The 115343-nt window shown below is 66.0% G+C and carries 84 protein-coding genes and 12 pseudogenes (1 of these 96 only partly in view); 43 read left to right on the top strand and 53 right to left on the bottom strand.

Annotated elements, in window-relative coordinates; genetic code table 11:
• Both MMSP_RS21275 and MMSP_RS21270 read left to right on the top strand, forming a co-directional pair.
• On the top strand, positions 1 to 19 hold the 3' portion of the coding sequence (locus MMSP_RS21275; protein ID WP_036426836.1) for a PPE family protein. The gene continues 1907 nt to the left of window position 1, outside the view; the window shows 19 of its 1926 coding nt (coding positions 1908–1926); its start codon lies beyond the left edge, outside the window; its stop codon occupies positions 17 to 19.
• Positions 20 to 903: 884 nt separating this feature from the next.
• Positions 904 to 2784: a PPE family protein gene (locus MMSP_RS21270; protein ID WP_036426834.1), complete on the top strand. Its 1881-nt coding sequence runs from the start codon at positions 904 to 906 to the stop codon at positions 2782 to 2784.
• A gap of 58 nt (positions 2785 to 2842) precedes the next feature.
• On the opposite strand, the gene nuoN is transcribed toward MMSP_RS21270, so the two are convergent.
• From nuoN to MMSP_RS21200, 14 genes and pseudogenes are all read right to left on the bottom strand, one after another.
• On the bottom strand, positions 2843 to 4429 hold the full coding sequence (gene nuoN / locus MMSP_RS21265) for an NADH-quinone oxidoreductase subunit NuoN (RefSeq protein WP_020788289.1): 1587 nt from the start codon (positions 4427 to 4429) through the stop codon (positions 2843 to 2845).
• Complete coding sequence (locus MMSP_RS21260) at positions 4426 to 6012, bottom strand: NADH-quinone oxidoreductase subunit M (protein ID WP_036427472.1); 1587 nt, start codon at positions 6010 to 6012, stop codon at positions 4426 to 4428. The genes nuoN and MMSP_RS21260 overlap by 4 nt, the downstream gene beginning before the upstream one ends.
• Positions 6009 to 7910 (bottom strand): NADH-quinone oxidoreductase subunit L, encoded by a 1902-nt coding sequence (gene nuoL / locus MMSP_RS21255; protein WP_020788287.1) that lies wholly within the window; start codon positions 7908 to 7910, stop codon positions 6009 to 6011. Before nuoL ends, MMSP_RS21260 begins: the two co-directional genes overlap by 4 nt.
• Positions 7911 to 7920: 10 nt before the next feature.
• Positions 7921 to 8220: an NADH-quinone oxidoreductase subunit NuoK gene (gene nuoK / locus MMSP_RS21250; RefSeq protein ID WP_011740432.1), complete on the bottom strand. Its 300-nt coding sequence runs from the start codon at positions 8218 to 8220 to the stop codon at positions 7921 to 7923.
• Positions 8217 to 8993, bottom strand: a complete 777-nt coding sequence (locus MMSP_RS21245; protein ID WP_086085717.1) for an NADH-quinone oxidoreductase subunit J — start codon at positions 8991 to 8993, stop codon at positions 8217 to 8219. The genes nuoK and MMSP_RS21245 overlap by 4 nt, the downstream gene beginning before the upstream one ends.
• An 8-nt stretch (positions 8994 to 9001) precedes the next feature.
• Positions 9002 to 9565: pseudogene (nuoI, locus tag MMSP_RS21240) on the bottom strand (NADH-quinone oxidoreductase subunit NuoI); the annotation flags it as partial.
• A complete protein-coding gene (gene nuoH, locus MMSP_RS21235; RefSeq protein WP_011740429.1) occupies positions 9540 to 10814 on the bottom strand; it encodes an NADH-quinone oxidoreductase subunit NuoH in 1275 nt (424 codons plus the stop codon). The gene nuoH and the pseudogene nuoI, both read right to left, overlap by 26 nt.
• A complete protein-coding gene (locus MMSP_RS21230) occupies positions 10795 to 13281 on the bottom strand; it encodes an NADH-quinone oxidoreductase subunit G (RefSeq protein WP_020788285.1) in 2487 nt (828 codons plus the stop codon). The genes nuoH and MMSP_RS21230 overlap by 20 nt, the downstream gene beginning before the upstream one ends.
• The gene (nuoF, locus tag MMSP_RS21225) at positions 13278 to 14624 is read right to left on the bottom strand and encodes an NADH-quinone oxidoreductase subunit NuoF (protein WP_020788284.1); all 1347 of its coding nucleotides are present in this window, start codon (positions 14622 to 14624) and stop codon (positions 13278 to 13280) included. Before nuoF ends, MMSP_RS21230 begins: the two co-directional genes overlap by 4 nt.
• Positions 14624 to 15379: an NADH-quinone oxidoreductase subunit NuoE gene (gene nuoE, locus MMSP_RS21220; RefSeq protein ID WP_011740426.1), complete on the bottom strand. Its 756-nt coding sequence runs from the start codon at positions 15377 to 15379 to the stop codon at positions 14624 to 14626. Before nuoE ends, nuoF begins: the two co-directional genes overlap by 1 nt.
• Positions 15376 to 16674, bottom strand: a complete 1299-nt coding sequence (gene nuoD, locus MMSP_RS21215) for an NADH dehydrogenase (quinone) subunit D (protein ID WP_020788283.1) — start codon at positions 16672 to 16674, stop codon at positions 15376 to 15378. Before nuoD ends, nuoE begins: the two co-directional genes overlap by 4 nt.
• A gap of 19 nt (positions 16675 to 16693) precedes the next feature.
• The gene (locus MMSP_RS21210; RefSeq protein ID WP_012393325.1) at positions 16694 to 17410 is read right to left on the bottom strand and encodes an NADH-quinone oxidoreductase subunit C; all 717 of its coding nucleotides are present in this window, start codon (positions 17408 to 17410) and stop codon (positions 16694 to 16696) included.
• A complete protein-coding gene (locus MMSP_RS21205; RefSeq protein WP_011740423.1) occupies positions 17407 to 17961 on the bottom strand; it encodes an NADH-quinone oxidoreductase subunit B family protein in 555 nt (184 codons plus the stop codon). The genes MMSP_RS21210 and MMSP_RS21205 overlap by 4 nt, the downstream gene beginning before the upstream one ends.
• Before the next feature lie 8 nt (positions 17962 to 17969).
• Complete coding sequence (locus MMSP_RS21200) at positions 17970 to 18353, bottom strand: NADH-quinone oxidoreductase subunit A (protein WP_020788282.1); 384 nt, start codon at positions 18351 to 18353, stop codon at positions 17970 to 17972.
• 419 nt (positions 18354 to 18772) lie between these two features.
• Between MMSP_RS21200 and MMSP_RS29960 the strand changes: the two are divergent.
• The 3 genes and pseudogenes from MMSP_RS29960 to MMSP_RS21185 all read left to right on the top strand — a co-directional run.
• Positions 18773 to 19768: pseudogene (locus MMSP_RS29960) on the top strand (PPE family protein); the annotation flags it as partial.
• An 800-nt stretch (positions 19769 to 20568) separates the two neighbouring features.
• A complete protein-coding gene (locus MMSP_RS21190; RefSeq protein ID WP_036426832.1) occupies positions 20569 to 20865 on the top strand; it encodes a PE family protein in 297 nt (98 codons plus the stop codon).
• 39 nt (positions 20866 to 20904) lie between these two features.
• Entirely contained in the window at positions 20905 to 22086 is a 1182-nt protein-coding gene (locus MMSP_RS21185; RefSeq protein ID WP_020788278.1) for a PPE family protein, read from the top strand.
• A gap of 156 nt (positions 22087 to 22242) precedes the next feature.
• On the opposite strand, the gene MMSP_RS28965 is transcribed toward MMSP_RS21185, so the two are convergent.
• Positions 22243 to 22650 (bottom strand): hypothetical protein, encoded by a 408-nt coding sequence (locus MMSP_RS28965; RefSeq protein ID WP_223161204.1) that lies wholly within the window; start codon positions 22648 to 22650, stop codon positions 22243 to 22245.
• A 655-nt stretch (positions 22651 to 23305) separates the two neighbouring features.
• Here MMSP_RS28965 and MMSP_RS21180 point away from each other — a divergent pair.
• On the top strand, positions 23306 to 24589 hold the full coding sequence (locus tag MMSP_RS21180) for an MFS transporter (protein ID WP_020788275.1): 1284 nt from the start codon (positions 23306 to 23308) through the stop codon (positions 24587 to 24589).
• A gap of 859 nt (positions 24590 to 25448) precedes the next feature.
• Entirely contained in the window at positions 25449 to 25949 is a 501-nt protein-coding gene (locus MMSP_RS21175) for a MarR family winged helix-turn-helix transcriptional regulator (protein ID WP_020788273.1), read from the top strand.
• 54 nt (positions 25950 to 26003) lie between these two features.
• On the opposite strand, the gene dapD is transcribed toward MMSP_RS21175, so the two are convergent.
• Positions 26004 to 26948, bottom strand: coding sequence for a 2,3,4,5-tetrahydropyridine-2,6-dicarboxylate N-succinyltransferase (gene dapD / locus MMSP_RS21170; RefSeq protein ID WP_020788272.1), 945 nt, complete (start codon positions 26946 to 26948; stop codon positions 26004 to 26006).
• Positions 26949 to 27070: 122 nt separating this feature from the next.
• On the opposite strand from dapD, the gene dapE reads away from it, so the two are divergent.
• A complete protein-coding gene (dapE, locus tag MMSP_RS21165) occupies positions 27071 to 28135 on the top strand; it encodes a succinyl-diaminopimelate desuccinylase (protein ID WP_020788271.1) in 1065 nt (354 codons plus the stop codon).
• 27 nt (positions 28136 to 28162) lie between these two features.
• On the opposite strand, the gene MMSP_RS21160 is transcribed toward dapE, so the two are convergent.
• Positions 28163 to 30307, bottom strand: coding sequence for an AAA family ATPase (locus tag MMSP_RS21160; RefSeq protein ID WP_020788270.1), 2145 nt, complete (start codon positions 30305 to 30307; stop codon positions 28163 to 28165).
• Positions 30308 to 30394: 87 nt separating this feature from the next.
• Between MMSP_RS21160 and MMSP_RS21155 the strand changes: the two genes are divergently transcribed.
• The 7 genes from MMSP_RS21155 (at position 30395) to MMSP_RS21125 (ending at position 36081) form a co-directional block, all read left to right on the top strand.
• Positions 30395 to 30958 carry a TIGR00730 family Rossman fold protein gene (locus MMSP_RS21155; protein WP_011739201.1) on the top strand — a complete coding sequence of 188 codons (564 nt, stop codon included), beginning with the start codon at positions 30395 to 30397 and terminating at the stop codon, positions 30956 to 30958.
• Positions 30959 to 31028: 70 nt separating this feature from the next.
• Complete coding sequence (gene fadD6 / locus MMSP_RS21150; RefSeq protein ID WP_015356793.1) at positions 31029 to 32810, top strand: long-chain-acyl-CoA synthetase FadD6; 1782 nt, start codon at positions 31029 to 31031, stop codon at positions 32808 to 32810.
• 140 nt (positions 32811 to 32950) lie between these two features.
• Positions 32951 to 33775 (top strand): dihydropteroate synthase, encoded by an 825-nt coding sequence (gene folP / locus MMSP_RS21145; protein WP_223161203.1) that lies wholly within the window; start codon positions 32951 to 32953, stop codon positions 33773 to 33775.
• Complete coding sequence (locus tag MMSP_RS21140; protein WP_020788269.1) at positions 33772 to 34755, top strand: glucosyl-3-phosphoglycerate synthase; 984 nt, start codon at positions 33772 to 33774, stop codon at positions 34753 to 34755. The genes folP and MMSP_RS21140 overlap by 4 nt, the downstream gene beginning before the upstream one ends.
• Positions 34756 to 34803: 48 nt before the next feature.
• Positions 34804 to 35175 (top strand): DivIVA domain-containing protein, encoded by a 372-nt coding sequence (locus MMSP_RS21135; protein ID WP_020788268.1) that lies wholly within the window; start codon positions 34804 to 34806, stop codon positions 35173 to 35175.
• Entirely contained in the window at positions 35172 to 35750 is a 579-nt protein-coding gene (locus MMSP_RS21130; protein WP_011739206.1) for a DNA-3-methyladenine glycosylase I, read from the top strand. Before MMSP_RS21135 ends, MMSP_RS21130 begins: the two co-directional genes overlap by 4 nt.
• Positions 35751 to 35913: 163 nt before the next feature.
• Positions 35914 to 36081, top strand: coding sequence for a DUF3117 domain-containing protein (locus tag MMSP_RS21125; RefSeq protein WP_003406247.1), 168 nt, complete (start codon positions 35914 to 35916; stop codon positions 36079 to 36081).
• 22 nt (positions 36082 to 36103) lie between these two features.
• On the opposite strand, the pseudogene glgA reads toward MMSP_RS21125, so the two are convergent.
• Positions 36104 to 37266: pseudogene (gene glgA / locus MMSP_RS21120) on the bottom strand (glycogen synthase).
• Between the two features lie 209 nt (positions 37267 to 37475).
• Between glgA and glgC the strand changes: the two are divergent.
• Positions 37476 to 38690 (top strand): glucose-1-phosphate adenylyltransferase, encoded by a 1215-nt coding sequence (gene glgC, locus MMSP_RS21115; protein WP_036426829.1) that lies wholly within the window; start codon positions 37476 to 37478, stop codon positions 38688 to 38690.
• A gap of 91 nt (positions 38691 to 38781) precedes the next feature.
• Here glgC and MMSP_RS21110 read toward each other — a convergent pair.
• From MMSP_RS21110 to MMSP_RS21085, 6 genes and pseudogenes are all read right to left on the bottom strand, one after another.
• Positions 38782 to 40290: pseudogene (locus MMSP_RS21110) on the bottom strand (PE family protein).
• A 244-nt stretch (positions 40291 to 40534) separates the two neighbouring features.
• Positions 40535 to 42346 carry a PE family protein gene (locus MMSP_RS21105; protein WP_020788263.1) on the bottom strand — a complete coding sequence of 604 codons (1812 nt, stop codon included), beginning with the start codon at positions 42344 to 42346 and terminating at the stop codon, positions 40535 to 40537.
• A 212-nt stretch (positions 42347 to 42558) separates the two neighbouring features.
• Positions 42559 to 43233 (bottom strand): isoprenylcysteine carboxylmethyltransferase family protein, encoded by a 675-nt coding sequence (locus MMSP_RS21100; protein WP_012395794.1) that lies wholly within the window; start codon positions 43231 to 43233, stop codon positions 42559 to 42561.
• Positions 43234 to 43261: 28 nt separating this feature from the next.
• Positions 43262 to 44905: an ABC transporter permease gene (locus MMSP_RS21095; protein WP_020788262.1), complete on the bottom strand. Its 1644-nt coding sequence runs from the start codon at positions 44903 to 44905 to the stop codon at positions 43262 to 43264.
• Positions 44902 to 45849 carry an ABC transporter ATP-binding protein gene (locus tag MMSP_RS21090; protein ID WP_020788261.1) on the bottom strand — a complete coding sequence of 316 codons (948 nt, stop codon included), beginning with the start codon at positions 45847 to 45849 and terminating at the stop codon, positions 44902 to 44904. Before MMSP_RS21090 ends, MMSP_RS21095 begins: the two co-directional genes overlap by 4 nt.
• Entirely contained in the window at positions 45839 to 46477 is a 639-nt protein-coding gene (locus tag MMSP_RS21085; RefSeq protein WP_020788260.1) for a TetR/AcrR family transcriptional regulator, read from the bottom strand. Before MMSP_RS21085 ends, MMSP_RS21090 begins: the two co-directional genes overlap by 11 nt.
• A gap of 206 nt (positions 46478 to 46683) precedes the next feature.
• On the opposite strand from MMSP_RS21085, the pseudogene MMSP_RS21080 reads away from it, so the two are divergent.
• Positions 46684 to 48476 (top strand): annotated as a pseudogene (locus tag MMSP_RS21080) (PPE family protein).
• Between the two features lie 62 nt (positions 48477 to 48538).
• Here the strand turns inward: MMSP_RS21080 and MMSP_RS21075 are convergent.
• Entirely contained in the window at positions 48539 to 49213 is a 675-nt protein-coding gene (locus tag MMSP_RS21075; RefSeq protein ID WP_012395789.1) for an O-methyltransferase, read from the bottom strand.
• 222 nt (positions 49214 to 49435) lie between these two features.
• On the opposite strand from MMSP_RS21075, the gene sigE reads away from it, so the two are divergent.
• From sigE to tatB, 4 genes are all read left to right on the top strand, one after another.
• Positions 49436 to 50203 carry an RNA polymerase sigma factor SigE gene (sigE, locus tag MMSP_RS21070; RefSeq protein WP_020788257.1) on the top strand — a complete coding sequence of 256 codons (768 nt, stop codon included), beginning with the start codon at positions 49436 to 49438 and terminating at the stop codon, positions 50201 to 50203.
• 145 nt (positions 50204 to 50348) lie between these two features.
• Positions 50349 to 50753, top strand: coding sequence for an anti-sigma E factor RseA (gene rseA, locus MMSP_RS21065; protein ID WP_036426827.1), 405 nt, complete (start codon positions 50349 to 50351; stop codon positions 50751 to 50753).
• Positions 50754 to 50924: 171 nt separating this feature from the next.
• On the top strand, positions 50925 to 52439 hold the full coding sequence (locus tag MMSP_RS21060) for a S1C family serine protease (RefSeq protein WP_036426825.1): 1515 nt from the start codon (positions 50925 to 50927) through the stop codon (positions 52437 to 52439).
• Positions 52439 to 52831 (top strand): Sec-independent protein translocase protein TatB, encoded by a 393-nt coding sequence (tatB, locus tag MMSP_RS21055; protein WP_011742078.1) that lies wholly within the window; start codon positions 52439 to 52441, stop codon positions 52829 to 52831. The genes MMSP_RS21060 and tatB overlap by 1 nt, the downstream gene beginning before the upstream one ends.
• A 15-nt stretch (positions 52832 to 52846) precedes the next feature.
• Here tatB and MMSP_RS21050 read toward each other — a convergent pair whose 3' ends face one another.
• Positions 52847 to 54007, bottom strand: coding sequence for an Mrp/NBP35 family ATP-binding protein (locus tag MMSP_RS21050; protein WP_020788254.1), 1161 nt, complete (start codon positions 54005 to 54007; stop codon positions 52847 to 52849).
• Positions 54008 to 54076: 69 nt separating this feature from the next.
• Here MMSP_RS21050 and MMSP_RS28955 point away from each other — a divergent pair, with 69 nt between their 5' ends.
• A complete protein-coding gene (locus tag MMSP_RS28955; protein ID WP_020788253.1) occupies positions 54077 to 54334 on the top strand; it encodes a hypothetical protein in 258 nt (85 codons plus the stop codon).
• Here the strand turns inward: MMSP_RS28955 and MMSP_RS28950 are convergent.
• The 4 genes and pseudogenes from MMSP_RS28950 to MMSP_RS21030 form a co-directional block, all read right to left on the bottom strand.
• Positions 54222 to 55480, bottom strand: a pseudogene (locus MMSP_RS28950) (lytic murein transglycosylase); the annotation flags it as partial. The gene MMSP_RS28955 and the pseudogene MMSP_RS28950 overlap by 113 nt on opposite strands.
• Before the next feature lie 118 nt (positions 55481 to 55598).
• The gene (locus tag MMSP_RS21040; protein WP_020788252.1) at positions 55599 to 56129 is read right to left on the bottom strand and encodes a DUF1003 domain-containing protein; all 531 of its coding nucleotides are present in this window, start codon (positions 56127 to 56129) and stop codon (positions 55599 to 55601) included.
• Complete coding sequence (locus MMSP_RS21035) at positions 56126 to 57433, bottom strand: magnesium transporter MgtE N-terminal domain-containing protein (RefSeq protein WP_036426821.1); 1308 nt, start codon at positions 57431 to 57433, stop codon at positions 56126 to 56128. Before MMSP_RS21035 ends, MMSP_RS21040 begins: the two co-directional genes overlap by 4 nt.
• Positions 57434 to 57533: 100 nt before the next feature.
• Entirely contained in the window at positions 57534 to 58211 is a 678-nt protein-coding gene (locus MMSP_RS21030) for a DUF4190 domain-containing protein (protein WP_036426819.1), read from the bottom strand.
• Positions 58212 to 58452: 241 nt separating this feature from the next.
• On the opposite strand from MMSP_RS21030, the gene MMSP_RS21025 reads away from it, so the two are divergent.
• From MMSP_RS21025 to MMSP_RS20990, 8 genes are all read left to right on the top strand, one after another.
• Entirely contained in the window at positions 58453 to 58980 is a 528-nt protein-coding gene (locus tag MMSP_RS21025; RefSeq protein ID WP_036426817.1) for a general stress protein, read from the top strand.
• 10 nt (positions 58981 to 58990) lie between these two features.
• Positions 58991 to 60427: an ABC transporter substrate-binding protein gene (locus tag MMSP_RS21020; protein WP_020788248.1), complete on the top strand. Its 1437-nt coding sequence runs from the start codon at positions 58991 to 58993 to the stop codon at positions 60425 to 60427.
• Complete coding sequence (locus tag MMSP_RS21015; RefSeq protein ID WP_020788247.1) at positions 60424 to 61332, top strand: carbohydrate ABC transporter permease; 909 nt, start codon at positions 60424 to 60426, stop codon at positions 61330 to 61332. The genes MMSP_RS21020 and MMSP_RS21015 overlap by 4 nt, the downstream gene beginning before the upstream one ends.
• A complete protein-coding gene (locus MMSP_RS21010) occupies positions 61322 to 62173 on the top strand; it encodes a carbohydrate ABC transporter permease (protein ID WP_036426815.1) in 852 nt (283 codons plus the stop codon). The genes MMSP_RS21015 and MMSP_RS21010 overlap by 11 nt, the downstream gene beginning before the upstream one ends.
• 4 nt (positions 62174 to 62177) lie before the next feature.
• A complete protein-coding gene (locus MMSP_RS21005; RefSeq protein ID WP_020788245.1) occupies positions 62178 to 63365 on the top strand; it encodes an ABC transporter ATP-binding protein in 1188 nt (395 codons plus the stop codon).
• Positions 63362 to 63955, top strand: a complete 594-nt coding sequence (locus MMSP_RS21000) for a suppressor of fused domain protein (protein WP_020788244.1) — start codon at positions 63362 to 63364, stop codon at positions 63953 to 63955. The genes MMSP_RS21005 and MMSP_RS21000 overlap by 4 nt, the downstream gene beginning before the upstream one ends.
• Before the next feature lie 280 nt (positions 63956 to 64235).
• Positions 64236 to 65681, top strand: a complete 1446-nt coding sequence (locus MMSP_RS20995; RefSeq protein ID WP_012395774.1) for an amino acid permease — start codon at positions 64236 to 64238, stop codon at positions 65679 to 65681.
• A 241-nt stretch (positions 65682 to 65922) separates the two neighbouring features.
• Positions 65923 to 67122, top strand: a complete 1200-nt coding sequence (locus MMSP_RS20990; protein WP_020788243.1) for an LLM class flavin-dependent oxidoreductase — start codon at positions 65923 to 65925, stop codon at positions 67120 to 67122.
• On the opposite strand, the gene corA is transcribed toward MMSP_RS20990, so the two are convergent.
• Complete coding sequence (corA, locus tag MMSP_RS20985; protein ID WP_020788242.1) at positions 67073 to 68173, bottom strand: magnesium/cobalt transporter CorA; 1101 nt, start codon at positions 68171 to 68173, stop codon at positions 67073 to 67075. The genes MMSP_RS20990 and corA overlap by 50 nt on opposite strands.
• Positions 68174 to 68356: 183 nt before the next feature.
• Between corA and MMSP_RS20980 the strand changes: the two genes are divergently transcribed.
• The 3 genes from MMSP_RS20980 (at position 68357) to MMSP_RS20970 (ending at position 71582) form a co-directional block, all read left to right on the top strand.
• Positions 68357 to 69346 (top strand): malate dehydrogenase, encoded by a 990-nt coding sequence (locus MMSP_RS20980; protein WP_020788241.1) that lies wholly within the window; start codon positions 68357 to 68359, stop codon positions 69344 to 69346.
• 200 nt (positions 69347 to 69546) lie between these two features.
• On the top strand, positions 69547 to 70719 hold the full coding sequence (locus MMSP_RS20975) for an NADP-dependent malic enzyme (RefSeq protein ID WP_086085107.1): 1173 nt from the start codon (positions 69547 to 69549) through the stop codon (positions 70717 to 70719).
• A gap of 11 nt (positions 70720 to 70730) precedes the next feature.
• Complete coding sequence (locus tag MMSP_RS20970) at positions 70731 to 71582, top strand: glycine betaine ABC transporter substrate-binding protein (RefSeq protein ID WP_020788239.1); 852 nt, start codon at positions 70731 to 70733, stop codon at positions 71580 to 71582.
• Between the two features lie 36 nt (positions 71583 to 71618).
• Here MMSP_RS20970 and MMSP_RS20965 read toward each other — a convergent pair whose 3' ends face one another.
• The 3 genes and pseudogenes from MMSP_RS20965 to MMSP_RS20950 form a co-directional block, all read right to left on the bottom strand.
• The gene (locus MMSP_RS20965) at positions 71619 to 72452 is read right to left on the bottom strand and encodes an SDR family oxidoreductase (protein ID WP_020788238.1); all 834 of its coding nucleotides are present in this window, start codon (positions 72450 to 72452) and stop codon (positions 71619 to 71621) included.
• Positions 72453 to 72608: 156 nt separating this feature from the next.
• Positions 72609 to 76347 (bottom strand): annotated as a pseudogene (locus MMSP_RS20960) (multifunctional oxoglutarate decarboxylase/oxoglutarate dehydrogenase thiamine pyrophosphate-binding subunit/dihydrolipoyllysine-residue succinyltransferase subunit).
• Between the two features lie 180 nt (positions 76348 to 76527).
• Positions 76528 to 77286, bottom strand: a complete 759-nt coding sequence (locus tag MMSP_RS20950) for a hypothetical protein (RefSeq protein WP_015356771.1) — start codon at positions 77284 to 77286, stop codon at positions 76528 to 76530.
• A 212-nt stretch (positions 77287 to 77498) separates the two neighbouring features.
• Here MMSP_RS20950 and MMSP_RS20945 point away from each other — a divergent pair, with 212 nt between their 5' ends.
• Complete coding sequence (locus tag MMSP_RS20945; protein ID WP_020788236.1) at positions 77499 to 79370, top strand: MFS transporter; 1872 nt, start codon at positions 77499 to 77501, stop codon at positions 79368 to 79370.
• An 8-nt stretch (positions 79371 to 79378) separates the two neighbouring features.
• Here MMSP_RS20945 and MMSP_RS20940 read toward each other — a convergent pair.
• Together MMSP_RS20940 and MMSP_RS20935 are read right to left on the bottom strand one after the other, a co-directional pair.
• Positions 79379 to 82786 (bottom strand): annotated as a pseudogene (locus MMSP_RS20940) (TM0106 family RecB-like putative nuclease).
• An 82-nt stretch (positions 82787 to 82868) separates the two neighbouring features.
• Positions 82869 to 83465, bottom strand: a complete 597-nt coding sequence (locus MMSP_RS20935) for an LppP/LprE family lipoprotein (protein ID WP_015356769.1) — start codon at positions 83463 to 83465, stop codon at positions 82869 to 82871.
• A gap of 287 nt (positions 83466 to 83752) precedes the next feature.
• Here MMSP_RS20935 and MMSP_RS20930 point away from each other — a divergent pair, with 287 nt between their 5' ends.
• Together MMSP_RS20930 and MMSP_RS20925 are read left to right on the top strand one after the other, a co-directional pair.
• Complete coding sequence (locus tag MMSP_RS20930) at positions 83753 to 85468, top strand: DEAD/DEAH box helicase (protein ID WP_036426810.1); 1716 nt, start codon at positions 83753 to 83755, stop codon at positions 85466 to 85468.
• Positions 85465 to 86607 (top strand): acyltransferase, encoded by a 1143-nt coding sequence (locus MMSP_RS20925; RefSeq protein WP_020788230.1) that lies wholly within the window; start codon positions 85465 to 85467, stop codon positions 86605 to 86607. Before MMSP_RS20930 ends, MMSP_RS20925 begins: the two co-directional genes overlap by 4 nt.
• Before the next feature lie 90 nt (positions 86608 to 86697).
• On the opposite strand, the gene MMSP_RS20920 is transcribed toward MMSP_RS20925, so the two are convergent.
• The 7 genes and pseudogenes from MMSP_RS20920 to MMSP_RS20895 all read right to left on the bottom strand — a co-directional run bounded on the left by MMSP_RS20920 (position 86698) and on the right by MMSP_RS20895 (position 95371).
• Entirely contained in the window at positions 86698 to 87447 is a 750-nt protein-coding gene (locus MMSP_RS20920) for a PPE family protein (RefSeq protein WP_020788229.1), read from the bottom strand.
• Positions 87448 to 88085: 638 nt separating this feature from the next.
• On the bottom strand, positions 88086 to 90113 hold the full coding sequence (locus MMSP_RS20915; protein ID WP_036426808.1) for a PE family protein: 2028 nt from the start codon (positions 90111 to 90113) through the stop codon (positions 88086 to 88088).
• A 94-nt stretch (positions 90114 to 90207) separates the two neighbouring features.
• Positions 90208 to 90505: pseudogene (locus MMSP_RS27020) on the bottom strand (IS3 family transposase); the annotation flags it as partial.
• Between the two features lie 123 nt (positions 90506 to 90628).
• Positions 90629 to 91246 carry a TetR/AcrR family transcriptional regulator gene (locus tag MMSP_RS20910; protein WP_020788227.1) on the bottom strand — a complete coding sequence of 206 codons (618 nt, stop codon included), beginning with the start codon at positions 91244 to 91246 and terminating at the stop codon, positions 90629 to 90631.
• Positions 91246 to 92487: a cytochrome P450 gene (locus MMSP_RS20905; RefSeq protein WP_036426807.1), complete on the bottom strand. Its 1242-nt coding sequence runs from the start codon at positions 92485 to 92487 to the stop codon at positions 91246 to 91248. Before MMSP_RS20905 ends, MMSP_RS20910 begins: the two co-directional genes overlap by 1 nt.
• 205 nt (positions 92488 to 92692) lie before the next feature.
• On the bottom strand, positions 92693 to 94060 hold the full coding sequence (locus MMSP_RS20900; RefSeq protein WP_020788225.1) for an FAD-binding oxidoreductase: 1368 nt from the start codon (positions 94058 to 94060) through the stop codon (positions 92693 to 92695).
• A 57-nt stretch (positions 94061 to 94117) separates the two neighbouring features.
• Positions 94118 to 95371 carry an MFS transporter gene (locus MMSP_RS20895; RefSeq protein ID WP_036427464.1) on the bottom strand — a complete coding sequence of 418 codons (1254 nt, stop codon included), beginning with the start codon at positions 95369 to 95371 and terminating at the stop codon, positions 94118 to 94120.
• Positions 95372 to 95466: 95 nt separating this feature from the next.
• On the opposite strand from MMSP_RS20895, the gene MMSP_RS20890 reads away from it, so the two are divergent.
• The 3 genes and pseudogenes from MMSP_RS20890 to MMSP_RS20880 all read left to right on the top strand — a co-directional run bounded on the left by MMSP_RS20890 (position 95467) and on the right by MMSP_RS20880 (position 98524).
• Positions 95467 to 96294: a uracil-DNA glycosylase gene (locus MMSP_RS20890; protein ID WP_036426805.1), complete on the top strand. Its 828-nt coding sequence runs from the start codon at positions 95467 to 95469 to the stop codon at positions 96292 to 96294.
• A 3-nt stretch (positions 96295 to 96297) separates the two neighbouring features.
• Positions 96298 to 97434, top strand: a pseudogene (locus tag MMSP_RS20885) (FAD-binding protein).
• Positions 97435 to 97480: 46 nt separating this feature from the next.
• A complete protein-coding gene (locus MMSP_RS20880; protein ID WP_020788221.1) occupies positions 97481 to 98524 on the top strand; it encodes an LLM class flavin-dependent oxidoreductase in 1044 nt (347 codons plus the stop codon).
• Positions 98525 to 98532: 8 nt separating this feature from the next.
• Here MMSP_RS20880 and MMSP_RS20875 read toward each other — a convergent pair whose 3' ends face one another.
• Both MMSP_RS20875 and MMSP_RS20870 read right to left on the bottom strand, forming a co-directional pair.
• Positions 98533 to 98985, bottom strand: coding sequence for a nitroreductase family deazaflavin-dependent oxidoreductase (locus MMSP_RS20875; protein WP_012395751.1), 453 nt, complete (start codon positions 98983 to 98985; stop codon positions 98533 to 98535).
• A gap of 10 nt (positions 98986 to 98995) precedes the next feature.
• A complete protein-coding gene (locus tag MMSP_RS20870) occupies positions 98996 to 99424 on the bottom strand; it encodes an HIT family protein (protein WP_036426803.1) in 429 nt (142 codons plus the stop codon).
• 60 nt (positions 99425 to 99484) lie between these two features.
• On the opposite strand from MMSP_RS20870, the pseudogene MMSP_RS20865 reads away from it, so the two are divergent.
• Positions 99485 to 100914: pseudogene (locus MMSP_RS20865) on the top strand (amidase).
• A 13-nt stretch (positions 100915 to 100927) separates the two neighbouring features.
• On the opposite strand, the gene MMSP_RS20860 reads toward MMSP_RS20865, so the two are convergent.
• Together MMSP_RS20860 and MMSP_RS20855 are read right to left on the bottom strand one after the other, a co-directional pair.
• Complete coding sequence (locus tag MMSP_RS20860; RefSeq protein WP_020788217.1) at positions 100928 to 101461, bottom strand: hypothetical protein; 534 nt, start codon at positions 101459 to 101461, stop codon at positions 100928 to 100930.
• Positions 101458 to 102945 (bottom strand): serine/threonine-protein kinase, encoded by a 1488-nt coding sequence (locus MMSP_RS20855; protein ID WP_020788216.1) that lies wholly within the window; start codon positions 102943 to 102945, stop codon positions 101458 to 101460. The genes MMSP_RS20860 and MMSP_RS20855 overlap by 4 nt, the downstream gene beginning before the upstream one ends.
• Before the next feature lie 99 nt (positions 102946 to 103044).
• On the opposite strand from MMSP_RS20855, the gene MMSP_RS20850 reads away from it, so the two are divergent.
• Both MMSP_RS20850 and MMSP_RS20845 read left to right on the top strand, forming a co-directional pair.
• Positions 103045 to 104226, top strand: a complete 1182-nt coding sequence (locus tag MMSP_RS20850) for an adenylate/guanylate cyclase domain-containing protein (protein ID WP_369797363.1) — start codon at positions 103045 to 103047, stop codon at positions 104224 to 104226.
• A gap of 290 nt (positions 104227 to 104516) precedes the next feature.
• The gene (locus MMSP_RS20845; RefSeq protein ID WP_036426801.1) at positions 104517 to 105104 is read left to right on the top strand and encodes a hypothetical protein; all 588 of its coding nucleotides are present in this window, start codon (positions 104517 to 104519) and stop codon (positions 105102 to 105104) included.
• A gap of 11 nt (positions 105105 to 105115) precedes the next feature.
• Here MMSP_RS20845 and MMSP_RS20840 read toward each other — a convergent pair.
• Positions 105116 to 106935, bottom strand: a pseudogene (locus tag MMSP_RS20840) (serine/threonine-protein kinase PknH/PknJ).
• Positions 106936 to 107213: 278 nt separating this feature from the next.
• Between MMSP_RS20840 and MMSP_RS27650 the strand changes: the two are divergent.
• A complete protein-coding gene (locus MMSP_RS27650; RefSeq protein ID WP_015356755.1) occupies positions 107214 to 107357 on the top strand; it encodes a hypothetical protein in 144 nt (47 codons plus the stop codon).
• A gap of 12 nt (positions 107358 to 107369) precedes the next feature.
• Here MMSP_RS27650 and MMSP_RS20835 read toward each other — a convergent pair whose 3' ends face one another.
• The 5 genes from MMSP_RS20835 to MMSP_RS20815 form a co-directional block, all read right to left on the bottom strand.
• Entirely contained in the window at positions 107370 to 109742 is a 2373-nt protein-coding gene (locus MMSP_RS20835; RefSeq protein ID WP_020788211.1) for an FHA domain-containing protein, read from the bottom strand.
• A gap of 45 nt (positions 109743 to 109787) precedes the next feature.
• On the bottom strand, positions 109788 to 111641 hold the full coding sequence (locus MMSP_RS20830) for a serine/threonine-protein kinase (protein WP_020788210.1): 1854 nt from the start codon (positions 111639 to 111641) through the stop codon (positions 109788 to 109790).
• Positions 111642 to 111822: 181 nt separating this feature from the next.
• Positions 111823 to 112386: a secretion protein EspD gene (locus tag MMSP_RS20825; protein ID WP_172607302.1), complete on the bottom strand. Its 564-nt coding sequence runs from the start codon at positions 112384 to 112386 to the stop codon at positions 111823 to 111825.
• Positions 112387 to 112507: 121 nt separating this feature from the next.
• Complete coding sequence (locus MMSP_RS20820) at positions 112508 to 112819, bottom strand: ESX-1 secretion-associated protein (protein ID WP_015356752.1); 312 nt, start codon at positions 112817 to 112819, stop codon at positions 112508 to 112510.
• A 60-nt stretch (positions 112820 to 112879) separates the two neighbouring features.
• On the bottom strand, positions 112880 to 114058 hold the full coding sequence (locus MMSP_RS20815) for an EspA/EspE family type VII secretion system effector (protein ID WP_020788208.1): 1179 nt from the start codon (positions 114056 to 114058) through the stop codon (positions 112880 to 112882).
• Between the last annotated feature and the right edge of the window lie 1285 nt (positions 114059 to 115343).

The raw sequence follows: 115343 nt of genomic DNA, 5'->3' as shown, positions 1-115343 counted from the left end.
CTTCTTCGGGCAGTCCTAGGGGCTCCCGTATCGGAAGATCCGTCCGGCGGCTCCGCGCCAGCCATTGGTCACGCCTGGTGGCGCCCAGCAATCTGCGCTGCCTAGTCGGTTGCTCATGAGGCGCGTGGCCGTGCACACGGTCGAAGCGGGCGCTGTTCACGTTGCCCACCGTCAACGCCGGCTCGGGCAAACACTGGCGAATGGAACCTCGGCGGCGAAAACATTGGCCCTTGAATTTTATTGGTTAACTGAACACCGGCGGCAGAAATATGGGTTTCGGTAATCCGGGTAACAGCAATATTGCATTTTCCACTCCGGAGATCCAAATGTGGGCTTCTTCAAACCGGGAGATGGCGACCCGGTTTAAGCAACGGTGGCGCGGAGAATGCGGGCTATGAGAATTCCGGCGATAACAACGCGGGTTCTAGAAGCGTGGGCAACCGCAATGCCGGGGATTTCCACTCAGCTAGCGTGGGTCTCGGGAAGCCCGCACTGGTGAAGCTGCAGTGCCCATGAGTGCCCATGCCCATGCCCATGCCCATGCCCATGCCCATGTCGCTTGGTGCCGCGGTGAGGGTGGCGGGGCGGTTTGGTAGGAGCCGGTGCATCGACGGCCGCCGCCACAACGTCGGGCCGGCCATGCGGGGCGGGATATTTCGGGGGCCGTGCCAATGCGCGCGATAAATTGAAATAGCATTCTGGAATTGTGTGCACGATCGGCAGCCGGATTCGAGCAATTTCTCGTGCAATTGCCCAGAAACCGACGGAATTTGACAGAATCGCTGGCAAAGCGGCAAGTTTTGCCTACAGTCTATTGCTACTGGTCGAGCGGAGCGCATGGCCACGTGTCATGGCGAACCGCCGCGGACAGACGCTTGGTGTGGTTCACGGAAGGACTGAGTGATGAGCTTCTTGCTGCTGCCGCCGGAGATCAATTCGGTGCGAATGTTTGCCGGTGCTGGGGCTGCGCCGATGCTGGATGCCGCGGTGGCCTGGGGTGGGCTGGCTGAGGAATTGGGGACCGCGGCGCGGTCGTTTGAGTCGGTGACTTCGGGGCTGGCCGGTCAGGTCTGGCAGGGTGCGGCGGCCGCGGCGATGGCGGCTGCGGCGGCGCCCTATACGGGTTGGTTGAGCGCGGCGGCGGCGCGTGCGGTGGGGGCTTCGGCCCAGGCCAGGGCGGTTGCCGAGGTTTTTGAGGGATCGCGCTCGGCGATGGTGCATCCGGTGGCGGTGGCGGCCAATCGCAATGTGTTTGTGCAGTTGGTGATGTCGAATCTGTTTGGGCAGAATGCGCCGGCGATCGCTGCGACCGAAGGCGCCTATGAGCAGATGTGGGCCGCGGATGTGGCGGCGATGGTGGGCTATCACGGTGGGGCGTCGGCGGAAGCGGCAGCATTGCCGTCCTGGGAGGCGGGGCTACAGCAATGGATCTCGGGCCTACCGGGGGTAGCTCAGCTACAGGCCGCCGCATCGGCAATTCCCGCTTTCAACCTGGGGCTGGGCAATATTGGCGACTTCAACCTGGGCAACGGCAACACCGGGGATAACAACCTGGGCAGCGGCAACATCGGCAACCTCAACCTCGGGAGCGGAAACACCGGCGGCTCCAACGTCGGCAGTGGCAACTACGGCGACGGAAACCTGGGCAGCGGCAACTACGGCAATTCGAATCTGGGTAGCGGAAACGGGGTGCTCTCATCGGTCGGCAGTGACAGTAATGTCGGCAGTGGCAACCTCGGCAGTCACAACTTCGGCAACGGTAATACCGGCAGCAGTAACATCGGCAGCGGAAATATCGGCGACACCAACCGCGGCTTTGCCAACCTTGGCAGCAACAACTTTGGTTTCGCCAATCTCGGAGATGGCAACGTGGGGTTTGCCAACACCGGTAACAACAACATTGGCTTTGGGCTCACCGGCGACAACCAGATGGGCATTGGCGCGTTGAACACCGGACTCGCCAACACGGGTTTTGGCAACTCGGGAAGCAACAACATCGGGTTCTTCAACTCTGGTGACCACAACGTGGGCTTCTTCAACTCGGGCAACGGTAACTACGGCTTCTTGAACTCCGGTGATACCAACACGGGATTCGAAAATTCCGGCAGCGTCAATACGGGCGTTCAGAACGCTGGTGCCGCCAACTTCGGCGCCTGGAACGCGGGAGGCGGCAATTTCGGTTTCGGCAACGGTGGCGGCGGCAACTTCGGCTTCGGAAACTCGGGCCTGTCGAACACCGGCAGCTTCAACGCTGGCGACGTCAACACCGGTGACTTCAACTCGGGCAGCACCAACACCGGATGGGGGAATTCGGGGGACATCAATACCGGTCTGTTCAATTCGGGCAACCTGAACACGTCCATCGCGAGCTCCGCCACCCAGGCTGGCCCGAACTCGGGCTTCGGCAATACCGGTGCCGGACTCTCCGGCTTCAACAACTCCGGTGTCGATACCTCCGGTATCCAAAACGCCCAGTACGAAACCACCAAGACGCTTCCGCCGCGGGCGCCGCCGATCCTCATTCATTTCAACCAGGGGACATCGGGCTTTTTCAACATGGGCCCCGGCACCGCGGGCATCGGTAACTCCGGGGGCGGCCTCAACAGGGGGCTGTTCAACAACGGCTTTCTGAACATCGGTATCGCAAACTCCGGTGACAACGGTTATGTGTACGTGGCGCCGTTCATCACCATTTCGTTCACCTCGGGCGTCTTCAGCTCAGGAGCCTTCACTTCGGGCTTCTTCAACACCATGGACAACCAGTCGGGGTTCTTCCACCTCTAGCCCGCTGGTAGGGGCGATTACCCCCGTGAGTCACCAGCCGGGTCACCCCACAGCTGGTTCAGTGCAGCAAGTGGGCGGCCTGGTTGGCGAGGTCGAGCACCGGTTGCGGCAGGATCCCCAGCAGCACAGTGACCGCCGCACAAACCGCGATCGCCGCCTTGCTCAAGATGCCGGGCGCCACCACTTGCGGTGTGTCGCTGGACTCTTCGGTGAAGAACATCAACACGATCACCCGGACGTAGAAGTAGGCGGCCACTCCGCTGGAGATGACACCGATGACCACCAACGGAGCCGCACCGCCCTCGGCGGCGGCCTTGAACACGGAGAACTTGCTGATGAACCCGCTCGTCAGCGGGATGCCGGCGAAGGCCAGCAGGAACATCGACAGCATCACGCCCACAATCGGGGAGCGCTGACCCAGCCCCGCCCAATGGGACAGGTTGGCGTCCTCGACCCCGTCCGCGTCGCGGACCAAGCCGACGATGGCGAATGCGCCCACCGTGCTGAAGCTGTAGGCAACCAGGTAGAACAGCGTCGCCGACAGACCCGCCGAGTTGTCGGCGATCACGCCGGTCAGGATGAAGCCGACGTGTGCGACCGACGAATAGGCAAGCATCCGTTTGACATTGGTCTGGTTCACCGCGGTGATGGTGCCAACCGCCATGGTCAATATCGAAATCGCCCACAGCACCGGCCGCCACTGATCGTGCAGCGGGGGCAGCGCCACGTAGACCACCCGAAGTAGGGCGCCGAAAGCGGCAACCTTGGTGGCCGCCGCCATGAACCCGGTGATCGGCGTGGGTGCGCCTTGGTACACATCGGGAATCCACGAGTGGAAGGGGACGGCGCCAACCTTGAACAGCAGACCGACCGACAGCAGACCGACGCCCACCAAGGCCATGGACATATCGCTGCGTGCCGCCAGCGAATCCCGGATACCGGTCAGGGTCAGCGAGCCGGTAGCGCCATAGAGCAACGCGACACCATAGAGAAAGAATGCCGAAGAGAACGCGCCCAGCAGGAAGTACTTCAGCGCCGATTCCTGCGACAGCAACCGGCGGTGTCGCGCCAGTCCGCACATCAGATACAGCGGCAGGGAGAGCACTTCGAGCGCGACAAACATGGTCAACAGGTCGTTGGCCGCGGGAAATACCATCATGCCGCCGACGGAAAGCGTGAGCAGCGGGAAGATTTCGGTTTGCGCTGCCCCCGCACGTTGCGCCTCGCGTTCGGCGTCGCTGCCGGGCACGGCCGAAGCCTGCGGCGTGAAGGAGTCGAGTCCGCCGCTGCCCGCGGCGACCGCCGTCTTGGTCTGGGCGGCCACCCGGTGGGCGCTGCGTTCAGCGATGAAGATGACCGCCATCACCGCCACCAGCAACACCGTGCCCTGCAAGAACAGCGTTGGCCGATCCACTGCCATCGACCCGAGCACGGCGCGGCGGCCAGTCACCGGAATCGACCGGGCCACCACGATGACCGCGACGAATGCGGCCACCAACCCGCTCAGGGCCAGTGTCACCTGCGCGCCGTATCGCAGCCGGCGCGGCAGGAACGCCTCGGCCAGCACGCCGACGACGGCGATGCCGAAAACGATGAGCATCGGACACAGCAGGAAGTATTCGATGCTTGGGCTGGGCAAAATCATTCGTGTGGTCCTTCGGCTGTCCGGGGGGCGCTCACGCCCGAAGCCGGGTGTGGCACCTTGGGCGCGGGATCGTGCTGGCCGATGGTGCTCATGGTGTGCTCGACCGCCGGGTTGATGACATCGAGCACGGGTTTGGGATAGACCCCGAGGATCAGCAGCATCGCGATCAGCGGCGCGACCACGATCATTTCGCGTGGCACCAGGTCACCGATGCGCTCGTTGTCCTTGGCCAGCGGTCCGGTCATCACGCGTTGGTACAGCCACAACATGTAGATGGCGGAAAGCACCAGCGCGGTGACGCCAAAGGCTGCGGCCAGCCAGTAGCGGTTGAAAGTGCCAAGCAGGACCAGGAATTCACTGATGAATGGGGCCAGGCCGGGCAAGGACAGGGTGGCCATGGCCGAAACCAGGAAGGTGCCGGCCAGCACCGGAGCCACCTTCTGCACACCGCCGTAGTCGGCGATCGCCCGGCTGCCGTGGCGCGAGATCAGGAAGCCGGCGATCAGGAAGACCGCGGCCGTCGACAGTCCGTGGTTGAGCATGTACAGCGTCGAACCGCTCTGGCCCTGGGTGGTCATCACGAAGATCCCCGCGATGATGAACCCGAAGTGCGAGATCGACGTGTAGGCGATCAGTCGCATGATGTCGGTCTGACCGATCGCCACGACTGCGCCGTAGATCACGCCGATGATGGCCAGCGTCACGATCAACGGGCGGAAATAGGTTGAGGCGTCCGGGAACAGCTGCAGGCAATAGCGCAGCATGCCGAACGTGCCGACCTTGTCCATCACCGCCATCATCAGCACCGCGGTCGCCGGCGTGGACTCCACCGCCGCATCGGGCAACCAGCGGTGGAAGGGCCACAGCGGGGCCTTGATGGCGAACGCAAACATGAATCCGAGGAACAAGGCTTTGAAGACCGCCGGATGTTCGCCGTAATGCCCGCCCTGCACGCCGGCCACGATGTCGCGGAAGTCGAAAGTTCCAGACCCGTTTTGGGCGGTCACCACATAGAGCCCGATGACCGCTGCCAGCATGATCAGCCCGCCGAACAGGTTGTACAGCAGGAACTTCACCGCGGCCCCGGAGCGCGCGCGGCCCTGCCCGAAAACCCCGATGAGGAAGTACATCGGAATGAGCATGGCCTCGAAGAACACGTAGAACAGCAAGACGTCCAGCGCGACCACCGAGATCAGCACCATCGACTCGATGGCCAGCGTCAACGCGACGTAGGCGTGCACACCCCTGGTGCGTTCGCCGCCGTCATTCCAGCCGGCGATCTGCAGCAGCGGGATCAGCACCGTGGTCAGCAGCACCAGCACCACCGCGATGCCATCCACCCCGAGCGTGTAGCTGGCGCCGAACGCCGGGATCCAGGAACGGTTTTCGACGAACTGGTAGTGCTCGCCGCTCGGCTTGAACCCGGTAGCGACGACAACCGACACCGCCAGCGTCACGACGCTGGCGATCAGGCCGGTCCACTTGGCGAGCTGGCGCAGCCCCGGGGGCAGCATGATGATGAGCACCGAAGCGGCCAGCGGGACCAGCCACAGCAGCGTCAGCCACGGTACGTGTGAGTTCACCACAGCTGCACCGCCAAGAGCACCGCGGCCACCAGGACTGCACCGGCCAGCATCGACAACGCGTAGTTGCGGGCGAAGCCGGTTTGCATTCGTCGCAACCGATTCGACGTCATGCTCACCAATCCGGCCAAAGCGTTGACCGAGCCGTCCACACCCGCGTTGTCGACCTCGACCACCGCGTCGGTCAGTTGCGCGCCAGGGCGCATGAACACCTCCTCGTTGAAGGCATCGGCATACATGTCGGCGCGCGCGGCCGTCGTCAGCACCGAAACCCGGACGGGGGCCACCCGGGGGATGGCAGCGGTGCCGTACATCCGGTAGGCGACCGCGATACCGACGGCGACGACACCGAGCGCCACCGTGGTGCTGACCCAGGTCGGGAGCGCATGGGTGGCTTCCTCATGGGCTCCGACGACGGGCTCGAGCCAACGCTGCAGCGTGCCGCCCATCGCCAGCAGACCACCGGAGAAGACGGAGCCGAAGGCCAGCAGGATCATCGGCCAGGTCATCAGGGCCGGAGCCTCGTGCGGGTGGGCTCCCGGCGCCCACCGCTTCTCACCGAAGAAGGTCATCAGCATCACCCGGGTCATGTAGAACGCGGTGACCCCCGCTCCCAGCAGGGCCGCGCCGCCGAGCACATAGCCGCGGGTGTCGCCGGCGCCCAGCGCTGCCTCGATGATCGCGTCCTTGGAGAAGAAGCCCGCGAAGGGTGGCACACCGATGATCGCCAGGTAGCCCAGCCCGAAGGTGACGAAGGTGACGGGCAGGGCGGCGCGCAGCCCCCCGTACCGGCGCATGTCCTGTTCCTCATGCATCGCGTGGATGACCGATCCGGATCCCAGGAACAGTCCGGCCTTGAAGAAACCGTGGGTGAGCAGGTGCATGATCGCGAACGCGTAGCCGGCCGGGCCCAGGCCGGCGGCCAGCACCATGTAGCCGACCTGGCTCATCGTTGAGGCGGCCAGCGCGCGTTTGATGTCGTCCTTGGCGCACCCGATGACCGCCCCCAGCAGCAGCGTGACGGTACCCACCACGACCACGGCCAGCTGTGCGTCCGGCGCCAGGTTGTAGAGCGGGTTGGACCGCACGATCAGGTACACCCCGGCGGTCACCATGGTGGCGGCGTGGATCAGGGCGGATACCGGGGTGGGGCCCTCCATCGCGTCGCCCAACCAGGCCTGCAGCGGCACCTGGGCGGACTTGGCGCACGCCCCCAGCAGCAGCAGCAAACCCATCGCGGTCAGCGCTCCCCGGCTGGCGGCCGGCGCACCGGCAAAGACCCCGGCGTAGGACAGCGTGCCGAAGGTGCTGAACATGACGAACATGCCCAAAGCCAGCCCGGCGTCGCCAACCCGGTTCATCACGAACGCCTTCTTGGCCGCCGTGGCGGCCGACGGCTTGTGGTACCAGAAGCCGATCAGCAGGTAGGACGCCAGGCCCACGCCTTCCCACCCGACGTAGAGCAACACGTAGTTGTCGGCGACCACCAGCAGCAGCATCGAGGCCAAGAACAGGTTGAGGTAGCCGAAGAACCTACGGCGATCGGGGTCTTCGGCCATGTAGGCGACCGAGTAGATGTGGATCAGCGATCCGACTCCGGTGATCAGCAGCACGAAGCAAATGGACAGCTGATCGATTTGCAGTCCGAAGTCCACCTGCAGCTGGCTCACCGGCATCCAGGTGAAGACCGTTTGGTGGATGAGCCGATCGTCGGCGGAGCGCCCCACGAGGTCGGCGAGCATGGTCGCGCCAACGCCGAATGAGGCAAGGGCCGCCGCACAACCCAACCAGTGTCCCCACGCGTCGGTCCGCCTACCGCCGAACAGCAAGATCGCGGCACCCGCCAGCGGCAGCGCCACCAGCAGCCAGGTGTGTTGAGTCCCCAGAAAGTTCGTCACTGTGGCGCTATCAGCCTTTGAGTAGGTTCGCGTCGTCGACCGACGCCGATTTGCGGGTACGGAAAATCGTCATGATGATGGCCAGACCGACGACGACTTCGCAGGCTGCGACCACCATCGTGAAGAACGCGATCATTTGTCCGTCCAGATGCCCGTGCATTCGGGCGAACGTGACAAACGCGAGGTTGACGGCGTTGAGCATCAGCTCGACACACATGAACATGACTATCGCATTGCGGCGCAACAACACCCCGGAGGCGCCAATGGTGAACAGCAGCGCCGAAAGATACAGATAGTTGGCGGGATTCATGACGCACCACCTGTGATGGCCTCGGGCGAAGGCGTCTGGAGTCCATCCGCCCCGCGGGTCTGCAGGATCCCCGGGACCGACAACTCGGAGTAGGAGCCGTCGGGCAGCAGCGCGGCCACATCGACCGCGTTGTGGCGTGCGTAGACGCCGGGGTTCGGCAGCGGTGTGGGGTGACCGCCGGGGCGGAAGCGCTCCTGGGAGAGTTCGCGTTGGGACTTGCGGCGCTCGAAGCGCTCCCGGTGGGCCAGCGCCATCGCGCCGATGGCCGCGGTGATCAGCAGTGCGCTGGTCAACTCGAAGGCCCACAGGTAGCGCGAGAAGATCAGCGCCGCCAAGCCCTCGACGTTGCCGTTGGCGTTGGCGGCCGTCAACCCCGCGAAGCCTCCGGCCGCCACATTGCCGATGGCGGCGATCAACAGGACACCGAATCCGACCCCGATCACCAGCGCGGCGACCCGCTGCCCGCGCAGCGTCTCTTTGAGCGACTCCGCGGAGTCCACACCGATGAGCATCAGCACGAACAAGAACAGCATCATCACCGCGCCGGTGTAGACGACGACCTGGACCACCCCCAGGAACAGCGCGTCCTGGATCATGTAGAACACGGCCAAAATGATTATCGTCATCGCCAAGAACATCGCCGAGTACACGGCATTGACGGCCATCACCACCCCGAGCGCGCCGACCAGCGCCAGCGCACCCAGAATCCAGAAGGTCACCGCCTCACCGGTCGAGGTAACGGTGATGGTGTCCGCGGCCAGACTGGAAGCCAGGGTCGAAGTCACCGCGACTCTCCGGTTTTCTGTGTTTCGCGCAAGCCTTCGGCGGTCACGTTGCCCAGGTAGTAGTCCTTGTCGGTGGCGCCGGCAGCCCTGGGATGCGGCGGCGCGGTCATCTCGGGCTGCAGCGGGGCCAGCAGCCGGTCCTTCTCATAGATCAGGTCGGCACGGTTGTCGTCGGCCAACTCGTAGTCATTGGTCATGGTCAGCGCCCGGGTCGGACAAGCCTCGATGCACAGACCGCAACCGATGCAGCGCAGGTAGTTGATCTGATACACCCGGCCGTAGCGTTCACCCGGGGAAAACCGTTGCTCGTCGGTGTTGTCCGCGCCCTCGACGTAGATCGCGTCAGCCGGGCAGGCCCAGGCGCACAACTCGCAACCGATACATTTCTCCAGGCCGTCGGGGTAGCGGTTGAGCTGATGGCGGCCGTGATACCGGGGAGCTACCGGACCCGGCTTCTCCGGGTACTCCTCGGTGACCGTCTTTTTGAACATCGACCCGAAGGTCACGCCGAATCCGGCAATGGAGTCCAGGAATTTAGCCACGGGCGTTCTCCTTGCTCGCACCAACTGGCTGAGCCAGCGGCTTCATGGGCAGCGGCGGCGTCGGGAACAGCGGTTCCAAGGCGCCTTGCTCGTCGGGGCCGGCGGCCGGCTGTTTGCCGCGCCGCCGGGCCTTTGTCACGGCGTTGGGCGTGCTGAACGGTTTTCGTAGCGACATCACCAGGATTGCGGCCACGACGATGCTGCTGACCACCAGCGCCGGTGTCCAGTATTGGTAGCCCTGGTTGCGCAGGGTCCGGATCACCGCCGCGATCAGCACCCACACCAGCGAGACGGGAATCAGCAGCTTCCAGCCCAGCGCCATGAACTGGTCGTAGCGCAGCCGAGGGAGCGTGGCGCGCAGCCAGAAGTACATGAACAAAAATCCCCACACCTTGGCGGTGAACCAAAGCACCGGCCACCAGCCCGCGTTGGCCCCGTGCCACAGGTTCAACGGCCATGGCGCGTGCCAGCCGCCCAGGAACAACGTGGCCGCCAGCGCCGAAACCGTTGTCATGTTGACGTATTCGGCGAGCATGAACATCGCGAACTTCAGCGACGAGTACTCGGTGTGGAAACCGGCCACCAGCTCACCCTCGGCCTCGGGCAGGTCGAAGGGGGCCCGGTTGGTCTCGCCCACCATCGAGATGAGGTAGATCACGAACGACGGTAGCAGCAGGAAGATGTACCAGACGCGATCCTGTGCGGCGATGATCTGCGAGGTCGACATGCTGCCGGCATAGAGGAACACGGCCGCGAACGACAGCCCCATGGCCACCTCGTAGGAGATGACCTGTGCGGTCGAACGCACCCCACCCAGCAGCGGGTAGGTGGATCCGGATGCCCAGCCGCCGAGCACGATGCCGTACACCCCGATCGCCGACAGGCCCAGGATGAACAGCACCGCCACCGGCAGATCGGTCAACTGCAGCGGCGTGCGATGCCCGAACACCGACACCACCGGACCGAACGGGATGAACGCGAACGCGGTGAACGCGGGAATCACCGAGATGATCGGGGCGACAAAGTAAACGAATCGATCGATGCCGCCGGGGGTGATGCTCTCTTTGAGCGCCAGCTTGATTCCGTCGGCCAGGCTTTGCAGCGAGCCCTTGGGCCCCACCCGGTTTGGGCCGGGGCGCAATTGCATCCGGCCCAGCAACTTGCGTTCGGCCAAGATCGCCACCAGCACCGTCAGCATGAGAAACACGAAGATGGCGATCGCCTTGGCGACGACCAGCCACCAGACGTCATGTCCGAAATCGGTCATGGGCGCCACTCCTGTTCATCGCTTCGCTCTGCATCGTCGCTGGTGCGGGCCATGAGCCGGCGCCGATTCGTACGACGCTGCCGATCCCCGCGCCCAGCTGGCGATACACCGCCGAACCAGGCGAGTTGAGGGGCAGCCACACCACCCGTTCGGGCATGTCAGTGATGTTCAGCGGCAAGGTGATCGAGCCACGTGACGAGCTGACGGTCACCGCGTCGCCGTCGGCGGCGCCGATCTCGGCGGCAGTTTCTGCCGCCAGACGCACCACCGGTGGGCGTGCGGTGCCGGACAGATGGGGTTCGCCGTCCTGCAACCGCCCCGCGTCGAGCAGCATCCGCCAGCCCGTCAGGATGGCCTCACCCGCCGCGGGTTGGGCCGCACCGGCGGCAGTGACATGGGGGCTGGCGGCGTGCTTGCCATCCCAGTTGCCCAGCGCCGCGAGCTCTTCGCGCGCCGACTCGACCGACGACATCCCTAGATAGACGCCCATCTCATCGGCCAGCGCGTCGAGGACCCGGTGATCTGACTGGCCGGCTTGCTGGGTGCTGCCCCGCAGCGACGGTTCGAATTCCCGGTAGCGGCCCTCCCAGTTGACGAACGCTCCGGACTTCTGCGTGGTCGGCGCGACCGGGAACACCACGTCGGCGCGCTCGGTGACGGGGCTGTGCCGCAGTTCCAGGCTGACCACGAACCCGGCGGCGTCCAGCGCGGCCAGCACCGCGTCAGGGTCCGCGAAGTCGTCGGGCTCCAAGCCTCCCACCAGGAGGGCGTCCAGGTCCCCGTCGGTGGCGGCGGCCAGGATGCCGGCCGCGTCACGTCCAGGGGCGGTCGGCAAGTCGGAAACGTGCCACGCCGCACGAACCTGCGAGCGGGCGGTGTCATCGGCCAGCGGACGGCCGCCGGGCAGCAGCGTGGGCAGCGCGCCGGCTTCCAGCGCGCCACGTTCCCCGGCCCGCCGTGGTACCCAGGCCAGCCGGGCGCCGGTGCTGTCGGCCAACCGTGCCGCGGCGGACAATCCACCGGGCACCGTGGCCATGCGCTCGCCGACCATGATGACCGCGCCCGGCGTCGCCAGCAGGTCACCTAGCTCGCCGGTGGCCAGGGCGTCCAGCGCCGCGGGCTCGGCGCCGGGAGTGGTCTTGATCAGCCGGCCCGACATCTTCTGCAGGCCGCGGGTGGCGAACGGGGCGAGAGCGTAAACGGGAAGACCGTTTTTGCGCGCCGCCTTACGCAGCCGCAAGAACACGATCGGCGACTCGTCTTCCGGCTCGAACCCGACCAGCAACACCACCGGCGCGGATTCCAGGTCGGCGTAGCTGACGGTTACCGGCCGTCCCGCGATACGTGCGGCCAGGAAGTCGGCCTCCTCGGCCGAGTGCGGCCGGGCCCGGAAGTCGATGTCATTGCTGTCCAGGGTGATTCGCGCGAACTTGGCGTAGGCGTAGGCATCCTCCCAGGTGGCCCGGCCGCCGACCAGCACACCGGTGCGGCCGCGGGCTTCCTGCAGGCCCCGGGCCGCTGCCACGATGGCGTGCGACCACGATGCCGGGACCAGGTTGCCGTCGGTGTCGCGGATCAGGGGAGTGGTGATGACGTCCGGCTGGGTCGCGTAGGTGAACGCCCAGCGGCCCTTGTCGCAGTTCCACTCTTCGTTGACTTCAGGGTCATCACCGGCGAGCCGGCGCAGCACTTTGCCGCGGCGATGGTCGGTGCGTTGCGCACACCCCGATGCGCAGTGCTCGCAGACGCTGGGGCTCGAGACCAGATCGAATGGGCGCGCCCGGAACCGGTAGGCGGTCCCGGTCAGCGCACCCACCGGGCAGATCTGCACGGTGTTGCCCGAGAAGTAGGAGTCGAACGGTTCGTCGGCATAGATGCCGACTTGCTGCAGGGCGCCGCGCTCCTGCATGTCGATGAACGGGTCCCCGGCAATCTGGTTGGAGAACCGGGTGCACCGGGCGCACAGGATGCAGCGTTCGCGGTCCAGCAACACCTGCGCGGAGATGTTGATCGGCTTGGGGAAGGTGCGCTTGACGTCGGTGAACCGCGACTCGGGCTGCCCGTTGGACATGGCCTGGTTCTGCAGCGGGCATTCACCACCCTTGTCGCACATCGGGCAGTCCAAGGGGTGGTTGATCAGCAGCAATTCCATCACGCCGTGCTGTGCCTTGTCGGCGGCCTCGGACGTGAGCTGGGTGCGAACCACCATGTCGTCGGTGGCGACGGTGGTGCACGACGCCAACGGCTTGCGCTGCCCCTCCACCTCGACCAGGCATTGCCGACACGCGCCGACCGGCTCGAGCAGCGGGTGATCACAGAACCGTGGGATCTGTATACCCATGAGCTCGGCGGCCCGAATAACCAAAGTTCCTTTGGGAACGCTGATTTCGGCACCGTCGATAGTCAGCGTCACCAGCTCCGGCTGGCTCACCCCGTCGCCGGTCTTGGTATTGGCCGCACTTGTCATTGTGGCCCAGTCCCTTTCGCGGTATTCCGGCCTGCTGTGAGCATGGAGTCCCGGGGATCGAAGGGGCAACCGCCCTGTTCGACGTGGGCGATGTACTCGTCTTGGAAGTGCTTGATCGAGGACATCGCCGGGCTGGCAGCTCCGTCACCCAGGGCGCAGAACGACTTTCCCAAGATGGAATCCGAGATGTCGAGCAACTTGTCGATATCCTCGCGGGTGCCCTTGCCCGTTTCGAGGCGCGCGTAGATCTTGTCCAGCCAGAACGTGCCTTCTCGGCACGGGGTGCATTTGCCGCATGATTCGTGCTTGTAGAACTCGGTCCAGCGCCGCACCGCACGGACCACACAGGTGGTCTCGTCGAAGATCTCCAACGCTTTGGTGCCCAGCATGGACCCCACGCCGCCGACGCCCTCGTAGTCCAGCGGCACATCGAGGTGCTCGTCGGTGAGCAATGGGGTCGACGATCCGCCCGGCGTCCAGAACTTCAGTTGGTGCCCGGCCCGTATCCCGCCGGCGTAGTCGAGCAATTCGCGCAGGGTAATCCCCAGCGGGGCCTCGTACTGTCCGGGCCGGGTGACATGGCCGGACAGCGAATACAGGGTGAAGCCGGGCGACTTCTCGCTGCCCATCGAGCGGAACCAGTCGACGCCGTTGAGGATGATGGACGGGACGCTGGCGATCGTTTCGACGTTGTTGATCACCGTCGGGCAGCCGTAGAGCCCGGCAACCGCGGGGAAGGGGGGCCGCAGGCGTGGCTGACCGCGCCGGCCCTCGAGCGAATCCAGCAGCGCGGTCTCCTCGCCGCAGATGTAGGCACCCGCGCCGGCGTGGACCACCAGTTCCAGATCGAATCCGGAGCCATTGATGTTGCGGCCCAACAGGCCCGCGGCGTATGCCTCGGCCACCGCGTTCTGCAGGCGGCGCAACACCGGCAGCACCTCGCCACGCACGTAGATGAACGCGTGGCTGGCCCGGATCGCGTAGGCGGCGATGATGACGCCCTCGACGAGCACGTGCGGTGTGGCCAGCATCAGCGGAATGTCTTTGCACGTGCCGGGTTCGGACTCGTCGGCGTTGACCACCAAATAGTGGGGCTTGGCCGCGGGACCGGCATCGCCCTGCGGAATGAACGACCACTTGGTGCCGGTGGAGAAGCCGGCGCCGCCGCGTCCGCGCAGACCCGAGTCCTTCACCGTTCCGATCACCGCGTCGGGCCCCATGGCCAGGGCCTTCTCCAACGCCCGGTACCCGTCGTGGCGACGGTAGGTGGCCAGCGTCCACGACTCGGGGTCGTCCCAGTAACGACTGATGACCGGCGTCAAAGGTGTTGCCTGGGAAGTCATCACTGCCCTCCAGGTGCCGGCGGTGCCTGCATGTCGTTGTCTTGCGCCACCCGCAGTCCGGCTAATGTCGCGGCACCCGCACCGCCCTGGCCCTGGTCGGGCCGGGTGTCGGGCAAGCCGGCCAGAATGCGCGATGTCTGGCGGAAGCCGCACAGCGGAGCGCCCCGGGTAGGCGCGATCGGTTCGCCCGAGCGCAGCGAGTCAACGAGTTCGCGCGCCGATTCCGGTGTCTGGTTGTCAAAGAATTCCCAGTTGACCATCACCACCGGCGCGTAGTCGCAGGCCGCGTTGCATTCGATGTGCCCCAAGGTGACCGAGCCATCGGAGGTGGTCTCGTCGTTGCCGACGCCGAGGTGGTCTTTGAGGGTCTCAAAGATTGCGTCGCCGCCCATCACCGCGCACAGGGTGTTGGTGCAGACGCCGACCAGGTATTCGCCGGTCGGCCCACGGCGATACATGGTGTAGAAGCTGGCCACCGCCGAAACCTCGGCTCCGGTCAGGCCCAACTGATTTGCGCAGAACTGCAGGCCCGCGGGGGTCAGGTAGGAGTCCTCGCCCTGCACCAGGTGCAGCAACGGCAGCAGCGCGGAGCGCTGGTCGGGATAGCGGCCGATGATCTCCTTGGCTTCGATCTCCAGCCGTGCCAGCGCATCCGGCGGGTAGGCCTGCGGGGCGCCCTCAACCGTGAATTGGTTGGGCTCCTCGGGTGGCGGTCCGAGCCGGACGAATACCGGCTGACTCTGTGGCGCGTTCACCGATCCACCCCTCCCATCACGGGATCGATGCTGGCGACCGCGGTAATCAAGTCGGCAACCATCCCGCCTTCGGACATTGCTGCAACCGCTTGCAGGTTGGTGAATGAGGGGTCGCGGTAGTGCACGCGGTAGGGGCGGGTGCCGCCATCGCTGACCATGTGCACGCCGAGCTCGCCGCGCGGTGATTCCACGGCCACATACACCTGACCGGCCGGCACCCGGATCCCCTCGGTGACCAGCTTGAAGTGGTGGATCAGGGCTTCCATCGAACTACCCATGATCTTGGCGATGTGTTCGGGTGAGTTGCCCATGCCGTCGGGCCCCATCTTCAAATCGGCCGGCCACGCCAGTTTGCGGTCCTCGATCATGGTCGGCCCGGGCCGCAGCCTGTCCAGACACTGCTCGACGATCTTGATCGATTCCCACATCTCTTTGACACGAATCATGTAGCGGCCGTAGGCATCGCAACCGTCAGCGGTGATCACGTCGAACTCGTAGTTCTCATAGCCGCAATAGGGCTCGCTCTTGCGCAGATCGTGGGGCAGCCCCGTGGATCGCAGGATCGGGCCGGTGATGCCCAGGGCCATGCATCCGGCCAGATCCAGGTAGCCGACGTCCTGGGTGCGCGCCTTCCAGATGGCGTTTTCGTTGAGCAGATCCCCCATCTCGCGCAGCGGCTGGCGAAGATCTGCAATGGCTTTGGCGATCTCGGTAGGCCCATCCGGTGGCAGGTTCTGTGCCACACCGCCGGGCCGGATGTAGGCGCTGTTCATCCGCAGGCCGGTGATCGACTCGAACAGGCTGAGAATGATCTCGCGGGCCCGGAAACCGACGAACATCGGTGTCATGGCACCCAATTCCATGCCGCCGGTGGCCAATGCGACCAAGTGCGAGGAGATCCGGTTGAGCTCCATCATCATCACCCGGATGACGTTGACCCGCTCGGGAATCTCGTCGGTGATGCCCAGGAGTTTCTCGACACCCAGACAGTAGGCGGTCTCGTTGAAGAACGGCGACAGGTAGTCCATCCGGGTCACGAAGGTGACGCCCTGAGTCCAGTACCGGTATTCGAGGTTCTTCTCGATTCCGGTGTGCAGGTAGCCGATTCCGCACCGGACCTCGGTGACGGTTTCACCCTCGATCTCGAGGATCAGCCGAAGCACCCCATGGGTGGAAGGGTGCTGGGGCCCCATGTTGACGACGATGCGTTCCCCGGGGTCGGCGCCGCGGGCGGCCTCGACGATCTCGTTCCAGTCCTGTCCGCCCGCGACCAGCACGGTTTCGGTGTCGGTCATTTCTCTTCTTGTTTCGTCATCAGTTGTAACCCCTTCGCTCGTCGGGCGGGGGTATCTGCGCGCCCTTGTATTCGACCGGGATGCCGCCGAGTGGATAGTCCTTGCGCTGTGGGTGCCCCTGCCAGTCGTCAGGCATCTCGATTCGCGTCAGCGAGGGATGCCCGTCGAAGATGATGCCGAAGAAGTCGTATGTCTCGCGCTCGTGCCAATCGTTGGTCGGGTAGACGGCGTATAGCGACGGGATATGCGGATCGCTGTCGGGGGCAGACACTTCCAGCCGCAGGCGACGGTTGTGGGTGATCGATTGCAGCGGGTAAACCGCGTGTAGTTCGCGGCCGGTCTCATGCGGGTAGTGCACCCCGTTGACTCCCAGGCACAGCTCAAAGCGCAATTCCGGCTCGTCGCGGAGGGACTGTGCGACTCGCAGTAGGGCCTCGCGGCGAACGTGCAGGGTCAACTCGTTGCGATAGACCACGACTTTCTCTATGGCATCCTCGAATTCGACGCCGTCGCGGTTCAGCGCCTCGGCCAGGCGATCGGCGATCTCGTCGAAGTAGAAGCCGTACGGGCGGGGGCTACTGCCCGGCAGCACGATCTCGCGCACCAGTCGCCCGTATCCGGAGGTGTCGCCGGTGCCTTTGACGCCGAACATGCCGCGACGCACGTCGACCACTTCTTCATTGGAGGAGCCGGTTTGGCCCGCTGCGTCTGATGGGTTCTGGTCTGGCGAGCTCATCGCAGCAATCCACGCATCTCGATAGTGGGCCTGGCCAACATCGCCGCCTCTTCGGCTTCGGCGATGGCGCGTTCCCGGTTGACGCCCAGCGGCATTTCCTGAATCTTCTCGTGCAGCTTGAGGATTGCGTGCAACAGCATTTCCGGACGGGGTGGACAGCCGGGCAGGTAGATGTCGACCGGAACAACGTGGTCCACGCCTTGCACGATCGCGTAGTTGTTGAACATCCCGCCCGACGATGCGCACACGCCCATGGCCAGAACCCATTTCGGCTCGGCCATCTGGTCGTAGATCTGGCGCAGCACCGGCGCCATCTTCTGGCTGACCCGCCCCGCCACAATCATCAGGTCCGCTTGGCGTGGCGTCGCCGAAAACCGCTCCATCCCAAACCGGGCGATGTCGAACCTCGGCCCCGCGGTTGCCATCATCTCGATTGCGCAGCATGCCAGCCCGAACGTTGCCGGCCACAGTGAGTTCTTGCGGACATAGCCCGCTACTTTCTCGACTGTCGACAACAGGATTCCGCCGGGTAGCTGTTCTTCCAGTCCCACGACCTACCTCAATCCCACGTCAGGCCCCCGCGGCGCCACACGTATGCGTACGCCACGAACACCGTGAGCATGAATATCGCCATCTCAACTAGAGCAAACGTCCCCAGTACATCGAAGCTGACTGCCCATGGATAGAGGAACACGATTTCGATGTCGAAGACGATAAACAACATTGCGGTCAGGTAATACTTCATCGGGAACCGCTGCCCGCTCGCTGTTCCGCGGCCGCTGGCCCCGGCTTGCGCCTCGGTGGGTTCGATTCCGCATTCGTAGGCGGCAAGTTTCGACCGGTTGAAGCGGGTCGGTCCGACCAGGCTTGCGATCACAACCGAGACCACGGCGAAGCCGGCGGCGAGCGTCGCCAGTACCAGGATGGGTATGTAAGCGTTCAAGTCGCTCCATGATCCGTCGTACGGGCCGCCAGCACGGCGGCCGGGCGGCTGACTGGGCTGCTGTGACGGACCGGGCGTGTGGGCCGTCACAGTGACCTTCAACATAGTCGCGCTTCGGCGGGGCTACCTGCCGGGGGGTCAACCTGGTGGACATCCCCAGGATGCGCGGCCGCGTCGCGCCTGGCTTGCTGGTCACGGTGATGAGCGGCCAGGGTCAGCGCGGGGTCGCGGCATCGGCGATTGCCGCCGATTGACGTAGCTGGTTGCCGTCGAGTGCCGGTGCGGATTCCTATGAAAGTCAGGTAAACCGTCGGATAACTGGCACCACTTGTTGCTAATGTTTGCTGCTGGCGGGTTGTCGCTGGGGAGTTCGCGAAAGGCAGTGCAATACTGCCCCGCGATCTGGGAGGATTGATGCCGTGAGTTTCTTTGTGCTGCCACCGGAGATCAATTCTCAGCGAATGTTTATTGGTGCTGGCACAGCGCCGATGCTGGAGGCGGCCGCGGCCTGGCAGGGGCTTGCCGAGGAGCTGAGCACCGCGGCGCAATCGTTTGCTTCGGTGACCGCAGGGTTGGCGGGTCAGGCCTGGCAGGGTTCGGCGGCGATGGCGATGGCCTCGGCGGCGGCGCCGTACGCGGGCTGGTTGGCCGCGGCCGCGGCGCAATCGGCTGGAGCGGCGGGCAACGCCCGGGCCGTGGCAAGCATGTTCGAGGCGGCGCAGGCCGCAACGGTGCTTCCGACATCGATATCGGCCAACCGCAATGCATTCGTGCAGCTGGTGATGTCGAATCTGTTCGGTCAGAACGCACCGGCGATAGCGGCTGCCGAGTCCATCTACGAAGAGATGTGGGCCGCCGACGTTGCGGCGATGTCCGGGTACTACTCCGGGGTGTCGGCGGTGGCGGCGTAAGTGGTGCCGTGGCAATCCGTGCTGAAGGGCTTGCCGGGGCTTGCCTCCGGCCTGGCGGGCGGTGCCGGTGCCGGTAGTGGCTTTGCCGGCGGGTCCGGGATGGTGGGCGGCGCCGCTGGGAGCCCTGGGAGCCAAGGTGGCGCGGGTGCGGGCAGCGACACCGCCGGCGCCAATGCTGGTGGTGACGCCAGCTCCAGCGTTGTTGCTGGTGGCGGTGCCGGAGGTGCCGGTTTGGTTGGTGCGGGCGGTTACGCCAGTGGTGGGGGCGGCGCAGATTCCGGTGCCATGGGGGCCCCGGGCGGTGTCGTCGATGGCGCGAGTAGCGGTGTCGGCGGTGGCGGTGGCGGAATGGCCGCCAGTGCCGGCGCGGCGACTCCCGGGATGGGAGCCATGGCCATGCCGATCGCTGGCATGGCTGCCGCCCGCGCCGCGATGGCGGCCGGTGGTGGTCAATCCGGGCCGGTGAACGCCGGCCCGCCGGTCCGAGAGACCGCCCCCGCGGCTCCAGAACCCGAGGCAGCGGCTCCGGCGCCGGAGGAAGTCGAAGCGCCGGTACCGCAAATGGCGGTTTTGCCGACGGCGGATCCCGGCATTGCCGCGGCGGCCGCACCGGGATCGAAGCCTCAGGCAACGCGGGCCACCGGTACTACCGGAATTCCCGCGTCGCCGCTGCGTTCTTCGCCGGCCGGAACGGAATCGAAGCGGTCGGCGCCAACGCAGGATCAACAAGATGGTGCCGAACAGACAGCTGCCGAGGACACCGTGGTGCCGTTGCGGCCGGAGGCGGTGGCCGGGGAATTGCCAGGGCTCCGGCGTTCCCTGGCGTTTGAGTTGAGCGTCTGGGACGTAATTCCTTTTGCTGGGTGGGCTGTTGCTGCAATCGCGGCGCCTGGCGAGCGCTGGTAGACCCCGCCGTCGCCGCGGGCTAGTGGCCAACGGGGCAGCCCGGTACACCCCCGAATTCTTGTTCGTCGACCTGATAGACCCCTGCGTGGTGCGCAACCTCGTTGCGCCGGCCGAACCCCTGGTGTGACCTTCCACTCGATAGCTGTGTGCAATTTGCACCGCGCGCAACGGTGAATTGAGAACAATTCACCTCGGGCCCGACGGGCGGGTGCATTGTGCACCTTCGGTCCGCACTGTTCGGGGGGAATGTACCTATTCCGGGCGCCGCAAGTTGGCAAGCATTGTCGTCAGTTCGTTACCGCCAACCCCCATCCAGTGGCGGAGGACGGGAGCCAACGCCGGCTCAGCGATAACCCGTACCGCCGGGCCAACACCCGGCTCCACGAGGAGGTAAGCACGTGTCTTCTGTTACGGCTCGACCCGAAGCGTTGGCTGCGGCGGCAGGCACCTTGGGGTCTATCGGAGCGGCATTGAGCGCCGGGAATGCCGCCGCCGCTCCAATGACCGGGGTGTTGCCGCCGGCCGCCGATGAGGTTTCCGAACTGCTTGCGACGCAGTTTGCGACGCATGCGGCGATGTACCAGATGGTGAGCGCGAAGGCGGCCGCGATTCACGAGCATTTCGGGGCCACGTTGGCGACCAGTGCCGCCTCGTACCTGAGCACCGAAACCGCCAACGCCGTGGCATCTCAATAGACCTGACCTGACGACATTCGAGGAGAGGGACAGACATTGATGGATTTCGGTTCGCTACCACCGGAGATCAATTCCGCCAAGATGTACGCCGGCGCGGGTTCGGGCTCGATCCTGGTCGCCGCTGAGGCGTGGGACAGCGTGGCCGTCGATCTGTACAGCGCCGCGTCCTCCTGCCAATCGGTGATCTGGGGGCTGGCGTTTGGGCAGTGGGTGGGCGCGTCGGCAAGTTTGATGGGGGCCGCCGCCGCGCCATATGTCGCGTGGCTCGGTGCCACCGCCACGCAGGCCGAACTCGCGGCCAACCAGGCCAGGGGAGCGGCGGTGGCCTACGAGTCCGCGTTCGCGGCCACGGTGCCCCCGGCGTTGATCCTCGAAAACCGCCTTCAATTGGTCACGCTGATCGCAACCAATATCTTCGGCCAGAACACCCCGGCGATCGCGACTACCGAGGCTGAGTACGGCGAGATGTGGGCCCAGGACGCCGCCGCGATGTATGGCTACGCGGGTTCGGCCGCGATGCTAGCCGAGACGCTGACGCCGTTTGAAGAGGCTCCGGAAGTTGCCAACGCTGGTGGGCTCGTCAACCAGACCGCCGCCGTCGGTCAGGCCATCGATTCCGCCGCGGCCGGCCAGCTGATGTCCAACGTTCCCCAAGCCCTGCAACAGCTCGCCGCGCCTGCTCCGCAAGGGGCGTCGACCGCGACCGCACCGAAGTCGCTGCTTCAAAGCGTTACTTCGAGCTTTTCCTTGTCGAACCTCAGCACCATCGTGGGGATGGAAAACACCCACTTGTCGATGGCGAACTCAGGCGCATCGATCTTCAAGACCATGGGCGATAGCGTCAAGGGTTTCATTCCTTCGGCTAGCAAGGCTGCCGAAACCGCGGTCGAACACGCGGCTAGGAACGCGGTGTCGATGGTTGGCGGGGGAGGTCCCGCGGGGATCGGGGGTTGGGCGCCACAGGGCGGCGTAGGCCTGGCGCTGTCGGTTGGCGGACTGAAGGTGCCGCAGGCATGGGCCGAAGCAAACCAGTCGGTTGTCCCGGCGGCCCGGGCGTTGCCGATCTCGCCGGTAACCGGTGCTGTTGAGGGCGCTCACGGGGCCCCGCTGCCCGGCATGCCATTTGGGCAGCTGGCCGGCAACGGGGGCAACGGCGTTAGCGGTGTGCTGCGAGTCACGCCCAAGGCCTATGTGATACCATGCCCTCCAGCCGCGGGATAGTGCCGATGGCGGGTTCGTGATGTGCCGGCTGCCGGCGAACATTGCGGCCCTGCCGACTTGGCGGCCTATGTCGGGATGGTCACCCGGCCGGCCAACGGGGTCTGCCCCCGGCCATTAAGCGATGGCCGGGGGCAGTGTGCCAGTTAGATCAAAGGACTAGGGGGCAAGCGCCCAGACCGGGTGGGCGGCAGACCAAACGGGGTGGGTCACGTCATTGCCGTAGTGGTAGATCGGGTGGTTCTGCGGCGACAACTCGCGCCACTGGCCTTCGCCTTCGCGCCAGGGGCCTTCGCCTTCGCGCCAGGGGCCTTCACCCAGTCGCCACGGGCCTTCGCCAGGGCGTAGCGGGCCTTCGCCCGGGTGCAGCGGGCCTTCGCCGGGACACAGCGGGCCCTCGCCCGGGTGCACGAGACTCGCGCCGGGGTGGATTTGTCCTCCGCCGGGGTGTATCGGCCCCAGGTTCCCGGGGGCAGCGGAGGCGATGGCCGGTCCCACCAGTACCCCTGCAAAAGAGAGGCCCAGGGCGCACAGGACACCCGCCGACAGGGTGCGAATTCTCAACATTTCCCACTCCTTTCCGGGCTGGGGTGTTTGGCTCAACGGAGCCCGTGTTGTCGACACCGAAGAACTCGGGCCCAATGGCTGCATCGCCGTGTTGAGGTCACCGCGAACCCGATGATCGTCATATGTGGTTGACAATCTGAGAGTAAGACCGTTTTCCATCATTGTCAACTGTGATTGACAGGTGGGTTGGTCGGTCGGCGAATCATGCGGCGTCGGGTGTCGCCGACGGTGTGGTGGCGGACTCGCCCGCGTCATTTGGATTCGAGTCGTAACAGGCTAGGGGGCAACGGAATTCCGGAGGGTCGGGAAGTTTGCGGGTGGCGCTTGGTGCGGCTCGAGCCGCCGGTTGGCGGACGCCCGGGTGTGGAATCGGGCGCGAGCACACCCGCTGATCGACCGGGATTCGAATCTTGGTGAGCGCAGCTAATTAACAAGGAGGGTAGGGCATTTCGGGTCGGGATGCGTGACGAGCTGCGGCGCGAGCTGGTGGCGCGGGCGCATACCGTCCAGCATGTTGGCAGTAAACTCACGGCGTGAGAACGGATTAAGCTCCTAGTCGCGGCATATCGTCGTCGCTGTGTACGCAACTGTGGATGCAGCTGGCCTCGCGACGGCCGGCGGCGGGACCGGTGACCCCAGCTCGGGAGCAACACCCATGAGTCGGGTCGCCCTCGCCTGTGTCGTCGGTTCAACAGTCGAGTACTACGACTTCTGCATTTACGGCACGGCTGCGGCGCTGGTCTTTCCGGCGGTCTTCTACCCCGGTCTCAGTCCAGCCCTGGCGACCATCGCATCGATGGGGACTTTTGCCACGGCGTTTCTGTCCCGGCCGCTCGGCGCGGCCGTCTTCGGGCATTTTGGGGACCGGCTGGGGCGTAAGAAGACTCTCGTTGCCACCCTTTTGATCATGGCCCTATCGACGGTGACGGTGGGGGTGGTGCCCAGCACGGCAACCATCGGGGTGTCCGCCCCGCTGATCCTGGTCGCCTTACGGTTGCTTCAGGGTTTTGCCGTCGGCGGCGAATGGGCTGGTTCGGCGCTGCTGAGTATCGAGTCCGCGCCAGCGCACAAGCGCGGGTACTACGGCATGTTCACCGTGCTCGGTGGCGGTGTTGCGCTTGTGGTGAGCGGTCTGACCTTTCTCGGGGTGAACTACACCATCGGAGAGAGCAGTTCGGCGTTTCTGCAGTGGGGCTGGCGTGTCCCTTTTCTGTTGAGCGCGCTACTGATCGCCTTCGCCCTGTACGTCCGCTTGGAGATCAACGAGACCCCGGTATTCGCTCGTGCGATGGCGCAGGCCGATGATCAGGAATCAACCGCCGCCGCGCGGGCACCGCTGGCGGCGGTGTTGTGCCGGCAACGCCGTGAGATAGTGCTGGCCGCGGGCGCCATGCTGGCGGCCTTCGGGTGCCTGTATCTGGCCAGCACCTTCCTGCCTTCCTACGCGCAACTGCACCTGGGGTATTCGCGAAACCTCGTCTTGCTGATCGGTGTGCTGGGCGGGCTGGTCTGCATCGGTTTTGTCGCACTTTCTGCCATTCTGTGCGATCGCTTCGGGCGCCGGCGCGTCATGCTGGTCGGCTGGGCAGTGGGCCTTTTCTGGTCGCCGCTGGTAATGCCGCTGATCGGCTCTGGCGATACCGTCGGGTTCACGGTGGCGCTGCTGGGGCTGTATGCCGTGGCCGCCAGTGGATTTGGGCCTGCAGCCTCGCTTATCCCGGAACTGTTCGCTACCCGCTACCGCTACACCGGCACGGCCCTGGCGCTCAACGTGGCGGGCATCGTTGGGGGCGCCGCGCCGCCATTGATCGCCGGTACCCTGCTGGCCAGCTATGGCAGCTCCGCGGTCGGCCTGATGGTGACCGCACTGGTGGCCGCCAGCCTGCTGTGCACCTATCTGCTCCCCGAGACCGCCGGCGCCCCACTGACCGCCGCCTAGTTGCGGCGCCCGTCCCGGCGGCGCGGCGGGACGGGCCGTTGCCAAACACAACCCGGACCTTGGCGTGGACCACGGGATCGCGGGCCCGCCGGGCGCCGGTCTCCACTTCAATGAATTCGCCTGCAGGGTAAGCAGTTCGGTGGATCCGAGCGCCCCATGATGGTCGGCCGGCGCCAGTTCGAGTGGAGGTTGGAACGTCATGATACCGTACGGGGTCATTTCACCGGCGGGGGAGGTGTCCGGAATCGGAATTGACGCTGATTAGCAAGCCCGCCAACGTCTTCACCATTCGCGGCAAAAGGTTCTGCCCCGGCCACTGGGGCTAGCAGTGACCGGGGCAGAACATCGATGCCGACTAGGCGGCAATTAGGGGGCCAGCGCCCAGACCGGGTGCGTGACAGACCAGACCGGGTGGGTCATGTCATCGCCGTAGTGGTAGATCGGGTGAGTGGGGGGAGGGACGGGATGCATCGGAACTCCCGGTTCCGGATGCATCGGGTCTCCCGGGGCGCCCGGACCTGGATGGGGCGCGGCGGCCGGCCCCGGGTGGACGGGGGCCGCTGGGCCCGGGTCCGCGAACGCCACTGCGGGTGCCACCACGGCTCCCGTCAGCGCTAAGCCAACTGCACACAGAACACCTGCCGACAAGGTGCGAATCTTTGACATTTCACTTTCCTTTCTGGGTGGCAGGGGCTTCCCCAACAAAGCTCGCGCTGTCGACGCTGAAGAACTCGGGCTTGTTGACATGGGTGGCCGGGAGAGCCGGTCGTTGCATGCCAGGTTGTGGAATCCTCACCACCTAACTGTCATCTATGGTTGACAATTTGAAGACTAGAGCCAATCGGCTAGATTGTCAACCATGGCTGACGGAAATGGCTACCGGTCGCCGCAAACACCGCTCTGCCAGGCGCTGCGGATTGCGTGGTGGAGCTACGTTCATCGGGTTGACACCGACATGGAGGCCGCGGGTTTCGAGCGGCGGCGCTTCTCCATGAACTATGTGTTCGCCCTTTATGCGCTGCCGGGACCTATGACGATATCGCAGATGGGCAGGCAGTTCGGCGTCAGCCGCCAGGCGGCCAGCAAGCTCGTCGCCGAGCTGCGCGATCGCGGCTACGTGCAGACCGCCCCGTCGCCGACGGACCAGCGTGAGAAGGTCGTGGAGCTGACGCCAAAGGCGATGGAGTACTTGGCCGCGCGTCAGCGTGCGGCTGCCGCACTCGACCGGGCGATCCAACAGCGTGTCGGTGCCGACGGAGTCGAGCAGTTGCACCAGATCCTCGACGCCGTCGGTGAAGCTGCCCGCGGGGCGGTGGAATTCGATCCCGCCAACCTCTATCGCGAGCCGGACCTGTGGTGATGGTGCGCAACCGCGCACCGCAACGGCATGCGCCTACCGGCCCATGCGGCCCCACTAATTGGCGTGCAGAACCTCGTTGAGTGCGATGCCCTGACCGTCGCGGGCCACCACCTCGACCGCGCCCGTCACCGAGTTGCGGCGGAACAGCAGGTTGCTGCTGCCGGACAGTTCGCGTGCCCTGACGGTGATGCCATCGGGTGTGGTGACCTTGGTGCCGGCCGTGACGTACAAGCCGGCTTCCACCACACAGTCGTCGCCCAGGGAGATGCCCAGCCCGGCGTTGGCGCCGAGCAGGCAGCGCTTGCCCATGGAAATGATTTGGGTCCCCCCACCGGAGAGCGTGCCCATGATCGAGGCCCCACCGCCGATATCGGAGCCGTCGCCGACCACCACGCCCGCGGAGATTCGGCCCTCGACCATGGAGGCGCCCAGGGTTCCGGCGTTGTAGTTGACGAAACCCTCATGCATCACGGTGGTGCCCGGCGCCAGGTGGGCGCCCAGTCGCACCCGGTCGGCATCGGCGATGCGCACGCCGCTGGGCATCACGTAGTCGACCATCCGGGGAAACTTGTCCACGCCGTAGACCGTCACCGCTCCGTGGCGGCGCAACCGTGCCCGCACTGCCTCGAAACCTTCGATTGCGCATGGTCCGCGATTAGTCCACACGACATTGGTCAATACGCCGAACAAGCCGCCGGCGTTCAGCCCGTGCGGCGCCACCAGACGATGCGACAACAGGTGCAGGCGAAGGTAGGCGTCGTACGCGTCGGCGGCGACATCGTCTAGCGAGCCGATGACGGTCCGGACCGCCACCACCTCGGTGCCGCGGTCGTCGTCGCCGCCTACCAATGCGGCCAGCTCCGCGGGAACGTCGGACAACGCCAGGCGTGATGTCGCACTGGTACCTGACTCGGTCAACTCCGGCGCGGGAAACCAGGTGTCCAGGATCGATCCGTCGGAAGCCAGGGTTGCCAGTCCGATGCCTGCTGCTCCAGTCACGCCTCGACACGCTACTAGATGTGCTGACGCCCGCGAGCAGACGCAGAGTCGCACGCCGGCGCGGCCGCCGCGTGCGACTCTGCGTCTGCTCGGCGCGACGGCGGACCCACTAGGCTTGGTTCGTGCTGGACTTGCGCGGGGACCCGATCGACCTGACCGCTGCACTGATCGACATCCCCAGCGAATCTCGGGATGAGGCGCGCATCGCTGATGAGGTAGAGGCGGCGTTGCGTGCGCAGACATCGGGCTTCGAGATCATCCGCAACGGCAACGCGGTGCTTGCCCGGACCCGGCTGAACCGGCCCTCGCGGGTGCTGCTGGCCGGACATTTGGACACCGTGCCGGTGGCCGACAACTTGCCCAGCCGTCGCGCCGACGGGCAGCTGCACGGCTGTGGCGCGGCCGATATGAAGTCCGGTGACGCGGTGTTTCTGCATCTGGCGGCCACGGTGGCCGAACCGGTGCACGACCTGACGCTGGTGTTCTACGACTGTGAGGAAATCGAGGCGGCGGCAAACGGTTTGGGGCGCATCGAGCGGGAGCTCCCGGAGTGGCTGTCCGCAGATGTCGCCATCCTGGGAGAGCCCACGTCGGGCTACATAGAAGCCGGTTGCCAGGGCACGTTACGAGTGGTCATCAGCGCGACCGGGACCCGCGTGCACTCGGCGCGTTCTTGGTTGGGGGACAACGCAATCCACAAGCTCAGTGCCGTGCTGGACCGGCTGGCGCGCTACCCGGCGCGCAGCGTCGACATCGACGGTTGCACATACCGAGAGGGTTTGTCGGCGGTACGCGTGGACGGTGGCGTGGCGGGCAACGTGATTCCGGACGCGGCTTCGGTAACGGTCAACTATCGCTTTGCCCCCGACCGGTCGGTTCCGGCCGCCCTGCAGCACGTGCGTGAGGTATTCGACGGGCTCGACGTGCAGATCGAGCAGACCGACGCGGCGGCGGGCGCGCTGCCGGGTCTGGCGCAACCCGCCGCCAAAGCACTGGTTGAGGCTGCCGGTGGGCAGGTCCGAGCGAAATACGGCTGGACGGATGTGTCCCGCTTCGCGGCTCTGGGCATCCCCGCGGTCAATTACGGCCCCGGGGACCCCAATCTGGCGCATTGCCGCGACGAGCGAGTGCCGGTCGCCACGATCACCACTGTGGCGGACACGTTGCGCCGCTACCTGAGCACCTAGCCCATCGAAGCCGCGTCCACCGTGCCGCTATCGGCCGCCGGCACGCTCGGCCTGCGCGGCGGCGTCGGCCGCCGCGGCGTGCATGCCGATCGCGGCCAACTCATCGGCCACCGACGCCAGCGCCCCAGCGTCGTTGTCGGCCAGCGCGCGGGCATGCCGAACAACGATATTGCCTACCTTGCAATCGATCTCGGCGGCCAGCCTGGTTACCGGAGCTAGCGCGCGAGTGTCGCCAAGCCGGACCGCGTCATGCCACACGCACAACGCCACCGCCGACTGCTTGCCCCGCTCAGCTGCCCTTGCCGCCTCGCGAGTATCGAACAGGGCACCGGCTTGGTCCCGGACGGTCGCCTTGGCCCAGGCGCGGGCCAGGCTCAGCTCGGGGGCAAACAACGCAGACTTCGTTCCGTGCCGAGTTTCAGCTCGCCGCAACGCTTTCGCTGTCTCGGCGATGTTGCCTTGCTGGGCGATGGCCGTCGCCAACAACATCAGCGACAGCGGGCCCCAGGAATAGCCGGTGCGTTCGAGTTCGGCCGCGGCGGGCTCGAGCATCGCAGCCGCAGCGCCGAATTCCCCCTTGACGATCAGCACGTGCGCGAGCAACACCTCGCCGATGGCGCGGCCCGGTTGTTGCAGCTCGGCGAAGTCGGTGAATCGCTGGGCCAGCTCCTGCGCCTGGGCCACCTCGCCCGCCATCAGCAGTGTGGTGATCTGGGCCAGTCCCACGGTGAACCGCAGCAAACCGGGATGTTCGGCCTCCGAAGCTCGTTGCGCCAGCTGCGGGACGTCGGCGAAGCGGCCCATCCGGGCCGAGGCCAATGCGGCGGCGCTGGCCGCCCAAGCGATCGCTGTGTCGTCGGCCGAAGGTTCGGCGAGCACCTCGGTGGCCAGCGTGATGGCCCGCGGCACGTTTCCGGAGTTCATGGCAAAGGTTGCCGTCAATGCATCGAGGGTGGTGCGCGCGGTCAGATCGGTGACTCGGTTGCGCGTCGTTTGCAGGAAGGCGGTGGCCCGCTCCGGCTCGCCGAGCATCCAGAACTGATTCGCCGCCTGCGGCACCGCCCAGGCCATCAGCTCCGCCTCGCTCAGCTGGCCGGGGTCCACGGCGGTGAGTACCTGGCCGGCCTCTCGGCCGCGGCCACGCCAGGCCAGCGCCTGGCCCAGCACCAGTCGGGCCTGAAGTCCCCCCGAACGATCCAGCGCGGCCTGGGCCAACCGCTCGGCCAGTGTCAGATCGCCGAGCCGTAAGGCCTGCTCGGCGGACTCGACGACGTCATCCACCGGCTGCAAAGCGTCGGTGTCCAAAGCCAGCGACGCCAGCCGGAGCCGATCGCTGAGGTGCTCGTTGGGGTGCTGAGACAGCAGGGTCACCAATTCGGTGCGGCGTTGTCGCGCACCGTCGTCGCCCAAAGCGACGCGAGCTCGTTTGGCGAACAAAGGATGTGCCGTGTAGACCACCGCAGGCTCGTCGGGTTCTCCGCGCACGCGGGTTTCCGCCGCGCCCAACTCCACTGCCTGCTGCACCGCCCCCTCTCCGGCCAGCACGGTGAGATCGGCCAGCGACAACGGCTCCTCGACGGTGAGATAGTCCAGCACCGCTCGGGCCGGCGCGGGCAGCTCGGCGATGAACTCGTCGACGTCGGCGGGCTCGGATTGCTTGGTCTTGCCGTCCGGCGGTGCGACATCGATCCGATCCAGCAGGTTGTCGGTCCACAGGGCCGCGATGGCTTCGGGCGCGACCTCGGCGCGGGCGGTGACGATCATCCGGGCCGCGCCGGCCAGCGCCAGCTGGTACAGCAGCGTGGCCGACAGGATGTCCAGATCGTGGGCATCGTCGACGATGAGAAGGAGCTCGCCCTGGCGCACCTTGCGGCCCAACGACGCTCGGGCCGCTCGCAACAACGCGGCCGGCTTGCCCAGCTCGGCGATCTCCACCAAGTGGCTGAAGGCGCCGAACGGGACCGTGCGTTCGGTCGGGGTTCCGGTTACCCAGCGGATGACGGTGGCCGGGTGCCGTTGGGCGAAGTGCTCGGCGGCCAATCGCGCCAGGGTGGATTTTCCGACGCCGTCAGGTCCGAGGATGACGGCGCCGGGGCGCGCCAGGTCGCTCAACGCAACGTCCAACTGCTCCAAGGCTGCCGCGTGTTGGGGGACGTTCCATCGAATTGGCATTGCCCGGAGTTTATGGCGTCAAGGGTGCGCGTGGCGATAGGGCCCAAAGTTGTCCGGGGTGGGGGACGCTGGTCTACGTTACGGTATGTGACCGCGAAAAGCGACGAACCCGGCCGTTGGACAGTGGCGGTGTACTGTGCAGCCGCGCCGACACATCCTGAGTTGTTGGAGCTCGCCGCCGCCGTCGGTGCGGCGATCGCCGCCCGGGGCTGGACGTTGGTGTGGGGCGGGGGCCACGTTTCGGCGATGGGGGCGGTCTCCTCGGCGGCGCGGGCGCACGGCGGCTGGACGGTCGGAGTGATTCCCAAGATGCTGGTGCATCGCGAGTTGGCTGACCATGACGCCGACGAGTTGGTCGTCACCGAAACGATGTGGGAGCGCAAGCAGGTCATGGAGGACCGCGCAAACGCGTTCATCACCCTGCCGGGCGGCGTCGGGACCCTCGACGAGCTGTTGGACGTGTGGACCGAGGGATACCTGGGCATGCACGACAAGAGCATCGTCGTGCTGGATCCCTGGGGCCACTTCGATGGGCTGCGCGCCTGGCTGTCCGAATTGGCCGATACCGGCTACGTCTCGCGGACAGCGATGGAGCGGTTGATCGTGGTGGATAACCTCGATGACGCGTTGCAGGCGTGCGCACCCGGCTGAGGCCTATTGATGACCATTCGCTCCCGATTAGGCTGGCCGCCGAACTCTGAGAACGAATCGAGGGATCAGGTTGTCCGATCGCCAAAGTCATGTCCGCACGCGAGTCAAGCTCACCGACGTCGCTGCGCGGGTGCCCGGTCTACTGATCGACGCGCCGTCGATCATGCGGGGGGCGGTGACCGGCCTGTTGCCCCGGCCCAAGTCCAAGGCGTCGATCGGCACCGTGTTCCAGGACCGGGCCGCTCGCTTCGGGGACCGGGTTTTCTTGAAGTTCGGCGACCAACAGATGACCTACGGCGAAGCCAACGCGACCGCCAACCGCTATGCGGCGGTGCTGGCCGCGCGTGGCGTCGGCCCCGGCGACGTCGTGGGAATCATGCTGCGCAACTCGCCCAACACGGTGGTGGCGATGCTGGCTGTCGTCAAGTGTGGCGCTATCGCCGGCATGCTCAACTACCACCAGCGCGGCGAGGTGCTGGCGCACAGTCTGGGACTGCTCGATGCCAAGGTGCTGGTGGCGGAGTCCGATCTGGTCAGCGCCGTCAGCGAAAGCGGTGGCGCGGCCGGTGAGGTGGTCACCATCGAAGACCTGGAGCGCTTCGCCGCGACCGCCCCGGCCAACAACCCGGCGTCGGCGTCGGCCGTGCAGGCTCAGGACACGGCGTTTTACATCTTCACGTCGGGCACCACCGGATTCCCCAAAGCCAGTGTGATGACCCACCACCGGTGGCTTCGGGCCCTGGCGGTCTTCGGTGGGCTGGGACTACGGCTGAAGAGCTCCGACACGCTCTACAGCTGTCTGCCGCTGTATCACAACAACGCGCTCACGGTGGCGGTGTCCTCGGTGATCAATTCCGGGGCGACGTTGGCGCTGGGCAAGTCGTTCTCGGCGTCGCGCTTCTGGGACGAGGTGATCGCCAGCAACGCCACCGCCTTCATCTACATCGGCGAGGTCTGCCGCTACCTACTCAACCAGCCGACCAAACCGACCGATCGCAAGCACAAGGTGCGGGTGATCGCCGGCAACGGGTTGCGGCCCGAGATCTGGGGTGAGTTCACCAAACGGTTCGACATTGACCGGGTGTGTGAGTTCTATGCCGCCAGCGAGGGCAACTCGGCCTTCATCAACATCTTCAACGTGCCCAAAAGCACCGGGATCTCGCCGATGCCGCTGGCCTACGTGGCCTACGACCCGGACACCGGCGCCCCGCTGCGCGACGAGTCCGGCCGGGTCCGTCGGGTGCCTGCCGGTGAACCCGGACTGTTGCTGAGCCGGGTCAACAGGCTGCAGCCGTTCGACGGCTACACCGACCCGGCCGCCAGTGAGAAAAAGCTGGTCCGTGATGCCTTCCGGAAGGGAGACTGCTGGTTCAACACCGGTGACGTGATGAGCCCGCAGGGGATGGGGCACGCGGCGTTTGTCGACCGGCTGGGTGACACCTTCCGTTGGAAGGGCGAGAACGTGGCCACCACTCAGGTGGAGGCGGCGCTGGTGTCTGACCCCTCCGTCGAGGAGTGCACGGTCTACGGGGTTGAGGTGCCCAACACCGGAGGTCGCGCCGGGATGGCTGCGGTCAAGCTACGCGACGGCGCCGAGTTCGACGGTCAGTCCCTGGCCCGCGCCGTCTACGATCAGCTGCCCGCCTACGCACTGCCGCTGTTCGTGCGGCTGGTGCAGGCGATGGCGCACACCACGACGTTCAAGAGCCGCAAGGTTGAGCTGCGCGAGCAGGCCTACGGCGCCGACGTCGATGATCCGCTGTACGTATTGGCCGGCCGCAGCGAGGGCTACGTGCCCTATTACGACGCGTATCCCGACGAGGTAGCGGCAGGTAAGCGGCCCCAGGGCTAGCGTGATTCGGCGCGCCGAGGCCGGGCCAGACCGCGGCTAGCCGTGGACGCAGGCTCGATGGCTCTTCGTGCACCAGGCACTATGTAGGCGTGCAGGCAACGCTGTGTGGCCGCCCGGTGGCAGGGGACCGCCCGCTGATCATGGCGATCGTGAACCGCACCCCGGACTCGTTCTATGACAAGGGCGCGACCTTTTCTGACGCGGCCGCTCGCGACGCGGTACATCGAGCGGTCGCCGAAGGCGCCGACGTCATCGACGTCGGAGGTGTCAAGGCCGGGCCCGGCCAGGACGTCGACCCCGACACCGAGATCGGTCGGTTGGTGCCGTTTGTCGAGTGGCTCCGTGACGCCTACCCCGAGCAGGTGATCAGCGTCGACACCTGGCGCTCGGAGGTGGCCCGGCGGGCCTGTGCGGCAGGTGCGGACCTGATCAACGACACCTGGGCCGGGGTTGACCCCGCGATAGTGGAGGTGGCCGCCGAATTCGGTGCGGGCCTGGTATGCGCGCACACCGGGGGAGCGCGACCACGCACGCGTCCCTTCCGGGTGAGTTACGGTACGACTACCCGCGGCGTGGTGGACGACGTGATTCGCGAGGTCACAGCGGCCGCCGAGCGGGCGGTTGCGGCCGGAGTTGCCCGCGACCGCGTGTTGATCGACCCGGCTCACGATTTCGGCAAGAACACCTGGCACGGGTTGCTGCTGTTGCGGCACGTGGCCGATCTTGTTAAGACCGGGTGGCCGGTACTCATGGCGTTGAGCAACAAGGACTTTGTCGGAGAGACTCTGGGCGTGGATCTGACCGAACGGCTCGAGGGAACGCTGGCGGCCACCGCATTGGCGGCGGCCGCCGGTGCGCGCATGTTTCGGGTGCATGAGGTCGCAGCGACCCGCCGGGTCCTGGAAATGGTGGCGTCGATCCAGGGGACCCGCCCGCCGACACGCACGGTGAGGGGACTCGCATGACCGCATCGGATCTGGTCACCGGGGGCCTCACCAGTGAGGGAGTCCTCATCCCGGCCCGGCCGGGGGACACCTGGTTATGCGACCGCAGCTGGAACCGTCCGCGCTGGAAGATCGACGAATTGGTCGAGGCCAAGGCCGGGCGCTCGATCTCGGTGGTGCTGCCGGCTCTCGATGAGGAAGAAACCATCCAATCGGTGATCGACAGCATCTCACCGCTGGTGGATGGCTTGGTCGACGAACTGATCGTGCTCGATTCCGGCTCTACCGACGACACCGAGATCCGAGCGATTGCCGCCGGGGCTCGAGTGGTGAGCCGCGAACAGGCGTTGCCGGAGGTGCCGCCCCAGCCCGGTAAGGGCGAGGCGCTGTGGCGCTCGTTGGCGGCCACCAGCGGCGACATCGTGGTATTCATCGACTCGGATCTGGTCAACCCCAACCCGATGTTCGTGCCGTGGCTGGTCGGCCCGCTGCTCACCGGCGAGGGGATCCACCTGGTCAAGAGCTTTTACCGACGCCCGCTCAGTGTCGGTGACGCTAGCGGCGCCGCGGGCGCTACCGGCGGCGGGCGCGTCACCGAACTGGTGGCGCGGCCCCTGTTGGCGGCGCTGCGACCCGAGCTGGGCTGTGTATTGCAGCCGCTGAGCGGTGAGTATGCGGCCAGCCGCGAGCTGTTGACGTCGCTGCCCTTCGCTCCGGGATACGGGGTGGAAATCGGCCTGTTGGTCGACACCTTCGACCGGCTGGGGCTGGACGCGATCGCGCAGGTCAACCTGGGTGTGCGGGCGCACCGTAACCGGCCCCTGGCCGAGCTGGGTGTGATGAGTCGCCAGGTCATCGCCACGCTGCTGTCCCGGTGCGGGATCCCCGATTCTGGGGTGGGGTTGACCCAGTTCTTCGCGGAGGGCGACGGCTACACCGAATGCACCTCGCCGGTGTCGCTGGCCGACCGGCCCCCCATGAGTGTGCTCCGCCCCCGGTGAGCCCCGGCCTACGCTGACCTGTCGGTCCGGTAGGGCAAGATCGACGGCGTGGCGTTGGTGTTGCTGTACCTGGTGGTACTTGTCTTGGTGGCGGTCGTGTTGTTCGGCGTGGCAAGCCTGCTGTTCGGGCGTGGTGAGCAGCTGCCGCCGCTGCCCAGGGCGACGACCTCGACCGTGCTGCCCGCCTATGGCGTTACTCGCGCCGACGTCGACGCGGTCAAGTTCACCCAGGTGCTGCGCGGCTACAAGACCAGCGAGGTCGACTGGGTGCTGGATCGATTGGGGCGTGAGCTGGAGGAATTACGCGAGCAGCTCGCCGCGGTGCACACCTCGTCGACCAGCGAAAGTCCGGCCGGGCCCGAAGACAGCGACGTGCCGGGCAGCCAACCCGCGGTTTCGAATGGAGCCGATTCCACGTGAACGATGGCCTGCGGCGCTGTGACTGGGCCGAGATTCGTCCGGGACCCGACGCGCAGACCTACCGCGACTATCACGACCAGGAGTGGGGACGCCCGCTATATGGCCAGGTCGCGCTGTTTGAACGGATGAGCCTGGAGGCCTTCCAGAGCGGCCTGTCGTGGTTGATCATCTTGCGCAAGCGGGAGAATTTCCGGCGGGCGTTCTGCGGATTCGACATTGAGAAGGTGGCCGGCTACACCGACGCCGACGTGCAGCGGCTGCTCGCTGACGAGGGGATTGTGCGCAACCGGGCAAAAATTGAGGCCACGATTTCCAACGCGCGCGCCGTGATCGGCCTCGGATCGGAGCAAGACCTGTCGGAGTTGTTGTGGTCGTTCGCGCCCCCGGCGCGGCCGCGGCCCGCCACACTGGCTGAAATACCCTCGGCCACTGCCGAATCGAAAGCGATGGCGCGCGAGTTGAAACGCCGCGGGTTCCGGTTTGTGGGCCCCACCACCGCATATGCGCTGATGCAGGCGACCGGAATGGTCGACGATCACCTCCGTGGTTGCTGGGTCCCGCCGATAGTCCGGTGACGCCACAAGTCGGGTCTTGTGCACCTTGTGATCTGGATAGGGAACAATGGGGGGTGATTTGGCAGTTCAATGTCGGGTATGGCTGGAAATCCATTCATGGGGCATGCTCGGCGCCGGCCAGGTCTGCCACGGCAGGCCAGCTCGAATCTGGAGGGAGCACTCGATGGCGGCGATGAAGCCCCGGACCGGCGACGGTCCTCTGGAGGCAACAAAAGAGGGGCGCGGCATCGTGATGCGGGTACCACTTGAGGGAGGTGGCCGGTTGGTCGTCGAGCTGACACCCGATGAAGCCGCGGCGCTGGGTGACGAGCTCAAGGGTGTGACGAGCTAGCTCAGATCGCGAAAAGTGTGCCCTATCGGCACACTTTTCGATAGATATCCAGCGTCTGCTCGGCAATCTGTGTCCAGGAGAATTCCTCGATACAACGCTGCCGTCCGGCTTGGCCGTAGCGTTCGGCTTTGGCTGGGTCCGCGACCAGTGCATTTACCGCCTGTGCCAGCCTGGATTGATAACCGGCGGGGTCGTCGGCCGCGTAATGCGCCAGCGTGCCGGTGATTCCGTCGGCGACCACCTCGGGGATGCCGCCGACATCGGAGGCCACCACCGCGGTCGCGCAGGCCATTGCTTCGAGGTTCACGATGCCCAATGGCTCGTATATCGATGCGCAAACAAAAACTGTTGCGGCCGAAAGTATTTCGCGAAGCTTCTGCACGGGCAGGATGTCGCGGATCCAGAACACTCCGCTACGAGTGCTGGCCAGTTGAGCCACCGCGGACTGCACTTCATTGGCGATTTCCGGGGTGTCGGGAGCACCCGCGCACAGCACCAACTGGACGTCCGGGCTGAACTGGTGTGCCGCTGCCAGCAAGTGCGGTACGCCCTTTTGCCGGGTGATCCGCCCGACGAACGCCACAATGGGGCGGTTCGGGTCGACCCCGAGTTCGGCGAGCACCGAAGCGGTACCAACCGGTCCGGCCGGAAACCACACTTCGGTGTCGATGCCGTTGCGGACGACATGCACCATCCCTGGATCCAGCCCGGGGTACAGGTGCAGGACGTCATCACGCATTCCGGAGCTGACCGCGATTACCGCGTCGGCGGCCAGGACGGCGGTCTTTTCCACCCAGGACGAGATCTGATAGCCGCCGCCGAGCTGCTCGGTTTTCCAGGGCCGCATCGGTTCGAGCGAGTGGGCGGTCAAGACGTGCGGAATGCCGTAGAGCAGGGCGGCCAGATGCCCCGCCAGGCCGGTGTACAGGTATGTGAGTGCACCACGCTGGCTGCGTCGGCGGCATTGGCCATCACCAGATCCGCGGACAATGTGGCCAGTGCCGGGTTGGCGTTCGCCAGCCGCGGATCGGGCTGATGGGCCGACGCGTCGGGGCGGGGTGCGCCCATGCAATGCACGTCGACGGTGCACAGGCGCTGTAATCGAGCCACCAGCTCGGTGACATGTACCCCAGCTCCGCCATAGACCTCCGGTGGGTACTCCCGAGTCAACATCGCCACCCGCATACCCGGCACCGTAGTGCGGTGGCCGCACCGCTCGCACCTCGGGCCGACCCGCGGTCGGCGGCTTTGCGGGAAAGAGCGACAAAATGCGCCTAATCGGCTGGATTCATACCCGTCGAAGTGGTCAATTGGCCTGACGGACAGCCGGACAGAACGGGCACAGGCCGGGGATCCGCTGGCAGCGCTTCGCGGGTGCCGTTAGGTTTGAGGCCATGAGGGAAGCACCACACGTGCTTGGCATCGTCTTGGCCGGCGGTGAGGGCAAGCGGCTTTATCCGCTGACTGCCGACCGCGCCAAGCCCGCGGTTCCCTTCGGCGGCGCCTACCGACTGATCGATTTCGTGCTCTCCAACCTGGTCAATGCTCGGTATTTGCGGATCTGTGTTCTCACCCAATACAAGTCGCACTCGCTGGACCGGCACATATCGCAGAACTGGCGGTTGTCGGGTTTGGCCGGTGAATACATCACCCCGGTTCCGGCTCAGCAGCGACTCGGTCCGCGCTGGTACACCGGCTCCGCCGACGCGATCTACCAGTCACTCAATCTGATCTACGACGAAGATCCGGACTGCATAGTGGTTTTCGGGGCCGATCACGTTTACCGGATGGATCCCGAACAGATGGTTCGGTTTCACATCGACAGCGGGGCCGGGGTCACGGTGGCCGGTATCCGGGTGCCGCGTGCTGATGCGAGCGCGTTCGGCTGTATCGACGCTGACGATGCGGGGACCATCCGCGATTTCGTGGAGAAGCCGCTGGAGCCGCCCGGCACACCCAACGACCCCACCAGCACGTTCGTCTCGATGGGCAATTATGTCTTCACTACCAAGGTGCTGATCGATGCGATTCGGGCCGACGCCGACGACGACCATTCCGACCACGACATGGGTGGGGACATCATCCCGAGACTGGTCGCCGACGGGATGGCGGCGGTCTACGACTTTTCCAACAACGAAGTACCGGGCGCTACCGACCGCGACCGGGCATATTGGCGTGACGTCGGGACCCTGGACGCTTTCTACGACGCGCATATGGACCTGGTGTCGGTGCATCCGGTGTTCAACCTGTACAACAAGCGCTGGCCGATCCGCGGCGAGTCGGAGAACCTGGCGCCCGCGAAGTTCGTCAACGGCGGCTCTGCGCAGGAGTCGGTGGTGGGTGCGGGCAGCATCATTTCGGCCGCCTCGGTACGCAATTCGGTGTTGTCGTCCAACGTCGTGGTCGAGGACGGCGCGATCGTGGAGGGCAGTGTGATCATGCCGGGCGCGCGGGTTGGCCGCGGCGCGGTGGTGCGGCACGCGATCCTGGACAAGAACGTCGTCGTCGGGCCCGGCGAGATGGTCGGCGTGGACTTGGACAAGGACCGGGAAAGGTTCGCGATCAGCGCCGGCGGCGTGGTGGCCGTGGGCAAGGGCGTCTGGATCTAGGTCACCTTTCCCGCGCGAGCAGACACAAAATCGCGCCTTTTCGAACTCAACAGGGCGATTTTGCGTCTGCTCGCGACGCGGATCTGCTGGCTCAGGCCCCCAGCGCCGCGGACAACAACCCATCGGCGCCGCTGTGTCCGTCGGCACCGGGGGGTGCGCCGGTTCCGCCGGCGCCGTTCTGAACGCCTGATCCACCGAAACCGCCATTGCCGCCAGCACCGCCGGCCCCGCCGTCTCCGTAAAGCCAGCCGCCGTTGCCGCCGTCGCCGCCGTCGCCGCCGCGGCTGCCGCTGCCAAGCAGTAGGCCGCCGTTGCCGGCGGCGCCGCCAGCTCCGCCCATGCCGTCATTTCCGCCTTGGCCGCCCGTTTGGTCGCCGTAGCCGCTGTCGCCGCCAGCTCCGCCCATGCCGCCATTGCCGCCGTTGCCGCCAATGCCGATGAGCCCGGCGTTGCCGCCACCGGCACCGATGCCGCCGGTGCCGCCGGCCCCGCCGGGTCTTCCGGCCGAGACATTGTCGGCTCCCGTCCCGCCGGCGAAACCGGCTCCGCCCTGGCCTCCGGTCCCGCCGTTGCCAATCAGCCAGCCCCCGTTGCCGGCGGTGCCGCCATTGCCGCCGTCGCCGCCATCTCCGCCGACTCCTGTCGAGGGGAGACCGTTGCCGCCGCCGCCGCCCATGCCGCCCAGCCCGCCGTTGCCGCCGTTGCCGAACAGCAACCCGCCGTTGCCGGCAGCGCCGCCGTTGCCACCGGTGCCGCCGTGGCCGCCGTCAAGAATCACCGGATGCTGGCCGTCGGCGAAGGGGGCGTTGCCGTCGAGGCCGGTGCCGCCCGTACCGCCCTGTCCGCCGGCGCCTCCGGAGCCCCATAACCCGGTGCAGCCCCCGGCGCCCACCGCGTCCTCCGTCACCGCCGGGCAGGCCCCGTCCGCCGTCACCCCCGGCGCCACCGTCACCGCCGTCGCCGTGCAGCCACCCGCCGCGGCCTCCGTCGCCGCCGGCCCCGGCCACACCTCCGTCGCCGTAGTAGTTGAGTCCTCCGTCGCCGCCGACACCGCCTGCCCCGCCGTTGCCGAACAATCCGGCGGCCCCACCGATCCCACCGGCATCAGTCCCGCGGACCCGCCGGCGCCGCCGGCCACGCCCGCGGTGGTGCTGGTGCCGCCGTTACCGCCGTTGCCGTAGAGCAATCCGCCATCCCCGCCGGCTTGTCCGGGGGCCCCGTCGGCACCGTTGCCGATCAGCGGGCGCCCCAGCAACGCCTGGGCGGGGGCACGGATCGCCGTCAGCATGTCTTGCGCCGCCGCCTGCAACGGCGAGACGTTCGCCGCCTCGGCGGCCGCGTAGGCGCCCCCCGCGCCGGTCAACGCTTGCACGAACTGGTTATGAAACGCCCCCACCTGAACGCTGAGCCCCTGATAGGCCTGCGCATGAGCGGTGAACAGCGACGCCATCGCGGCCGATATCTCGTCGGCACCGGCGGCCAGCACCGCGGTAGTGGGAGCCGCAGCCGCGGCGTTGGCAGCGCCGATCGCTGCGCCGATACCGTCCAAGTCTGTTGCTGCCGCCGCCAAAATCTCTGGCGCGGTTACCAAAAACGACATTGCTGACCGGCCCCCCTGGGTCGTGGTCGAACCTTCGGTGAAAACGGTGAAAACGGTGAAAACAACGTATCCCGACCTGGTCCCACCCGCTGCTGGTTCACCCGGACTTCATCGATTCCCCGGCTTCCGGCGTGCCGGCAAAGTTCCCGCTGCCCGGCGGCTCACCACCGCGAGCAGACACAAAATCGCATTGGCCGTGGCGAAAATGGGCGATTTTGTGTCTGCTCGCCGAGGGAACTGGTGGCTAGGTCCCCATAGAACCGGGTTGGCCGAACAACAGCCCTGCTGCGCCACCCTGCCCGCCATCGCCGTCGGTACTGCCCACGCCGCCGTTGCCACCGTTTCCGCCGTTGCCACCGTTGCCGATGATTCGGGCGTTGCCGCCGTCGCCCCCGTCGCCGCCGACTCCTGACTTGCCGTCGAATCCGACGGGGCTACCACCGTGCCCTCCGTCGCCGCCTTGCCCGCCTGCGCCGCCGCCGCCGTTGCCGTATAGCCAGCCACCGTCGGTGCCGTTGCCGCCCAGGCCGCCGGCGCCCCCGGCACCGCCGTCTCCGCCGATGTTGGCGCCGGCACAGTCACCGCCGTCTCCGCCGGTGCCGCCACCGCCACCCTGCCCGCCGGCTCCGCCGGCGCCGAACAACAGCCCGGACTTCCCGGCGGAACCTCCGGTGCCGCCGGCACCGGCGTCGCCGCCAATGCTGCCGGGCACAGAAAGGGCGGAGTTGCCGCCGTGGCCGCCGTCGCCGCCGGAGCCACCGTTCCCACCAGCCCCTCCGTTGCCAAAGAGCATCGCCGCACTGCCCCCGGCGCCGCCATTACCTGCGACACCAGCATTGCCGCCCTGGCCGCCTATGGGGTTGCCGCTGCCATTGCCCCCGCCGAAGCCGGCGCCGCCGTGTCCACCGGTACCGCCATCGCCGAACAGCAGCCCTGCGCTACCGGCGGCGCCGCCGTTGCCGCCATCGCCTCCGTGGCCGCCGTCGGCGCCGTTGATACCGCGACCGCCGCCACCGCCGGTGCCGCCGTGGCCACCGTCACCGCCGTTGCCGATCAGCAACCCGCCACTGCCGCCGGTGCCGCCATTGCCTGCGTTGCCGGCATTGCCGCCGCCGATATGGCCGGCAACGCCATCCAGACCGATGCCACCGGTGCCGCCGTTTCCGCCGACGCCACCGGTACCCCACACACCGGCGCCGCCGCCGGCCCCTCCGTCGCCGCCACTGGCACCTTGTAATCCGATCCCGCCGGTTCCGCCGGTGCCACCGACACCGCCGTTGCCGTACAGCCATCCACCGCTACCGCCGTCACCGCCACCCGCGCCGGCCCCTCCGTCGCCGGCCAGGTTGAGCGCACCAAAGCCGCCGTTGCCGCCGGCCCCGCCGGTTCCCCAGAGGCCCGCACTGCCACCGACGCCGCTCGCCCCACCGGCCCCTCCGGCCAGAGTCGCGGTGCCGCCATTGCCACCGGCGCCACCTTGGCCGAAGAGCCAGCCGCCGGCCCCGCCGTTGCCGCCGAGGGCGCCGGCCCCGCCGCCACCGCCGGCACCGCCGTTGCCGATCAACCCGGCCGCCCCGCCGTCCCCGCCGGCGACGCCGGCGGTGGTGCTGGTGCCGCCGTTGCCGCCGTTGCCGTAGAGCAGGCCGCCATCCCCGCCGGCTTGTCCGGGGGCCCCGTCAGCGCCGTTGCCGATCAGCGGGCGCCCTAACAACGTCTGGGTGGGCGTATTGATCACCGCAAGCAGCTCCTGTGCCGCGGTCTGCAATGGCGAGGCGTTGGCCGCTTCGGCGGCCGCATACGCGCTTCCCGATCCGGTCAAGGCCTGGATGAACTGGGAATGAAAAGCCCCGGCCTGGGCACCCAGCCATTGGTAGGCCTGCGCGTGCCCGGTGAATAGCGCCGCGACCGCCGCGGATATCTCGTCGGCCCCGGCCGCCAGCACCGCAGTGGTCGGCGCCGCTGCCGCCGCATTGGCCGCGGTGATCGTCGAACCGATGTTGTCTAGATCCAACGCCGCCGAGGCCAACATCTCGGGCACCGCCACCAGGTACGACATCGTTGACCTCCACCGAACGGTCCGCAACGGACCAGCTACGAGCAACAACGTAGCGCGACCCGCAACGGTGGTCTGGTGATTCCGCCAGACTCATATCCGCTGCGCCGGGTGTGGGTGGGTGCTTCGTCAACGTCGTTGCGTGCTGGGGGAGGGGTGTGCCCGTTAGGCGCTGTCGGCAGGCAAGCGGCTTTCCTGGCGCTGATCCCAGTTCGCTACCACACCCGCGGCAGTAATCGATACCGCACCTGTTGCATGTAGTCGCGATACCCGTCCAGTTGGTCAACCAGTGCGCTCTCCTCGTCGAGGATGCGAAAGGCCAGAACCAGCACGCTCGGCGGGACAATCACCAGACCCCAGTAGGAACCCAGTGCCAGGGGTATGCCCAGCATCAGGATCACATTCCCGACATACATTGGGTGTCGCACCAGGCTGTAGAGGCCGGTGGATACCACCTTTTGATCGGATTCGACGGTGATGGTCGCCGCCGCATAGCCGTTCTGGATGACCACCAGCATCGCGATCCCTAGCCCGGTCGCGATCAGCAGGTCGCCGATCAGGCACACCGCCGTCGGGACCGACGACCAGCCGAATCGATGGTCGAGCGCGCTGAGCGCCACCATCGCGAACAGCGCAACAAATGCCGCCGTGATGATGACCTTTTGGATACCTCGACTTTCCGCTCGAGGTCCGGCGTGCATACGTCGCTGCAGCGCAGCGGGATTCGTTCGTCCCAGGTAGATGCTGGGTACCAACGTTGCGACGGCGAAGACTGCCATGAAGACCCAGGCCTGCCAATAGTCGAATGTGCCGGCCGGGATGAACACGATGAGGCCGAACGCGACCAGGCCGACGATTGATGACAGCGCCACTCGAACAACGGTTTTCATCTTGCTCCCAGTCAGGTCGGCCGTTATTTCAGCAACGTAGATCGCGCCGCCGCAAAGCCAGGGCGCCCAGCAAGATCAGCGTGATATCGATGGCCAGCAGCCACAGCAGCGGTACGGCGGTGAAATCACGGCCGATTCGCGGAACGTGGGCGAACGGCTCCAGGTCGAGCAGCCACTGTGGAACTCCCGCGAGTGAACCAAGTAGGTACAGTGCGACGAATCCGATCAGCACGCCCCACACGACCGGCGTGAATCGTGGAGCCAGACTGAATAGCCCAACGGCTACCGCCGCCAGCAGCCACACGGCGGGAAGCTGTACCGCAGCGGCGCCGACAACGGTCGCTAGTTTGGCGCCGACATCGCCTGCCGCGATGCCATAGGCGATTCCGGCGACCAAACCGGAGAGCACGGTGGCCACGGCCGACCCGGCCAGTGCCATCACCAGATGGCTTGATAGCCAACGCGTCCGGGAAACCGATCCGGCCAGCAGCGGCTCGGCGCGCTGGCCGGTCTCTTCCTGATGCAAGCGCAGGGTCAGCGAAATGGTAAATGCGGCGGCAACCATGCCGACGAGGGTGAAGGCCAGCGTGACGAAGGCTTCCTCGAGCGCAGCGGTGCCACCCATCCGGGTGACGATCTCACGCACCGCGGTGTTGTCGCCCAGTTGATCGCCGATTCCGTGCACCACGCTGCCCATCACCAGGCCGTACAGGCACAGCCCGATGGTCCACAGCAGCAGTGCGCCGCGGTCGAGCCGCCAGGCCAGCCCGAACGTGTTGCTCAGCATGGGCGCGGCGGCTCCGGCGCCGGCGCGCTCGGCGATGAGCCCGGCGCCGACGTCGCGGCCGGCGCGCAGCCGATAGGCCAGCACGGTCAGCGCCGCCGTTGTCGCCAAGGGCAACAGCAACACCCACCACCGCTCACCTGCATAGGGTCTGACCAGCAGGGACCACCCCAGCGGGGAGAACCAGGACAGCGCGCCGGAACCGGCATCACCGATCGCCCGCAAGGTGAATGCGGTGCCCAGCACGGCGAACGCGGCACTGCGGCAGGACCGGGCACTTGGCGACAGCTGTGCGCAAACCGCGGCAACGGAGGTGAAGACCAGCCCGGAGGCGGCCAGGGCGGCACCGAACGCCAGTGACCCGGCCGCGGGCACGTCGGTGGTGAGTAGGCCCGCCGCGCCGATCGCACCGGTGGCGACCGACGCGCCGAACGACAGCAGCAGTGCGGCAGTGAGATTCGCATACCGGCCCACCGCGGTGGACTCGACCAGTTCGGCACGGCCGGTTTCTTCGTCGGCTCGGGTGTGACGAATCATCGTGAGGATGACGGCCACCGCGATCAGGGTGTGGAACATCCCGGCTTTCCAGACCCCGACGGCACCGAGGCTGTCGTTGTAGACGGGGCCGTAGAGCGCGCGCTGGGCGGGGCTGGCCATGATGGCGGCCGCGGCGACGGCGCGGGCCGCCTGGTCGGGGTAGACCGCTTGAATACTGCCGACGTAGACCGTGGCCAGCGGCACCGACAGCAGCATCACCCGCAGCGGCAACCCAACTCGGTCGCGGCGCAGGTACAGGCGCAATAGCCGGAGCGTCCCGGCGAGCCCCGATGCGCGTTGCGGTCCGCGATGTGCGGGCCGGCTTGGCCGGTCCAGGACCGTGGTGCTCATCGCGCTGCGACTCCGGTGCCGCTGCGGTGTTGGGCCTCGCCATCGGGGCCAACGCTGTAGTGACGCAGAAACAGCTCTTCCAGAGTCGGTGGCTGGCTGACGAGACTGCGTACGCCGGCTTCGCCCAGTACCCGCACCAGCTCGCCCAGGCTCTCGCTGTCGACCTGGACATGTAGCGTGTTGCCGTCGACGGTGACGTCTTCGACTCCTTGGATCCTGGTGAGATCTCCTGGCTCGCCGATCATTTCAGCCTTGATCGAGGTGCGGCTGAGGTGGCGCATGGAGGCCAGCGAACCGCTCTCCACGGTTCTTCCGGCCCGGATGATGGTTATCCGCTCACACAGCGCCTCGGTTTCGGCCAGGATGTGGCTGGACAGCAGCACCGTCACCCCCCTGCCGCGCGCTTCGTCGACGCACTGCTGAAACACGTTTTCCATCAATGGGTCCAAGCCGCTGGAGGGTTCGTCCAACAACAGCAGCCGGGCCCGTGAGGAAAAGGCGGAGATCAGCGAAACCTTCTGCCGGTTGCCCTTCGAGTACGTTCGGGACTTCTTGTGCGGGTCCAGGCCGAAGCGCTCGATCAACTCCGCACGACGATCTTGATCGATACCTCCGCGCATCCGGGCGAGCAGATCAATGATCTCGCCGCCGGTCAGCGACGGCCACAGTGTGACATCACCGGGCACGTAGGCGATCTGGCGATGCAGCTCGACTGCGTCGGTCCACGGATTGCCGCCCAACAGGCGCACACTTCCGCTATCCGCCTTCACCAGGCCCAGCAGGATGCGGATGGTCGTCGACTTCCCGGCGCCGTTGGGGCCCAAGAAGCCGTGAACCTCTCCCTCGCGCACCGTCAAGTCCAGTTCATCGAGTGCGCGCAACGAACCGAAGTTCTTGGTTAGACCCCGGATCTCGATGGGTGTCGAGCCGATGTCAGTGGCCATGAGATTCTCCTTGGTTGTCCTGCGCGAGGAAGGCGTCGTACATGGTGCTGTCGGCCATCAGGCCTTCGGTATAGATCTCGAGCGATGGCAGCAGCATGTCCCGCGCGTAGTCACGCAATACCGCACGCAAATCGGTTGGCGTCTGGTGCATTTGCAGATACAGCAGAAACCCCCCAGCCCCGGTGATGGCCAGAAACTTCGCCCTGGCTTTCGGGTCGCGGCTGGCTTTGATGGTGCCGGCTCGAACGCCCTCCGCAAGGTATTCCTCGGCGTTGTCGATCATCTGCTGCCACAGCATCATGGCCAGCTCGCTGCCGGACTGCATGCTGCGTACCAGGTAGGCCATCAGCGGTGCGTATGACTCGACTTGGGCAAGTTGGCCGAGCCAGGTGGCCGGGTCGTTGGACTGCATCGCCGTCAACTTCTCGCTGCGGATCTCTTCGGCGACGTAGTTGTCACAGGCCTTGCGCAGGCCCTCCTTGGAGCCGAAGTGGTGGATGACCAGCGCCGCGCTCACTCCCGCACCTTCGGCGATGGCGCGCAGGCTGACACCGAAGCCGTGCTGACCGAACTGCTCGATCGCCGCATCCCTGATGCGCGCCGCCGCAGTCAAGTCGACTGAACGCATGTTCAATACACTAAACCTACGTTCAGGGCATCGTCAAGGACTGGCTACCTGGTGGAAATCGCCGGCGTCGCAATAGCCCGAATGCGGCTGGTGAACTTTGATCAAACGCGGCCAAAGCTCGCCCCGAGCGGGGTACGGTAACTCGCGTTACCGATCTTGATATCGCCAATATCGGCGAAGGCCGGTCTACGAAGTTCGGGGGAGCGGTGAACTTTTCGATATTGCCGCCGGAGATCAACTCGGCGCGAATCTTTGCCGGGGCGGGATCCGGCCCGATGCTGCAGGCCGCGGCCGCCTGGGATGGGCTGGCGGCGGAACTGAGTTCGGCCGCCGACTCTTTTGGGTCGGTGACATCGGGCCTCGTCGGCGGATCCTGGCAGGGGCCGGCGGCAGCTGCGATGACCGCCGCCGCGGCCCCGTATTCGGCTTGGCTATCGGTGGCGGCGGCCCGCGCCCAGTCCGCGGCTGGTCAGGCCAAGACCGTGGCGTCGACATTCGAGGCCGCCTGGGCGGCGATGATTCATCCAGTCGCGGTGGGACAAAACCGATCTCAGTTCGTGTCGCTGGTGCGCTCGAATCTGTTCGGCTTCAATGCGCCGGCGATCGCGGCGGTCGAAGCCCAGTACGGGCAGATGTGGGCGCAGGACGTGGCTGCGATGTCCGGCTACCACGCGGGGGTTTCGGCCTCAGCGGCAGCGCTGGCGCCGTGGCAAACAGTGCTGCAAAACCTGCCGGGTCTGTCGGGTGTCAATCTCGGCATCGGCAACGTCGGCAACAACAACATCGGTATCGGGCTTTCCGGCGACAATCAGATCGGTATCGGCGGGTTCAACGCCAACGGCGCCGGCTGGAATCTCGGGTTCGGGAACGACGGCAGCTTCAACATCGGTCTCGGCAACACCGGCAACGGCAACATCGGCCTGGCGAACACGGGCGACGGCAATATCGGTATCGGGCTGACCGGGGACAACCAAATCGGTTTCGGGGGCTGGAACTCCGGCGCCGGCAACACTGGCTTGTTCAATTCGGGCGCCGGTAACAGTGGCTTTTTCAACTCGGGCTCTGACAACTGGGGCCTTGCCAACACGGGCAGCACCAACTGGGGCGCAGTGAACTCGGGCAGCCTCAACACCGGCATCGGCAACACCGGCAGCACCAATACCGGCTGGTGGAACGCGGGCAGTGTCAACGACGGCCTATTCAATGCGGGCAACGCCAACCTCGGCTTGGCGAACTCGGGGAACGGCAATCTGGGCGGCTTCAACTCCGGCGGCGGCACCTCCGCGCTCTTCGGTCATGACATCGGCTTTTTCAACGCGGGCAACCACAACGTAGGCATGTTCAACGCGGTCTTCGCCAACGTGGGTTGGGCCAACGCGGGTATCGGCAACACGGGCGCTTTCAACGTCGGGGGCAACGACGCAAACCCGGTGACTGGGGCCGGAACCATCGGACAGGCCGGCAACACTGGCTTCTTCAATGCCGGCTACGCCAACACCGGACTTTTCAATGCGGGCGACAGTAATACCGGTCTGTGGAACACGGGCAACGTCAACACGGGTGTGGGCGGCACAGGCACCCACAGCGGCAATTCCGGCTTCGGTAACTCGGGAACCGGAAACTCCGGCTTCTTCAACTCCGGTAGCTACAACTCGGGCCTGATCAACTCGTCGGCCGGGGGTACAGCTCCGGTGTCGGAAACTCAGGCGGCGGTGGATACAACGTGGGTTTCTTCAATTCCAGCGCCGGTGGCACCGACACCGGCTTCTTCAACTACGGCGACGGCGGCCTACACGTCGGCTGGCTGAGCTCCGGGGACCACGTCGTGGGCTTGGCCAGCACCGGCTACTACAACACCGGTCTTTTCAACTCGGGTGACCACAACACGGGCGTGGGCAACCAGGGCAGCAATAGCTCGGGCTTCGGCAATTCGGGCCACTACAACTCGGGCGGATTCAACGCGGGCGACTACCAGTCGGGCTTCTTCGGCCGCTCGTGACGTCCTAGTCGGTGCGACCGTCGATCGCCGCGCTCACGGCGAGATCCGCAAGCCCGCCTCAACTAGTCGCGGACCGCGGCCAGCACACCGTCACCCAGCGGCACCAGCGCCGGGGTGAGCCGTTCATCCTCGGCGATCAGGCGTGCCGCCTCCCGTACCGCGGTCACCTCGGCGTCGCGCGCGGCCGGATCGCCGGCCCGGCCGCCAAGAGCGGCCCGATGCACCACGATCACCCCGCCGGAGCGCAGCAACCGCACGCCCTCGACCACATAGTCGGGCTGATCGATCGGGTCGGCGTCAACGAACACCAGGTCATAAGAGTCATCGGCGAGTCGCGTCAGCACCTCTTGAGCGCGGCCGCTGATGAGCCGGGTGCGCGAGGGTCCGATACCGGCTTCGGTGAACGCCTGCTTGGCGACCCGCAGATGCTCGGGCTCGATGTCGATCGTGGTCAACACCCCGTCATCGCTCATGCCGGATAGCAACCACAAGCCGCTGACACCGGCGCCGGTGCCTACTTCCGCCACCGCCTTGCCGCCACTGAGCTTGGCCAGCATGCTCAAGAGCGCGCCGACCGCGGGTGTTACCGCCCCAACGCCGATGTCGACAGCCCGGTCCCGGGCGGTCTTGAGGATCGTGTCTTCCGAGATCGATCCCTCAGCGTGGGCAGACAGCAATTCGGCTCGACTCGGGGCCGGCTGGCCTGGGGTGTCTGAGCTGCTATCGGTGCCATGCATGCCCGCAGCGTATGTCGGATTGGCGACGCAGTCGGGCAGGCGCGCCCGTTGCCAGGAGTGGCGTCGCGACATCGCGCAAGCCGACACGCCCAAGGCTGACGATGCAATCGAGCTTCATAACGAGTGTATAATTGCAGGATAACGCAGGTAACGAATTGGTTTCTCAGCTAAACCTCAGTTTGCTCATATGCCGCCCATACGCCGGTACGCGACGGTAACGGCATGGAACGTGGAGGACGCGGGCTCGGGAATACAGAATGGCAACTGCGCGTTGCCGCCGGTGACGAACTGCCGATGTCTGATGGCAGGGAAAAGCCGGAGGAACACACCATCACCACCTTGAGCACCACGACCATGTCTCACCCCCAACTGGTCCGCGACGACGAGTGGGCCGAAACCTCTGATGGGTTGCTGGGCACCGCGGTATTCGATGCGACCGGTGACAAGGCTGCGATGCCGTCGTGGGATGAGTTGGTGCGCCAGCACGCCGACCGGGTGTACCGGCTGGCCTCTCGCCTGTCGGGCAATCAACAGGACGCTGAGGATCTCACTCAGGAAACGTTCATCAGGGTGTTCCGGTCCGTCCAGAACTACCAGCCGGGCACCTTCGAGGGCTGGTTGCACCGCATCACTACCAACCTCTTTCTCGACATGGTCCGCCGCCGGTCGCGCATCCGGATGGAAGCGTTGCCCGAGGACTACGACCGGGTGCCTGCCGACGACCCCAACCCCGAGCAGATCTACCACGACTCACGGCTGGGACCCGACTTGCAGGCGGCGCTCGATTCACTGCCGCCGGAGTTCCGCGCCGCGGTCGTCCTGTGTGACATCGAAGGTCTGTCCTACGAGGAAATCGGCGCCACCCTGGGCGTGAAGCTGGGCACCGTGCGTAGCCGGATTCACCGCGGACGGCAGGCGTTGCGTGACTACCTCGCCGCGCATCCCGAACACAGCGAACTGAGCCCGAGGCTTGTCGGTACCGCCCGATAGCTCGTCGAACGTGCGTCGAACCATCGGTTTGGCTTCCGCATGGTTGCCAACTGATCCCAAATCCTGGGGTTCTACTGGCCAATAATGGTTATCAGGCACCGGACCGCGCTACATTCGACATATCGATGGCGGGAAGGAGCTGGTGATGGCCGACCGGGGGCATGTGTTTCGGCGCGCGTTCTCCTGGCTTCCTGCTCAGTTCGCTTCTCAAAGCGATGCGCCGGTAGGTGCGCCTCGTCGCTTCCGCTCTACCGAGCACCTGTCCATCGAGGCGATTGCGGCGTTTGTCGACGGTGAGCTGCGGATGAACGCACACCTGCGGGCCGCGCATCATTTGTCGATGTGTCCGCAATGCGCGGCCGAGGTAGAGGACCACACCCGGGCGCGGGCGGCGCTGCGTGACTCCCACCCCATCCGCATCCCAACCGCGCTGCTGGGAATACTGTCGGAGATTCCGCATCATCCTTCGGAGGGCGCCCCCGAGGACACCACCGGGCTCGCCGACTCGTTCGCCGAGCGCCAGGCCCGTGATCAGCGGAAGCGGCGCTAGCTTGGCAGCTGCGCGCCGATACGCACTGCCCGGGAGTTGCTGCGTGCGGGTTCATGCCGACTAGCCGGGATCCATGGATACTAGGGTGGACACCGACAACGCCGTGCCAATAGGACGGCTCGTGTTGACTCCCGTCTCGAACGCTCAATTGAGGATGTAGAAGAGGATCACGTGACCTCCGACCAAGGCAACAACAGTGGCCAAGACGGCGGCCCCCGCCTGGCGCCCCGTCCCATCTCCCGGCCACCAGTCGATTCCGCGGCATGGCAAACGTTCGGGCGTCCATCGGGGGTCCAGGGATCGTTTGTGGCCGAGCGGGTGCGCCCGCAGCGGTATCGCGACCAGTCCGAGTACGAGCCCCACGATCAACCGGCGGACCCGGTATTGGAGGAGGCCTTCAGCCGTCCCGTCGGCGGTGCCGACTCGCTGCAGCGCCACCCCATCGACGCCGGCGCCTTGGATGCCGAGAAAGACGGTGGCCAGGCGGACGAGGCTGATGACCCATGGCGCGATCCGGGTGCTGCGGCAGCATTGGGTACCCCCGCGGTAGCCGCGCCGTTACCGCAGGGCGCGCTGGGCCGAACCGGCAAGCTCGGCGTTCGTGACGTGTTGTTCGGCGGCCAGGTTTCCTACCTGGCGCTGATTGTGCTGGCCGTGATCGCGCTGGTGATTGGGGCGCTCGGCGGTGTCATCGGCCGCAAGACGGCCGAAGTCGTCGAGGCGTTCACAACGTCGAAGGTGACCTTGTCCACCAACGGCAACGCCCAAGAGCCGGCGGGCCGGTTCACCAAGGTGGCGGCCGCGGTCGCCGACTCGGTGGTAACTATCGAGACCAAGAGCGACCAGGAGGGCATGCAGGGTTCCGGTGTCATCGTCGATGGGCGTGGCTACATCGTCACCAACAACCACGTGATCTCCGAGGCCGCCAACAACCCCAGCCAGTTCAAGACGACCGTGGTGTTCAACGACGGCAAGGAGGTGCCGGCCAGCCTGGTGGGCCGCGACCCCAAGACCGACCTGGCGGTACTCAAGGTCGACAACGTCGACAATCTGACCGTGGCCCGCCTCGGCAATTCCGACAAGGTCCGGGTTGGCGATGAGGTGCTGGCGGTCGGTGCGCCGCTGGGCTTGCGCAGCACGGTGACCGAAGGCATTGTCAGTGCGCTGCATCGCCCGGTCCCGCTGTCGGGGGAGGGCTCCGACACCGACACGGTCATCGACGCCATCCAGACCGATGCCTCGATCAACCACGGCAACTCCGGCGGTCCGCTGATCGACATGGACTCCCAGGTGATCGGCATCAATACCGCCGGCAAGTCGCTGTCGGACAGTGCCAGCGGGCTGGGTTTCGCAATCCCGGTCAATGAGATGAAGTTCGTCGCCGAAACCCTGATCAAAGACGGGAAGATCGTGCACCCGACGATCGGGATCTCGACGCGCTCGGTGAGCAACGCGATTGCCTCGGGTGCGCAGGTGGCCAACGTGAAGGCCGGAAGCCCCGCGCAGAAGGCCGGAATCCTGGAAAACGACGTGATCGTAAAGATCGGCAACCGCAGTGTTGCCGACTCCGATGAATTCGTCGTCGCCGTGCGTCAGCTGACCATCGGGCAAGACGCCCCGGTGGAGGTCGTCCGCGATGGTCGCCATGTCACGCTGACCGTCAAACCCGACCCCGATTCCAGCTAGTGTTCGCCAACATCGGCTGGGGGGAAATGCTCGTGCTCGTCGTGGTCGGGCTGGTCGTGCTTGGGCCGGAACGGCTCCCGGGCGCCATCCGCTGGAGTTCGGGCGCGTTGCGTCAGGCGCGTGACTATCTCAGCGGGGTCACCAGCCAACTCCGCGACGACATGGGGCCTGAGTTCGATGATCTGCGCGGGCAGCTCGGCGAGTTACAGAAGCTGCGGGGGATGACGCCGCGTGCGGCGCTGACCAAACACCTGCTCGACGGCGACGACTCGATCTTCACCGGGAACTTCGACAAGGCGGCGTCTGCAACTCCGGCCGTGGATGCGGTGGCATCCGCCCAGGAGGCGCCGGATGAGCCGGTTCGCCCGCCGTTTGATTCCGACGCAACCTAGACCGTAAGCGAGCGCTCAGCGCCGCTTCGGGTCCAATCCCAGCGACATGCCGGTCAGCCCACGGCGTCGCGAGGCCAGGCTGTCGGCGATGCCGAGCAGCTCCTTGCCCACCGCGGAGTCGGGTGCGCGCAGCACCATCGGCATTCCCGAATCCCCGGCGTCCACCAGTGCCGGGTCCAGCGGGATCTGTCCGAGCAGCGGCACGTCGGCGCCGACCGCGCGGGTCAGCCTTTCTGCCACTTGCCGGCCACCGCCCTCACCGAATACGTGCATCGTGGTGCCATCGGGCAGCGTCAGTCCAGACATGTTCTCCACCACGCCGACAATCCGCTGGCGGGTTTGTAGCGCGATGCTGCCGGCGCGTTCGGCCACCTCGGCAGCGGCCAGCTGCGGCGTCGTGATGACCAGGATCTCAGCATTGGGGATCAGCTGAGCCACCGAAATGGCGATATCGCCCGTACCGGGCGGCAGATCGAGCAGCAGCACATCCAGGTCGCCCCAGTACACGTCGGCCAGGAACTGCTGCAGGGCCCGGTGCAGCATCGGTCCCCGCCACACCACCGGCGTGTTTTCCTGGGTGAACTGGGCGATCGAGATCACCCGCACCTCATGGGCGATGGGCGGCAGGATCATCGACTCGACCTGGGTGGGCCGGTCGGTGGTGCCCATCATCCGCGGAATGGAGTGGCCGTGGATATCGGCATCGAGGACGCCCACCGACAGGCCGCGGGCGGCCATTGCGGCCGCCAGGTTGACGGTGACGGTGGACTTCCCCACGCCGCCCTTGCCCGAGGCGACCGCATATACCCGCGTCAATGAGCTGGGTTGGGCGAACGGGATGACCGGTTCGCGCGCGTCCCCGCGTAGCAGCTTGCGCAACTCGGTGCGCTGCTCGTCGCTCATCACATCCAAACTGACCCGCACGTCCCCGGTACCGGGCACGTCGGCCACCGCTTGGGTGACGCGCTCGCTGATTTCGGTCTTTTTCGGACACGCACCGGTGGTGAGGTAGATCTCGACGTGCACCGCGCCGTCGGGGGCGACCTCGACGCTCTTGACCATTCCGAGTTCGGTGATGGGGCGGCGCAGCTCGGGATCAACCACCTTGGCCAGTGCGGCCCGGATAGCTTGGGTTGTCGAGGACTGATCGGCGGCGTTATCTGGGGTTCCGGACATCACTGCCGAGTCTATGCGGCTGCGGCTGGGCTACGGCCCTGCGGCCAGCCAAGTGGTCAGTGGACCGGGGTGAGTACCGGTTCGCCGGGAGCCGGCCCGCTGGGTGTGGGGGTGGGAGCAGGCCCAGCCGGCGCCGGTGCGCCGGGTGCCGGTGCCGGGCCGAGCGGGGTGCAGGTGCCGGGCCGGCCGGTGCCGGACCACCGGGTACCGGCGGGCCAGCCGGTGCGGGTGCGGGAGCCGCCGGCGGACCGCCGACCGGGGGAGCGCCCAGTGGAGCCAGTGGATCTGGCGGTGGCGGCGCGGCGGGGGCAGGCGGTGGCGGCATGAGTCCGAACGGCATCGGAGCGGGTGGCGGGACCGCCTCGGGCGGGTTGGTGACGCAGATCAGGGTGCACCCGGGCTGTGGCGCCAACGGCGGCGGCGTGGGCTGCATCCACGGGAACATCGGCGGGGGAGGCGCCGGCATCTGCGGCGGGGCAAAGTCGATCAACGGCATGTGGGAGAGCGGGTCGGCGGGCCCCCAGGGCCCAAGCCGTTGGCGTTCAACGGCAAATTCGGGCCGAGGCCTTCCGGATGCTCCAGGTGAGCGTCGCCAATCGGTGGGGGCGGCGCGGTAATCGGCGGCAGGTCGGCGGGCAGCACGCCGGTGGCGTACGCCGCGGCCCAGCCCAGCACGTTTTGCGCGTAGGGCATCGAGTTGTTGTACCGCAAGATTGCGGCCATGACCTGACCTGGATCCCGTAGGTTCAGCCCGCCGCTGCACAGGTACCGGGCGGCGGCCAGCGTGGAGTCGAAGATGTTTTGTGGGTCGGGCACCCCGTCGCTGTCGCCGTCGGAGGCATAGCGCGCCCAGGTGCCGGGCAGGAACTGCATTGGGCCCATTGCCCGGGCGTAGGTGACCCGGTTGCCGACCTTGCTTTGGATGATCACTTCGTTGCCGGGCAGGGTGCCATCCAGGGCGGGCCCATAGATCGGGTTCACCGCGGTGCCGCGTTCGTCAACGGCCCCGCCGTTGGCGTGCATCGATTCGATGCGGCCGATGCCGGCCAGCAGGTTCCAGCTGATGCCACAGGCCGGAGCGGCGGTGGCCATTTTCTGCTCGGCATTTCGATAGGCGGTCAGCGCCATGATGGGAATGCCCAGGGCTCCGGGGGCATTCACGACTCTCGCCGGCGGTGGGGCCGCGGTGGTGCCCGCAGCGATGTGGAAGTTGGTCGGAGGGCGCTCGACGGCGACGATGCTCGGGCCGGACAGGTCGATGGCGGGCGACGGCGCCACCGCCGCCACCGGCGTGATGACAGCCCGAACGGCCGGTGTCTTCCCGTATGACGCGGGAGCCGTGGCGCCGACCGCGCCCGCGAATACCAATGGGGTGATCATGGCGATGCCGAATACCGGCGTTTTGGCACGGAGTGCTCGTTGCCGCACCGATGCGACGGCCGGGTGAGCAACCCAGCGGCCCCCTATGCGCACCTCGACCGTCCTCGATGTTTATGTATGGCGTCGGGAAACTTACATATCGATAACTTCGTGAACTAGATCACCATACATAACTCCTGTGACGCGAGTGGCGCAATGGGGTACTCGGATCTCAGTAGGTTTTCTTGGCCCGCCGCTCAGTCCCGTTGGTTTCCGTATCGGGTTGGTCCGACTGCAGTTCCGCGACCAGGTCCCGCAGACTCTCCAGCTCGTGGCGCAGGTAATCCCGAGTCGGTACCGCGCCGATGGCCAGGCGCAAGGCGGCCAGCTCGCGGGCCAGATACTCGGTGTCGGCCTTGGTCTGCGCGGCGCGGCGGCGATCACCGTCGAGCAGGACACGGTCGCGGTTCTCCTGCCGGTTCTGGGCCAGCAGAATCAGCGGTGCCGCATAGGAGGCCTGAGTGGAGAAAGCCAGATTCAGCAGGATGAAAGGGTACGGATCCCAGCGCAGCTTGACCGCGAACAGGTTCAGCGATATCCAGATCACCACGATCAGCGTCTGCACCAGCAGGTAGCGCCCGGTTCCGAAGAAGCGTGTGATGGACTCGGTCGTTCGCCCGACCGCCTCGGGATCCAGTCGCGGTGCAAAGGCGCGTGATGTCCGAGGGGTGTACAGCCGTCGTGCCGCTGGGGTCTTGCTCACAAGGCTCCTCCGGATCTGGCAGGTCTGCCGGCGGGGTCGAGCTGCTGGACGTCCACCCGCCAGTCATGGGGCAGCAAGTGGTCGAGCAGGTCGTCGACCGTGACGGCTCCCAACAGGTGGTTCTGGTCGTCGACCACAGGCCCGCACACCAGGTTGTAGGCGGCGAAGTAGCGGGTCACGTCGGCCAAGGGGGTCTCTGGTGTCAGGGTCAGTAGGTCGGTATCCACGATTCCGCCGACCAGCTCGGCCGGTGGTTCGCGCGGTAGTCGCTGCAGATGCACGTAGCCCACGTAGTGGCCGGTGGGCGTCGCCGTGGGCGGGCGCGCCACGAAAACCATGGATGACAACGCTGGGGTCAGGTCCGGATCACGCACCCGGGCCAGCGCCTCGGCAACCGAGGTGTCTGGGGTCAGCACCACCGGATTCGAGGTCATCAGCCCACCCGCGGTGTCGGGAGAGTGCTGCAGCAGGCGGCGCACCGAATCGGAGTCGTCGGGGTCCATCCGAGTCAGCAAGACCTCGGCATCGGTTGGATTCAGCACACCGAGCAGGTCCGCGGCGTCGTCGGGATCCATCTCCTCGAGCACATCTGCGGCGCGCTCGGTACCCAGCTGGGAGAGCACCTCGGCCTGATCCAGCTCGGGCAGCTCCTGCAAGATGTCGGCCAACCGCTCGTCGTCGAGAGCCTTGAACACCTCGTAGCGGCGCTTCGACGGAAGCCCGCGGATGGCGTCGGCGACGTCGACCGCCCGCCGCCCCTCGAACTGGTCGAGCAGCTGAGCCACGTCCTGATCGGGCATCGCTAGGGCCGATGGAGTCAGCCCGCGCACGTTCTGCCAGTCGACGACGTGTAGCGGCCCGCGGCGTCCCAGCCGTCGCGGGCTGCGGACGGCGACTCTGGTGACCATCCAGTCGCGTGTTCGGGTTTGCTCGATCCCCAGGTCGGTGATCACGATGTCGGCGTTGGCCAGCTCCGGCAGGTCGGGGTCGTTCACCCGCACCGGCGTGTCAAGCACCTGGCCAATCGCCAGCACTTCGCCCGGCTGCTGCTCGAAGTGGCGCAGCGACACGCTCGCGGTGCTCAGTGTCACCGCGTTCGGCTCAATTGCGGCAACCCGCAGCATCGGTATGAAGATGCTGCGACGGGTGGCCAAATCGACGACCAGCCCCAGCACTCGCGGTTGCTGGCGCACGATGCTGATGCTGATGACGACGTCGCGGACCCGCCCGAAGGTTTCCCCGAATGGCCCCAGCACCATCATTCGTGAAAGCCGTGCCACGTACACCCTCTTGACCGATCCCATGGTGGAAAGCGTAGGCAGCCCCCCCTCGGCGGGGTACCGAGCCGGGTTGCCGATTGCCGCGAACGTGTCGCTAGTTGACCGCTGTCGCGCCGATGAAGCGCTAGTGAGAGGGAATGCTGAAGATTCCGACTACCAGGTAGATCAACAGCGTCGCGACCGCGATCACGATGCCGGCCACCGCCAGGCCGTAGCCATCTTCGCGGGTTTGCTTGATCTGGTTGATTGCGATGGTGCCGACCACGATCGCCACGACCGAGCCGATGCAGCAGAACACACCGACCAACGAGGACACCAGCGCGACGATCGCCATGGTGTTCATGCCGGGCAGCGCCGGTCCATAACCCGCCATCGGATCCGGTGGCGGGTAGTACCCGCCGGGGTAGGACGGCGGCGGGTAGTTGGGTGGCGGCGCGCCGTAAGGTGCCGCCATGGGCGCGGGGGGCGCGGGGGGCGGCGGGGGCGGAGGGTACGGGGTGCCCCCGTACTCGCCCGCGGCTGCGCCGTAGGGCGGGTACCCGGGCGGTGGGTAGCCGGGCGGGGGTGGGTACCCGGTCGCGTAGTCGGGTGGGTATCCGCCCGGTCCGACCGGCTCCGGCGGGTAGGCGGGCGGCGGATAGGACGGCGCTGGGTAGTCGTCGGCTGGTGATGCCGCTTCCGGGGCAGCCCAGGGGGCGTCGGGCGGTGGGGAAAAGGGTTGTTCGGAAGGCTGCTCACCGGGTGGGGGTGAGGCAGCGCCGTCGTGGGCACCCTCGTCGAAGGAGCCGCCGGGTGCTGTCATGGTGACAACCTAACCTATATGTACGCCGTGGGTTGTGTCCGTCAAGCGACCTCCCGCGCGGCCGGCCCGGGGCCCTATCCAGGCATGATGCGCCAGGTCCAGGCGGTTTACCGGTTACTCGGGGTCACGCGATGCGTGCACGGACATCCCGAAGGTGAAACGATGGCCAAGGCATACAAAAATGAGGACTAATACGGACCGATAAGGACCGACAAGAACCAATGAGGACCAATGAGGACCGATGACTAGCCCCTTCCAGCCCGGACAGGTTCCCGGCTCAACGTCGCCCGCCGGCGCTGCGGGCCGGCGCGGTGTGCCTGGATTGCCCACCCCGCCAAAGGGCTGGCCGGTGGGGTCCTATCCCACCTATGCCGAGGCGCAACGCGCGGTCGACTATCTGTCTGAACAGGACTTCCCGGTCCACCAAGTGACGATCGTCGGCGTCGATCTCATGCAGGTGGAGCGGGTCACCGGTCGGCTGACTTGGCCCAAGGTGCTCGGCGGTGGGGTGCTCAGCGGAGCGTGGCTGGGTCTGTTCATCGGCCTGGTACTCGGTTTCTTCAGTCCCAACCCATGGGGTGCTCTGGTCACCGGCTTGGTTGCCGGGGTGTTCTTCGGCTTGATTACCTCAGCGGTTCCGTACGCAATGGTGCGCGGGACCAGAGACTTCAGCTCCACCATGCAATTGGTGGCCGGCCGCTATGACGTGCTCTGCGATCCGCAGAATGCTGAGAAGGCGCGAGATCTGCTGGCCCGCCTGGCAATCTGATACCCGCCGGATGCGCGCAGGTCAACCGCGCAGCCATCGCGGGCGGGTGTGGCCGCCGGGCACGGCCGTGTTGGCGGCGCTGACCATCGCATCGGCGCTGTTGGCGCTGCCTGCCTGCCGGTCCGGCAACAGTGGCCTGGTAATCGGCTTCTACACGCCGTCCGCCGATGCGACCACGTTCGCCGCGGTCGCGCAGCGCTGTAGCGAACGAGCCGCCGGCAGGTACACCATCGCGTACGTCGGCTTGCCCAGATCTCCCGATGAGCAGCGGCTGCAACTCGCTCGGCGGCTGGCCGGAAACGACCGCACCCTCGACGTGATGGGCTTGGACGTGATGTGGACCGCGGAGTTCGCCGAAGCGGGGTGGGCGCTGCCGCTGTCGGAGGATCCGGCGGGACTCGCCGAGACGGACGCGACGATCGATACCTTGCCGGGTCCATTGAAGACCGCCACCTGGAAGCATCGGCTATACGCCGCTCCGGTCACCACCAATACCCAATTACTCTGGTATAGACCAGATTTGGTTGCTCAACCGCCGGAGACCTGGAACGCGGTGGTGGCGGAAGCGGGTCGGCTGCGTGCGGCCGGTCAGCCAACCTGGATCGCGGTGCAGGCCAACCAGGGCGAGGGTTTGATGGTCTGGTTCAACACCGTGCTGAGCAGCGTTGGTGGCCAAGTGCTTTCCGACGACGGCACCCGGGTCACCCTGACCGATACCCCCGCGCATCGCGCCGCAACCGTTGCGGCCCTGCGGGTCCTCAAATCGGTGGCGACGGCGCCCGGAGCCGACCCGTCGATCACGCGCGCCGAGGCGGGAACGGCCCGGTTGGCTTTCGAACAGGGTAAGGCGGCCCTCGAGCTCAACTGGCCCTATGTGTTCGCCTCGATGCTCGAGAACGCGGTGAAGGGGGGCGTGCCATTCCTGCCGCTTGACCGGCTTCCCGAACTGGCCGGCAGCATCAACGACGTCGGGACGTTTGCGCCTACCGACGAGCAGTTCCGCATCGCATATCTGGCCAGCCAGAAGGTGTTTGGCTTTGCGCCCTATCCCGCGGTATTACCGGGACAGCCGGCCAGGGTGACCATCGGCGGGCTGAACCTGGCGGTGGCCAGCACGAGTCGCCACAAAGCGGAAGCGTTCGAAGCCGTCAGGTGCTTGCGTGACCCGCAGAGCCAGAAACGTCTCGCCATCGAAGGCGGTCTGCCGGCGGTGCGGACGTCTTTGTACGCCGATCCACAGTTTCAGGCGAAGTATCCGATGTACCGGATCATTCGTCAGCAGCTCACCGAGGCCGCAGTGCGGCCCGCGACGCCGGTCTATCAGGCCGTGTCGCTGCGGTTGTCGGCGGAACTGAGTCCGGTCACCGAGATCGACCCGGAACGGACGGCCGACAAGCTCGCCGCGCAGGTCCAGCAGGCCATTGACGGCAAGGGCCTGCTTCCGTGACCGCCTTCCTGCGCTCCAGGGGACGCCGTGCGGAACGGCGCCTGGCGTTCGCCCTGGTGGCGTCCGCGACGATATTGATGCTGCTGGTGATCGGCTATCCCATCGGCTACGCGATGTGGCTGAGTCTGCAGCGCAACAACTTGGCCACCCCGAACGAAACCCGGTTCATCGGCTTGGGCAATTACCAGACCATCTTGGTCGACCGCTATTGGTGGACGGCTCTTGCGGTGACCGCCGCCATCACGGTGGTCTCGGTAGCGTGCGAATTCGTGCTGGGCCTGGCTCTGGCGCTGGTGATGCACCGCAGCCTGGTGGCCAAAGGATTGGTGCGTACGGCGGTGCTGGTTCCCTACGGAATCGTCACGGTGGTCGCGTCATACAGCTGGTACTACGCGTGGACGCCGGGCACCGGCTATCTGGCGAACTTGCTGCCGCAGGGGATTGCGCCACTGACCCAGCAGATTCCGTCGCTGGGCATCGTCGTGATCGCCGAGGTATGGAAGACCACGCCGTTCATGTCGCTGCTGCTTCTGGCCGGGTTGGCCATGGTTCCCGAAGACCTTTTGCAGGCGGCGCAGGTCGACGGTGCGGGAGCCTGGCGACGACTGACCAAGATCATTCTGCCGCTCATCAAACCGGCTGTGCTGGTGGCGCTGTTGTTCCGCACCCTGGACGCTTTCCGGATTTTCGACAACATCTACGTGCTGACCGGGGGCGACAACGACACCGCGTCGGTATCGATTCTGGGCTACGACAACCTGTTCAAGGGATTCAATGTGGGCCTCGGCTCGGCGATCAGCGTGTTGATCTTCGGTTGTGTCACTCTCATTGCGGTTGTCTTCATCACGCTGTTCGGCGCCCATCAATTCCATTCTGCGCCAGGTGGTGTCACCGATGCGCGCTGAGACTGGGACCGTGTCGACGGGTAGCGGGCGGCGAACGTTCTGGGTGGCCATCGACACCATGGTCGTGGTCTACGCCCTGCTCCCGGTGCTGTGGATCTTGAGCCTGTCGCTCAAGCCGACATCAACGGTCAAGGACGGCAGACTGATTCCGTCGTCGGTCACCCTCGACAACTATCGCGGCGTCTTCGGCGGAGACCTGTTCAGCTCGGCGCTGATCAACTCGATCGGGATCGGATTGACCACCACCGTGATAGCGGTGCTGCTCGGTGCCATGGCGGCCTATGCCGTCGCGCGGCTCGATTTTCCGGGCAAACGACTGCTCGTCGGGGTCACACTGCTGATCACCATGTTTCCGGCGATCTCGCTGGTGACCCCGTTGTTTAACATCGAACGCCGGATCGGGCTGTTTGACACCTGGCCCGGACTGATCCTGCCCTACATCACTTTCGCACTGCCGCTGGCCATTTACACGCTGTCGGCGTTCTTCCGGGAGATTCCATGGGACCTGGAGAAGGCCGCGCAAATGGACGGGGCGACATCGTATCAGGCGTTTCGTAAGGTGATTGTGCCGCTGGCCGCGCCCGGGCTGGTGACGGCCGCGATTCTGGTGTTCATCTTCGCCTGGAACGATCTGCTGCTGGCGCTGTCGCTGACCGCGACCAAAGCATCGATCACCGCACCGGTTGCGATCGCCAATTTCGCCGGTAGCTCTCAATTCGAGGAACCGACCGGATCGATCGCGGCGGGCGCGATGGTGATCACGGTGCCGATTATCGTCTTCGTACTGATCTTCCAACGACGGATTGTCGCCGGGTTGACCTCTGGCGCTGTGAAGGGGTAGCGCAATGGCCGAGATAGTGCTCGAGCACGTCAACAAGAGCTACCCCGACGGCCACACGGCGGTAAGAGACCTCAACATCACCATCTCCGATGGCGAATTCCTGATCCTGGTAGGACCTTCCGGCTGCGGTAAGACCACGACGCTGAACATGATTGCCGGCCTTGAGGATATCTCTTCGGGGGAACTGCGGATCGGCGGCGAGCGGGTCAACGAGAAGGCGCCCAAGGACCGCGACATCGCCATGGTTTTTCAGTCTTATGCGCTGTATCCGCATATGACGGTGCGACAAAACATCGCCTTTCCCCTCACGCTGGCCAAGATGAAGAAGGCGGCGATTGCGCAGAAAGTGGAAGAGACGGCGAAGATCCTCGATCTGACCAGCTTTCTCGATCGCAAACCGTCGCAGCTGTCCGGCGGCCAGCGCCAGCGCGTCGCCATGGGCAGGGCAATCGTGCGCCATCCCAAGGCGTTCCTGATGGACGAACCGCTGTCGAACCTGGATGCCAAGTTGCGGGTCCAGATGCGTGGGGAGATCGCCCGGCTGCAGAAGCGGCTGGGCACCACCACGGTCTATGTCACCCATGATCAGACCGAGGCCATGACATTGGGCGATCGGGTTGTGGTCATGCACGCCGGCGCGGCACAACAGATCGGCACTCCCCAAGAGCTGTACGAACGGCCGGCCAATCTGTTCGTAGCCGGGTTCATCGGCTCACCGGCCATGAATTTCTTCCCAGCGGTTCTGACGCCGACGGGGCTGACCCTGCCATTTGGCGAGGTGACCTTGGATCCGCAAGTCCAGCAAGTGATTGCCCAGCATCCTCGACCCGCGAACATCATCGTCGGAATCCGGCCCGAGCAGATCCAAGACGCCGCATTGATCGATGCCTACCAACGTATTCGGGCGCTGACTTTCGAGGTCAACACGGACTTGGTGGAGTCACTGGGCTCGGACAAGTACGTGTACTTTTCGACCGCGGGTTGTGATATGCACTCGGCTCAGCTCGACGAGCTGGCAGGCCTGGAGGGAGACTCGGAAGTGATCGAAAATCGTTTCGTGGCACGGGTTTCTGCCGAATCCAGAGCGACCTTGGGGAGGCCGATCGAGTTGGCATTCGACACCACCAGGCTCACCGTTTTCGATGCCGACACGGGTGCCAACCTGACCAACCCGATCGCTGCGGTCCAGTGACCCAGATTCTGGACCAGGTGCGCACTCACCTGCACGGCTACTTCGAGTCCGAGCCCGACACGGCGAGTGTGACGTTTCTGGGCGCTGATCCGATCGAGGTACTTCGGCTCCGCTCCGCGGCGAGCGGATTGGTCCACTATGTGTCGCTAGGGTGTTCGCGTCAGTCGATGAACGATCCGACCCAGCTGGTCGCCGATCCCCACCGTGGACCACGCGCCGAAGTTGTGCTGAGCCTGCGCAATCCGGAGCCGGCCAGCGGTCTGGCGCGCAGCATCGCGATACTGGCTGCGACCCCCGCGGTCGACGGCGTGGTGCTGGTCGCGGACGCGTTGATCGATCTCGGCACCCCGTTGTGGGCACGCCCATCGGAGCGGGTCGCTTTCACCGCGGTCTTGCTGGGCCGCAGCGACATCCCGGATCTGCCGCAGCAGCAACCGCGCGACCCGGTGCAGTTTCTCTGCGCGACGCCCATCACCGCGACCGAGGCGGCCTGGGTGCGGCTCAAGGGCGCTGAGGCCATGCGCCAGGCGTGGCGCAACGATGGGGTGGATGTGCTGGACCCGCACCGCAAGGCCGCCCAACCCGGCTGACCCTGCCGGGCGCGGACCCGGAATTCGGCGCTGATCAGCAGTTAGATCCGCCACAGGAGGCTGCCGCGGGTCGGCGATGCCCGACGCGGGTCAACGGGCCCTGACCCGCGCTGAGCTGCCAAAACGCCAGCACCCGGGCGCCTGGCCGGCAGGTCCGGCGGTCGCGGAGTTTCGCGCGACATGAGCCGATGGGTTGTCTAGCCCGGCCAATCTTGACAGCTTTCCTCAAAACCTGGCCGCGTGGATTCGTTCCGTGCGCAGGGGATCCGATGGAGGCAACATGGCAGGTGCGGATACCGAGCACGAGATCGCGTTGGGCAAGGGCCTGCGCCAGCGTCATCTGAGCTTGATAGCACTGGGTGGGGTCATCGGAGCGGGCTTGTTCGTCGGAAGCGGGGTGGTGATTGCCGGCACCGGACCCGCGGCGGTCATCTCCTTCCTCATCGCCGGTCTGATCACGATGTTGATCATGCGGATGCTGGCCGAGATGGCGGCGTCTCAGCCTGTGGTCGGGTCCTTCTACGTCTATGCGCGCCAAGCGTTAGGCCCGCGCGGGGGCTTCGTGACCGGCTGGATGTACTGGTACTTCTTCGTTGTCGTGGTCGCGGTGGAAACCGTCGCGGGCGGGCGCATCCTGCAACTGTGGGTGCCGCAGATTCCGCTATGGGTGCTCAGCCTTGGCTTGCTGTTGGCGTTGACCGCAACGAATCTGGTGTCGGCCAGGTCTTTTGGCGAATTCGAATATTGGTTCTCGTCCATCAAGGTGATCGCGGTAGTTGTCTTTCTGGGTCTGGGGTTGTTGTGGACCATGGGATTATGGCCCTCTGCCACACCCGGATTGGGCAAGCTGGTCGACTTCGGTGGTTTCGCGCCACTGGGTTGGGGCGCGGTGCTGGCCGCCGTGGTGCCGTGCGTCGCGTTCTATACCGGTGCCGAGATCGTCACGGTGGCCGCCGCGGAGTCCGCCGAGCCGGAGCGCGCGGTTTCGCGAGCGATGAAATCGATCGTCGCGCGCATCATCGCCTTCTATGTCGGATCCATATTGGTCGTAGTCGCCGTGGTGCCGTGGAACACCAAAAGCGTTGGGGTGAGCCCGTATGCGTCCGCGCTCGCGGTCATCGGCATTCCCGGGGTTACCACGGTCATGAACGCGATCGTTCTGACTGCGGTCCTGTCCTGCCTGAATTCGGCGTTGTACACCACTTCGCGGATGGCGTTCGCCCTGACCATCCACGGTGACGGACCACGGTTTTTCACCAAGCTTTCCCGCAGCGGCGTGCCGCGGCGAGCGATCATCTTGGGTACCACCGTCGGCTATGCGTCGGTCGTTGCGACCTACGTCTGGGGCGATGTGGTATTCGAGTTCTTGGTCAACTCCTACGGTGCGGTAGCGCTTTTCGTCTACCTGATCATCGCGATCTCGCAGGTGATCCTGCGCCGCCGCGCCGAACGTGAAGACCCCGGGGGGTTGCGGCTGAAGATGTGGCTTTTCCCGTGGTTGAGTTACGCCACCATCGCCCTGATGGCCAGCGTGATCCTGGCGATGGCGGCGTTGTCGGCCACCCGGTCACAGTTCCTGATGAGCGGGGTAACCCTGGTGCTCATTCTGGCCACCTACGAGGTCCGTCGCCGGCGCCGGGTTGCGGTCGCCAGGAACGCGACCGTCGCGGCGCGGGCGTTCCAACCGGGCGTGCCGATGCCTGCCTGTGCGCAAAGATGCGGGTAACCGGCGTGCCAGACGAAGTGATCCACCCTGATGTCGGCGCGGGCGCGGCGCCGGCGTTACCGGCCGCAGGGCTTGGCATCTCAGACAACCCGATGCGCCGGGTCGAGCAAACCGTGCCGAATATCCCGTGCCGGCGGCATCGCTGACGCCCATTCGGATTGCATCCGTACAGATTTGAAATCGTGACGACGCCGGCTGGCTAAGCCAGCATGGGTCGATCGAAGTTAGGAGAACTAGGTACATGGCACTGTCATTTCATTGGTTCCTGCCCACCTACGGCGATTCACGCGGGCTTGTCGCCGGCGGGCATGGTCTGCCGATGTCGGGCAATCGGCCTGCGACCCTGCGGTATTTGAATCAGATTGCGGCCGCGGCGGAGAGCAACGGTTTCGAGGCGGTCCTGACGCCGGCCGGATTGTGGTGCGAGGACGCCTGGTTGACCACGGCGATGCTGGTTGGGACCACCGAAACGTTGAAATTCCTGGTAGCACTGCGGCCCGGACTGGTCAGCCCGACCTTGGCCGCGCAGATGGCCACGACCTTTCAGCAGGAGTCGGGGGGACGGCTGCTGCTCAATGTCGTCACCGGCGGGGAGGCACACGAGCAGCGCGCTTACGGCGACTTCCTGGACAAGCAACAGCGCTACCGCCGCACCGGGGAGTTCCTGCACGTGGTTCGCCAACTCTGGGCTTCCGGTCAACCGGTCACCTTCGAAGGCGAGCACATCCACGTGCACCAGGCTCAGTTGGGGCGCCTGCCCGACCCGCCGCCGCCCGTGTTCTTCGGCGGCTCGTCGGAAAGCGCCGGGGCAGTGGCGGCCCGCTACGCCGACACCTATCTCACCTGGGGTGAGCCCCTCAGCGCGGTAGGCAAGAAGATCGATTGGATCCGGGGTCTGGCCGCCGACCATGGTCGGGCGCTGTCGTACGGACTGCGCATCCATGTGATCACCCGAGATACCGCCGAAGAGGCGTGGCGAGTGGCAGACCGGCTGCTGGCCGGAATCGATCCCGCCGACATCGAACGGATGCAGGCCAATCTGGCGCGCAGTGAGTCCGAGGGACAGCGACGGATGGCCGAGCTACATGGGGGCGTCCCCGATCAACTCGAGATCGCGCCCAACCTCTGGGCCGGTGTGGGATTGGTGCGTGGGGGAGCCGGGACGGCCCTGGTCGGCTCGCACCAAGAGGTCGCCGAACGCATCATCGAGTACGCCCGGCTCGGAATCAGCCACTTCATCTTGTCCGGATATCCGCATCTGGAAGAGGCCTACTGGTTCGGTGAGGGCGTGCTGCCGATCCTCGAACGCAAACGACTATGGCATCGGCCGCACGGGTCATCGCCGCATTCGGCTGCGCTGCCGGTGGCTCACTCGTCGGTCAACTGGGCGTTCACAGCCAGTTTCGGTGCCGGAAGCTGCGGTAGAGGATCAGACAGATGATGGCCATGGTGCCGATCACCGCGGGGTAGCCCCACCATGCATCCAGCTCTGGCATGAAATGGAAGTTCATCCCGTAGATGCCGGCGATCATGGTGGGCACCGCGACAATGCCCGCGTAGGCCGAGATCTTGCGCATGTCCATGTTCTGCTGCATGCCGACCCGTGCCAGTGCGGCCTGCACCAGCGAGTTGAGCATCTCGTCGTAGCTGGAAACTTGCTCGGCGGCCTCGGTCTGGTGGTCGGCGACGTCGCGCAGATAGCGCCGGACCTCTTTGGAGATCAGATCTTTGTTGTCGGTCTGCATGCGCCCGAAGGCGACCGACAGCGGGTGCACGCACCGGCGCAGTTCCACCACTTCGCGTTTTAGTAGGTAGATCGGTTCTACGTCGAGTTTGCGGCCCGGCTGGAAGGCCACTACCTCGATGCTGTCGATGTCGGTTTCCATCAAAGACGTGACCGACAAGTAGTGGTCGACGACGTAGTCGGCGATGGCGTGCATCACCACGAAGGGCCCCAGCTTCAGATGTTCGGGGTCAGCGTCCATTCGTTTGCGCACTTCCGACAGGCCGCCGTGTTCACCGTGGCGCACGGTGATCACAAAATCCTTCCCGACGAAGATCATGATTTCGCCGGTCTCGACGATCTCGCGGGCCAGCACCACCGATTCGTGCGGAACGTAGTTCACGGTCTTCAAGACCAGGAACAGCGTCTCGTCATAGCGTTCCAGCTTGGGCCGCTGGTGGGCGTGCACGGCGTCCTCGACCGCCAGCGGGTGCAAACCGAAAACATCGGCCACGTCTTGCATCTGTTTCTCGTCGGGCTCGTGCAGCCCAATCCAGACGAATGCTTCCTGGCCCGCCAGTTCGATCTCGCGCACCTCGTTCAAGGCATCGGCGTACTCATACTTGCCGGGTATTCGCCGACCTTCGACGTAGACGCCACAGTCGACCAATGTCTGGGCCCGCGGCGCGGGCTCGGCATCAGTCTGTTGTGGTCGAGGTCGTGCGACGGTCCTAAGCGATTCGGGCAGCGCGTCAAATCCCTGGAACATGTCACCTCCGATCGCAGTGCAGGTTTGACCGGGCGGTGCTCCATGCTACGCCGTTTCGGCACGTCAACGTGGGACCGGAGGTATCGGCATGGGTCTGGATACTCCGGGTCGGTGCGGGTGCGCTAGTTTCGACCCGAAACCCAAACCCCAATATGCAGACTTCTCCATAAGGAGTACCCCGACGTGAGCGCAAGTCCCCTCAAGGTTGCCGTCACCGGTGCCGCCGGCCAGATCGGCTACAGCCTGTTGTTCCGCCTGGCCAGCGGCTCGCTGCTGGGCCCGGATCGTTCGATCGAGCTCCGCCTGCTCGAGATCGAGCCGGCGCTCAAGGCGCTCGAGGGCGTCGTGATGGAACTTGACGACTGTGCGTTCCCGCTGCTGTCCGGCGTGGAGATCGGCTCGGACGCGAACAAGATTTTCGACGGTGCGAATCTGGCCCTGCTCGTCGGCGCGCGTCCGCGCGGTCCGGGCATGGAGCGCAGCGACCTGCTCGAGGCCAACGGCGCGATCTTCACCGCTCAGGGTAAGGCGCTCAACGAGGTCGCCGCGGACGACATCCGCGTGGGAGTGACCGGTAACCCGGCCAACACCAACGCCCTGATCGCGATGACCAACGCCCCCGACATCCCCCGGGAGCGGTTCTCGGCGCTGACCCGCCTGGACCACAACCGCGCGATCTCGCAGCTGGCCGCCAAGACCGGTGTCGCGGTCACCGACATCAAGAAGATGACCATCTGGGGCAACCACTCGGCCACCCAGTACCCCGACCTTTTCCACGCCGAAGTCAAGGGCAAGAACGCGGCCGAGGTGGTCAATGACCAGGCGTGGATCGAGGAGTACTTCATCCCGACCGTCGCCAAGCGTGGTGCGGCGATCATCGACGCGCGCGGCGCATCCTCGGCCGCTTCGGCCGCGTCGGCGACCGTCGACGCAGCCCGTTCCTGGTTGCTCGGCACCCCCGCCGACGACTGGGTCTCGATGGCTGTCCTCTCCGACGGTTCCTACGGTGTGCCCGAGGGCCTGATCTCCTCGTTCCCGGTCACCACCAAGGACGGCAACTGGAGCATCGTCAAGGGCCTGGAGATCGACGAATTCTCCCGCGGTCGCATCGACAAGACGACCGCTGAACTGGCCGACGAGCGCAAGGCGGTCACCGAGCTCGGCCTGATCTAGTTCTTCGCGCAGCACCGGCCATGACGGGGTAGGCATCACCCGACGTGGCCGGTGTTGCCGTTTCGGCCCCGCGCGCCGGCTCTCCAGACTATCGATCTCTGATCAGGCATAACGTGGCCAGTGGATAGTTTCGTCTATGCGGCCAGTACCCTAGGGCGGTGCCAGATACCGCGACTTCAGCGCTGAAACCAGCGAAAGCCCTGAGTAGCCCATCCTCACTGAGCCCGCAGGTTGTCATCGACAACGACGAGATCTTCCGGGCCCACGTAGACGGCAAGCTTTCGGTAGCGCTCATGTCGCCGCTGGACACCCAGCGCGCATTGTCGATCGCCTACACCCCGGGGGTGGCGCAGGTCAGTCGGGCGATTGCCGCCGATCCGGCTCTGGCCGCCCGCTACACCTGGGCCAACCGGCTGATTGCCGTCGTGAGCGACGGTAGCGCGGTCCTGGGTCTCGGCGACATCGGGCCGGCCGCAGCGCTGCCAGTAATGGAAGGTAAGGCCGCGCTGTTCCAGGCCTATGGTGGCTTGAACGCGATCCCGATCGTGCTGGACACCAAGGATCCCGACGAGATCGTTGAAACCCTGGTGCGGTTGCGGCCCACTTTCGGCGCGGTCAACCTCGAGGACATCTCCGCACCGCGCTGCTTCGAGATCGAACGCCGGGTCATCGAGGCGCTGGATTGCCCCGTCATGCACGATGACCAGCACGGCACTGCGATCGTCGTGCTGGCCGCGCTGATGGGTGCCAGCAAGCTGCTTGGCCGAGACATGACCTCGCTGCGGGCGGTGGTTTCCGGCGCCGGAGCCGCCGGCGTCGCGTGTACCAACCTGCTGCTTGCCATGGGGGTCTTCGACATCACCGTGCTCGACTCGCGCGGCATTCTGCACACCTCGCGCGGCGACATGAACAGCGTGAAACTCGACCTGGCCCGGCGCAGCAACCCCCGTGGCCTCACCGGCGGTATGGCCGAAGCGCTCGACGGGGCCGATGTGTTCCTCGGGGTGTCGGGCGGCCTGATTCCCGAAGAACTGATTGCCACGATGGCTCCCGGCGGCATCGTCTTCGCGCTGTCTAACCCGGACCCGGAGATACATCCCGATATTGCCGCCACGTATGCGACGGTGGTGGCTACCGGCCGCAGCGACTACCCCAACCAGATCAACAACGTCCTGGCGTTCCCCGGGGTGTTTCGTGGCGCGCTCGATGCCGGTGCGCGCCGGATCACCCAACGGATGATGGTTGCCGCCGCCGAGGCGATCTTCTCGGTTGTCAGTGACGATCTCGCGGTCGACAAGATCGTTCCGAGTCCGTTGGATCCCCGGGTCGGGGAAGCCGTCGCCGCCGCAGTGGCGATCGCTTCCGACGTCTGAGGCGCCCGGGTGTGAAAATCGGCAGGCTGGCCGCGCTGCTGCTGACGGCGGCGCTTGTGGTCGCCGGTTGTGGGAGTGGCGACCGTCGCGGCGCCGCGGAGCTGGTGGTCGGAGCCACGGCCGACTCCGAGTCGACGCTGCTGGCCGACATCTACGTCGCGGCCCTGCGGTCATACGGATTCCCGGCGCGGGCCGCAACCGCCGCCGACCCGATGGCGAAATTGGACTCCGGTGACTTTACCGTGGTCCCCGCCTTCACCGGTGAGGTCTTGCGGGCGCTACAGCCAAGCGCCACGGCGCTTTCTGACAAAGAGGTCTACCGGGCCATGGTCTCGGCGCTGCCGGAAGGCATTGCCGCTGGTGACTACGCCACCGCCGCCGAAGACAAACCCGCACTGATGATCACCCAAGCCACCGCCGACGGGTGGGGGAGCAGCGAACTGTCCGTGCTGGCGCGCCACTGCGACGGGCTGGTGGTCGGGAAGGTCGGCGGCGGCGCCACCCCGGCGATGGTGGGCCCGTGCCGGCTGCCCGCGGCGGGTGAATTTCCCGACGGTGCCGCGATGTTCGCCCGGCTGCGCGACGGACGGCTGACCGCCGCATGGACCAGCACCGCCAACCCCGCTGTTCCCGCCGGCCTGGTCATGCTGACCGACGGCAAGCCCGCGCTGATCAGGGCCGAGAACGTGGTGCCGCTGTATCGGCGCAACGCGCTCAACGAACGTCAGCTGCTGGCGGTCAACGAGGTGGGCGGTGTGCTGGACACCGCGGCGCTGGTGGACATGCGCCGCCAGGTTGCCGGGGGTGCGGACCCGCAGGCGGTGGCCGCCGGTTGGCTGGGCGAGCATCCGCTGGGGCGTTGAGCGGTTTCACCGTCCTAAGCGCGGGGCCCGCAGACCTCAGCGGTGCGAGGCCGGCACCAGCCGGCCCAGCACCGGCATGAACAGCCGCTGATATCCAGAACCGGTCAGACGCACCACGATGTCCAGGGCTTTGGCGTCCGGGCCGACCAGCACGCGGGCCTTGTTCTTGCGGACCGCCCCCAGGATTATCTTGGCGGCTCGTTCCGGACTGGTGCGGGCCACCCGCTTGTCGAACATCTTGGCCAGTTCGTCGGAATCCAGTCCCTCGGCGGCGGTGGCGTTGCGGGCGATCGCTGTCTTGATGCCGCCCGGGTGCACGGTGGTGACCCCGACCGGATGGCCGGCCAGGATCATCTCCTGGCGCAGCGCCTCGGTGAAGCCGCGCACCGCGAACTTGGCCGCGTTGTAGGCGGCCTGTCCAGAAACTGAGAACAACCCGAACACGCTCGAAACGTTGATGACGTGGCCGTCTCCTGAGGCGATCAGATAGGGCAGGAACGCCTTGGTGCCGTTGAGCACGCCGCCGAAGTCGACGTCCATCACCCGATCGATGTCCTCGAACGCGCAGACCTCGACATCGCCGGTGTGGCCGATGCCGGCGTTGTTGTAGATCTGGTTGACCTTGCCGAAGTGCTCGTTGACCGCGTCCGCGTAGGCCAAGAATGCCTCACGCTCGGTCACGTCGAGTCGATCGGTCTTGACCTCAGCGCCGAGCGCCGTCACCAGCTTCTCGGTCTGCGCCAATCCTTCGGTGTCGACGTCGCTGATCGCTAGCTTGGCACCGGACCGGGCCAACTCGATCGCGAGCGCCCGCCCGATACCCGATCCCGCCCCGGTAACGACGGCGACTTTCCCGGCGAAGCCCTCCATGAACACCCTTCCTCGCGTCAGCCCACTTGTGATCGAGGTTAACCGGTACCGGCGGTCCTCGTTAGTAGGGGTGAGAACGGGAGCCGGCCCTCAGCCGGACTCCTGACGCCGGGAGCACGTCCAGCCCATGGTGGGCAGGTCGCGGGCGGCATGTCCTCAGCCGAACGCGGTGTCCAGGATCTCCTGCTGTTCGACGGCGTGCACCTTCGACGAACCTGATGACGGTGCCGACATGGCCCGGCGGGAAATGCGCTTGACGCCGCTCAGCTTTTCGGGCAGCAGCTCGGGCAGCTCCAGGCCGAACCGTGGCCACGCCCCCTGGTTGGCCGGCTCCTCCTGCACCCAGAAGAACTCCTTGGCGTTGGGGTAGCGGTCCAGCGTTTCGCGCAGCCGGCGCCTGGGCAGTGGAGCGAGTTGCTCGACCCGCACGATCGCCACGTCCTCACGCTTGTCCTTGGCCTTGCGGGCCACCATCTCGTAGTAGATCTTGCCGCTGGTCAGCAGGATTCGGTTCACCAAGTTGCGGTCGCCGACGCCGTCCTCGTAGGTGAGTTCCTCGAGCACCGAGCGGAACTTGATCTCGGTGAAGTCCTTGATGTCACTGACCGCGGCCTTGTTGCGCAGCATCGACTTGGGCGTGAAGACGATCAGCGGGCGCTGAATCCCGTCGAGAGCATGCCTGCGCAGCAGGTGGAAGTAGTTCGACGGAGTCGACGGCATCGCGATGGTCATCGAGCCCTCCGCCCATAACTGCAGGAAGCGTTCGATGCGCCCGGAGGTGTGGTCGGGGCCTTGCCCCTCGTGCCCGTGCGGTAGCAGCAGCACCACGTTCGACAGCTGGCCCCACTTGGCCTCGCCGGAGCTGATGAACTCGTCGATGATCGATTGCGCGCCGTTGACGAAGTCGCCGAACTGCGCTTCCCACAGCACGACGGCGTCGGGGTTGCCCACCGTGTAGCCGTACTCGAAGCCCACCGCCGCGTACTCCGACAGCGGTGAGTCATAAACCAGGAACTTGCCGCCGGTCGGGCTGCCGTCCTTGTTGGTGGTCAGCAGCTGCAGGGGGGTGAATTCCTCGCGGGTGTGGCGGTCGATGATCACCGAATGACGCTGCGAGAAGGTGCCGCGCCGGGTGTCCTGCCCGGAGAACCGCACCAGCTTGCCTTCGGCGACCAGCGAACCAAGCGCCAGCAATTCGGCGAAGGCCCAGTCGATCTTGCCTTCGTAGGCCATTTCCCGGCGCTTTTCCAGCACCGGCTGGACCCGTGGATGGGTAGTGAACCCGTCCGGCACGGCCAGGAACGCGTCGCCGATGCGGGCCAGCAGCGATTTGTCCACCGCGGTGGCCAGCCCCGCCGGAATCATCTGGTCGGATTCGACGGATTCGCTGGGTTGGGCACCGTGCTTCTCGAGCTCGCGGACCTCGTTGAACACCTGCTCCAGCTGGCCCTGGTAGTCGCGCAGCGCGTCCTCGGCTTCCTTGATCGAGATGTCGCCACGGCCGATCAGGGCTTCGGTGTAGCTCTTGCGGACCCCTCGTTTGGTGTCGACGACGTCGTACATCCGCGGGTTGGTCATCGACGGGTCATCGCCCTCGTTGTGTCCGCGCCGGCGGTAGCACAGCATGTCGATGATGACGTCTTTGTTGAACCGCTGCCGGAAGTCCACCGCCAGCCGGGCCACCCACACGCATGCCTCGGGGTCATCGCCGTTGACGTGGAAGATCGGTGCCCCGATTGTCTTGGCGACGTCGGTGCAATATTCGGTGGACCGCGAGTACTCGGGCGCGGTGGTGAAGCCGATCTGGTTGTTGACGATGATGTGGATGGTGCCGCCAACACGGTAACCAGGCAGATTCGCCAGGTTCAGTGTCTCGGCGACCACGCCCTGTCCGGCGAAGGCGGCGTCGCCGTGCAGCATCATCGGCACCACCGAGAAAGCGCGTTGATTCTCGGTGTCGGTCTCGCCATGTTCGAGCAGGTCCTGCTTGGCCCGGACCAGACCCTCGAGCACCGGGTCCACGGCTTCCAGGTGTGACGGGTTGGCGGTCAACGACACCTGAATGTCGTTGTCTCCGAACATCTGTAGATAGACGCCAGTGGCACCGAGGTGATACTTCACATCGCCGGAGCCGTGCGCCTGCGACGGGTTCAGATTGCCCTCGAACTCGCTGAAAATCTGCGAGTACGGCTTGCCGACGATGTTGGCCAGCACGTTGAGCCGGCCGCGGTGCGGCATGCCGATGACCACTTCGTCCAGGCCGTACTCGGCGCACTGGTCGATCGCGGCGTCCATCATCGGGATGACACTCTCGGCGCCCTCGAGTGAGAAACGCTTCTGGCCCACGTACTTGGTCTGCAGGAACGTTTCGAAAGCCTCGGCGGCGTTCAGCTTGCTCAGCACGTATTTCTGTTGGGCCACAGTCGGTTTGACATGCTTGGCCTCGACGCGTTGCTGCAGCCACTGCTGCTGTTCGGGTTCGAGGATGTGTGTGTACTCGACGCCGACATGACGGCAGTAGGCGTCGCGCAGGATCGACAACACGTCGCGCAGCTTCATGTTCTGCGGTCCGGCAAAGCAGCCGCCGACCTTGAACGATCGGTCCAGATCCCACAGCGTCAGCCCGTGGGTGCACACGTCCAGGTCGGGGTGACTGCGGAAGCGGGTCTTGTCCAGGCGAAGCGGATCGATGTCGGCCATCAGGTGACCGCGGTTGCGGTAGGCGGCAATCAGCTCGATGATCCGGGCGTTCTTGTCGACGATCGAGTCCGGGTTGTCGGGGCGCCAGCGCACCGGCAAGTAGGGAATGCTCAACTCGCGGAAGATCTCGTCCCAGAACTCGTCGGCGAGCAGCATCTGGTGGATGGTGCGCAAGAAGTCGCCGGATTCCGCACCCTGGATGATGCGGTGGTCATACGTCGAGGTCAAAGTGATCAGCTTGCCGATACCGAGTTCGGCGATGCGCTCCTCGCTGGCCCCTTGGAACTCGGCCGGGTATTCCATGGCGCCGACACCGATGATGGCGCCCTGACCGGCCATCAGCCGCGGCACCGAATGCACGGTGCCGATGGTTCCGGGGTTGGTCAGCGAAATCGTCACGCCGGAAAAGTCTTCGGCGGTCAGTTTGCCGTCGCGGGCCCGGCGCACGATGTCCTCGTAGGCGGTGACGAACTGCGCGAACCGCATGGTCTCGCACCGCTTGATCCCGGCCACCACCAACGCGCGTTTGCCGTCTTTGCCCTGCAGGTCGATAGCCAGGCCCAGATTGGTGTGCGCCGGCGTGACCGCGTTTGGCTTGCCGTCGACATCGAGGTAATGCCGGTTCATGTTGGGGAACTTTTTGACCGCCTGCACCAGGGCGTAGCCCAGCAGGTGCGTGAACGAGATCTTGCCGCCGCGATTGCGCTTGAGCTGGTTGTTGATGACGATCCGGTTGTCAATCAACAGTTTGGCCGGCACCGCGCGGACGCTGGTTGCGGTCGGCACGTCCAGCGATGCGGACATGTTCTTCACCACCGCCGCGGCGGCGCCGCGCAGCACCTGCATCTCGTCGCCCTCGGCGGGTGGCGGTGCGGGAGCCTTTGCTGGAGCCGCGGCTGGCTTGGCGCTGGGTGCCGCGGCCAGGCGAGCCGTTACCCGCCGCGGGCGGGCCGGCGGCGGGTTTGGCGGGCGCCGGTGCGGGCGCGGGCTTCGCCGGAGCGGCGGCGGGCTTCGCCGGGGCTACGGCGGGCTTTTCCACGGCGGGTTCCGTCGCTTCCTGAGTCGACTCGGGGTTGTAGTCAACCAGGAACTCGTGCCAGCTTGGATCGACCGACGAAGGGTCGTCGCGGAACTTGCGGTACATCTCCTCGACCAGCCATTCGTTTTGTCCGAATGGTGAACTTATGTTGGCCACGGCCGCTGTTCGCCTCAATTCCTTGTTCTAAACGTCCTGCAAGCGCCAACGCGCGACGCCTGCGACTTCTTCCAGCCCCGGATTGGCGGGGCGCTTCACATCCCCGGCGGTTCGGAACGTCTCGCCCCATAAAGGCTAACGCTTTGCTGACGATTCGCCAGAGAGACCAGTCAAGCAGCGCTAGCTGGCATCACGAACGTTGGGCAGTACATGCAGGGTCACCGGCCAGCGTGCCGGCGGGGCGCCGAACGCCGAGCGGGCATTGCGGACCAGCTTCCTGCCGACCAAGCGATTGCCGATCGCGCCGATGATCGCCCCGATGCCGGCGGGCAGCAGTTTGCCGAACAACAGCACGCCACGCTTGAGCGCGAAACGCTTGACGAAGTACTTGAACATTCGCGTGTTCAACTTCGATATGGCCGGCAGCGGCAGCGAGGCCATCGATTCCGATACCCAGACCCCGCTCGTGCGGCCGGACCCGATCACCTCGGCCACCGCATTCTTGCTGTTGTCGCCGACCAGCACCGCCAAGACCAGCGCGCGCCGCCGTTCCCGGTGATCGAGCGGATTATCGTAGACCGACGCCAGCGCGAGTACCAACAGCGCGGTGGCCTCGAGGAATACCGCCGTCTCTCCGGCGGCCGCAGACAACGCGGCCAGGGTCCCGATCCCGGGCAACGTCGCTGCCGCGCCCACGGCGGCTCCACTGGCGGTGACCACAGCCAGGAACCGCTTCTCGATCTTGCTGACAATCTCGGCCGGGCTGGCCGCCGGATGGGCGCGACGCAGTCGGGCCACATATGCCTCCGCCGCCGGGCTCTGTATGTGCGAACTCCGCTCGATGACCTGCGCCAATGCCCGCGTTGACGCTTTGGGCCGGCCCATGATCCCGGTCGGCTGCGCGGCCGGCTCGGACTGTCTTGTTCGTCGGGCGCTCATGTTGCCTCTCTAGAGAACGACTTCCCTTCAGGCTAGCGCCCGGCGCGCGAATTGCAGACCGACTGAAGTAACGGACCGGGCAAGAGTCGCCCGCGGCAATGATTTGGCGGCCCCTGGGCGACCGAACGGCCCCTTGGCACACCCGGAATAATGCACGCTGGACTCCTGGGCGACCTCAGACCAACCGTCAGGAGCCGAAACGAGGTGCGTACATGACCGCGGTGACCAGTCGAGTGCTCGACAAGGGCTACTCGGGGAACCCGTGGAACGCGCTGTCGGCGATGATGATCGGCTTCTTCATGATCATGTTGGACTCGACCATCGTCTCGATCGCCAACCCGACCATCATGGCTGAGCTGCATATCGGCTATGCCGACGTCGTCTGGGTGACCAGCGCCTACCTGCTGGGTTATGCGGTGGTGTTGCTGGTGGCGGGCCGGCTCGGCGACCGGTTCGGTCCCAAGAACCTCTACCTGATCGGCTTGTCGGTGTTCACCGCCGCATCGATGTGGTGTGGCCTGGCCGGCACCGCCGCCATGCTGATCGCCGCTCGGACGGTGCAAGGCATCGGTGCCGGGCTGCTGACGCCGCAGACCTTGTCGACCATCACCCGCATCTTCCCGGCAACCCGCCGCGGCGCCGCCCTGGGCCTGTGGGGAGCCGCGGCCGGCGTCGCCAGCCTGGTCGGGCCGCTGATTGGTGGGGTCCTGGTCAGCGGTCTGGGCTGGGAGTGGATTTTCTTCGTCAACATCCCCATCGGCCTGGCCGGCCTGGTGGTGGCCTATTTGCTGGTCCCGGATCTGCCCGTGCACGCGCAGCGCTTCGATCTGATCGGAGTCGGGTTGTCCGGGGCGGGCATGTTCTTGCTGGTTTTCGGGCTTCAGGAAGGTCAGGCCGCGGACTGGGCGCCGTGGATCTGGGCGGTGCTGGTCGCCGGTGTGGGGTTCATGGCGATGTTCGTCTACTGGCAGGCGCTCAACCATCGGGCGCCGTTGATCTCGCTGGCGATCTTTCGGGACTGGGAGTTCAGCCTGTGCAACATCGGGGTAGGGATCACCGCATTCGCGACGACGGCGCCGATGTTGCCGCTGACGTTTTATGCGCAGTCGGTGTGTGGGCTGTCGCCGGCTCGGGCGGCGGTGCTGATAGCTCCGGTGGCGCTCGCCAGCGGTGTGCTCGCACCGGTGGTCGGAATGCTGGTGGATCGGTCGCATCCGCTGCCCGTGCTGGGATTCGGTTTCTCCGCGCTGGCGATCTCGATGACCTGGCTTTCGATCGAAATGGTGCCCGAAACGCCAGTCTGGCGGCTGGTGCTGCCGTTTGCCGCGATGGGTGCCGGGATGGCGTTCGTCTGGTCTCCGTTGGCCGCCACCGCGACTCGCAATCTGCCGGCGCATCTGGCCGGTGCGGGCTCGGGTGTCTACAACGCCACCCGCAAGCTCGGGGCGGTACTGGGCAGCGCCAGCATGGCTGCGTTCATGACGTGGCGGATCACCGCCGAGATGCCGCCGGGGTTCGACGCAGACCGCGGATTCAGCGGCGGCGACGGTGGGCTGCAACTGCCTGAGGTGGTGTGCACGCCGTTCTCGGCGGCGATGTCGCAATCGATGCTGCTGCCCGCATTCATCGCCGTGTTCGGCATCATTGCCGCCCTGTTCCTGGTCCGCTCGCGCACGGCGCTGGTGCGCGCGCACGATCGGGCCAGCCACGCCGATGACGACCATGTCGACCGCGGCGACTATGGCTATGGCGACTATGGCGAGCAAGACGACTTTGGCGAGCAAGACGACTATGTCGAGTTCGTCCTGCGGCCGGAGCCTGCCGTCGGGACACACCGGCACACCGAAATCCGACGTCCCCTCAGCGGGGCGAGCGGGAATGGGCCAGCGGTGGCCGGCCGCGGGCAACAACCACACTCGGCCAGGTTCGAAAAGTGGCGCGACGATGCCGCCGATGGTCACGCTGCCCCGATCGAACACAATGGCGCCCGGGTCGATGCCAGGCGCCGATTTCGTCCGGTCGCCGACTTCTTGCCGGCCCCCGACCAGGACGACGCCGCCGGGTCCGGGCACTCGTTGCCCTGAGCGCGTTCTCAGCCTGGTTCGGTCAGAGCCAGAAATGCGCCCAAATCCACCAGGCCGGCCGGTGTGCCGGGCAGATACCGGGTCAGCAGCTCGGAGCGCACGATCACCGCGGCATACTGCGCCCGACTGATGGCGACGTTGAGGCGATTCCTGTTGAGCAGAAACGAGATTCCGCGGGGAACGTCGTCCACAGATTAGGCCGTCATCGAGACGAAGACGACGGGGGCCTGCGCGCCCTGGAACTTGTCGACGGTGCCGACCCGAACCCCATTCAGGCCGGCGGACAGCAGTCGCTGCCGGATCAGGGCCACCTGGGCGTTGTACGGTGCCAGCACCAGCAGGTCGCGGGTGGCCAGGGGGCGGGTGCCGTGTTCGTCGGTCCAGGGCGAGCCGAGTAGCCGCTGGATCTGGGCCAGGATCGCCTCGGCTTCCTCGGCGCTCTCGATCGAATTGCCCTGGTGCTCGACGGCAAGCACGTGGACGCCGGGCGGGCTTGCGCTGAGCCGACGCGCGGTGGTGCGCTCGGTGTGGGAATGCAGCTTGCCCGCGTAGGACAGCATCGAGACGGCATGGCAGACCGCGGGATGCATGCGGAACGAGCGATCCAGAAAGTATCCCCGCTCCTCGGGTAGTGTGCGCTGGCCGTCAACCAGCCATTCCAGTGCTGAGACATCGACGGGTTCGGGATGTTTGCCCTCACTGACCTGCGGTAGCTGCTGCGGGTCTCCCAGCAGCAACAAGTTCGCCGCCGCCGGTGCCACGGCGACGGTATTGGCCAAGCAGAACTGGCCGGCTTCATCCACCACCAGCAGATCCAGACTGCCCGGAGGCACCCGATTGCCGTTGGCAAAATCCCAGGCCGTACCGCCGACGACGCATCCTGGGTGGTCGGCGATGAAGGCCGCGTAGTGGTTGCCGTCGATCTCCTGCCAGCGGGGTGCGCCGTGGTCGTAACGCTTCTTGGCTATTCGTGCCGGGTCGAGCCCGGCATCAATCACGCAGTCCAGCAGGTTTTCCACGGTGGCGTGCGATTGCGCGACCACGCCCACGCGCCAGCAATGTTCTTGCACCAGTCGCCCGATCACCCGCGCGGCGGTGTGGGTCTTGCCGGTGCCCGGCGGCCCGTGCACCGCCAGGTAGGACGAATCCAGGTCCAGCACCGCGGCGGTGATGTCGGCGACCGTATCGCCGCTACGCGGTAGTGGCGCCGCGCTGCGGGTGCGTGGCGGGCATCGCAGCAGCACGTCGATCAACGCGGTGCGGGGGAGCCGCGGTAACTCAGCGGCCGCGGCCGCGGCGGTGGCTTCGATGGAATCGCGCAACGCCCTGGTCGGTACCGGTGGCCCGGGGGTCAGTACGAACGGCAGCTGCTGAAAGGTCGCGCCGTCTGCGCCGGTCCGTTCAAGGATGACCACGTCGGTGGGCAGACTCGGATCGTCGAGTTCCACAATCTCGGCGTGGCCTGCGGCTCGCAGGTCGGGGTCGGCGGTCATGCTGGGCGGAGCCGGGGGTTGGTAGAGCGCAAACACGCTGGTCTTGAGATCTCCACGTGCGAGCTCTCCGGTCAATCGGACTCGCCGCTGTGGTTTGCGAGCTCGCGCAGGCGTATGCCATGTGACGGTGACCGAGGCGTGATCGACAATGAAAACGTCTGTGCTGTCCGACCATTCGTCGATGGGATAGTTCAGCCGGTCGAAGTGAGACCACCAGAACGGCTTGTCTTCCCGGCGGTGATAGCCGCGGGCGGCAGCCAGCAGTGCGACCGCCGTCTGTTCGGCGGTGCGGTTGCCGGACGCTGCGTCGCCGGCGAAATCCGACAACGTTGCCGCCAGTTCGTCGTGGTCTTCGATCGCGTCCCGCCTAGGAACGGGTTGCACCCCGATCGGTGTGACTCCGGCCTCCCAAGCGCGGATCAGCAGCCAGTCCCGCAATTCGCGGGTGGAGCGGCAGTCATAGTGGTTGTAGTCTTCGATCTCCTTGAGCACGGTCGCGGCCTCATCCAACCGCCCGTCGGCACGCAGTTGGCTGTAGCGGGCGTAGGAAGTGATCGAGTCAGTGGCGGTGGTGACCTCGCCGGAACGTAGCTGTGCCCCCATGTACAGCGGCTCGAGCGCCTTCAAACTGACCGACTCTGCGCCAACCCGAAAGCTCTTGCGCACCACAGGGTATAGGTCAACCAACACTCCGTTTCGGAGCAGATCATCGATGGCGTCCTCGCCGACTCCGTAGCGGCCGGCAAGCCGAAGCAGCGCCGTCTTCTCATACGGCGCGTAGTGATAGATGTGCATGTTGGGGTGACGCTTGCGACGTTTGGCCACCAAAGCCAGAAAGTCGGTGAGCGCCTTGCGTTCGTCCCTGCGATCATGCGCCCACAGTGGGCGGAAGGCTCCCTTCTTTCCCGCTTCCAACACCCCGAACAGGTACTCCAGGCCCCACTCGTGGCCGTCCGCCGTCCACAGCGGATCGCCCTCAAAGTCGAAGAACAGATCGCCAGGATTTGGTTCGGGTAGCAGCGCCAACGGCTGCGGGTCGCTGATCTCATACTGCGGTGTACCGGTATCGCGTTGCTGCACTTGAATTTTGGCTTGCGCGGCAAGTTTGGCTAGGGCGTTCGCTGAGAGTTCGGGCACCGCACCGGTGTGGCTTGCCAGCCCGCCGATTGTGGTGATGCCGGCGTCCAGCAGCTTTTCTCGCTGGCTGACCCGCATCCCCGCGACCAGCAGCAGATCATCGCGACGACGCAGCTCCTCCATGCAGAGCTCACAGCGGAAACATGCCCGCACACCGTGGTCGTCCCAGCACACCGCGGTGTCCGCGGCGTAGCGCTCGTCGAGCAGCCGCTGCAGCTCGGCACGCTGGGCCCGGTAGACCGGGATCAGATCGCTGACCCGGAAATGCACCACCGTGCCGTCCCCGAGTTCCAGGTCGGCCTCCGGGGCCACCGGTACACCCGCGCCGGTCAGGGCATCGGTGTAGGCCCCCAGCTGCATCAGCGCGGTGACCTTAGGTGAGCGCGCCAGCTTGGTGTCGGTGATCCGATAGCGTTCGCGGTCGCGAATCAGGAAATCGGCAAACCCGACGAAGCGGCCGTCGAACATCGCGGCTTGATACACCACGGGCGCGCGGTCGGCGATGGCGCGTTGGGTGGCCTCAGCGGCGGCTGTCAGCCCAGCCAGGGTGTATGCCGGATGGCCGATGACCGCGATCTCACCGAACTGGTCGCGCAGCCGGTCGAGTGTGCGTCTTTCATGTTCATTCCCGAGCTCGGTGGTGCGCGCCAGCAGATCGTCCTCGGCGGAGATGGCGGGACCCCGGCCCAATTTCGAGTCAAAATGGCGCAGGAACGCGAATTCGCACCGCGCGGCGGCAGCAAGATCCGAGGCGCTGTAGACGACGACGTCGCCGGCGACGAACACAGCAGCCACTCTAATGAGGGCCGGTCGAGACCGATCTGCATCGGTCTCGGCGGCTTAGCGCTCAGGGGTGCGGCCGGTTTGGTTACCCGGTCTTATTGCTGATCAGCTCGACGCCGTTGCCATTCCATCGGAACTTCACGACGCTGCCCAACCCGCTGATGCCGGTGGCGTACGTCAACGCAACCGTGTCACCGGTGCACTGCGAGGTGTCAATCCCGTTGAACCCGTAGGTATCGGGCACGCCCTGCGGGATGAATTTGCCTTGGTGGAACAGCACCGCTCTGGTGGTCGGATTATCGCCGTTGGTGTTGGCCCTGATGACTACCGCCGACAGCTGGGCACACTCGTTGTAGTTGCCCGCCAGCGGTTCGGGATTCCAGGGCTGCTCACTGCGCGGATCGCGGGGTAATTCGGAAACAACCTTTGCGATGGTGGGCGAGGCGAGGTTGACGGCGCAGGGGTCGGCCGGCGAGGGGCTGCTCGGGGGCTCGGCGGCCGCCGGGGGTGGGTCGGCCGCATTCGGTTCGTTGGAATTGACGGCTGAGGTGGTGGTTCTGGCTTCTGGAGTCTTGGCGACGATCGAGTCTCCCGAGCCGCAACCGGTCAGTGTCGCGGCAACCAATGCGAGCGCGCCGGTAAGCGGCGCGACTGGGCACGGGAGCGACTTCACACCGCGCACCGTACCGTCGCGGGGCCCTCAGGTGTGGCAGGCGTGGCCGCGCGATCACCCTCTTCTGGTGGCGACCCGCGGCGCCCGGCGTCGCCGGGCTTGCGATCCCCGCGGGAGTTGATGGTGGTGACCCGTGGCGCCCGGCGTCGCCGGGCTTGCGATCCCCGCGGGAACTGTTGGTGGTGACCCGTGGCGCCCGGCGTCGCCGGGCTTGCGATCCCCGCGGGAACTGTTGGTGGTGACCCGTGGCGCCCGGCGTCGCCGGGCTTGCGATCCCCACTAAACTCCATGCCTTGATGGCCAACCCCGAAAACCCGCCTGCGGTACCCCCTGCCACCTTCGCCGACCTACAGATTCATCCGTCGGTCATGCGAGCAATCGCCGACGTCGGTTACGAGTCCCCGACGGGGATTCAGGCTGCGACCATCCCCGCGCTGATGGCGGGTTCCGACGTGGTGGGGCTGGCGCAGACCGGCACCGGCAAGACGGCGGCGTTCGCGATCCCGATTCTGTCGAAAATCGACACCACCAGCACCGCAACCCAGGCGCTCGTGCTGGCCCCCACCCGCGAGCTGGCCCTTCAGGTGGCTGAGGCGTTTAGTCGGTACGGCGCCCATCTATCGCGCCTCAACGTGCTTCCGGTTTATGGCGGGTCGTCGTATGCCATACAACTGGCCGGTCTGCGGCGCGGCGCGCAGGTTGTGGTGGGGACACCCGGGAGGGTCATCGACCACCTGGAACGACGAACGCTTGATCTGTCCCGGGTGGACTACTTGGTGCTCGACGAGGCAGACGAGATGCTCACCATGGGCTTCGCCGAAGACGTTGAACGCATCCTGTCCGAAACCCCGGAATACAAGCAGGTCGCATTGTTCTCGGCGACCATGCCGCCGGCAATCCGAAAAATCACCACTAGATATCTGCACGATCCGCTGGAAGTCAAATCCGAAGCGAAAACCGCTACCGCCGAAAATATTTCGCAGCGGTATATCCAGGTGGCCGGTCCGCGCAGGATGGATGCGCTTACCCGGGTGCTCGAGGTCGAGCCGTTTGAGGCGATGATCGTGTTTGTCCGCACCAAACAGGCCACCGAGGAGGTTGCCGAGAAGCTGCGGGCACGAGGGTTTTCCGCGGCGGCCATCAACGGCGATATTCCGCAGGGACAGCGCGAGCGAACCATCACGGCGCTGCGCGACGGCGGCATCGACATCCTGGTCGCCACTGACGTGGCCGCGCGCGGGCTGGACGTCGAGCGGATATCGCATGTGCTCAACTACGACATCCCGCACGACACCGAGTCCTACGTGCACCGAATTGGGCGCACCGGTCGGGCCGGGCGTTCGGGTGCGGCATTGTTGTTTGTCTCCCCGCGGGAGCGACACCTGCTCAAACTGATCGAAAAGGCCACTCGGCAAACACTGACCGAGGCCGAGTTGCCCACCGTGGAAGACGTCAACGCCCAGCGGGTGGCGAAGTTTGCCGATTCCATCACCCACGCGCTGAGCAATACGGGCATCGAGTTGTTCCGCAGGCTGGTCGAGGACTACGAGCGCGAGCACAACGTCCCGATGGCTGACATCGCTGCGGCGCTGGCATTGCAGTCGCGCGACGGCGAGGAATTCCTGCTGGCGCCCGATCCGCCACCAGATCAGCGCGAGCGCCATCCCCGCAATGAGCGCAAGGAACGTCCGGAGAGGCGCAGAAGCGGCGGCGCCTTCAGCACGTATCGCATCTCGGTTGGCAAACGGCACAAAGTCGGTCCGGGCGCGATCGTCGGCGCCATCGCCAACGAGGGCGGGTTGCACCGCAGCGACTTCGGCCACATCACTATCGGGCCGGATTTCTCGCTGGTGGAGCTGCCGGTCAAACTGCCCCGCGAAACACTGAAAAAGCTCGAACAAACCAGGATTTCGGGTGTGTTGATCAACCTTCGCCCCGACCGCCCCGCCGATAAGGCGTACAAGGCGCGCCGCAACGATGGTGGCAAACCTCGGCGGAAACGCCTCGGATGACCCTGCCCGAAGCCACCGACGCCCAAGGCGGACTCGAGCAGATCTCGCACGTGGATCGGGTTGCGTCGCTGACCGGAATCCGTGCGGTCGCCGCACTGCTGGTGGTCGCCACCCACGCGGCTTACACCACCGGCAAGTACACCCATGGCTACTGGGGCCTGGTGTCGGCCCGGATGGAGATCGGCGTGCCGATCTTCTTCGTGCTATCCGGCTTCCTGCTGTTCCGCCCGTGGGTGCACTCCGCGGTCACCGGCGCTCCTCCGCCTTCATTGCGCCGCTACACGGCACACCGGGTGCGCCGCATCATGCCTGCCTATGTGGTCGTCGTGCTGATCGCCTACGTGATCTACCACTACCGCATCGCCGGACCGAACCCCGGACACAGCTGGATGGGGTTGGTGCGCAACCTCACGCTGACCCAGATCTACACCGACGGGTACCTGGGTTCATACCTGCATCAGGGATTGACCCAAATGTGGAGCCTGGCGGTGGAGGCCTCCTTCTACGTATTGCTCCCGTTCCTGGCCTACCTGCTGCTGGTGGTGATCAGCCGACGCCGCTGGCAGCCGAAGTTGGTGGTCGGTGCGTTGCTCGCGATGGCCACCATCACCCCGGGCTGGCTGGTGCTGATACACACCGTTTCGTTGTTTCCCGACGGAGCTCGCCTGTGGTTGCCCAGCTATCTCGCCTGGTTCTTGGGCGGCATGTTGCTGACGGTCCTACAGGCGATGAAGGTGCAATGCTATGCACTCGCGGCGCTACCGTTGGCCACCATCTGCTATTTCATCGTCGCCACGCCGATCGCGGGTGCCCCCACCACGTCGCCTGCGGCGCTGACCGAAGCCGTGGTCAAAGCCTGCTTCTATACCGTGATCGCCACGCTGGCCGTAGCGCCATTGGCCCTGGGGGATCAGGGCTGGTATTCCCAACTGCTGGCCAGCCGGCCGATGGTCTGGCTCGGTGAAATCTCCTATGAGATCTTCCTGGTCCACCTGGTGACGATGGAATTCGCGATGGTCTGCGTGGTCCGGTACCGGGTGTACACCGGCTCCATGCTGAACCTGTTCATCGCCACCATGGTCATCACGATCCCGCTGGCCTGGGTGCTACACCGCTTTACCCGGGTCAGGTCCGAGTAGACCCATCGCGACGGCGGGCCAGCTCACCCGAAATCAAGTGGCGGGTCTGGTGGGTCAGCGGATCACCGGCGCAACGTCAAGCACTGCCGACTACATCGTGGGTAGCACCGTCACCGGCGCAGGTTCGACCGGTGTCGGTTCAGGCGCGGGCTCGGGTGCGGGCGCTGGGGTCGGCTCGGGCGTGGGTGTCGGGGTCGGGTCAGGTGTCGGTGTCGGCGTCGGGTCAGGTGTGGGTGATGGATCAGGGTTGGGGTTCGGTGTCGGCGACGGGGAACCGCCCGACGAAGACGGCGCTTTGCAACCGGGCAGCAGGCGCAGCAGTTGCTGAAGCGGGGGCCACTGCGACAGCTGTGACCATATCTCCGACACGGTGGCGTGGTAGCCGCTCATCACCGCGACATCCTGGGCCCACATCTCCTCATAAAGACCTTCGGCGGCCGCGATCGCGGGAAAGTTCAAACCGAAGAAGTTCGTATTGGCCAGCAGGGCGGTTAGCGCGCGATTGGCGTTGATGATGACCGGGGACACTATGGCGGTACGGGCCGCCTCGAATGCCGTCGCCACCGCGCCCGCCTGACTGGCAGTGCTCTCGGACTGGGCGGCCGCGGTGCAAAGCCACGCGGCATACGGTGCGGCAGCCTGTGTCATCGCGGTCGCAGCGGGGCCTTGCCATGCCCCGCTGGCCAGGTCTGACGTGATCGATGCGAAGGACTCCGCCGCCGCGCGCAACTCGCTGGCTAACCCGCACCACGCCGCCGCCGCTCCCAGCATTGGCGCCGATCCCGGGCCGGCCTCGATGAGCGCCGAATTGATTTCCGGAGGAAACATGGGATAGGTCATCGCTAATCCTTACCGTACGGACCCAATTGAGTGGCCGCATTTTCCGGCTGCCTGATCGTCGGCTATCCGGCTCCCGGGCGCAGATGCAATGTGAGATGCGCTGAGCGGGAACGGCTTCCGGTATACCGCTGACATGTCGTCTTGCACCTCCGTGACGATATTGCACTTCTGACGGCCGCCTGACGGTGGCCGATCAGTCACAAGATCTCGCCGCTAGGTGAGTTCGTCAGCGATTTGGACGAAATATGTTGACAGGCTGTTCCGTGCCGGTGACTGTGTCCGGTCATTCTGGGGGCAGGCGCGTTGCAGATCCCGTCGTCGCAGACGAGCGCATGGTGGGGGAGGGCGATCGGCCTCTGGAATTCGAGTCAGTAGCCAAGGGCGACAGCATGTTTCGTGATCTGGTGTTGGTGCGGATCGTTGCGGCCGTCAGAATGTCGGGATTGAGCCGGTTCGGTGAGAAGTGGCGTGCGGCGGCTTCGTAGCTTTCGTCGACCGGTGTGGCCGCAGGCAAATGATCACGATCATTGAACTCTGGCTGGTAGCTCGGGAAAAGGACGGACCAACAAGCGCCAGCGCTGCTGATGCGACAAGGATGGGCAACGGCCAACGAACGACCGTAGGTGTGTCTTGTCAGGCTACGCGGGTCCGTTCAAGCCCATATTGCCGAAAAGCTGACCACCCGTGCCGCCGTCGCCGCCGAGCCCGCCAAAGACGCCAGCTCCGCCATCACCGCCGTTGCCCACCAGTTTTGCGTTGCCGCCCTTACCGCCGCCAGCCGGACTCAAGTTACCGCTGCTACCGGCGTCGCCACCAGCACCGCCGTTACCGACTGCACCGCCTGCGCCGCCGTTGCCGCCAGTGCCACCGCTGCCGAAAGCACCGACTCCGCCGGCCCCGCCCACCCCACCGTTGCCGATGACACCAACAGCATCACCACCGTTGCCGCCGTTGCCTCCGGTGCCGGCCAGACCAATGCCGCCGTCGCCGCCGAGACCACCGTCCCCGATCAACTTGCCGCCGACTCCGCCATTCCCGCCGGTCAAACCCGCCTGGGTGGTGACGTCATAGCCACCGGCTCCACCTGCGCCACCGTGGCCAAACAACCCGAGTGCGTTGCCGCCCGCGCCGCCAGCCGATCCATTTCCAACAATGACGCCGTCGCCGCCGTTGCCGCCATTTCCGGACAAGTAGCCGCCATCCCCGCCACCGGCACCGCCGTTACCCCCGCTTCCAATCAGGTATCCGCCCCTGCCGCCGGCCCCGCCGAGCCCAGACAAGCCAGGAGCCCCGGCCCCGCCGTTACCGCCATCTCCGAAAAGCCCTGCTGCACCGCCATTCCCGCCGACGCCTGGCGCGGGTGTTCCCACAGTGGCGCTCGCCGCGCCACCCGCACCGCCGTTGCCGCCGTTGCCAATTACGCCACCGCCGCCGCCGTTGCCGCCGGACCCACCGATGGGACCAAGGCCTCCGGCCCCTCCGGTCCCACCGTTGCCCACCAGACCCACGGCGCTGCCACCCGTACCCCCGGACCCGGCTAGTCCCGCAGTGCCAATGCCTCCGGCCCCACCATCACCGCCGTTGCCAAAGAACTGACCGCCGATGCCGCCATCGGCGCCGTTGCCGCCGGCACCCCCGACCGCGCCTGCCCCGCCGTTGCCCCCGTTCCCGAACAGGCGGGCGTCGCCGCCATGGCCGCCAGAGCCACCGTCGTTCATGACACCGAACCCGCCACCACTGTTACCGCCGACCGCACCATTCCCGCCGACGCCGCCGTCCCCCCACAACCTTCCCTCGCCTCCAGCAGCGCCGTTGCCGCCGATACCGCCGTTGCCGCCGGTACCTCCGATACCGCCGGCTCCGCCGTTGCCGAACACACCGCCTGCGCCGCCGATGCCGCCGTTGCCGCCGTTGCCGCCGGCGTGCCCGGGGACTGTGGGGCTTCCACCGGCGCCGCCATTGCCACCGGCGCCACCGACGCCCCACAGTCCAGCGCCGCCGCCACTGCCGCCGTTACCGCCGCCACTAAGACTGCCGAAACCGTTGCCGGTCCCGTCCCCGCCGATCCCACCGGCCCCGCCGTTGCCGTACAGCAGGCCACCGTGACCGCCATTGCCGCCAGCGAAGGCCGTCCCGCCGCCACCGCCGGCTCCGCCGTTGCCGATCAGCCCGGCATTACCGCCATCGCCGCCAGCGACATTGTTGTTCCCGGTCTGCGCGAACCCGTTACCGCCGTTGCCATATAACAGGCCACCGTCACCACCGTTGGGGTTCGCCGCGGTGTCATTGGCGCCGTTTCCAATCAGCGGGCGGCCCACCAGAGCCCCAGTCGGTGCATTGATGATGCCCAGTGCGTCTTGCTCCAGGGTCTGCAGTGGCGTGGCATTGGCCGCTTCGGCTCCGACGTAGGACTGCGCTCCAGCGTTTAGCGCCTCTACGAACCGCTGATGAAACGCCGCGACCTGGGCGCTCAGCACCTGATAGGCCTGCCCATGACCAGAAAACACCGCCGCGATCGCCGCTGACACCTCGTCAGCACCAGCAGCCAGCACCGTGGTGGTAGGGCCAATAGCCGCGGTGTTCGCCGCCGCCAGTTGTGAGCCGATACCGACCAAATCACCTGCCGCGCCCGCCAACATGTCAGGGAATACCGTCAAATACGCCATCGCCCGTCTCCCATCAAGTTCTCATCGCCCCCAGGCGTTTCGGCAAGATAACCTCACTCCCAGCGGCCCAGCGCCGCTATCAGGCACTTCCCAGCCATCCCACAGGTCGAGTTTCGTTGCAGCTGAAGGCGTTGAGGACTGCACAGCAGAACAGCCCTCCTTCTCAGGTGCAGGGTTGGGTGATGTCGTTAACCCACAACTCATTTGGCCGAAGCCGGTGGAACTTGCGGTTGACCAGATCATCGGCGGTGGCCAATCCCTGCAGCCGTTGAGGCGCACCGGGTCAGGCAGGCCGCAGATGCCAGCCTGGGTCATCAGGACCGACACGTGCCACGGAAGGCGACGTGCACTTCGCGGATCAGTCCGATCAGCCACTGGCGGCGCGGCTCTGTTCTCGCCCAAGAGACTTGGCCGACTGTCACCCGATGGACAACTCGGTCCCCGATTCCCTCGTCGGGACGGCTCAGGCGTACGCCGGCCACCGGGGGCATGCCCAGATCATGGGCGTTGGTGGCCTAACGGCGGGTGGGAAACGGTGTTACAACCGGAGCGACGAATTCCTCGAGCATCGCCCGCTCGTCGGCTTCGTCCTGGCCGGGGAACATCAACAGCGAGACGATCACCCGCACGGTCCAACGAGCCCGGCGCTCCACCGCGGCGGGGGCTTCGGGGCCCAAAGACTGCAGGAATGCGGCGGCCAGTCCCGCGATCACCTCGGATTGTCCGGCCAACTCACCGCCGATCGGTGGTCGGGTGGAGGCGAACCACGCCGCCAGGGCCGGCCGCTGGCGGACCATTCGCAAGGTGGCGGTGATGCTGGTGATCAGCTGATCGCGTGGATCATCGATGTCGCCGATCTGCTGCATGATCTCGCGTCCCAGCCGGAGCGTCTCGCGGTGCACGTAGGCGGTTCTGAGCGCCTCACGACTCTCGAAGTATCGATACAGGGTGGCCCGGGAACAGCCTGCCGCCCTGGCGATTTCGTTCATCCCGATCGAAGCCGGGTCGTGCTTGGTATAGAGCCGCTCGGCGGCGTCGAGTATCCGGTCGGCGGCGACCTCGCTGCGGTGCGCTGCCAGCCAGTCGGCGGCGACCTCGCTGCGGTGCGCTGCCAGCCAGTCGGTTCGGCCCATCAAGACCTCACTTCAAACGGCAGCGACAGCGGGCGCCGGACGTAGCTGCCGCCGGACCACACGATGCGTGACTCGTCGACCTCGAAGTCCGGGCAGCGCGCCAATAGTTCGGTCAGCGCGACCCGGGACTGCATCCGGGCCGCGGCCGCGCCCAGGCAGTGGTGCGCGCCATGGCTGAACGTCAGGATGTTGCGCGGGCAGCGCCGTACATCGAGTTCGCCGGCATCAGGACCGTATTGGCGCTCATCCCGGTTGGCCGAACCGTAGAGCAGCAGCGCTCGGCGACCGGCGGGGATGGTGACATTCCCGATCGTCACGTCGTGGGTGACGGTGCGGGCCAGGCCCTGCACCGGCGAGGTGAGCCGCAGCAGTTCCTCGACCGCATCGGTGATGAGCTCTGGATTGTCGGTCAGAAGCCGGCGTTGGTCGGGTCGCCGGTGGAGCAAGGGCATGGAGCCGCCGAGCATTCCGGTAACGGTGTCATTGCCGCCGGTGATCATGGTGAATGTGAACGCCAGGATCGACAGTGTGCCCGCGATGTCGCCGTCCGCGCCGACTCCGGCGGCCACCAGGTGAGAAATCGTGTCGTCCTCGGGTTTGGCGCGGCGGCGCTCGATCAGCGAGGTGAAGTAGGCCATCATCGACCCGACCGCATCGCCGACCGTGGCCAACGCGCCCGCGATGCCGCCCTCGGCGGTGTTGGCCGCGACGATGGCCTGGGTCCACCCATCGAACTGTGCCCGGTCCTGTTCGGGTACCCCGAGATAGTGTGCGACCACCATCGACGGCAAGGGCTTGAACAGGTCGGTGACGATGTCGCCGCCCCCCTGGGCGCGCAGCCGCTCGATTCGCTCGACGACGAAATCGCGCACCTTGGGCTCCACCGCTTCGACCTGGCGCGGGGTGAAACCGCGTGACACCAACTTCCGGAACTCGGTATGGGCTGGTGGATCCTGCATGGCCATGGGCGGGTTATCTTGCAGCCCAATCATTTCCAGATCGCCATAGTTGACGGTCAAGCCCTGCGCCGAGGAGAAGGTCTGGTGGTCGCGGGCCGCTGCCCACACGTCGGCGTGGCGCGACAGCACGTAGTAGTCCTGGTCGGGCTGGTGGGTCGGGATGACGTGGTGCACCGGATCCTGGTCTCGCAGCGCCCGGTACATCGGCCAGGGATCCGGCCAGGTTGCGGCGGTGGCCAACTGGAACGCAACAGGCGCGCGGTGAGACACATCCACTGACATGTCTTATTGGTACGACAGAGTTGTATAGATGTCAACACCTGCGCATAGCCGGTGTGCATCCTTGGCTTCCACCGTGCAGTCCGGGCGCAACCTGCCCGAGATTCCCGACCTGAGCGCACGCTCAAGGCCGTGACGGCACACTCGATGCCGCACCCGCGTCGAGCGCCCGCACCCGCGTCGAGTGCCGAGTGCAGAACGCAGAGATCTAGATCCCGCTACCGGGGTTGAGGATGTCCAGGGGGTCCAACGCCTGTTTGATGCGGCGGTTGAGGTCCATCACGTCGGGCCCGAGATAGCCTTCCAGCCACGGCCGCTTCAACCGGCCCACGCCGTGTTCGCCCGTGATCGTTCCGCCCAGGCCGACCGCAAGATCCATGATTTCGCCATAGGCGAGCTGTGCGCGTTCGGCCATGGCGGCGTCGGAGGGGTCGTAGACGAGCAAGGGGTGCGTATTGCCGTCACCCGCATGCGCGATCACCGAGATCATCAGGTCGCGCTCCTGCGCGATCCGGGCGATTCCGGTGACCAGCTTGCCCAGATTGGGTAGCGGCACGCCGACATCTTCGAGCAACAGGGATCCCTTGGCCTCTACCGCCGGGATGCAGAAGCGGCGGGCCGCGACGAACGCCTCGCCCTCGTCGGGGTCGGTAGTGGAAAACACTTCTGTTGCACCATGTTCGGCAAATACCGCGGCCATCAGTTCGGCATCGTCGCGGCCGGCCTGTCCGCGCTCGTCGGAGCTGGCCACCAACATCGCCGCGGCACCGCGATCCAGGTCCATGCGCAGCGTGTCCTCTACCGCGTTGATCGCCACCGAATCCATGAATTCGAGCATCGAGGGACGAATCCGCGCGGAAACACCGAGCACCGCGTCCACCGCGGATTCCACCGACGCGAAGCTGGCCACCACGACGGCGGCCGCGTTTTGCGCGGGAAGCAGGCGCAGCGTCACCTCCGTGATGACGCCCAGGGTGCCCTCGCTGCCGACGAACAGTTTTGTCAGGCTCAGCCCGGCGACATCCTTGAGCCGCGGACCGCCCAACCGCACCGCGGTGCCATCGGCGAGCACGACCTGCATGCCCAGCACGTAGTCAGTGGTGACGCCGTACTTCACACAGCACAATCCGCCCGCATTGGTGGCGATGTTGCCCCCGATGCTGCAGATTTCGAACGACGACGGATCCGGCGGATACCACAGTCCGTGTTCGGCGGCGGCCTTCTTCACCTCGGCGTTGAACAGGCCGGGCTGACAGACCGCGGTGCGGGTGACCGGGTCGATCGTGATATCGCGCATCTTCTCGGTGGACAGCACGATTCCGCCGTCCAGGGCGGTGGCCCCGCCCGACAACCCGGAACCGGCTCCGCGGGTCACCATGGCAACGCGGTTCGCGCCGGCCCACCGCAGGATGGTCTGCACCTCTTCGGTGCATCGTGGCCGGACCACGGCCAGCGGCTTGCCCGCCGACGGGTCAAGGGCACGGTCCTGTCGGTAGCCCTCGGTGACGGTGGGATCGGTGACCACCATGCCGTCGGGCAAGCCGGCGATCAGGCTGGCCAGCACATCCGCGTTCACGAGGCACTCACGGCCCGATCCTACGGGGCCTGCGGCCCGCGGGGTCAGCGAGCGCGGCTACAGCAGCGATGTCTCGCTGATGTCCTGGGTGGGCGCGTGATCCAATTCGCGCAGCGACGGCGGTCGGATACACATCAGCCCGGTGATGGCGATGGGCAGTGCCAAGGCGAAGAAAGCCACCTTCAGCCCGGCCGCGTCCGCCACCGGACCCGCCAGCAGCAAGCCCAACGGGCCGGCGGCATAAGCCAGCGACGTCATCACGCCGACCACCCGGCCACGGAGATAGTGCGGCGCCCTGGTCTGCATCACGTAGTTGTAGATCGGTTGGATGGGGCCATAGACCACGCCGATCAGTGCGCACAACACCAGGATGACCGGTAACGGGGGCAGCAGCGCGATGCCGGTTGTCGCGGCACCCAGGGTCAGCACCGCGGTCAGCATGATCGTTCGCCGCGACACGTAGTTCGACAGCATCCCGTAGCCCAGCGCGCCGACCAGGCTGCCCAGCGACAGCGCCACCAGGACCGAACCCAGCTGTGCGGGCTGTTGGCGGTCGCTGAAGTACGTCGGGAACAGCACGCTTTCCATCGGCAGATACAGCGCCGTCACGGTGAGGTCGATCAGCGCCAGCGCCCGCAACACCCGCAGGTTCCACACAAAACGCAGTCCCTGCGTGACGCCGGAAACCAGCCCGTCGGGTCGTGTCTCGTGGTGCGGTCTGCCCGCTCCCTCGAGCCGCAACGCGCCAATGGCGAGGAGGGACAACCCGAATGCCCCGGCGGTGATCCACATCGTGGTAATCCCGCCGACGGTGGCGATCATCAGGCCGCCGATCCCGGGGCCCACGACAAACGCGAGGTTGAGGATCGCCTCGTAGCTGCTGTTGATCCGATCCAGTGACCACCCCGCACGGGCGGCGGCCTCGGGCAGCATCGACTGCCGGGCGGTGATCCCGGCCGGATCGAAGGTGGCCGAGCAGGCGCCCAGCGCTGCCAGCACCGCGACGCTGACCGCGTCGTCGCCAAACGCCCACGCGATCAACGGAACGATGGCCACGGCCGACCCGGACAGGGCGTCGGAAACCATGGATACCGGCCGGCGTCCGAAGTAATCGACGGCGGTGCCGGCGACCAACGTGGAGAACAGCAGCGGCAGGGTGATCGCTCCGGCCACGATGGACGCTTGCCCCGAGCTGCCTTCGCGCTCGAGCACCAGCCACGGGAACGCGACTATCGAAATGCCATTGCCGGCGCAGGCCGCCAAGGTGGCGAAAAGGATCAGGAATGCCGGGCCTCGGCTGCTGTTTCTCATGGATATCGCGGTGCTGTTTCTCATGGATATCGCGGCTGAATCTAGCGGCGATCCACCATCGGAGCCACCGAATTATCGCGGCGACCGATGGCGCCATGCAGGATGATCGTGTGCTTACCCATCCGAGGACGGGCCAGCCGTTCGGGTCGCCGGTTCGTCCCGGCACCGGCTGGCCGGGGGATCCGGCGTCATCGCAGACCCCGGTCGCGGCCGAGGCGGCGCGTGTCGCCGAACTGGCCGGCCGGGCGGGCTCGATCGCCGAACTCGACGCTGCGATAAGTGTGTGCCGGGCCTGCCCACGACTGGTGACCTGGCGTGAAGAGGTCGCGGTGGCCAAACGGCGCGCCTTCGCCGACCAACCGTATTGGGGACGCCCGGTGCCGGGCTGGGGATCGGAGCGGCCATGGCTGTTGATCGTGGGCCTGGCGCCTGCCGCTCACGGCGCCAACCGGACCGGGCGGATGTTCACCGGCGACCGGTCCGGTGATCAGCTGTACGCGGCGTTGCACCGTGCCGGCCTGGTCAGCCAACCGACCAGCGTCGACGCCGCCGACGGCTTGCGGGCCGAACGGATCCGCATCGTCGCACCGGTGCGTTGCGCACCCCCGGCCAATGCCCCGACACCGGCCGAACGAAAGACCTGCGCGCCCTGGCTCGACGCCGAATGGCGGCTGGTGTCCCACGATGTCCGCGTGATCGTTGCGCTGGGCGGATTTGCGTGGAAGATCGCGCTGGGATTGCCTGGGTCGCTGGGTGCCCCCAGGCCCCGCTTCGGCCACGGTGTCGTGGCTGAGCTGGGGTCGGGTGTGCAGTTGCTCGGGTGCTACCACCCGAGCCAACAGAACATGTTCACGGGTAGGTTGACTCCGGCGATGCTCGATGACGTGTTCCGCGATGCCAAGAAACTTGGCGGGATTGGGTAGAAAATGGTCGGGGTGCAAAAAGTTCTGATTTCCGGAGCCAGCGTGGCTGGCTTGACGACGGCATATTGGCTTGAACAACAAGGCTACTCGGTCACAATCGTGGAGCGCCACCCTGGGCTGCGGCCTGGCGGCCAAGCGATTGACGTCCGAGGCCCGGCGCTGACTGTGCTGGATCGGATGGGGATATTGGACGCCGCCCGGGACCGAAAGACCGGCATCCGGGGAGCTTCGGTGGTCGACCGGGGCGGAAACGAGCTCTCCCGGGATACCGAGTCGACCCCCACCGGCGGTCCCATCGACAGCCCCAACATCGAGCTGCTGCGGGACGATCTCATCGAATTGCTCTACGGCACAATCCAATCGACGACCGAGTTCATCTTCGACGACAGCATTGCCACATTGCAGGATGACGGCGCGGCCGTCGAGGTGACCTTCGTCCGGTCCGGCACCCGCACCTTCGACTTCCTGATCGGAGCCGACGGTCTGCATTCGAATGTGCGCCGCAAGGTGTTCGGCCAGGAGGAGCAGTTCATCAAGCGGTTGGGCACCTACGCGGCGATCTTCACCGTGCCCAACTTCCTGGAATTGGACTACTGGCAGAAGTGGCACTACGGCGACAACACCATGGCCGGGGTCTACAGCGCCCGCGACAACTCCGAGGCTCGCGCGGCGCTGGGCTTCATGGACACCGAGCTGCAGATCGACTAACGCGATACCGAGGCTCAATTCGCCGAGCTGGAACGGCGGATGATCGAGGACGGCTGGGTACGTGCGCAGCTGCTCCACTACATGCGCAGCGCACCGGACTTCTACTTCGATGAAATGGCCCAGATCGTCATGGATAGCTGGGCGAAGGGCAGGGTGGCGCTCGTCGGCGACGCCGCCTATTGCTGCTCGCCGCTGTCGGGCCAAGGGACCAGTGTCGCCGTGTTGGGCGCCTACATCCTGGCCGGTGAGCTGGCCGCCGCCGGAAACGACTACCAGCGCGGTTTCGCGAACTACCATGCCGAATTCAGCGGCTTCGTCGAGCGCAATCAATGGCTGGTCACCGACAACATCCCCGGCGGAGAGCCGATACCCGAGGAAGCGTTCGAACGCATCGTCAACTCGTTGGAGCTCGAGGACTACCGGCAGGGCTGATCGGATCGGTGGGAAGGTTCGGGCTGCCGTAGGCGTTGTGGGCAGCGTGCGTCTTTCCGTTCTCGATCTCGTCCCGGTGCGCACCGATCAGTCGACCCGGGATGCGCTGGCAGCCACCGTGTCGCTGGCACAGACTGCCGAGCGCCTCGGCTTTACACGCTACTGGGTTGCCGAGCACCACAACATGGCATCGGTGGGCGCCACCAGCCCGCCGGTCCTGATCGCCTACTTGGCCGCGCAGACCACGCACCTGCGCCTGGGATCGGGCGGGGTGATGCTGCCCAACCACGCGCCGCTGGCGGTGGCCGAGCAGTTCGCTCTGCTGGAGGCGGCCGCCCCCGGTCGTATCGATCTGGGCATCGGCCGCGCACCCGGCTCGGACCCGGTCACGTCCTACGCTCTGCGCGGTGGCCGCTCACCGGCGCAACAGGAACGCGATATCGAGAGTTTTCCCGACTACCTCGACGATGTGGTCGCACTGATGAGTGCGCGGGGCGTGCGCGTACCGCTGCAATCCGGTGACTACATCCTCAAGGCCACGTCGGCGGCGCTCACCCAGCCGCGACTGTGGTTATTGGGGTCATCGATGTATTCGGCGCGGCTGGCCGCGGCAAAGGGGCTGCCCTACGTGTTCGCGCATCACTTCTCCGGCAAGGGCACCGAAGAGGCGCTCGAGTTGTACCGATCCCGCTTCGTCCCCAGTGCGCTGGCAGCCCGGCCGGTGACCTTCCTGACCGTCAATGCCGCGGTGGCCGATACCCGCGAGGAAGCGACCGCATTGATGATGCCCAATCTGCACATGATGGCGCGGCTGCGCACCGGCCAGCCGCTCGGGGCCGTGCAGCTCGTCGAAGAAGCCCAGGACGCCAGGTTGACCCCCGAGCAGCAACGCATCGTGGACAGCGGACTCGAGCGGGCTGTCGTCGGCTCACCTGAGGAGGCCGCCGAGCAGGTGCGCGCTCTGGGTCAGCGGTTCGGTGTTGATGAGGTCATGGTCCACCCCGTTGCCTCCGCGCATCGCGGCACCGACCCGGCCACGGCACCGGCGCGGGTGGCGACGTGTGAGCTACTGGCCAAGGAACTGTTCTAGCCGCAGCCCTACGCCGCCGGTGTCAACGCGAAGATGGGGATGGGCCGTGACGTCCGCCGCTGGTAGCTGTCATAGCGGTTGGCGTTGTTCTTGTTGACCAGCTGCCACATCCGCTGGTAGTCCGCATCGTCGGGGGTGACCCGCCGCGCGGTCACCGCGATTCGTTTCGGGCCGACGTTGATTTCACAATCGGGACGCTTACGCAGGTTGTGGTACCAGCCCGGATAGCGCTCGTCACCGCCGTTGGAGGCGACGATCAAATACGAGTCGCCGTCACGCGCATACGTCAGCGACGTGGTGCGCGCCTGGCCGGTCTTGGCGCCGACGGTGTGCAGCAGCAGGCTGGGCGGCACACCCGGGATGCGATGGCCGATTCGGCCGTTGGTCTTGCGGTAGATCGTGTCGTGCAGACGCAGGATGGGGATGCCCACGTATTGCTCGAACGGCGTGAGATTGCTCATGAGGCCAGTCTTACTGACTGGCCTCGATGCGGGCCAGCGCGTCGCGCAGGATTCGGCCGGTGGCTTCCCGATCGTTGTCGCGGCGCAACAGTAGGCCCTTGGCGACCGATAGCTTGCCCCCGTCGCGCCGCGGTAGCACGTGCAGATGGATGTGGAACACCGTCTGGAACGCCGCACTGCCGTCATTGATGCCGATATTGGTTGCATCGGCCAGCTCGGTGGCCCGGGCCGCCTTTGCGATCCGCTGTCCGATGGTGGCCATCTGAGCCAGGGTTTCCGGCGGAGTGTCGGTCAGATCCACGGTGTGTTTCTTGGGCAGCACCAGGGTGTGTCCGCGGGTGAACGGCCGAATGTCCAGGATGGCCAGACAGTTGTCGTCTTCGTAGATCCGGATGGCCGGAGCTTCGCCGGCAGCGATCGCGCAGAACACGCAGGACATGTCGCCACGGTACTGCTCCGGTGGCGGGGGCCGGGCCTGGCCCCGCCGAGCCGGTCGGGGATGGCCGATTTGCCGGTTGGTGCAGCGGGATACGCTGCGGCAGTGGACCCGTCCGATCTTGCCTTCGCCGGAGCAGCCGCCCAGGCCCGGATGCTCGCTGACGGTGAAGTCACCGCGCCCATGCTGCTCGAGGTCTACCTGGAACGGATCGAACGCCTCGACAGCGAGCTGCGGGCCTACCGGGTGGTGCGCTACGACGCCGCGCGCGAGGAGGCCGAGGTCGCCCAACAGCGCCTCGACGCCGGGGAAAGGCTTCCGCTGCTCGGTGTTCCGATCGCGATCAAAGACGACGTCGACGTCGCCGGTGAGGTGACGACCTACGGCAGCGCGGGCATGGCGCGCCGGCGGGCTCCGACGCGGAAATGGTGCGGCGGTTGCGGGCAGCGGGTGCGGTCATCATCGGCAAGACCAATGTGCCCGAGCTGATGATGATGCCCTACACCGAGTCGCTGACCTTCGGGGCCACCCGCAATCCGTGGAACCCCGCTCGCACACCTGGGGGCAGCAGCGGGGGCAGCGCCGCCGCGGTCGCCGCGGGACTGGCGCCGGTGGCCTTCGGATCCGATGGCGGCGGATCAATCCGCATCCCGTCGACCTGGTGTGGTGTGTTCGGTTTGAAGACCCAGCGGGATCGGATCTCGCTAGAGCCCCACGACGGTGCCTGGTACGGATTGAGCGTGAACGGGCCGATAGCGCGTTCGGTGCTCGACGCTGCGCTGCTGCTGGACGCGACGACAACAGTGCCGGGTCCCGACGCCGAGTTTGCCGACGCTGCTCAGCGCGAGCCCGGCCGACTGCGAATTGCCCTGAGCACAAAGATTCCTACGCCGCTTCCGGTCCGGGTCGGCCAGGCCGAGGTGGCGGCCGTGTATCGGGCCGGTGGGTTGTTGCGTGAGCTGGGCCATGAGGTGATCAACCGCGACCCCGACTATCCGGCCGCCCTCTACGCCAATTACCTGCCCCGCTACCTTCGCGGTATCAGCGACGACGCGGACGCGCTGGCCCACCCGCATCGTCTCGAAGCGCGCACCCGTGCCATCGCGCGGATGGGTTCGTTCTTCTCGGACCGCCGGATGGCGGCCCTGCGAGCCGCCGAGGCCGCGCTGAACAAACGGATCCAGTCGATTTTCGACGACGTCGACGTCGTCATCACTCCCGGCACTGCCAACGGTCCGTCCCGAATCGGCGCCTACCAGCGCCGGGGCGCGGTGTCGACGCTGCTTCTGGTAGCGCAGCGGGTTCCGTATCTGCAGGTCTGGAATCTGACCGGCCAGCCCGCCGCCGTCGTCCCGTGGGACTTCGACGACGACGGCATGCCGATCTCGATACAGCTGGTGGGCAAGCCCTACGACGAGGCGACACTGCTGTCGTTGTCCGCGCAGATCGAAGCCGCCCGACCGTGGGCCGATCGGCGACCTCCGGTGTCGTGACAGCGGGGTGCGGTTAGGTCGGTTTGAAGGAGTCGATCAGCCAGGTGCCCTGCACCTTGGTCAGGCCGACCCGAACGGAGCTGGTAGCCCTTTTCGGAGACGGTTGGTCCCGAGTGGTGGTGGATTGGTCGACGAACGCCAAGATCGAGGCCCGCTGGCTGGTCAGGGACTCGACTCCGGCACCGCTCACGGTCGCAGTGGTGCTGATGCCCTCGCGCCGGGCCGTGGGGACCACTGTCTGGCCGGTGAATTGCCGGTAATAGGACAGGAATTCGCCGGTCAACAGCCGTTCGGCGGCGCTCGCGACCTTTTCCACGTTCTGAGGTGTGTACGTCAGGATCTTGGCCACATTGGTTTTGGCGACCTTCAGGACGGCTTCTCGGGCCGCGGGTTGGTCGGCGACCAGTGCTGGGCCGGCGACGGGCGGCAATTGCCGGTTCTTGGCCAGCATCTGCCAGCCGCCCAGTGCTGCGGCCATCATCGTCGCGGCGGTGAGCGCGAGGACGACCACCCACCAGGCGGCCCGCGGTGCTCCATGCTGGGTCACGTGACGAACTCCACCCGCGACGCCAGATAGGCGTCGTCGATCTTCTCGATCTGGATTCGCAACCTCCACTGCCGTGGCTCTTGTTGTACGCCGGTACTTTTGGTGATGTTCGAGGTCACCGACACAACTACGTGGGCGGTGGTGCCGCTGATGGACTCCAGGCCTGCGCCGGTGGCCTTGCCTTGGGTCGCCGAGCCCGCGTCCACTATTGACTGCTTGAATTGGGCGCTCTTGTCGGCAAAATCGCTGTGAAATGCTCCGGTTGACCCGTCCAGGATGCGTTGGATGTCGGCATCGATGGTCTGCGGGTTGACGCTCGTCAAGGAGATCGCGAACTGTTTGGCATGGTCGACGTAGGGCTGCCACTGGGGCGCCTCGGCCGGGGCCGCGGTTGTCTGCCGCGGGTCCGGCCGTAACACCTGGGTGACGGCGAACGCGACGGCAGATACCAGCAGCAGGGCCACAACCACTGGAACCACAATCGTGCTGACCTGGCGCCGTGGCCGCGCCGGTGCCGGCGCCGTCGGGTACCACGGCATCGGTGCGGGGGCGGCTTGGGTGGCGGCAGCGTATTCGGGAGGCACGGAGATGGCGGCGGGCAAGGTGGGATCCGACGGCGAAACCGCTGCGGCCGCGCCCTGGGGTGACGCGACTTGAGATAGCGCCTGGGCAAAATCGGCGCATCGCCAATAGCGTTCGTTGGGCTGTTTGGCCAGCGCGGCGGCGAACACTCGGTCCAACGGCGCAAGCTCGGGGCGCCGATCGCCCAACGCCGGTGGTGGTGCGGTGAGATGCTGGCTGATCACCGCGACCGAATTGGCATGCTGGTATGGCGGGGCCCCCGTGAGAAGGTGAAATGCGGTGGCGGCCAGCGCGTACTGGTCGGCGCGGCCGTCGACGTCGGCGCCCGTCAACTGCTCGGGCGCAGCGTACGCGGCCGTGCCTACCGTCAGGTTTGTTGCGGTGATTCCGCTGATGTCGTCAAGCTGGCGGGCTATCCCGAAGTCCGCCAAGAAGATTCGCGGCCCCCCGGCGTTGTCCGGCCCGGTGAGCAGGATATTGGCGGGTTTGACATCGCGATGCAGCAAGCCGCGCTGGTGGGCGTAATCGAGCGCTCCGGCCACGGCGGTCACGACGGCGACCACCTCGGCGACGGGCATGCCGGCCGGATACTGGCTGCGGATTAGCGCGGCGGCGTCCGTTCCCTCGATGTAATCCATCGAGATCCACAGCTGGCCGTTGAACTCGCCGCGGTCGTGCACGCCGACGATGTGTGGGTGGAACAGGGTGGCGGCCAGATCCGCTTCGCGCTGGAATCGCTCGCGGAACGCGGTGTCCGCGGATACGTCGGGGGGCAGCACCTTTAGCGCATCACGGCGGGGTAATCGGGGGTGTTGCGCAAGGTATACCTCGCCCATTGCGCCGGAGCCGAGCAATCCCACGATGGTGTATCCGGCAAAAGCGGAGCCGGGGGGCAACGGCATGATCGGATGTTACCGCCGCCGGCCGGCCCCGGGGCGGTGTCGTGCCGCGGGGCGGGCATCAGCGCGCCCGGTGGCGTCGCGGCGTTATACGTTGACGTCGTGGAGGACTGCGTGGACCGGGCACCCGAGCCGGCCGGCCAGAACACCGACGATCTACTCGAAGGACTCGAGGGTGCCGCCCGCGCGGAACGTGCCGAGCTGATCGACTGGCTGTTCGGCCAGGGCATCACCGCAGCTGAGATCCGCACGACCAACCCGCCGCTGCTGCTGGCCACTCGCCACGTCATCGGCGATGACGGCACCTACGTGTCCAGCCGCGAGATCAGCGAAACCTACGGCATCGACCTGGATCTGCTGCAGCGCGTACAGCGTGCGGTCGGCTTGGCGAGAGTGGATGACCCGGACGCCGTCGTCTACATGCGCGCAGACGGCGAAGCCGCCGCATACACGCAGCGGTTCATTGAGTTGGGGCTGAACCCAGATCAGATCGTGCTTGTGGTGCGCGTGCTCGCCGAGGGCCTCTCCCGCGCGGCCGAAGTCATGCGCTACACGGCGTTGGAGGCGATCATGCACCCGGGAGCCACCGAACTGGACATCGCGAAGGGGTCGAAGGCGCTGGTGAGTCAGATCGCGCCATTGCTGGGGCCGATGATCCAGGAGATGCTGTTCATGCAGCTGCGGCACATCATGGAGACCGAAGCCGTCAACGCCGGTGAGCGGGCGGCCGGCAAGCCGTTGCCAGGTGCACGTGAGGTCAGCGTCGCTTTCGCCGACCTGGTCGGCTTCACCAAGCTGGGTGAGGTGGTATCGGCCGAGGAGTTGGGCCAGCTCGCCGGCCGGCTGGCCGATCTGGCTCGGGAACTGACCGCCCCGCCGGTGCGGTTCATCAAGACGATCGGCGACGCCGTGATGCTGGTCTGTCCGGATCCGGCGCCGCTGTTGGACACGGTGCTGAATCTGGTCGAGGTCGTCGACACCGACGATGCCTTCCCTCGGCTGCGGGCCGGGGTTGCGTGTGGTCGGGCGGTGAGCCGGGCCGGCGACTGGTTCGGCAGCCCGGTGAACGCGGCGAGCCGGATCACCGGGGTCGCGAGACCCGGCACGGTGCTGGCCGCGGATTCGGTGTGTGACGCCGTTCGTGACACGGCCGCCGGTGCTGGATTCGAGTGGTCATTTGCCGGGCCGCGGCGTCTGAAGGGAATCAAGAACGAAACCAAGCTGTTCCGGGTCCGGCGAAACCTTGCGGACCTTGCGGCCGACACCGCAACAGAGGGCCGTTAGCGGTGGGCTGAGGTTGACTCGACGTCATATGGGCAGGCCCGGAGCGACTCCCGGGGGCGTTTGGTCCGTCTTACGCGGCGCTTACGCGGCCGGATTCCACCCCATTCTCCGGCACTTGAGTTCGGTCTGTTCCGGGCCTGCTTCGCTAACAAAAATACAACCATGAACCGCTGATAGCAACGGTTTTTGTGCTGTTGGGTGCAACATTTGCGAGGCGGCGGTGGTCCGTTGGGGGTTCGCCGCCGGCGAACAACGATTGCTTTCACTTGTAACTATATAATCATATAATCATGAAAGCACATCATCACATGCACGGGCGCCGGCACGGGCGCTCCGGCGGCTGGCAGCAAGCCCAACAACCTGACGCCAGCGATGCCGCCGATTGGTTTGCTGGACGGCTTCCGGAGGACTGGTTCGAGGGCGCCCCCGCCGTCGTTGTGGACCGGGAGGAGATCACTGTGATCGGCACGTTGGGGGCACCCGAGAATTCCGGATCGGAGCAGAGCAAGGCGCATTCAGAAGGGCGAGCCTCGCGATTCCGCGAAGAGACCCGGGCCGAACGGATGAATATCGCCGACGAGGCACAGGAGCGCTACGCGCGCAAGGTGTCCTGGGGCGTCGACGTTGTCTCCGACGCCGGCACGGAGCGAATCCTGTTCACCCACATCGCGGTTCCGGTGATGACGCGCCTGAAGCAGCCGGAACGCCAGGTGTTGGACACGCTTGTCGACGCCGGCGTCGCCCGGTCCCGCGCCGATGCTCTCGCGTGGTCGGTCAAGCTGGTCGGTGAGCACACCGAGGAGTGGCTGGACAAGCTGCGGACCGCGATGTCAGCGGTCGATGACCTGCGCGCGCAGGGGCCTGATCTGCAGGCCTGACCGCCCAAAGCTCAGTACTTGGTTTCCTTGTGGATCTTGTCGACGATCTTGTCGGCGAGTGCACCGCCCTGGTCGGTGATGTGGTAGCCGCACGAGTTGATGTCGACGATCACGTTGTTGGCCACGCTCATCGCGCGCTGGCACTCCCAGCCTTCGGCGCCTTCCTGGGTTTCGAGCATGGTGATCCGAGGCGGGCTACCAACAACCTGGGCGAACGTCCATCGGTAGGTCTTGGATTTGTTCGTCACCGTCACCGTCTTACCGGCACAGTTCTTCCACTTGCCCGCCATGGTCTCCACAAACGAGCTGGCTTTGGCGGCCGAGGGAAACGACACCACGGCCTGATTGACCTAGTGGTCGTTGTTGTCGCCGGGTTCCGAGGCCACCAGGCCACTGATAGCCGTGTATCCGGTGCCCGAGTAGACCGGGTCTTGGCTGGTATACAGGGCGCCTTGGCATTCCGGCAGCGACAGCGTCACCGGTGACGCATCCATCGAGGTGATGGGTTTACCGGGTTGGATATTGGATGCCCCCATCACGGAGTTGACTTCGGCGGGGCTCAGCAGCAGAGAGCTCAGCCGGTCCTCGGCTATCGGTTTGGGCGGCGGCGAGGGCTTGGGCGGTTGGGTGATCATCCAGACACCAATTCCACCGACGATGAGAACCAGCACGATCGCCACGGCGGCCACGATCGGCCATGGGTTGCGGCCGCGCGGTCCCGGACCCTGCGGGCCCTGATTCCAGGTCGATGGGCCGGCGGGTTGGCCGGGCGGCGGTGCTCCGCCCCAACCGGCTCCCTGGTAGTACGGCGGGCTGGGTAGTAGGGCGGTTGTTGCGGCGTGGGCGCAGGTCGCGGCGGGGTGGCCGCCGGGCCGGGCCGCGCCGGAGGAGTGGCCGCGGTGGCCGGCATGGTCGGGGGAGCGGCGGGGTCGGGAGGGCCGGGCAGGGTTGCTTCCTGGCTCCGGCGCAGGATGTCGGCGGCGTGATCCTGATCGGGGTTGTTCAGCGCCTCGTGGGCGGCCAGCGCCAGATCCCCCGCGCTGGCGTAACGGTCCCCGGGCTGTTTAGCCATGCCGCGCGCGATCATCGTGTCGAAGGCCTTGGGGATGCCGGCGCGGACGGTGCTGGGCTGCGGGATGGGATCCATCATGTGCGCGGTGACCAGCATGCTGGCGCTGTCGGCGCGATAGGGCGGGCTCCCGGTCAAGCACTCGTGCAGCACGCACGCCAAAGCATAGATGTCGGCGCGGTAGGTGACTTCGTCGTTGGAAAACCGTTCAGGCGCCATGTATTTCCAGGTTCCCACCGCGGTGCCCAGTTGGGTCAGCTTCTCGTCGGTGGTGGCGCTGGCGATGCCGAAGTCGACCAGGTAGGCAAAATCCTCGCGGGTAACCAGGATGTTTTGCGGTTTCACATCGCGATGCATCACGCCCGCGGCGTGGGCCGCGTCCAGCGCGGAGGCAACCTGGGTGATGATCGCTACCGCGCGTGGCGGGGTCAGGGGGCCAAAGCGCTTGAGCAAATTGTCCAGATCGGTGCCCTCGATCAGGCGCATCTCCAGGTACATCTGCCCGTCGATTTCGCCGTAGTCGTGGATCGGCACCACGTGAGGTTCCTGCAACCGGCCGGTGATGCGGGCTTCGCGCTTCATGCGCTCCCGAAACACCGGGTCCTTGCTGAAGGTTTCCGACATCAACTTGACCGCGACGGTCCACTCTTTGACGGTGTGCTCGGCCTCGTAGACTTCGCCCATCCCGCCACGGCCCAGCAGCCGCGTCAGGCGGTAGGGCCCGAACGTGGACCCCACTCGCGAGCCCTGCGCGTCGCTCATCGTTGATCCTCCCAATCAACTCGCAATGTCGCGACCCTACCAATTTCCTGGGAACGGCGGCGTCACTCGCAAATCACCAAGGGGGAAGCCGCCGGCGGCGAGCGGCGACCGTTCGACCCGCGCAAGACGGGCAGCGCCGCGCCCAAAATCCCTGGCCTCGGCTGACCGATGGGCCGGCAAGGATCCGTCAATAATGCGGCAAGCGCTGCGGCACATGCTTTCCCGAACGCCGAACCCCGCCGACCCTGTCGGCGGACCCGCTATTGGAAGGAAAGACGATGCTGTCGCTGCGGTGGGGTGGCATTGGCGGGCGCGGTTGGTCATACGTTGTCTACAACGTCGGGTATCGGCTGTTGTCGCTGCAACTGTCGTGCGGGCCGCTGGCCGTGTGCGCAGTCCCATTCGTCGTGAAGCACGTCTGAGACAGCCCGGTTTCACCTGCGGGCTTTTCGTTGCGGATCGAGCTGCCTGAGTCGCCAGGCGATCAGGGTCACCAGTACCGCCGCCTGCACCACACACGCGCCGGCCGCGATCAGCCAGCTGCTGACCTTGTAATCCCACAACGGATCCTGGTCGCCGCCCGCGGCGCGACGCAGGTCGTTGAGGTCGACGGTGGAAGCGGCCATCGCGTAGGCCCAGCGCGACGGCGACAGCCACGCCAACTGCTCCAGCGGGATCCGGCCCTTGACGCCGAACATTCCGCCGCACAGCACCAGCTGGGCCATCACCACGAGCACCAGCAGCGGCATGCCCCGATCGGCGTTGCCGATCATCGCCGAAATCAGCAGGCCGATCATCATCGACACGACGGTGACCGCGACGACCGCCACGGCCACTTCGACCGTCGGCCAGGGCATGACGATGGACTGGTCGGGCGCGGGTAGAAACGCCGGGCCCAGGAACCCGAGGATCAGGCCCTGCGCGGTGGTCAGCGCGGTGAGGACAACCAGCTTGGAGGCCAGGTAGGCGCCGCCGGACATGCCGATGCCATGTTCGCGGCGATATATTGCCTGCTCCTTGACGATTTCGCGGATCGACGCGGCGCAGCCCATGAGCGCGCCGCCGATGATCAGCAACACCAGCAACTGCGCGGGCTGGGTCGACCGCAGCTCGATCGCCTTGGCCAGCGAGAGCCCGGCCTTGCCGGGCACGGCATGGGCGAACAGGCTCAGCAGCAACGGCAGGACCAGCAGGAACACCGCATACTGACGGTCGGCAGCGATGACCGCCACGTATCGCCGGCACAGGATCGCGAATTGCGCGAACGCGCTTTGCTGTGCGACCGGCTTGGTGGTGCGCGCGGCGGCGGGGTGCGCCGGGCGTTGGGCCGGGTGCGGGGTCAGCGCCGCGCGCAGGGGTGAGGCATTGAACCGGGCCGTCCAGTCGGTGGCTTTGTCCTGCTCGAGAAGGGTGAAAAGGTCGGCGAAGTCTGTGCAGTTGAAGTAGCTCAAGGCTTGCTGCGGCGGACCGAAATAGGCCAGACGTCCGCCAGGAGCCAGGATCAGCAACCGGTCGCACATGTTGAGATGGGCGATGTTATGGGTGACCACCACCACGGAGCGACCATCATCGGCTAGGGAGCGCAGGGTCTGCATGACCGACTTCTCATAGCCGGGATCCAGCCCTGAGGTGGGCTCGTCCAGAAACAGCAGCGACGGTTTGGTCAGCAACTCCAGTGCGACGCTGGTGCGCTTGCGCTGGCCCCCCGACAGGCTGTCGATGCGCTGGTCGGCCTGCGTCGTGAGCCCGAGCTCGGCCAGGACTTCTTCGATGCGCTGTCGGCGCTCCTCAGCGGAGACGTCTTGGGGAAACCTAAGTTGCGCCGCATAATTCAGCGCCCGCCGCACCGTCAGTGGGATGTGCAGGATGTCGTCTTGGGGAACGAATCCGATGCGGTGTCGCAGCTCCGCGTAGTTGTCGTAGAGGTCGCGTTCGTCGTATCGCACTGTGCCGCTGGTCGCCGGGTGGAATCCGGTTAGGGCGCCCAGCAGCGTGGATTTGCCCGCGCCACTTGGCCCCACCACGGCCAACAGGCTGCGCTGTGGCAGCACGAAGCTCACGTCGGACAGCAACACCCGACCCTTCTTGGTTACCACCCGCAGGTTGGACGCTTCATAGGAGACGTCGCCGGTGTCGACGTACTCCACCAACCGGTCACCGGAGAGGTGCATCAGCTGGTGCCCGATGCCGACAATGTCGTTGGGCCCGATCAGCGCGCGGGTAATGCGGTTGCCGTTGACGTAGGTCCCGTTGGCGCTGTGGTTGTCGACCAGCTCCCATTGGTCACCGGAGCGCCGCAACACGGCATGGCGCCGAGACACCAGCAGGTCGTTCAACAACACGTTGTTGTCCGCTCCGCGGCCGATCGTGACGACGAGCTGGTCGATGGCGTGCACCGTGGTCGGCGCCCGGGCGACTGTCGTTCCGTCCAGCGGGTCTGGCGCAGCGGCGACGTTGCGCCCCGGCTGCGCCTCGGGCGCCTGGATCGCGGGGTGGAGCTCGATCGCCTGTCCGGAAGACGCGGACCCCAGCAGCACCGTGACGGGCTGGTGGATCGGCACGCGCTGCACCGGCGTGCCGCCGACGAACGATCCGTTGCGGCTGCGGTTGACCAGCACCCATCCCGCCGGCGTCGGCTCGAGGACCGCGTGCAGTCGCGAGACCCGTGGATTGTCCAGGCGGATATCGGCTTCGGCGGCCCGACCGATGGTCCAGGCCCGGTTTGGTGTGGCATGCCAGGTGCGTCCGGCGGCCCGGAGTTCCAGGCGGGGCGGATTCGTCGTCGCGTCACCGATCCTGTCGTGCATGCATCGCCTCCGGTGCGTCTACCCAGCTCCGATTGTCGTGGTTGTTCATGAGTGTGAGGACCACCAGTCGTAGAGCTGGTCGAGGTTGGGTCCGGGCGGTTTTGCGGCGACGAGTGCGAATACCAGCGTTCGCTCGTTGCTCCACATCACCTGCGGTTCGGCACCCTTGTAGATGCCGCAGGCGACCTGGCCGAGGACGGTGTTGGGGTCCTGCGTGTGCCACCACGTTCCTGGTGACGCCTTTCCATCGGGGCAGGTGAGGATCGAAAAGGTTCCGATGAACGCGGTGAATGCGTTCTTGAGCGCCGAAAGGTTGGCGTACAGCCCGTAGGCGGCCACGGTAGGCCCGTCGGCATCGGTGTTCTTCTTGCACTTCACCGATGCCACTGCGCCCGGCATCGGCCGCGTCTCGGGCGTGCACGCACCCGCGGGGTAGCCCGACGGCGGCAGGCCCATCAAGCGGGTTTGGGCGTCGGGGCGCCGCGATGTGGTCGACGGTGCGGGTGTGGTTGTGGCCGTGCTGCCGGTTGTGGTTCGTGCCGTGGTGGAGGTGGTTCGTTGTCCGGTTGGTTGCGGGTTGTCATCGTGGGTGGCCGCCCAGATGGCGATCGCGACGAGGATCATGACCAGGATTGCTACGGCGACGCCGGAGACAATCGCCCAGGGATTGCGAGCACGCGGCGGCCGCTGTGGGACACCTGGATTCCATACCGGCGTACCGCCAAGCTGTTGCGGCGCCAGCGCGCGTGGCGCCGCGCCGGGGGACATGCCGCCATCCCAGGGCGGGGGCGCAACGGGGGAGTGTGCCGGGGCAGCGGGATGCGCGCCGGGGGACCAGGCCGGCTGGCCGATGGGACCCGACGGCGGGTGGGTCGGCCCTGAGGGCCCCGACCTGGGGATCGGTTCGGAGCTGTAGGCGGGCATTGGGCCAGAGCTGTGCTGGGGGTTGGCCGGCCCGCAACGGGGCTCCCGCCGGTGTTCGAGGGTAGGCTGCTCGACGACCTGGCCTGGCAGGGTGGATTGCTGGCTGCGCCGCAATATGGTCTCTGCCTGGTTCTGATCGGGGGTGCTGAGCGCCTGGTGGGCGGCGGGGGCCAGGTCCCCGGCGCTGGCGTAGCGGTCTGCGGGTTTCTTGGCCATGCCGCGCGCGATCACCGCATCGAAGGCCTTGGGGATTTCCGGGTGGACCGCGCTGGGCTTGGGGATGGGCTCCATCATGTGGGCGCTGATCAACAACCCGGCGTTGTTGGACTGGTAGGGCGCAGACCCGGTCAGGGATTCGTGCAACACGCATGCCAGCGCGTAGATGTCGGCGTGGTGGGTGACCCTGTCATTGGTAAACCGTTCGGGGGCCATGTATTTCCAGGTGCCTACCGCGGTGCCCATCTGGGTGAGTTTCTCGTCGGTGGCCGCGTTGGCGATGCCGAAGTCGACCAGATAGGCGAAATCGTCGCGGGTGATCAGGATGTTGGGCGGTTTGACATCGCGGTGCATCACCTCGCCGGCATGCGCGGCGTCCAGTGCCGAGGCGATCTGGGTGATGATCGCTACCGCGCGTGGCGGGGTCAGGGGGCCGAAGCGCTTGAGCAAACTGTCCAGGTTGGTGCCCTCGATCAGGCGCATCTCCAGGAACATCTGTCCATCGATTTCGCCGTAGTCGTGGATCGGCACCACGTGGGGTTCCTGCAACCGGCCGGTGATGCGGGCTTCGCGCTTCATGCGCTCCCGAAACACCGGATCGCTGCTGAAGGTATCCGGCATCAACTTGACCGCGACGGCCCACCCTTTGACGGTGTGCTCGGCCTCGTAGACCTGACCCATCCCGCCACGGCCCAGAGGGCGGATGAGGCGGTAGGGGCCGAACATCGACCCTGCGCGCGCACTGGGCGCCTCGCTCATCGTTGACCCTCCAAACCAACCGCGACCCAGCCGACACTATCAACGTTGGACCCAGGAAACGGGTGTCAGGATTGTGTCGGGTCGTGGTGGCTACTCGGTCGGGGCAACCATGCGGGCTCGAGTTCGCCGTGCGCGGGTCAGCGAGCGGGTACGCACCCGTTGCGGCGGTCAACCTCGTTGGTCAGGCGAAACCACATTGCTCGCTGGCGCTGTCGTGGGCGGAGCGGTCGTCGCCGTAGCGGGTCGCGAACACCTCAGCCTCCGCGGCGGCCGCTTCCTCCGGCGATGGCAAGCTCCACGTGTTGCCAACGAAGTCCTGCAACTGTTGGACGCGTTGTTGATCTCCGTCCGCGGCGTGCGTGAGCTTGTTGAGGATGAAGGCATATTGCGCCGCCTGCGCCTTCTGGCGAGCCAAGTCTGCCAGCACCAGGATCTCGGAGGCGAGCTGCGACTCGCTCATCCGTGCCACCTTCTTCGACAGCTCTATATCTTCGGTCCGGCCGTCCATCAACGCCGAAACCGCTACGCTTCCTTGAGGATTCGTTACGGTGAATACTGCGATCTCGTCTTCTTCCGGTTGCTCCTGTGGTGCGGGGGAGTCATCCGCGCTGGCTTCGCTGTCCTGGGCCCCTGCCCCGGCGAAGCCGACAATCGGGTCGGCTGTCCACCGCTGCTTTCCGTCTGGGTCCCAGAGATCTACGGCATCGAAATCATCGCTGTCGAAGTCGTTTCCGGGCAAGTTCACCACCGCGTCCCTTCTGACCTTGGTGTCGAGCATGGCAAAGTTGGCTTCGCGCGCACGCGTCGGCCAAATCGAAAAGCTGCCCCGTGCGTACGCCGCAGCGCGACGCACGCACCGAAGCTGTTCAGCTGAATAACGATCCGAGCGCCTTGCTCCACGTGTCGTCGGCCTCGGTGTATGCGCGTGCCGCCGTACGCAAATTCTTGGCGAGGTCGATACCGGCGCTATTGAGCGAGGAGCCAAGGGCGGAACGGGTACTTTCATACATCTTCAACGTGGTGTTGAACTGCGAGCAGTACGAACCGTGAGTGACCGTCACCGATTCGCTTAGCCCAGAGGTGACTTCGGTCCCGGAGGTGGCGCTGGCCGCCGCATTGTCGTGGTGCGACGCCAGCACACCGAGGAGCTCGGGCTGCACTTTCAGGTTCTCCGTCATTGGTGGTATCCCTTCCGTCTAGCGTTGCTTTGCGCGGTCGATTCGGCTGGTCAGGTGGGGCTAGCCGGCGCGTCGCTCCGCGATCCGCGCAGCGGCACCCACCCCAACTTCAACTGGCGCGCGTTCGGCATCTTCGGTGCCCGCCGCGGCGCCTTCCGAGTACTTCTTGCTGGTCGCGCCTTTCGATACGGCCGACGCGGGATGCATCCCGCCCATGCCCTGGCCCCCCTGCGCGGAAGCCGCTTGCGCATGTTCGCCGACCGGTTCGCTGGAGACTCGGGTTGGGTCCTCGCTGGTCAGACGCGGATCCTGGCGTGTCGCGGCCGAACGCAGCTGGGCCACGTTGGGCATGGAGCCGAAGCCGGACCCGCCGCCAAGGCCGAGCCCGCCGGGCAAGCCGGCCGAGCTGACCAGGCTGGCCGAATCCGCCGCGCCGACCGACCCGGCCGAACCGGCTGCCCCGGCTGCCCCGGCTGAGCTGAAGAAGCTGGTCAATTGGGACAAGCCGCCGCCCATACCGCTCAAGCCGGGGATGCCGCCAAAGAAGGACTGCAGTTTTGATCCCCATTGCGACAGCAGTGAGGAAGCCCAGGAGACGAGCTTGTTCAGCAGGTCCTTGAGGAATTCGAACGGGTGGGTCAAGAATTCCCACACCTCTTCGAGGATGCCCTTGATGATGTCGACCACGTCCGAAACGACGTCCGCCACGGCCTCCGCCAACAACTTGGCGAGTTGGGCCAGCAGGCTGACCAACTTCATCGAGTTGATCAGGGTTTTCACGACCAGATAGGCAAGCGCTCCGCCGACGACGGCCATCGCCGCCGCGCACACCGGTGCCTGGAACGCGGCCGACATGGCCCACCCGACAATCGGGATGTAGGTCAGGCCCACGGCGACCGGACGGACGAACTCGAGGCCTTTCTTCGCGTCCTCGAGGATCTCGCGCGTTGTCTTGACCGCGCTGGCCTGATCGGCGATCAGCTTCTGAAGCTCACGATCCAGCTCCGCCAGCTCTTTGAAGAAATTGACGTGCTTGCGGTTCTTGCCGGAGTAGTGATCGGCGGCCGAACCCAGCCAACCATCGCCGGGGAACGCCGACCCTAGGTCATCTAGGGTTTTGCCAAAGAACGACAGTGCGGAGTCGATGATGCCGCCGTCTTCGGGCAATCCAATCCCAAGGAGAGCGTGCAAACCGTTGATCGCGCTAATCGTGGGATCGATGATGAAGGCTCTGCTCATGGCTACTACCTGCCCAACGGTTGTCGATTCCGCGCACACCGCATGCGCGGATTGAATTACAGGCTTGGCCTTTCTTGGTAATCCTGATTCCGGCAGATGTCAACGATTTTTTTGTTGACGATCCTGAAGCTGGCGTCGTCCTCGGCTTGGTGATCGACTCGATGGGCTTCGGTTGCCAGGTGCTTTGCTGTGACTTTGCTGAGTGTCGTGTCGGGTTGCTGGACCCGGGCGCTGGCAACCGCTCCGCGGGGCATTGGCGGGCGTATCGGAATCGGTATCCGCCTCGAGTCGATGCATCAGATACGGGCGTCGCGCGTGCGAGATATGTTGCTATAGAGTTGATTTAGGCGCTGGTGGGGCCGCTTCTCGCGGCGGCTTCACGGCCAGCGTGCGTTCGTGGGGCCGGCGCATCGGCCTGGGGAAGCGTCCTCGGCCGAGCCGCCTCGGCGTCACGCTAGCGGCCGGTGGCGGAGTTGCGCTGTACGATCGTCCCAGTTACCCGGGCGTCGCGTGCGCTGGGCGACTCGGCCGATGCCGAAATGGTCCGCAATACCTTTGGGGATGGGGAAAGTGTCCGCGGCTGACGTCCGTCTCGGTATTTGGGTCGACAGAGCTTCGCGGCACACTATTAACGGCATCGAACTATTAACTATTATCGATCTCTGGTGTATAAATGTCGCGAATTATCGCGGCGAATACCATTGCGAATTGCCGCAGCTGTGGTTCGCGTTTAGCGGGCTCCGCGAGCAACCGGAAACTCGAAAGGCTTTGGAGTGGACGTGCCGAGGTGCCCGATATCCGTGGCGGTTTGCTACCAAGCCATTGCGGCAGTTCCGCATGGTGAGACGGGTTTGCGACGTGCTGGACCGCAATGGAGTCCCGGCCTTGCGGGCCTCGCGCGAGGCCTGGGTTTCACCCAGGTGCAGTTACCGTCGCTGCTGGCAAGAAGATCAGCGATCAAGATCACATTGGGCGGTGCGGCGTGACTCGCAGGCAAATGTTGCCATGGGACACAGATCCTGAGAGCTGCTAGCGATGTATGCGTGAATGATATGAATGCAGCAAATCCATCCGGGCTGTCGCCGCTGCGCCGCGTCGTCGTGCCGAAAAGGGTTGGGGTGCAGCTTTGCTCCGGGCCGGACGTGGCTCGCTGGCGGGTGAGTTCGCGGCCTCTGCGGGCTACCCGGTGCCCAAACGATGCCGGGAGCGTGCCGGACATGCCGGCCAGACGGGCGGGTGGCCGGAGGAGTCCGTTGCCATACTGTGGGTTGCATTACCCAATGTG

The sequence above is a fragment of the Mycobacterium sp. 012931 genome (genome assembly GCF_000419295.1).
Lineage (GTDB): Bacteria > Actinomycetota > Actinomycetes > Mycobacteriales > Mycobacteriaceae > Mycobacterium > Mycobacterium marinum.
Note: the sequence above shows the minus strand (reverse complement) of the source record. Positions and strands in the feature narration are given on the sequence as shown.

Excerpts from the sequence above, each read along its gene's own strand:
- MMSP_RS21270 (WP_036426834.1), top strand. The coding sequence starts at position 904 with ATGAGCTTCTTGCTGCTGCCGCCGGAGATCAATTCGGTGCGAATGTTT.
- nuoN (WP_020788289.1), bottom strand. The coding sequence starts at position 4,429 with ATGATTTTGCCCAGCCCAAGCATCGAATACTTCCTGCTGTGTCCGATG.
- nuoK (WP_011740432.1), bottom strand. The coding sequence starts at position 8,220 with ATGAATCCCGCCAACTATCTGTATCTTTCGGCGCTGCTGTTCACCATT.
- nuoH (WP_011740429.1), bottom strand. The coding sequence starts at position 10,814 with ATGACCGATTTCGGACATGACGTCTGGTGGCTGGTCGTCGCCAAGGCG.
- MMSP_RS21230 (WP_020788285.1), bottom strand. The coding sequence starts at position 13,281 with ATGACAAGTGCGGCCAATACCAAGACCGGCGACGGGGTGAGCCAGCCG.
- nuoF (WP_020788284.1), bottom strand. The coding sequence starts at position 14,624 with ATGACTTCCCAGGCAACACCTTTGACGCCGGTCATCAGTCGTTACTGG.
- nuoD (WP_020788283.1), bottom strand. The coding sequence starts at position 16,674 with ATGACCGACACCGAAACCGTGCTGGTCGCGGGCGGACAGGACTGGAAC.
- MMSP_RS21210 (WP_012393325.1), bottom strand. The coding sequence starts at position 17,410 with ATGAGCTCGCCAGACCAGAACCCATCAGACGCAGCGGGCCAAACCGGC.
- MMSP_RS21185 (WP_020788278.1), top strand. The coding sequence starts at position 20,905 with ATGGATTTCGGTTCGCTACCACCGGAGATCAATTCCGCCAAGATGTAC.
- MMSP_RS28965 (WP_223161204.1), bottom strand. The coding sequence starts at position 22,650 with ATGTTGAGAATTCGCACCCTGTCGGCGGGTGTCCTGTGCGCCCTGGGC.
- MMSP_RS21180 (WP_020788275.1), top strand. The coding sequence starts at position 23,306 with ATGAGTCGGGTCGCCCTCGCCTGTGTCGTCGGTTCAACAGTCGAGTAC.
- MMSP_RS21175 (WP_020788273.1), top strand. The coding sequence starts at position 25,449 with ATGGCTGACGGAAATGGCTACCGGTCGCCGCAAACACCGCTCTGCCAG.
- MMSP_RS21160 (WP_020788270.1), bottom strand. The coding sequence starts at position 30,307 with ATGCCAATTCGATGGAACGTCCCCCAACACGCGGCAGCCTTGGAGCAG.
- folP (WP_223161203.1), top strand. The coding sequence starts at position 32,951 with ATGGCGATCGTGAACCGCACCCCGGACTCGTTCTATGACAAGGGCGCG.
- MMSP_RS21140 (WP_020788269.1), top strand. The coding sequence starts at position 33,772 with ATGACCGCATCGGATCTGGTCACCGGGGGCCTCACCAGTGAGGGAGTC.
- MMSP_RS21125 (WP_003406247.1), top strand. The coding sequence starts at position 35,914 with ATGGCGGCGATGAAGCCCCGGACCGGCGACGGTCCTCTGGAGGCAACA.
- glgC (WP_036426829.1), top strand. The coding sequence starts at position 37,476 with ATGAGGGAAGCACCACACGTGCTTGGCATCGTCTTGGCCGGCGGTGAG.
- MMSP_RS21105 (WP_020788263.1), bottom strand. The coding sequence starts at position 42,346 with ATGTCGTACCTGGTGGCGGTGCCCGAGATGTTGGCCTCGGCGGCGTTG.
- MMSP_RS21100 (WP_012395794.1), bottom strand. The coding sequence starts at position 43,233 with ATGAAAACCGTTGTTCGAGTGGCGCTGTCATCAATCGTCGGCCTGGTC.
- MMSP_RS21095 (WP_020788262.1), bottom strand. The coding sequence starts at position 44,905 with ATGAGCACCACGGTCCTGGACCGGCCAAGCCGGCCCGCACATCGCGGA.
- MMSP_RS21090 (WP_020788261.1), bottom strand. The coding sequence starts at position 45,849 with ATGGCCACTGACATCGGCTCGACACCCATCGAGATCCGGGGTCTAACC.
- MMSP_RS21085 (WP_020788260.1), bottom strand. The coding sequence starts at position 46,477 with ATGCGTTCAGTCGACTTGACTGCGGCGGCGCGCATCAGGGATGCGGCG.
- MMSP_RS21075 (WP_012395789.1), bottom strand. The coding sequence starts at position 49,213 with ATGCATGGCACCGATAGCAGCTCAGACACCCCAGGCCAGCCGGCCCCG.
- sigE (WP_020788257.1), top strand. The coding sequence starts at position 49,436 with ATGGAACGTGGAGGACGCGGGCTCGGGAATACAGAATGGCAACTGCGC.
- rseA (WP_036426827.1), top strand. The coding sequence starts at position 50,349 with ATGGCCGACCGGGGGCATGTGTTTCGGCGCGCGTTCTCCTGGCTTCCT.
- MMSP_RS21050 (WP_020788254.1), bottom strand. The coding sequence starts at position 54,007 with ATGTCCGGAACCCCAGATAACGCCGCCGATCAGTCCTCGACAACCCAA.
- MMSP_RS21035 (WP_036426821.1), bottom strand. The coding sequence starts at position 57,433 with ATGGGATCGGTCAAGAGGGTGTACGTGGCACGGCTTTCACGAATGATG.
- MMSP_RS21030 (WP_036426819.1), bottom strand. The coding sequence starts at position 58,211 with ATGACAGCACCCGGCGGCTCCTTCGACGAGGGTGCCCACGACGGCGCT.
- MMSP_RS21025 (WP_036426817.1), top strand. The coding sequence starts at position 58,453 with ATGACTAGCCCCTTCCAGCCCGGACAGGTTCCCGGCTCAACGTCGCCC.
- MMSP_RS21020 (WP_020788248.1), top strand. The coding sequence starts at position 58,991 with ATGCGCGCAGGTCAACCGCGCAGCCATCGCGGGCGGGTGTGGCCGCCG.
- MMSP_RS21010 (WP_036426815.1), top strand. The coding sequence starts at position 61,322 with ATGCGCGCTGAGACTGGGACCGTGTCGACGGGTAGCGGGCGGCGAACG.
- MMSP_RS21005 (WP_020788245.1), top strand. The coding sequence starts at position 62,178 with ATGGCCGAGATAGTGCTCGAGCACGTCAACAAGAGCTACCCCGACGGC.
- MMSP_RS20995 (WP_012395774.1), top strand. The coding sequence starts at position 64,236 with ATGGCAGGTGCGGATACCGAGCACGAGATCGCGTTGGGCAAGGGCCTG.
- MMSP_RS20990 (WP_020788243.1), top strand. The coding sequence starts at position 65,923 with ATGGCACTGTCATTTCATTGGTTCCTGCCCACCTACGGCGATTCACGC.
- corA (WP_020788242.1), bottom strand. The coding sequence starts at position 68,173 with ATGTTCCAGGGATTTGACGCGCTGCCCGAATCGCTTAGGACCGTCGCA.
- MMSP_RS20965 (WP_020788238.1), bottom strand. The coding sequence starts at position 72,452 with ATGGAGGGCTTCGCCGGGAAAGTCGCCGTCGTTACCGGGGCGGGATCG.
- MMSP_RS20950 (WP_015356771.1), bottom strand. The coding sequence starts at position 77,286 with ATGAGCGCCCGACGAACAAGACAGTCCGAGCCGGCCGCGCAGCCGACC.
- MMSP_RS20945 (WP_020788236.1), top strand. The coding sequence starts at position 77,499 with ATGACCGCGGTGACCAGTCGAGTGCTCGACAAGGGCTACTCGGGGAAC.
- MMSP_RS20930 (WP_036426810.1), top strand. The coding sequence starts at position 83,753 with ATGGCCAACCCCGAAAACCCGCCTGCGGTACCCCCTGCCACCTTCGCC.
- MMSP_RS20925 (WP_020788230.1), top strand. The coding sequence starts at position 85,465 with ATGACCCTGCCCGAAGCCACCGACGCCCAAGGCGGACTCGAGCAGATC.
- MMSP_RS20920 (WP_020788229.1), bottom strand. The coding sequence starts at position 87,447 with ATGACCTATCCCATGTTTCCTCCGGAAATCAATTCGGCGCTCATCGAG.
- MMSP_RS20915 (WP_036426808.1), bottom strand. The coding sequence starts at position 90,113 with ATGGCGTATTTGACGGTATTCCCTGACATGTTGGCGGGCGCGGCAGGT.
- MMSP_RS20910 (WP_020788227.1), bottom strand. The coding sequence starts at position 91,246 with ATGGGCCGAACCGACTGGCTGGCAGCGCACCGCAGCGAGGTCGCCGCC.
- MMSP_RS20905 (WP_036426807.1), bottom strand. The coding sequence starts at position 92,487 with ATGTCAGTGGATGTGTCTCACCGCGCGCCTGTTGCGTTCCAGTTGGCC.
- MMSP_RS20895 (WP_036427464.1), bottom strand. The coding sequence starts at position 95,371 with ATGAGAAACAGCAGCCGAGGCCCGGCATTCCTGATCCTTTTCGCCACC.
- MMSP_RS20890 (WP_036426805.1), top strand. The coding sequence starts at position 95,467 with ATGCAGGATGATCGTGTGCTTACCCATCCGAGGACGGGCCAGCCGTTC.
- MMSP_RS20875 (WP_012395751.1), bottom strand. The coding sequence starts at position 98,985 with ATGAGCAATCTCACGCCGTTCGAGCAATACGTGGGCATCCCCATCCTG.
- MMSP_RS20870 (WP_036426803.1), bottom strand. The coding sequence starts at position 99,424 with ATGTCCTGCGTGTTCTGCGCGATCGCTGCCGGCGAAGCTCCGGCCATC.
- MMSP_RS20855 (WP_020788216.1), bottom strand. The coding sequence starts at position 102,945 with ATGCCGTTGCCCCCCGGCTCCGCTTTTGCCGGATACACCATCGTGGGA.
- MMSP_RS20845 (WP_036426801.1), top strand. The coding sequence starts at position 104,517 with ATGAAAGCACATCATCACATGCACGGGCGCCGGCACGGGCGCTCCGGC.
- MMSP_RS27650 (WP_015356755.1), top strand. The coding sequence starts at position 107,214 with ATGCTGTCGCTGCGGTGGGGTGGCATTGGCGGGCGCGGTTGGTCATAC.
- MMSP_RS20835 (WP_020788211.1), bottom strand. The coding sequence starts at position 109,742 with ATGCACGACAGGATCGGTGACGCGACGACGAATCCGCCCCGCCTGGAA.
- MMSP_RS20830 (WP_020788210.1), bottom strand. The coding sequence starts at position 111,641 with ATGAGCGAGGCGCCCAGTGCGCGCGCAGGGTCGATGTTCGGCCCCTAC.
- MMSP_RS20820 (WP_015356752.1), bottom strand. The coding sequence starts at position 112,819 with ATGACGGAGAACCTGAAAGTGCAGCCCGAGCTCCTCGGTGTGCTGGCG.
- MMSP_RS20815 (WP_020788208.1), bottom strand. The coding sequence starts at position 114,058 with ATGAGCAGAGCCTTCATCATCGATCCCACGATTAGCGCGATCAACGGT.